The organism is Synechococcus sp. BIOS-E4-1, from assembly GCF_014279995.1.
Classification (GTDB): domain Bacteria; phylum Cyanobacteriota; class Cyanobacteriia; order PCC-6307; family Cyanobiaceae; genus Synechococcus_C.
The window spans coordinates 2,733,632-2,841,333 of record NZ_CP047935.1 but is presented as its reverse complement, the minus strand read 5'-3'; the positions used below and the strand labels follow the sequence as shown (position 1 = coordinate 2,841,333).

At 55.2% G+C, this 107,702-nt stretch carries 123 protein-coding genes, 1 tRNA gene and 3 pseudogenes (2 of these 127 running past the window's edge); 68 read left to right on the top strand and 59 right to left on the bottom strand.

All coding sequences use genetic code 11. The features are described 5' to 3' along the window. The 8 genes from SynBIOSE41_RS15630 to SynBIOSE41_RS15595 all read right to left on the bottom strand — a co-directional run. A protein-coding gene (locus tag SynBIOSE41_RS15630; RefSeq protein ID WP_186541313.1) for a phosphatidylserine/phosphatidylglycerophosphate/cardiolipin synthase family protein crosses the window boundary here: on the bottom strand, positions 1–106 show its 5' portion. 1,256 nt of this gene lie to the left of the window's left edge; the window shows 106 of its 1,362 coding nt (coding positions 1–106); the start codon lies at positions 104–106; its stop codon lies beyond the left edge, outside the window. Positions 107–217: 111 nt separating this feature from the next. Then, positions 218–406: a hypothetical protein gene (locus SynBIOSE41_RS15625; protein WP_186541432.1), complete on the bottom strand. Its 189-nt coding sequence runs from the start codon at positions 404–406 to the stop codon at positions 218–220. Between the two features lie 4 nt (positions 407–410). Next, positions 411–1,484 carry a DUF4912 domain-containing protein gene (locus tag SynBIOSE41_RS15620; RefSeq protein WP_186538813.1) on the bottom strand — a complete coding sequence of 358 codons (1,074 nt, stop codon included), beginning with the start codon at positions 1,482–1,484 and terminating at the stop codon, positions 411–413. Positions 1,485–1,678: 194 nt separating this feature from the next. Next, positions 1,679–2,437 (bottom strand): phycobilisome rod-core linker polypeptide, encoded by a 759-nt coding sequence (locus tag SynBIOSE41_RS15615; RefSeq protein ID WP_186538812.1) that lies wholly within the window; start codon positions 2,435–2,437, stop codon positions 1,679–1,681. Positions 2,438–2,530: 93 nt separating this feature from the next. Beyond that, a complete protein-coding gene (locus SynBIOSE41_RS15610) occupies positions 2,531–3,121 on the bottom strand; it encodes a phycobiliprotein lyase (RefSeq protein WP_186538810.1) in 591 nt (196 codons plus the stop codon). Between the two features lie 78 nt (positions 3,122–3,199). Beyond that, on the bottom strand, positions 3,200–3,583 hold the full coding sequence (locus SynBIOSE41_RS15605) for a hypothetical protein (RefSeq protein WP_255475831.1): 384 nt from the start codon (positions 3,581–3,583) through the stop codon (positions 3,200–3,202). Then, positions 3,580–4,254 (bottom strand): iron-sulfur cluster biosynthesis transcriptional regulator SufR, encoded by a 675-nt coding sequence (gene sufR / locus SynBIOSE41_RS15600; RefSeq protein ID WP_186538808.1) that lies wholly within the window; start codon positions 4,252–4,254, stop codon positions 3,580–3,582. Before sufR ends, SynBIOSE41_RS15605 begins: the two co-directional genes overlap by 4 nt. Before the next feature lie 39 nt (positions 4,255–4,293). Then, positions 4,294–4,443, bottom strand: coding sequence for a hypothetical protein (locus SynBIOSE41_RS15595; protein ID WP_186538807.1), 150 nt, complete (start codon positions 4,441–4,443; stop codon positions 4,294–4,296). A gap of 283 nt (positions 4,444–4,726) precedes the next feature. Here SynBIOSE41_RS15595 and SynBIOSE41_RS15590 point away from each other — a divergent pair, with 283 nt between their 5' ends. The 8 genes from SynBIOSE41_RS15590 to SynBIOSE41_RS15555 all read left to right on the top strand — a co-directional run bounded on the left by SynBIOSE41_RS15590 (position 4,727) and on the right by SynBIOSE41_RS15555 (position 12,065). Beyond that, positions 4,727–5,095 (top strand): ferredoxin-thioredoxin reductase catalytic domain-containing protein, encoded by a 369-nt coding sequence (locus SynBIOSE41_RS15590; protein WP_066912468.1) that lies wholly within the window; start codon positions 4,727–4,729, stop codon positions 5,093–5,095. Then, on the top strand, positions 5,092–6,531 hold the full coding sequence (sufB, locus tag SynBIOSE41_RS15585) for a Fe-S cluster assembly protein SufB (protein ID WP_066912470.1): 1,440 nt from the start codon (positions 5,092–5,094) through the stop codon (positions 6,529–6,531). Before SynBIOSE41_RS15590 ends, sufB begins: the two co-directional genes overlap by 4 nt. Before the next feature lie 53 nt (positions 6,532–6,584). After that, positions 6,585–7,373 carry a Fe-S cluster assembly ATPase SufC gene (sufC, locus tag SynBIOSE41_RS15580; protein WP_066912472.1) on the top strand — a complete coding sequence of 263 codons (789 nt, stop codon included), beginning with the start codon at positions 6,585–6,587 and terminating at the stop codon, positions 7,371–7,373. Positions 7,374–7,375: 2 nt separating this feature from the next. Further along, a complete protein-coding gene (locus SynBIOSE41_RS15575; protein WP_186538806.1) occupies positions 7,376–8,572 on the top strand; it encodes a SufD family Fe-S cluster assembly protein in 1,197 nt (398 codons plus the stop codon). Beyond that, positions 8,569–9,837 carry a SufS family cysteine desulfurase gene (locus SynBIOSE41_RS15570; protein WP_186538805.1) on the top strand — a complete coding sequence of 423 codons (1,269 nt, stop codon included), beginning with the start codon at positions 8,569–8,571 and terminating at the stop codon, positions 9,835–9,837. Before SynBIOSE41_RS15575 ends, SynBIOSE41_RS15570 begins: the two co-directional genes overlap by 4 nt. 22 nt (positions 9,838–9,859) lie before the next feature. Continuing rightward, positions 9,860–10,201 carry a hypothetical protein gene (locus SynBIOSE41_RS18435; protein WP_186538804.1) on the top strand — a complete coding sequence of 114 codons (342 nt, stop codon included), beginning with the start codon at positions 9,860–9,862 and terminating at the stop codon, positions 10,199–10,201. Positions 10,202–10,285: 84 nt separating this feature from the next. Further along, the gene (gene mtnA / locus SynBIOSE41_RS15560; RefSeq protein ID WP_186541309.1) at positions 10,286–11,398 is read left to right on the top strand and encodes an S-methyl-5-thioribose-1-phosphate isomerase; all 1,113 of its coding nucleotides are present in this window, start codon (positions 10,286–10,288) and stop codon (positions 11,396–11,398) included. Then, positions 11,385–12,065, top strand: a complete 681-nt coding sequence (locus tag SynBIOSE41_RS15555) for a class II aldolase/adducin family protein (protein ID WP_255475830.1) — start codon at positions 11,385–11,387, stop codon at positions 12,063–12,065. Before mtnA ends, SynBIOSE41_RS15555 begins: the two co-directional genes overlap by 14 nt. Here SynBIOSE41_RS15555 and SynBIOSE41_RS15550 read toward each other — a convergent pair. Beyond that, positions 12,050–13,963: a prolyl oligopeptidase family serine peptidase gene (locus SynBIOSE41_RS15550; RefSeq protein WP_186538803.1), complete on the bottom strand. Its 1,914-nt coding sequence runs from the start codon at positions 13,961–13,963 to the stop codon at positions 12,050–12,052. The genes SynBIOSE41_RS15555 and SynBIOSE41_RS15550 overlap by 16 nt on opposite strands. 66 nt (positions 13,964–14,029) lie before the next feature. Here SynBIOSE41_RS15550 and def point away from each other — a divergent pair, with 66 nt between their 5' ends. The 5 genes from def (at position 14,030) to SynBIOSE41_RS15525 (ending at position 16,024) form a co-directional block, all read left to right on the top strand. After that, positions 14,030–14,635, top strand: coding sequence for a peptide deformylase (gene def, locus SynBIOSE41_RS15545; protein ID WP_186538802.1), 606 nt, complete (start codon positions 14,030–14,032; stop codon positions 14,633–14,635). Between the two features lie 4 nt (positions 14,636–14,639). Further along, positions 14,640–14,837, top strand: coding sequence for a hypothetical protein (locus SynBIOSE41_RS15540; RefSeq protein ID WP_066910887.1), 198 nt, complete (start codon positions 14,640–14,642; stop codon positions 14,835–14,837). A 57-nt stretch (positions 14,838–14,894) separates the two neighbouring features. Further along, positions 14,895–15,512, top strand: coding sequence for a DUF3747 domain-containing protein (locus SynBIOSE41_RS15535; protein ID WP_186538800.1), 618 nt, complete (start codon positions 14,895–14,897; stop codon positions 15,510–15,512). A gap of 44 nt (positions 15,513–15,556) precedes the next feature. Beyond that, positions 15,557–15,727, top strand: a complete 171-nt coding sequence (gene rpsU, locus SynBIOSE41_RS15530) for a 30S ribosomal protein S21 (RefSeq protein ID WP_006043142.1) — start codon at positions 15,557–15,559, stop codon at positions 15,725–15,727. Positions 15,728–15,880: 153 nt separating this feature from the next. Then, positions 15,881–16,024 (top strand): hypothetical protein, encoded by a 144-nt coding sequence (locus tag SynBIOSE41_RS15525; protein WP_186538798.1) that lies wholly within the window; start codon positions 15,881–15,883, stop codon positions 16,022–16,024. 31 nt (positions 16,025–16,055) lie between these two features. Here the strand turns inward: SynBIOSE41_RS15525 and SynBIOSE41_RS15520 are convergent, their stop codons facing one another. Continuing rightward, on the bottom strand, positions 16,056–17,507 hold the full coding sequence (locus SynBIOSE41_RS15520; RefSeq protein WP_370594142.1) for a YifB family Mg chelatase-like AAA ATPase: 1,452 nt from the start codon (positions 17,505–17,507) through the stop codon (positions 16,056–16,058). Positions 17,508–17,555: 48 nt separating this feature from the next. On the opposite strand from SynBIOSE41_RS15520, the gene SynBIOSE41_RS15515 reads away from it, so the two are divergent. From SynBIOSE41_RS15515 to SynBIOSE41_RS15495, 5 genes are all read left to right on the top strand, one after another. Beyond that, on the top strand, positions 17,556–17,732 hold the full coding sequence (locus tag SynBIOSE41_RS15515; protein ID WP_186538796.1) for an Arc family DNA-binding protein: 177 nt from the start codon (positions 17,556–17,558) through the stop codon (positions 17,730–17,732). Between the two features lie 56 nt (positions 17,733–17,788). Further along, positions 17,789–18,010 carry a hypothetical protein gene (locus tag SynBIOSE41_RS15510; protein ID WP_186538794.1) on the top strand — a complete coding sequence of 74 codons (222 nt, stop codon included), beginning with the start codon at positions 17,789–17,791 and terminating at the stop codon, positions 18,008–18,010. Further along, positions 18,007–18,588, top strand: a complete 582-nt coding sequence (locus tag SynBIOSE41_RS15505; protein WP_186538792.1) for a DUF6011 domain-containing protein — start codon at positions 18,007–18,009, stop codon at positions 18,586–18,588. Before SynBIOSE41_RS15510 ends, SynBIOSE41_RS15505 begins: the two co-directional genes overlap by 4 nt. A gap of 637 nt (positions 18,589–19,225) precedes the next feature. Further along, entirely contained in the window at positions 19,226–22,909 is a 3,684-nt protein-coding gene (locus SynBIOSE41_RS15500; RefSeq protein ID WP_186538790.1) for a hypothetical protein, read from the top strand. A gap of 488 nt (positions 22,910–23,397) precedes the next feature. Next, complete coding sequence (locus SynBIOSE41_RS15495) at positions 23,398–23,979, top strand: helix-turn-helix domain-containing protein (protein WP_186538789.1); 582 nt, start codon at positions 23,398–23,400, stop codon at positions 23,977–23,979. 1 nt (position 23,980) lies between these two features. On the opposite strand, the gene SynBIOSE41_RS15490 is transcribed toward SynBIOSE41_RS15495, so the two are convergent. Next, entirely contained in the window at positions 23,981–24,565 is a 585-nt protein-coding gene (locus tag SynBIOSE41_RS15490) for a tyrosine-type recombinase/integrase (protein WP_186538787.1), read from the bottom strand. Between the two features lie 195 nt (positions 24,566–24,760). After that, the gene (locus tag SynBIOSE41_RS15485) at positions 24,761–25,177 is read right to left on the bottom strand and encodes a hypothetical protein (protein ID WP_186538785.1); all 417 of its coding nucleotides are present in this window, start codon (positions 25,175–25,177) and stop codon (positions 24,761–24,763) included. Positions 25,178–25,599: 422 nt separating this feature from the next. On the opposite strand from SynBIOSE41_RS15485, the gene SynBIOSE41_RS15480 reads away from it, so the two are divergent. From SynBIOSE41_RS15480 to SynBIOSE41_RS15470, 3 genes are all read left to right on the top strand, one after another. Further along, a complete protein-coding gene (locus SynBIOSE41_RS15480; RefSeq protein WP_186538783.1) occupies positions 25,600–25,740 on the top strand; it encodes a toxin-antitoxin system HicB family antitoxin in 141 nt (46 codons plus the stop codon). Beyond that, positions 25,740–27,182, top strand: a complete 1,443-nt coding sequence (locus SynBIOSE41_RS15475; RefSeq protein ID WP_186538781.1) for a hypothetical protein — start codon at positions 25,740–25,742, stop codon at positions 27,180–27,182. The genes SynBIOSE41_RS15480 and SynBIOSE41_RS15475 overlap by 1 nt, the downstream gene beginning before the upstream one ends. A gap of 368 nt (positions 27,183–27,550) precedes the next feature. Continuing rightward, on the top strand, positions 27,551–28,066 hold the full coding sequence (locus SynBIOSE41_RS15470; RefSeq protein WP_186538779.1) for a hypothetical protein: 516 nt from the start codon (positions 27,551–27,553) through the stop codon (positions 28,064–28,066). A gap of 52 nt (positions 28,067–28,118) precedes the next feature. On the opposite strand, the gene SynBIOSE41_RS15465 is transcribed toward SynBIOSE41_RS15470, so the two are convergent. The 4 genes from SynBIOSE41_RS15465 to SynBIOSE41_RS15450 form a co-directional block, all read right to left on the bottom strand. Beyond that, positions 28,119–28,400 carry an ECF transporter S component gene (locus SynBIOSE41_RS15465; RefSeq protein ID WP_255475829.1) on the bottom strand — a complete coding sequence of 94 codons (282 nt, stop codon included), beginning with the start codon at positions 28,398–28,400 and terminating at the stop codon, positions 28,119–28,121. Positions 28,401–28,420: 20 nt separating this feature from the next. Next, a complete protein-coding gene (locus tag SynBIOSE41_RS15460; RefSeq protein WP_186538778.1) occupies positions 28,421–29,137 on the bottom strand; it encodes a hypothetical protein in 717 nt (238 codons plus the stop codon). A 188-nt stretch (positions 29,138–29,325) separates the two neighbouring features. Continuing rightward, positions 29,326–29,856 carry a hypothetical protein gene (locus tag SynBIOSE41_RS15455; RefSeq protein ID WP_186538776.1) on the bottom strand — a complete coding sequence of 177 codons (531 nt, stop codon included), beginning with the start codon at positions 29,854–29,856 and terminating at the stop codon, positions 29,326–29,328. Further along, positions 29,853–30,254: a hypothetical protein gene (locus SynBIOSE41_RS15450; RefSeq protein ID WP_186538774.1), complete on the bottom strand. Its 402-nt coding sequence runs from the start codon at positions 30,252–30,254 to the stop codon at positions 29,853–29,855. The genes SynBIOSE41_RS15455 and SynBIOSE41_RS15450 overlap by 4 nt, the downstream gene beginning before the upstream one ends. Positions 30,255–30,426: 172 nt before the next feature. Here SynBIOSE41_RS15450 and SynBIOSE41_RS15445 point away from each other — a divergent pair, with 172 nt between their 5' ends. Next, complete coding sequence (locus tag SynBIOSE41_RS15445) at positions 30,427–30,720, top strand: hypothetical protein (RefSeq protein WP_186538772.1); 294 nt, start codon at positions 30,427–30,429, stop codon at positions 30,718–30,720. An 83-nt stretch (positions 30,721–30,803) separates the two neighbouring features. Here SynBIOSE41_RS15445 and SynBIOSE41_RS15440 read toward each other — a convergent pair whose 3' ends face one another. Continuing rightward, on the bottom strand, positions 30,804–31,415 hold the full coding sequence (locus SynBIOSE41_RS15440; protein ID WP_255475828.1) for a hypothetical protein: 612 nt from the start codon (positions 31,413–31,415) through the stop codon (positions 30,804–30,806). 119 nt (positions 31,416–31,534) lie between these two features. On the opposite strand from SynBIOSE41_RS15440, the gene SynBIOSE41_RS15435 reads away from it, so the two are divergent. The 6 genes from SynBIOSE41_RS15435 (at position 31,535) to SynBIOSE41_RS15410 (ending at position 33,691) form a co-directional block, all read left to right on the top strand. After that, positions 31,535–31,675, top strand: a complete 141-nt coding sequence (locus SynBIOSE41_RS15435; protein WP_186538771.1) for a hypothetical protein — start codon at positions 31,535–31,537, stop codon at positions 31,673–31,675. A gap of 80 nt (positions 31,676–31,755) precedes the next feature. Next, positions 31,756–31,986 (top strand): hypothetical protein, encoded by a 231-nt coding sequence (locus tag SynBIOSE41_RS15430; RefSeq protein ID WP_186538769.1) that lies wholly within the window; start codon positions 31,756–31,758, stop codon positions 31,984–31,986. A gap of 46 nt (positions 31,987–32,032) precedes the next feature. After that, positions 32,033–32,260: a Nif11-like leader peptide family natural product precursor gene (locus SynBIOSE41_RS15425; protein WP_186538767.1), complete on the top strand. Its 228-nt coding sequence runs from the start codon at positions 32,033–32,035 to the stop codon at positions 32,258–32,260. A gap of 219 nt (positions 32,261–32,479) precedes the next feature. Further along, positions 32,480–32,746: a Nif11-like leader peptide family natural product precursor gene (locus SynBIOSE41_RS15420; protein WP_186538765.1), complete on the top strand. Its 267-nt coding sequence runs from the start codon at positions 32,480–32,482 to the stop codon at positions 32,744–32,746. Between the two features lie 219 nt (positions 32,747–32,965). Beyond that, positions 32,966–33,211, top strand: coding sequence for a Nif11-like leader peptide family natural product precursor (locus tag SynBIOSE41_RS15415; RefSeq protein WP_186538763.1), 246 nt, complete (start codon positions 32,966–32,968; stop codon positions 33,209–33,211). 219 nt (positions 33,212–33,430) lie between these two features. Further along, positions 33,431–33,691 carry a Nif11-like leader peptide family natural product precursor gene (locus SynBIOSE41_RS15410; protein ID WP_186538762.1) on the top strand — a complete coding sequence of 87 codons (261 nt, stop codon included), beginning with the start codon at positions 33,431–33,433 and terminating at the stop codon, positions 33,689–33,691. Positions 33,692–33,895: 204 nt separating this feature from the next. On the opposite strand, the gene SynBIOSE41_RS15405 is transcribed toward SynBIOSE41_RS15410, so the two are convergent. Together SynBIOSE41_RS15405 and SynBIOSE41_RS15400 are read right to left on the bottom strand one after the other, a co-directional pair. After that, positions 33,896–35,446: a recombinase family protein gene (locus tag SynBIOSE41_RS15405; RefSeq protein ID WP_222930554.1), complete on the bottom strand. Its 1,551-nt coding sequence runs from the start codon at positions 35,444–35,446 to the stop codon at positions 33,896–33,898. A gap of 24 nt (positions 35,447–35,470) precedes the next feature. After that, positions 35,471–35,626, bottom strand: a complete 156-nt coding sequence (locus SynBIOSE41_RS15400; protein WP_186538758.1) for a hypothetical protein — start codon at positions 35,624–35,626, stop codon at positions 35,471–35,473. Positions 35,627–35,653: 27 nt separating this feature from the next. On the opposite strand from SynBIOSE41_RS15400, the gene SynBIOSE41_RS15395 reads away from it, so the two are divergent. From SynBIOSE41_RS15395 to SynBIOSE41_RS15385, 3 genes are read left to right on the top strand one after another with little or no spacing between them, the layout of a single operon-like run. Further along, positions 35,654–35,995, top strand: coding sequence for a histidine triad nucleotide-binding protein (locus SynBIOSE41_RS15395; protein WP_186538756.1), 342 nt, complete (start codon positions 35,654–35,656; stop codon positions 35,993–35,995). Between the two features lie 24 nt (positions 35,996–36,019). Further along, entirely contained in the window at positions 36,020–38,026 is a 2,007-nt protein-coding gene (locus SynBIOSE41_RS15390) for an ABC transporter ATP-binding protein/permease (RefSeq protein WP_186538754.1), read from the top strand. 6 nt (positions 38,027–38,032) lie between these two features. Then, positions 38,033–38,242 (top strand): chlorophyll a/b-binding protein, encoded by a 210-nt coding sequence (locus SynBIOSE41_RS15385; protein WP_186538753.1) that lies wholly within the window; start codon positions 38,033–38,035, stop codon positions 38,240–38,242. Positions 38,243–38,256: 14 nt separating this feature from the next. On the opposite strand, the gene SynBIOSE41_RS15380 is transcribed toward SynBIOSE41_RS15385, so the two are convergent. From SynBIOSE41_RS15380 to psbX, 4 genes are all read right to left on the bottom strand, one after another. Continuing rightward, on the bottom strand, positions 38,257–38,694 hold the full coding sequence (locus tag SynBIOSE41_RS15380; protein WP_370594244.1) for a TolB family protein: 438 nt from the start codon (positions 38,692–38,694) through the stop codon (positions 38,257–38,259). Positions 38,695–38,741: 47 nt separating this feature from the next. Continuing rightward, the gene (locus tag SynBIOSE41_RS15375; RefSeq protein WP_186538749.1) at positions 38,742–39,230 is read right to left on the bottom strand and encodes a Tol biopolymer transporter periplasmic protein; all 489 of its coding nucleotides are present in this window, start codon (positions 39,228–39,230) and stop codon (positions 38,742–38,744) included. A 35-nt stretch (positions 39,231–39,265) separates the two neighbouring features. After that, positions 39,266–40,213 (bottom strand): Ycf66 family protein, encoded by a 948-nt coding sequence (locus tag SynBIOSE41_RS15370; RefSeq protein WP_186538747.1) that lies wholly within the window; start codon positions 40,211–40,213, stop codon positions 39,266–39,268. Positions 40,214–40,293: 80 nt separating this feature from the next. Next, entirely contained in the window at positions 40,294–40,416 is a 123-nt protein-coding gene (gene psbX, locus SynBIOSE41_RS15365) for a photosystem II reaction center X protein (protein ID WP_066910860.1), read from the bottom strand. 89 nt (positions 40,417–40,505) lie between these two features. On the opposite strand from psbX, the gene SynBIOSE41_RS15360 reads away from it, so the two are divergent. Next, positions 40,506–40,835 carry a YggT family protein gene (locus tag SynBIOSE41_RS15360; protein ID WP_074159371.1) on the top strand — a complete coding sequence of 110 codons (330 nt, stop codon included), beginning with the start codon at positions 40,506–40,508 and terminating at the stop codon, positions 40,833–40,835. A gap of 22 nt (positions 40,836–40,857) precedes the next feature. On the opposite strand, the gene accC is transcribed toward SynBIOSE41_RS15360, so the two are convergent. Next, on the bottom strand, positions 40,858–42,204 hold the full coding sequence (gene accC / locus SynBIOSE41_RS15355) for an acetyl-CoA carboxylase biotin carboxylase subunit (RefSeq protein ID WP_066910857.1): 1,347 nt from the start codon (positions 42,202–42,204) through the stop codon (positions 40,858–40,860). Positions 42,205–42,352: 148 nt separating this feature from the next. Between accC and SynBIOSE41_RS15350 the strand changes: the two genes are divergently transcribed. The 3 genes from SynBIOSE41_RS15350 (at position 42,353) to msrB (ending at position 44,202) form a co-directional block, all read left to right on the top strand. Continuing rightward, a tRNA-Leu gene (locus SynBIOSE41_RS15350) sits at positions 42,353–42,434 on the top strand. 28 nt (positions 42,435–42,462) lie between these two features. Next, entirely contained in the window at positions 42,463–43,749 is a 1,287-nt protein-coding gene (locus tag SynBIOSE41_RS15345; protein ID WP_186538746.1) for a glycosyl transferase, read from the top strand. A 27-nt stretch (positions 43,750–43,776) separates the two neighbouring features. Continuing rightward, positions 43,777–44,202, top strand: coding sequence for a peptide-methionine (R)-S-oxide reductase MsrB (gene msrB, locus SynBIOSE41_RS15340; RefSeq protein WP_186538744.1), 426 nt, complete (start codon positions 43,777–43,779; stop codon positions 44,200–44,202). 42 nt (positions 44,203–44,244) lie between these two features. Here msrB and SynBIOSE41_RS15335 read toward each other — a convergent pair whose 3' ends face one another. The 3 genes from SynBIOSE41_RS15335 to SynBIOSE41_RS15325 form a co-directional block, all read right to left on the bottom strand. Then, complete coding sequence (locus SynBIOSE41_RS15335; protein WP_186538742.1) at positions 44,245–45,420, bottom strand: PRC-barrel domain-containing protein; 1,176 nt, start codon at positions 45,418–45,420, stop codon at positions 44,245–44,247. A 60-nt stretch (positions 45,421–45,480) separates the two neighbouring features. Further along, positions 45,481–49,032: a chromosome segregation protein SMC gene (gene smc, locus SynBIOSE41_RS15330; RefSeq protein ID WP_370594141.1), complete on the bottom strand. Its 3,552-nt coding sequence runs from the start codon at positions 49,030–49,032 to the stop codon at positions 45,481–45,483. 104 nt (positions 49,033–49,136) lie between these two features. Next, complete coding sequence (locus SynBIOSE41_RS15325; protein WP_255475825.1) at positions 49,137–49,547, bottom strand: hypothetical protein; 411 nt, start codon at positions 49,545–49,547, stop codon at positions 49,137–49,139. Positions 49,548–49,611: 64 nt separating this feature from the next. Between SynBIOSE41_RS15325 and SynBIOSE41_RS15320 the strand changes: the two genes are divergently transcribed. Together SynBIOSE41_RS15320 and SynBIOSE41_RS15315 are read left to right on the top strand one after the other, a co-directional pair. Beyond that, positions 49,612–50,052: a hypothetical protein gene (locus SynBIOSE41_RS15320; protein ID WP_186538739.1), complete on the top strand. Its 441-nt coding sequence runs from the start codon at positions 49,612–49,614 to the stop codon at positions 50,050–50,052. After that, positions 50,049–50,447: a phage holin family protein gene (locus SynBIOSE41_RS15315; protein WP_186538737.1), complete on the top strand. Its 399-nt coding sequence runs from the start codon at positions 50,049–50,051 to the stop codon at positions 50,445–50,447. The genes SynBIOSE41_RS15320 and SynBIOSE41_RS15315 overlap by 4 nt, the downstream gene beginning before the upstream one ends. Positions 50,448–50,458: 11 nt before the next feature. Here SynBIOSE41_RS15315 and SynBIOSE41_RS15310 read toward each other — a convergent pair whose 3' ends face one another. Beyond that, a complete protein-coding gene (locus tag SynBIOSE41_RS15310; protein WP_255475824.1) occupies positions 50,459–51,652 on the bottom strand; it encodes a class I SAM-dependent RNA methyltransferase in 1,194 nt (397 codons plus the stop codon). A gap of 420 nt (positions 51,653–52,072) precedes the next feature. Here SynBIOSE41_RS15310 and SynBIOSE41_RS15300 point away from each other — a divergent pair, with 420 nt between their 5' ends. Further along, entirely contained in the window at positions 52,073–52,297 is a 225-nt protein-coding gene (locus SynBIOSE41_RS15300; protein WP_255475823.1) for a hypothetical protein, read from the top strand. Positions 52,298–52,628: 331 nt separating this feature from the next. Here the strand turns inward: SynBIOSE41_RS15300 and SynBIOSE41_RS15295 are convergent, their stop codons facing one another. Next, on the bottom strand, positions 52,629–52,970 hold the full coding sequence (locus SynBIOSE41_RS15295) for a hypothetical protein (protein ID WP_186538734.1): 342 nt from the start codon (positions 52,968–52,970) through the stop codon (positions 52,629–52,631). A 91-nt stretch (positions 52,971–53,061) separates the two neighbouring features. On the opposite strand from SynBIOSE41_RS15295, the gene SynBIOSE41_RS15290 reads away from it, so the two are divergent. From SynBIOSE41_RS15290 to SynBIOSE41_RS15280, 3 genes and pseudogenes are all read left to right on the top strand, one after another. Next, a complete protein-coding gene (locus SynBIOSE41_RS15290) occupies positions 53,062–53,262 on the top strand; it encodes a hypothetical protein (RefSeq protein WP_156486757.1) in 201 nt (66 codons plus the stop codon). An 858-nt stretch (positions 53,263–54,120) separates the two neighbouring features. Beyond that, positions 54,121–54,402: pseudogene (locus SynBIOSE41_RS15285) on the top strand (DUF3764 family protein). Between the two features lie 263 nt (positions 54,403–54,665). Next, positions 54,666–55,304, top strand: coding sequence for a histidine phosphatase family protein (locus tag SynBIOSE41_RS15280; RefSeq protein ID WP_186538732.1), 639 nt, complete (start codon positions 54,666–54,668; stop codon positions 55,302–55,304). Positions 55,305–55,433: 129 nt separating this feature from the next. Here the strand turns inward: SynBIOSE41_RS15280 and SynBIOSE41_RS15275 are convergent, their stop codons facing one another. Continuing rightward, positions 55,434–55,655, bottom strand: a complete 222-nt coding sequence (locus tag SynBIOSE41_RS15275) for a hypothetical protein (protein WP_186538730.1) — start codon at positions 55,653–55,655, stop codon at positions 55,434–55,436. A gap of 306 nt (positions 55,656–55,961) precedes the next feature. Between SynBIOSE41_RS15275 and SynBIOSE41_RS15270 the strand changes: the two genes are divergently transcribed. Further along, on the top strand, positions 55,962–56,933 hold the full coding sequence (locus tag SynBIOSE41_RS15270; protein ID WP_186541301.1) for a hypothetical protein: 972 nt from the start codon (positions 55,962–55,964) through the stop codon (positions 56,931–56,933). Between the two features lie 463 nt (positions 56,934–57,396). On the opposite strand, the gene SynBIOSE41_RS15265 is transcribed toward SynBIOSE41_RS15270, so the two are convergent. Then, positions 57,397–58,101, bottom strand: coding sequence for a response regulator transcription factor (locus tag SynBIOSE41_RS15265; RefSeq protein WP_186538728.1), 705 nt, complete (start codon positions 58,099–58,101; stop codon positions 57,397–57,399). 378 nt (positions 58,102–58,479) lie between these two features. Between SynBIOSE41_RS15265 and SynBIOSE41_RS15260 the strand changes: the two genes are divergently transcribed. From SynBIOSE41_RS15260 to SynBIOSE41_RS15215, 10 genes are all read left to right on the top strand, one after another. Then, positions 58,480–58,926 (top strand): MAPEG family protein, encoded by a 447-nt coding sequence (locus SynBIOSE41_RS15260; protein WP_186538727.1) that lies wholly within the window; start codon positions 58,480–58,482, stop codon positions 58,924–58,926. Positions 58,927–59,810: 884 nt separating this feature from the next. Then, positions 59,811–60,113, top strand: coding sequence for a hypothetical protein (locus tag SynBIOSE41_RS15255; RefSeq protein WP_186538725.1), 303 nt, complete (start codon positions 59,811–59,813; stop codon positions 60,111–60,113). 245 nt (positions 60,114–60,358) lie between these two features. Next, positions 60,359–60,553, top strand: a complete 195-nt coding sequence (locus SynBIOSE41_RS15250) for a hypothetical protein (RefSeq protein WP_186538723.1) — start codon at positions 60,359–60,361, stop codon at positions 60,551–60,553. A gap of 183 nt (positions 60,554–60,736) precedes the next feature. Next, positions 60,737–60,970: a hypothetical protein gene (locus SynBIOSE41_RS15245; protein ID WP_186538722.1), complete on the top strand. Its 234-nt coding sequence runs from the start codon at positions 60,737–60,739 to the stop codon at positions 60,968–60,970. Positions 60,971–61,216: 246 nt separating this feature from the next. After that, complete coding sequence (locus tag SynBIOSE41_RS15240) at positions 61,217–61,480, top strand: Nif11-like leader peptide family natural product precursor (RefSeq protein WP_186538720.1); 264 nt, start codon at positions 61,217–61,219, stop codon at positions 61,478–61,480. A 310-nt stretch (positions 61,481–61,790) separates the two neighbouring features. After that, entirely contained in the window at positions 61,791–62,267 is a 477-nt protein-coding gene (locus SynBIOSE41_RS15235) for a hypothetical protein (RefSeq protein WP_186538718.1), read from the top strand. A gap of 586 nt (positions 62,268–62,853) precedes the next feature. Continuing rightward, positions 62,854–63,126, top strand: a complete 273-nt coding sequence (locus tag SynBIOSE41_RS15230) for a DUF3303 domain-containing protein (RefSeq protein WP_186541300.1) — start codon at positions 62,854–62,856, stop codon at positions 63,124–63,126. Positions 63,127–64,813: 1,687 nt separating this feature from the next. Further along, entirely contained in the window at positions 64,814–65,848 is a 1,035-nt protein-coding gene (locus tag SynBIOSE41_RS15225) for a chlorophyll a/b binding light-harvesting protein (RefSeq protein WP_186541299.1), read from the top strand. A 665-nt stretch (positions 65,849–66,513) separates the two neighbouring features. After that, entirely contained in the window at positions 66,514–67,314 is an 801-nt protein-coding gene (locus tag SynBIOSE41_RS15220; RefSeq protein WP_255476063.1) for an alpha/beta fold hydrolase, read from the top strand. Between the two features lie 2 nt (positions 67,315–67,316). Continuing rightward, positions 67,317–68,276 (top strand): NAD(P)/FAD-dependent oxidoreductase, encoded by a 960-nt coding sequence (locus tag SynBIOSE41_RS15215; protein ID WP_186538716.1) that lies wholly within the window; start codon positions 67,317–67,319, stop codon positions 68,274–68,276. 84 nt (positions 68,277–68,360) lie between these two features. Here the strand turns inward: SynBIOSE41_RS15215 and fldA are convergent, their stop codons facing one another. From fldA to SynBIOSE41_RS15200, 3 genes are all read right to left on the bottom strand, one after another. Continuing rightward, the gene (gene fldA / locus SynBIOSE41_RS15210; RefSeq protein ID WP_066910806.1) at positions 68,361–68,867 is read right to left on the bottom strand and encodes a flavodoxin FldA; all 507 of its coding nucleotides are present in this window, start codon (positions 68,865–68,867) and stop codon (positions 68,361–68,363) included. A gap of 762 nt (positions 68,868–69,629) precedes the next feature. After that, on the bottom strand, positions 69,630–71,300 hold the full coding sequence (locus SynBIOSE41_RS15205; RefSeq protein WP_186538714.1) for a SulP family inorganic anion transporter: 1,671 nt from the start codon (positions 71,298–71,300) through the stop codon (positions 69,630–69,632). 4 nt (positions 71,301–71,304) lie between these two features. After that, the gene (locus SynBIOSE41_RS15200; RefSeq protein WP_186538713.1) at positions 71,305–71,673 is read right to left on the bottom strand and encodes a hypothetical protein; all 369 of its coding nucleotides are present in this window, start codon (positions 71,671–71,673) and stop codon (positions 71,305–71,307) included. 117 nt (positions 71,674–71,790) lie between these two features. On the opposite strand from SynBIOSE41_RS15200, the gene SynBIOSE41_RS15195 reads away from it, so the two are divergent. From SynBIOSE41_RS15195 to SynBIOSE41_RS15185, 3 genes are read left to right on the top strand one after another with little or no spacing between them, the layout of a single operon-like run. Beyond that, on the top strand, positions 71,791–72,798 hold the full coding sequence (locus tag SynBIOSE41_RS15195) for a DnaJ C-terminal domain-containing protein (protein WP_066910795.1): 1,008 nt from the start codon (positions 71,791–71,793) through the stop codon (positions 72,796–72,798). Positions 72,799–72,850: 52 nt separating this feature from the next. Next, entirely contained in the window at positions 72,851–73,849 is a 999-nt protein-coding gene (hemB, locus tag SynBIOSE41_RS15190; RefSeq protein ID WP_186538711.1) for a porphobilinogen synthase, read from the top strand. Positions 73,850–73,876: 27 nt separating this feature from the next. Then, positions 73,877–75,517: a TolC family protein gene (locus SynBIOSE41_RS15185; RefSeq protein ID WP_186538709.1), complete on the top strand. Its 1,641-nt coding sequence runs from the start codon at positions 73,877–73,879 to the stop codon at positions 75,515–75,517. On the opposite strand, the gene SynBIOSE41_RS15180 is transcribed toward SynBIOSE41_RS15185, so the two are convergent. Both SynBIOSE41_RS15180 and SynBIOSE41_RS15175 read right to left on the bottom strand, forming a co-directional pair. Continuing rightward, the gene (locus SynBIOSE41_RS15180; RefSeq protein ID WP_255475822.1) at positions 75,514–76,533 is read right to left on the bottom strand and encodes an HlyD family secretion protein; all 1,020 of its coding nucleotides are present in this window, start codon (positions 76,531–76,533) and stop codon (positions 75,514–75,516) included. The genes SynBIOSE41_RS15185 and SynBIOSE41_RS15180 overlap by 4 nt on opposite strands. Positions 76,534–76,589: 56 nt before the next feature. After that, entirely contained in the window at positions 76,590–78,155 is a 1,566-nt protein-coding gene (locus SynBIOSE41_RS15175; RefSeq protein ID WP_186538707.1) for an MFS transporter, read from the bottom strand. 164 nt (positions 78,156–78,319) lie between these two features. Between SynBIOSE41_RS15175 and SynBIOSE41_RS15170 the strand changes: the two genes are divergently transcribed. Both SynBIOSE41_RS15170 and SynBIOSE41_RS15165 read left to right on the top strand, forming a co-directional pair. Further along, entirely contained in the window at positions 78,320–78,718 is a 399-nt protein-coding gene (locus SynBIOSE41_RS15170; RefSeq protein ID WP_186538706.1) for a VOC family protein, read from the top strand. After that, entirely contained in the window at positions 78,718–81,093 is a 2,376-nt protein-coding gene (locus tag SynBIOSE41_RS15165; RefSeq protein WP_186538704.1) for an endonuclease MutS2, read from the top strand. The genes SynBIOSE41_RS15170 and SynBIOSE41_RS15165 overlap by 1 nt, the downstream gene beginning before the upstream one ends. Before the next feature lie 13 nt (positions 81,094–81,106). Here SynBIOSE41_RS15165 and SynBIOSE41_RS15160 read toward each other — a convergent pair whose 3' ends face one another. Further along, positions 81,107–82,339 (bottom strand): ABC transporter ATP-binding protein, encoded by a 1,233-nt coding sequence (locus tag SynBIOSE41_RS15160; protein WP_186538702.1) that lies wholly within the window; start codon positions 82,337–82,339, stop codon positions 81,107–81,109. Between the two features lie 60 nt (positions 82,340–82,399). Here SynBIOSE41_RS15160 and obgE point away from each other — a divergent pair, with 60 nt between their 5' ends. Further along, positions 82,400–83,389, top strand: coding sequence for a GTPase ObgE (gene obgE, locus SynBIOSE41_RS15155; RefSeq protein WP_186541296.1), 990 nt, complete (start codon positions 82,400–82,402; stop codon positions 83,387–83,389). 103 nt (positions 83,390–83,492) lie between these two features. Then, complete coding sequence (locus tag SynBIOSE41_RS15150) at positions 83,493–83,675, top strand: hypothetical protein (RefSeq protein ID WP_066910771.1); 183 nt, start codon at positions 83,493–83,495, stop codon at positions 83,673–83,675. A 104-nt stretch (positions 83,676–83,779) separates the two neighbouring features. Here the strand turns inward: SynBIOSE41_RS15150 and SynBIOSE41_RS15145 are convergent, their stop codons facing one another. Next, a complete protein-coding gene (locus SynBIOSE41_RS15145) occupies positions 83,780–83,998 on the bottom strand; it encodes a CP12 domain-containing protein (protein ID WP_066910768.1) in 219 nt (72 codons plus the stop codon). 157 nt (positions 83,999–84,155) lie between these two features. Here SynBIOSE41_RS15145 and SynBIOSE41_RS15140 point away from each other — a divergent pair, with 157 nt between their 5' ends. Then, a complete protein-coding gene (locus SynBIOSE41_RS15140) occupies positions 84,156–84,653 on the top strand; it encodes a hypothetical protein (protein WP_186538701.1) in 498 nt (165 codons plus the stop codon). On the opposite strand, the gene SynBIOSE41_RS18430 is transcribed toward SynBIOSE41_RS15140, so the two are convergent. From SynBIOSE41_RS18430 to SynBIOSE41_RS15125, 4 genes and pseudogenes are all read right to left on the bottom strand, one after another. After that, a complete protein-coding gene (locus SynBIOSE41_RS18430) occupies positions 84,634–84,780 on the bottom strand; it encodes a hypothetical protein (RefSeq protein ID WP_370594243.1) in 147 nt (48 codons plus the stop codon). The genes SynBIOSE41_RS15140 and SynBIOSE41_RS18430 overlap by 20 nt on opposite strands. Positions 84,781–85,092: 312 nt before the next feature. Next, positions 85,093–86,484: pseudogene (locus SynBIOSE41_RS15135) on the bottom strand (ABC-F family ATP-binding cassette domain-containing protein); the annotation flags it as partial. Between the two features lie 62 nt (positions 86,485–86,546). Then, positions 86,547–87,185: a DUF2301 domain-containing membrane protein gene (locus SynBIOSE41_RS15130; RefSeq protein WP_186538697.1), complete on the bottom strand. Its 639-nt coding sequence runs from the start codon at positions 87,183–87,185 to the stop codon at positions 86,547–86,549. Next, a complete protein-coding gene (locus tag SynBIOSE41_RS15125) occupies positions 87,182–88,171 on the bottom strand; it encodes a glutathione S-transferase C-terminal domain-containing protein (protein WP_186538696.1) in 990 nt (329 codons plus the stop codon). Before SynBIOSE41_RS15125 ends, SynBIOSE41_RS15130 begins: the two co-directional genes overlap by 4 nt. A gap of 55 nt (positions 88,172–88,226) precedes the next feature. On the opposite strand from SynBIOSE41_RS15125, the gene SynBIOSE41_RS15120 reads away from it, so the two are divergent. Beyond that, positions 88,227–89,174 (top strand): aspartoacylase, encoded by a 948-nt coding sequence (locus SynBIOSE41_RS15120; protein ID WP_186538694.1) that lies wholly within the window; start codon positions 88,227–88,229, stop codon positions 89,172–89,174. Here the strand turns inward: SynBIOSE41_RS15120 and SynBIOSE41_RS15115 are convergent. From SynBIOSE41_RS15115 to SynBIOSE41_RS15100, 4 genes are all read right to left on the bottom strand, one after another. Further along, positions 89,153–89,521: a hypothetical protein gene (locus tag SynBIOSE41_RS15115; RefSeq protein ID WP_186538692.1), complete on the bottom strand. Its 369-nt coding sequence runs from the start codon at positions 89,519–89,521 to the stop codon at positions 89,153–89,155. The two genes, SynBIOSE41_RS15120 and SynBIOSE41_RS15115, sit on opposite strands and share 22 nt — an antisense overlap. Before the next feature lie 81 nt (positions 89,522–89,602). After that, complete coding sequence (locus SynBIOSE41_RS15110; RefSeq protein ID WP_186541295.1) at positions 89,603–89,953, bottom strand: hypothetical protein; 351 nt, start codon at positions 89,951–89,953, stop codon at positions 89,603–89,605. Between the two features lie 120 nt (positions 89,954–90,073). Further along, positions 90,074–90,427 carry a hypothetical protein gene (locus SynBIOSE41_RS15105; RefSeq protein ID WP_186538690.1) on the bottom strand — a complete coding sequence of 118 codons (354 nt, stop codon included), beginning with the start codon at positions 90,425–90,427 and terminating at the stop codon, positions 90,074–90,076. A 36-nt stretch (positions 90,428–90,463) separates the two neighbouring features. Then, positions 90,464–90,622 (bottom strand): hypothetical protein, encoded by a 159-nt coding sequence (locus SynBIOSE41_RS15100; protein ID WP_156486753.1) that lies wholly within the window; start codon positions 90,620–90,622, stop codon positions 90,464–90,466. 193 nt (positions 90,623–90,815) lie between these two features. Between SynBIOSE41_RS15100 and psbA the strand changes: the two genes are divergently transcribed. Continuing rightward, positions 90,816–91,895 (top strand): photosystem II q(b) protein, encoded by a 1,080-nt coding sequence (psbA, locus tag SynBIOSE41_RS15095; protein WP_066904623.1) that lies wholly within the window; start codon positions 90,816–90,818, stop codon positions 91,893–91,895. Positions 91,896–92,013: 118 nt separating this feature from the next. Here psbA and SynBIOSE41_RS15090 read toward each other — a convergent pair whose 3' ends face one another. Together SynBIOSE41_RS15090 and SynBIOSE41_RS15085 are read right to left on the bottom strand one after the other, a co-directional pair. Beyond that, the gene (locus SynBIOSE41_RS15090; protein ID WP_186538688.1) at positions 92,014–93,069 is read right to left on the bottom strand and encodes a metallophosphoesterase; all 1,056 of its coding nucleotides are present in this window, start codon (positions 93,067–93,069) and stop codon (positions 92,014–92,016) included. Positions 93,070–93,190: 121 nt separating this feature from the next. After that, entirely contained in the window at positions 93,191–94,423 is a 1,233-nt protein-coding gene (locus tag SynBIOSE41_RS15085; RefSeq protein ID WP_370594139.1) for a DUF389 domain-containing protein, read from the bottom strand. Positions 94,424–96,538: 2,115 nt separating this feature from the next. Between SynBIOSE41_RS15085 and SynBIOSE41_RS18205 the strand changes: the two genes are divergently transcribed. Next, positions 96,539–96,694, top strand: coding sequence for a hypothetical protein (locus tag SynBIOSE41_RS18205; protein ID WP_255475821.1), 156 nt, complete (start codon positions 96,539–96,541; stop codon positions 96,692–96,694). Then, positions 96,652–96,873 carry a hypothetical protein gene (locus tag SynBIOSE41_RS18200; protein ID WP_255475820.1) on the top strand — a complete coding sequence of 74 codons (222 nt, stop codon included), beginning with the start codon at positions 96,652–96,654 and terminating at the stop codon, positions 96,871–96,873. Before SynBIOSE41_RS18205 ends, SynBIOSE41_RS18200 begins: the two co-directional genes overlap by 43 nt. A gap of 407 nt (positions 96,874–97,280) precedes the next feature. Here SynBIOSE41_RS18200 and SynBIOSE41_RS15070 read toward each other — a convergent pair whose 3' ends face one another. The 7 genes and pseudogenes from SynBIOSE41_RS15070 to SynBIOSE41_RS15040 form a co-directional block, all read right to left on the bottom strand. Then, complete coding sequence (locus tag SynBIOSE41_RS15070) at positions 97,281–97,871, bottom strand: hypothetical protein (RefSeq protein WP_255475819.1); 591 nt, start codon at positions 97,869–97,871, stop codon at positions 97,281–97,283. A gap of 194 nt (positions 97,872–98,065) precedes the next feature. After that, positions 98,066–98,542 (bottom strand): hypothetical protein, encoded by a 477-nt coding sequence (locus SynBIOSE41_RS15065; RefSeq protein ID WP_186538687.1) that lies wholly within the window; start codon positions 98,540–98,542, stop codon positions 98,066–98,068. Between the two features lie 241 nt (positions 98,543–98,783). Continuing rightward, complete coding sequence (locus SynBIOSE41_RS15060) at positions 98,784–99,773, bottom strand: hypothetical protein (RefSeq protein ID WP_255475818.1); 990 nt, start codon at positions 99,771–99,773, stop codon at positions 98,784–98,786. Between the two features lie 104 nt (positions 99,774–99,877). Continuing rightward, a pseudogene (locus tag SynBIOSE41_RS15055) lies at positions 99,878–100,153 on the bottom strand (dephospho-CoA kinase); the annotation flags it as partial. A gap of 1,403 nt (positions 100,154–101,556) precedes the next feature. Beyond that, positions 101,557–101,886: a hypothetical protein gene (locus tag SynBIOSE41_RS15050; RefSeq protein WP_186538683.1), complete on the bottom strand. Its 330-nt coding sequence runs from the start codon at positions 101,884–101,886 to the stop codon at positions 101,557–101,559. 234 nt (positions 101,887–102,120) lie between these two features. Further along, positions 102,121–102,279 carry a hypothetical protein gene (locus SynBIOSE41_RS15045; RefSeq protein WP_186538676.1) on the bottom strand — a complete coding sequence of 53 codons (159 nt, stop codon included), beginning with the start codon at positions 102,277–102,279 and terminating at the stop codon, positions 102,121–102,123. Positions 102,280–102,486: 207 nt separating this feature from the next. Then, entirely contained in the window at positions 102,487–102,630 is a 144-nt protein-coding gene (locus tag SynBIOSE41_RS15040; protein ID WP_186538682.1) for a hypothetical protein, read from the bottom strand. Between the two features lie 285 nt (positions 102,631–102,915). Here SynBIOSE41_RS15040 and SynBIOSE41_RS15035 point away from each other — a divergent pair, with 285 nt between their 5' ends. Then, complete coding sequence (locus SynBIOSE41_RS15035; RefSeq protein WP_186538680.1) at positions 102,916–103,182, top strand: hypothetical protein; 267 nt, start codon at positions 102,916–102,918, stop codon at positions 103,180–103,182. 780 nt (positions 103,183–103,962) lie between these two features. Here SynBIOSE41_RS15035 and SynBIOSE41_RS15025 read toward each other — a convergent pair. Continuing rightward, positions 103,963–104,121 carry a hypothetical protein gene (locus SynBIOSE41_RS15025; RefSeq protein WP_186538676.1) on the bottom strand — a complete coding sequence of 53 codons (159 nt, stop codon included), beginning with the start codon at positions 104,119–104,121 and terminating at the stop codon, positions 103,963–103,965. Positions 104,122–104,391: 270 nt separating this feature from the next. Further along, a complete protein-coding gene (locus SynBIOSE41_RS15020; RefSeq protein WP_186538675.1) occupies positions 104,392–104,658 on the bottom strand; it encodes a hypothetical protein in 267 nt (88 codons plus the stop codon). Between the two features lie 64 nt (positions 104,659–104,722). Here SynBIOSE41_RS15020 and SynBIOSE41_RS15015 point away from each other — a divergent pair, with 64 nt between their 5' ends. Further along, positions 104,723–104,986: a DUF1651 domain-containing protein gene (locus SynBIOSE41_RS15015; protein ID WP_186538673.1), complete on the top strand. Its 264-nt coding sequence runs from the start codon at positions 104,723–104,725 to the stop codon at positions 104,984–104,986. A 17-nt stretch (positions 104,987–105,003) separates the two neighbouring features. Here the strand turns inward: SynBIOSE41_RS15015 and SynBIOSE41_RS15010 are convergent, their stop codons facing one another. After that, positions 105,004–105,174 carry a metallothionein gene (locus SynBIOSE41_RS15010; protein WP_186538671.1) on the bottom strand — a complete coding sequence of 57 codons (171 nt, stop codon included), beginning with the start codon at positions 105,172–105,174 and terminating at the stop codon, positions 105,004–105,006. A gap of 110 nt (positions 105,175–105,284) precedes the next feature. Then, the gene (locus tag SynBIOSE41_RS15005) at positions 105,285–105,587 is read right to left on the bottom strand and encodes a hypothetical protein (protein WP_186538669.1); all 303 of its coding nucleotides are present in this window, start codon (positions 105,585–105,587) and stop codon (positions 105,285–105,287) included. Between the two features lie 688 nt (positions 105,588–106,275). Here SynBIOSE41_RS15005 and SynBIOSE41_RS15000 point away from each other — a divergent pair. Both SynBIOSE41_RS15000 and SynBIOSE41_RS14995 read left to right on the top strand, forming a co-directional pair. Then, complete coding sequence (locus SynBIOSE41_RS15000) at positions 106,276–106,596, top strand: hypothetical protein (RefSeq protein WP_186538667.1); 321 nt, start codon at positions 106,276–106,278, stop codon at positions 106,594–106,596. 270 nt (positions 106,597–106,866) lie between these two features. After that, positions 106,867–107,702, top strand: partial view of an inverse autotransporter beta domain-containing protein gene (locus tag SynBIOSE41_RS14995; protein WP_255475817.1) — the 5' portion only. The gene runs 172 nt beyond the window's last position; 836 of the gene's 1,008 nt are visible here — the first part of the coding sequence; it begins with the start codon at positions 106,867–106,869; its stop codon lies off the right edge, out of view.

Below are 107,702 nucleotides of genomic sequence, written 5' to 3'. Positions count from 1 at the left end.
GGCCGGAGTCCCGATGATTGAAGTGCAGTTGGAAGTTCTGCGGTAAGGGCAGCTCAGCATCGGCTGCACCCACGATTTGCCCTGCCTGGCTGCAGCTCAGCAGCATTGGCGTCAGTAGAGGCAGGACGGCAAGTTTTTGAATCTTTTCTCGCAGCCTGTCCAGCACCCACTGCTTTTCGGTTGCTGCAAGTGTTCCACCGCCTTGCCGGGCAATCGGTCAGTGAGGCATTTCAGAGGTTTTCAGCATTCCCACAAACCAGAGACTGCTGAGAACGAGTGCCAGGCCAACACCCGCGCCGATCCCGACTTTTGCCATCGTGAGAGGCACAAGCACCGGGAATGCCACTGCCCCTGCAACAGGCGTGATGGCCACAATCCAGCGCAGGGCTTTTCGGTTGACTCCCACAGGATCAGAACCACTCAGCTTTGGCTTCGCTGGCAGGGTTGCTGTTGTCTTCTGGGGTAACGCGCTCGAAGTTGAGAGTGATGTTGCGTTTCTGCTCACCATCCGCCGCGGTCGCTTCAACGGCATACATCTGCTCACCGTCACGGAAGGGAACCTGAATGCGGAAGGTTCCATCGCTGGAGAGAGGTACTTCTTCGCCGCCGATGGTGAGACGTGCGGAAGGATCAGTGGCTCCGTAAACAATCAACTCTGCATCAGCCACCAGCCAGAAGGTGCGTTGGCGAGGGGCCACTCCTCCGAGACCGGACTCGTTGAGGCCGCTGGCCCACAAGCCAACACCGGAATCGCTGAGACCACGCTGATCTCCTGAAAATGAGTCCTGTTCATGCAGAACCTCAGATCCGACTCTGCGGCTGCGGAAGTGGGTAGTAGCGCTCTGGTACAGGCGCTCATGCAAGCCGCTGTCGCTGGGCTCGAAGCTGGGTGTGCTGACCGGAGCTGGTGAAGGAGTAGCGGTTTCGAGGCTGAAGGGCACGAACTGATCGAGAATCTGGTCGCTGGGGTGCAGGGCAGGAACCCTGGCGACAGACGAGAACGCCAGGGAGATCCACTGGCTGCCGGAGCGGCAGCCAAGTTCAACGCGATAGTCGCGATCGCAGAGAGGCACTGGCAGGTACCACTCGGTGCTGTGACTGTCGACAGGAACTTCTTGGAGAGTGTGCGGATGGGCTGAGCCGTCCTGGAGACCCGTCACATCAGCCAAACGAAGATTCAGATGCGCAGCGCCTTCGCCTTGAGCGCGGCGACGATCGTTGTCTGAGATTTCCCAGAACACATAGGCCCACTGGGGGTCTCTTGGCAGGAACACCACACGGGTCTCGGACTGTGGGCGCGACGGTGGATTGAGTTCCGCTTCGATGGCCTTGAGATCGCCGCCACGACGCTCCTGCTTTTCGGCAATCGCGGAAACCAGGTCTTCCTTGCTCTTGCGGCTGTAGAGAGTAACGCCGAGATCACTGGCCATCTGACGCAGCTGACGCAGGGTCATGCGGGCGAGGGATGTGATGGCTTGCGTCACGGTCGGGCTACCGGGTTTCTTTGGGATCAGTTTGCTGGAAAGGACCGGTTTTCAGGGAGCTTGATCGCCCGTGGTCAGCATCTTCTGACTGCATGAGCTGCCCAGACCGTATCCATTTCAGTTCTGATGCAGCACACAAAAAAGCGGAGCCCCACTGGGGACTCCGCTCAAACATCTCGGACTTGGGAAGCGATTCAGCGGCCGATGCTGCGGTAAGGAACTTTCGAGAGATAGTCCATGTCGAGATTGCCCTCGGGAGAGGCTGAGCCTGCGGCAGCGATACCTCTGACCCACGGCAGATAATCTTCGCTGAAACCACCTCGGGAACGGCTGGCACGTGCCGGCAGGCTCTTGGCTTTGCCGGTGTAGATGATCTTGGGGAAACCGAGAATCCCCCGGTAGTACTCGTCGTAACGGGGGGTGGTGATGTTGAAAGGGGTCTCACCGAGCTCCCTGCCTGGAAGCACGCGATTGCGTTGAAAAGGAACACAGTCGTAGCCGAAGGCTTCGAGATATTCCTCGCTGTCAAGCAGGGCATCCACGATGCCTTCGACACCCTTGGTCGCGATCACGATCGACCAGGAGATTTCTTCAGAACGTCCGTGGGTCTTGCGTCCCAGAATTTTCTGGACGAGGTGACGAACCACCTTGTAGTTCGAATTGAAGCCGTAGAACGTCCTTTTAAAAGTGTCTGAGAGACACAACCCTCGGATGAAGTCACGGACAGTGATCTGGCCATCACGCAGTTGTGACTCGAGGAAGGTGTCGCGGTCACTCTTGAACGCGTGAAAGAAGATCTGGCGGTAAGCCGATTCGATCACCGTGTTGATGTTGTCAGCGTCCATTGAGATATCCATCTGAAGGGAACGCTGGGTCTCTTCAGAAGCAACGCTGAGAGCTGCGACGCGATTGTTCTGTGTCGTCGGTGCGTACTGAAGAAGAGGAATCGCCACTCGAGTCGGAACACACTGGCTGGATCGTATAAGTGGGAGTCAACACACTTCCAAACTGGCTCCGGCCTACTCACAGTCCGTAACAGAGGACACTCACCAGCCGAAGGGTGATACAAGCGCTGTCATCCCTTGGGAGCCAGTGGATGAGCTGTCGTTTTTGAGTCTGGTCTCCACGCAGAAGGACGCGTTGTTGGACAGTCCTTCAACGGTGCTGGAACGAATGCGCACATCCGGGCCGGCAAAACTGAAGCGTTCCCAGACGGTCATCATTTCGTAGCTCGTGCAGAGGATCAGACCATCCCTGTCGTCCATGGCGAATGTCGAGGTTGCAGGCGCTTTTTCTGCGTAGCCCTGATCCCGGAGCATCGTGCCGGAGCGGGCGGTCTCACTTTCTCCGATCAAAGCGAAGCAGGTTTCACCGTCATGGGCATCGCCATCGCGGTCCCAGGCCATCGAGGCGCTCCAGCGCACGTAGCTGCCGCCAATGATCAGGCCAGGATCCTTGTCGTGCTGCCTGGCCATGGCCAGCAACCGTTCATCGTTGAGTTCGAGGTCCTCCACCACGATCAGCGATCCCCCCGCTTCGCTGCGGCGATGTAGGAGGTGATGCACGCTCCGCTGCGACCGCCAGCTTCCGCAGCTCAGTCGGAAGAATGTCGGCGCGTCGGGGATGTCCAGGGTCATCGGCTATGGACGGTCTGTTTTGGATGATCGCAGCAGAGCGATCGGTTCGCGATCTTCAACCTGTGTGCAGCGATCTGTTCATTCCGTGTTCGACAAACGATCACGGCTGTTGGCTTCGGCGTATTGGATCAAATCGTTGAGCTTCAGCTCGAGTGGGCTCAGCTTTAGCTGCCTGGCGAGCTCCTCAAGCTGGCTTGCAATCACGGTGAACTGCATCATCAGCTGTTCCCGGAATTCCGCGTCATTGGCCAGCTGAGGCTGGTGATCACACCAGTCCTGCCAGTGATCCCGAGTTGGTAAAGGTCCTTGCTGAAGCGGCATGGCGATTTGCTGAAATGTCGCCAGGCAGTGGGCTTGCAGCCGCAGAAGGTGGCGGTCGACGGCGGGCAGAAGCGTGGCGTCGATGCGTTCGATCTGCTGCCTGTCCAACGGGCCTGAAGCCGGCGATGGATCCACGCTCACGGGCTGAATCCTGGTTTGGATTCGTTGGACGTTGTACTGGTCGGACTGATCTGAAAACCGCAGGAATGTCCTGATTCCAGCCGCCAGTGCACCCTTTCCACCTGACAGTCAGGGAATGTCATTCGGATCAGCTGAAGTTCCTGGTCGCAGACAGCTGGGAATTCCTCCGCGATCCTCTGCACAGAGCAATGAAATTCATTGATGTACCAGCCGAGACCATTCTCAGCCGGAACCATTTCGCTGACGTATCCCTCGTGGCTGCGTAGACGCACCAACCTGCGGATGCGTTGTTCGAGCGGTCCATCGCCGAGCTGGTGCCTGTAGTGGTGTGCTTTCTCATGGGCCTGTCGGTCAAGCAGCGTTGCCAGGGTCTCCGGTGGCAGGCTTTTGGCCATCGACTCGAGCAGATTCAGCGCAAAGGTGTCACTGCCATCAGGGAAGTGTTGATGACCTTGCTGAGTGAGTCTCCATTGGTTGGAGGGCCGGCCAGGCCCAGCTGTGATCGGACTCGCTTCCACCAGTCCTTCGTCTTCCAATGTGCGCAGATGACGGCGCATCGCCTGAACTGAGATTCCCAGTTCGCTCGCTAGATCAGCAGCACTGATCTCACCCTGCCGCAGGAGCAGGGTGAGCGTCGCTTCACGAGTGGGAGCCTGAGCTGACGCGCCCATGAGATCAGGTTGATGATTTCACCATGCCACGGGAATGCATCAACTGCCTTGAGCAATGCCCAGTGAGATGTCGAGGACGAACTCGGAACCAGACCTCGTCAGTGCATTGTCCAGCTGAGATGGTTCCTTCTCGTCATTCAGCAGTGAATCCGGTTGGCGAGCTCCTGTGGGGGGCACCACGGCGTGCATGAATTGATGCCAACTCAGGCTCTGGCTGGAAAGTTGCGTGTATCAACTGCCCTTGCAACCAGCCCTGACTGACGAGGTGATTTCAGTTCAATCCGGACGGTCCTGGCGCCTGTCGGGCCAGTGTTGTCGGATGGCGCCGCAACGGCAGGCTTTCCCCGCTAGAACCGACGTCCGTCACAATGGTCACATGGTCGGGTGATGGATCCGTGCTTTAGACTCCAAATACGAAACCATTTTGTTTCGTATCTCCCTGGCTTCGACACTCTTGCCAACGTTCGCCGCCATGACTGATGCCCTTGCAGGCAATCGAGAGCCGACCTCGGAGAGCCTGGAAGCCATCCGCAAATTTGCCGAGATCTACGCAAAGCGCACCGATACCTACTTCTGCAGTGATCGGGGTGTCACAGCTGTTGTTCTCAAGGGGCTCGCCCGTCACAAAGATGAGCTGGGCGGTGCACTCTGCCCGTGCCGTCACTACGAGGACAAGAAAGCTGAGGCCTCCCAAGCCTTCTGGAACTGCCCATGTGTGCCCATGCGCGAGCGCAAAGAATGCCATTGCATGCTGTTCCTGACTGAAGACAGCCCTTTCCGTGGGGAGCACCAGAGCATCACCACGGAAACCATTCACGCTTTGGCAGGTCGGGCCATATGACATCTGCCTCCACGCAGGATCTCGTCAGCCAGCCGTACAAATACGGCTTCGTCACGGACATTGAGACCGAAAAGATTTCCAAGGGCCTCAGTGAGGAGATCGTTCGACTGATTTCCAGCAAAAAAGAAGAGCCTGAGTTCCTTCTCAAATTTCGACTCAAGGCTTACAGGCACTGGCTCACTCTCGAGGAGCCCGACTGGGCTGAACTGGGCTATGACCCGATCGACTATCAGGACATCGTTTATTACGCAGCTCCTAAGCAGCAGGTCAAAAAAAGCTCGCTCGATGAAGTGGATCCCAAACTTCTCGAAACTTTTGACAAGCTGGGAATTCCATTAAGTGAACAGAAACGCCTGAGCAACGTTGCTGTTGATGCTGTATTCGACAGCGTTTCGATCGCCACCACCTACAAGGAAAAACTCGCCGAGCACGGTGTCGTGTTCTGCTCCTTCAGTGAGGCTGTCAAAGAACATCCTGAACTGATTGAGCGCTACCTCGGTTCTGTCATTCCCAGCAATGACAATTACTTCGCTGCTCTTAACTCGGCGGTTTTCAGTGACGGTTCCTTTGTGTTCATTCCCAAGGGAGTCGAGTGCCCGATGGAACTCTCCACCTATTTCCGGATTAACTCCGGGGACACAGGGCAGTTTGAACGCACCCTGATCGTGGCGGAAGAAGGCGCTTCCGTCAGTTACCTCGAGGGCTGCACTGCCCCAATGTTCGACACCAACCAGCTGCATGCCGCCGTGGTTGAACTGGTGACGCTTGATGACGCCTCCATCAAGTACTCCACTGTTCAGAACTGGTATGCCGGTGATGAGAATGGCGTTGGCGGCATTTACAACTTCGTCACCAAGCGTGGACATTGTCGCGGCGCCCGCAGTCGCATCAGCTGGACCCAGGTGGAGACCGGCTCAGCGCTCACCTGGAAATACCCCAGTTGTCTGCTGCAGGGAGCTGATTCTGTCGGTGAGTTTTATTCCGTGGCTCTCACCAACAACAAACAGCAGGCCGACACAGGCACAAAGATGGTTCACATCGGTGCCCGAACTCGCTCCACGATCGTGAGCAAGGGGATCAGTGCAGGGAATTCCAGCAACAGTTACCGCGGACTGGTGCAGATCGGACCATCGGCCAAAGGAGCTCGCAATTACAGCCAGTGCGATTCCATGCTGATCGGTGATCAGGCCGCCGCCAATACCTATCCCTATATCCGCTCCCAGCAGCCGGAATCAGCGATCGAGCATGAGGCCAGCACCTGCCGGATTTCAGAAGACCAGCTCTTCTATCTGCAGAGTCGCGGTATCGGTTTCGAGGAAGCGGTTTCGATGATGGTGAGTGGTTTTTGCCGTGATGTGTTCAACCAGTTGCCGATGGAGTTCGCCGCAGAGGCAGACAAGCTTCTTGCTCTCAAGCTTGAGGGGTCCGTTGGCTGAACCCACCTCCCAGGCTCAATGTCTGACCATCACTTAACCCTTCCTTCTCGACTGTGATACGCCCCGACGCAGAGCTTCTCCTCGACATCAATGATCTGCATGCATCCGTTGAGGATCAGCCCATCCTCAAAGGTGTGAATCTCCAGATCAGAGCCGGTGAAATTCACGCGATCATGGGCCGCAACGGCAGCGGCAAAAGCACACTCTCCAAGGTCCTGGCCGGCCATCCCGCCTATCAGGTCACCGGCGGCAGTGTCCGTTACCGCGGTGAAGACCTGTTTGAACTTGAGGCAGAAGAGCGGGCACGCCTTGGTGTGTTTCTCAGCTTCCAGTATCCGGTTGAGATCCCCGGCGTCAGCAATCTGGAATTTCTGCGCGTGTCCACCAATGCGCGGCGCGAGAAACGGGGCCAGGAAGAACTCGACACCTTTGACTTTGAAGACCACGTGCGCGAGAAGCTCAAGGTGGTGCAGATGGATCCGGCCTTCCTGGAGCGCAGCGTCAATCAGGGCTTCTCCGGTGGCGAGAAGAAGCGCAATGAAATCCTGCAGATGGCATTGCTGGAACCGGTGGTGGCGATCCTTGATGAAACCGATTCCGGCCTCGATATCGACGCCCTGCGCATTGTGGCCGGCGGTGTGAATCAGCTCTCCGGTCCGCAGAACGCCACGATCCTGATCACCCATTACCAGCGATTGCTCGATGAAATCACTCCCGATTACGTGCATGTGATGGCCGCCGGCCGCATCCTGCGCACCGGCGGTCGTGATCTGGCTGTTGAGCTGGAGAAAACCGGCTACGACTGGGTTGATAAGCAGCTCGCCGCAGAGGGAGTGGCCTGATCATGCTGAGCAGTGTGCTGGCACCGGTGCAGCAGCGAGGACGTGAAGCCCTCCAGCGTCTGGGATTGCCCACCCGTAAACAGGAAGCCTGGCGGCTCACCGACCTCAAACGCCTTGAGGCCGTGGCCACGCTTCCTGAGGTCAGCGAGATCCTGGACCTCAGGATGCCTGCTGCCGTTGATGGGGTGACGCGGCTCGTGTTGGGAGGCCAGACGGATCCACTGAACGGGGTCACTCTTCCGGAAGGGGTGACCTCACTCACCGATGCCGAGCTCACTCATCACCTTGGCCGTAGCCTGGACCAATGCGGCTGTGCGGAAGCCTGGCCTGTTCAGTTCAATCACGCTCACAGCCGGCACGTCCTCGCTCTGCGGGTTTGTGGCAAGGTCCCTCCTCTGGAACTTGTGCTCGCCACTGGTGTTGGTCTCACCGCCACAAGGGTGTTGTTGCTGCTGGAGTCGGATGCCGACGTGGAGCTGTTGCAGGTTTTTCCCGCCGAGTCTTCTTCATCTGATGAACAGCGAGCTCATAGCCACGTGTTGGAGGCGTATCTCGGGCAAGGCGCCAGGTTGCGTCACGGCGTTCTCGCCAGTGGTTCGGCAGACGCATCATTGATGGTGCATCTGGCCATTGAGCAGGAGCCCGGCAGTCACTACGGGCTGACGAGTGTTTGCCGAGGCTGGCGTTTCGGGCGTCTCGAGCCGCGCGTGTTGCAACGGGAGGGGCAGGCCACAACAGGCATTCATGGCCTGTCGATGACAACGGCTGACGAGCAATTCGCGACCCACAGCAGCATGCGTTTTGGCGGGCCAGAGGGTGAGCTTGATCAGCTGCAGAAAGCTGTTGCTGCTGATCGTTCTCACAACATTTTCAATGGTGCGATTCAGGTGCCCAGGCCGGCGCAGCGCACGGATGCAGCTCAGCTCAGCCGCAGCCTGTTGCTTTCGCGCCGCGCGCGCGTGGACGCCAAGCCTGAACTGGAAATCATTGCCGACGATGTGAAGTGCGCACACGGCGCCACTGTCAGCCAACTGCAGCAGGAGGAACTTTTTTACCTTCGTAGTCGCGGAGTTGACGGCGACGATGCAGTTGCATTGCTACTGAGGGGTTTCTGCTGCGAAGTGGTGAATCGTCTACCAGCAGCGGCCAAGGCCTGGATGGCCTCCGGAGCGATCGCTGACCCCTCTCGACCCCTATGACCACCCTCTCTCGTGATACCGGCGTCTCTCTAGCGGAACGGACCCGTTCAGATTTCCCGATCCTGGATCAGCGATCGTCGCAGGGCGGTCCTCTGCTCTATCTCGACCATGCCGCCACCAGCCAGAAACCTCAGGTGGTGCTTGACGCCTTGCAGGCTTATTACGCCTGTGACAATGCCAACGTTCATCGAGGCGCACATCAGCTCAGCGCCAGGGCGACCGAGGCCTTTGAGGCGGCCCGCTCCATCACCGCCTCTTACGTGGGTGCGGCTGGTCCGCAGGAGATCGTGTTCACCCGCAACGCCACCGAGGGCATCAATCTGGTGGCCCGCAGCTGGGGCAACGCCAATCTGCGTGAAGGTGATGAGATCCTGCTCACGTTGATGGAGCACCACAGCAACTTGGTGCCCTGGCAACTGCTGTCGCAGAGAACAGGTTGTGTGCTGCGTCATGTGGGAATCACCGAAAAAGGTGAGCTCGATCTGGATGACTTCCATTCCAAGCTGAGTGATCGCACAAAGCTGGTCAGCCTTGTGCACATCAGCAACACGCTGGGTTGCCGCAATCCTCTTGATCTGGTCATCCCAGCTGCTCATGCTGCCGGTGCCCTGGTGTTGGTGGATGCCTGTCAGAGCCTTGCTCATCACCCCATGTCGGTCAAGACTCTGGATGCTGATTTTCTTGTGGGTTCATCGCACAAGCTCTGCGGTCCCACAGGCATGGGATTCCTGTGGGCCAGGGAAGCCCTGCTGGACTCGATGCCGCCCTTCCTCGGCGGTGGAGAAATGATTCAGGACGTCTATCTGGATCACAGCACCTGGGCCAACCTTCCGTACAAGTTCGAGGCCGGAACGCCCGCCATCGGTGAGGCCGTTGGGATGGGTGCGGCACTCACCTATCTCGAACAGATCGGCCTTGAGAACATTGCCGCCTGGGAGGCGGAACTCACGCTGCATCTGTTCAAGCGCCTGCAGGCGATTGACGGTCTGCGCATTCTCGGACCCACACCTCAGCAACAGCCTGGTCGTGGTGCCCTCGCCACCTTCCTCGTGGATGGGGTCCATGCCAACGACATCGCGGCCATGATCGATCTTGCCGGGATCTGCATTCGTAGTGGACATCACTGTTGCCAACCACTGCACCGCCACTATCAAGTCACCGGTTCCGCCCGCGCCAGCCTCAGCTTCATCACAACGCTGGCGGAGATTGATCGTTTCGCCGATGAGCTTCAGAGTGTGATCGCTTTTTTCCGGGAGAACAGTTAGCCCTTTCATCGCCACCTGATCTTTGCTCTCTGCCGACAGCCAGCGGCCTGTCGCTGAGACAGCCATCTCGCCGGGGAGGGGCAATCGCTCTCGGGAGTCATCAGTGCCTGCGCGTTTGACGGCCGAGGTGCAGGCCGAGCAGCAGGGAGGCCAGGGTGAGCAACAGGGCCACAGCGTTGAATCGGGGCAGTCCTCCGCCGAGGAGTGGTTCGAACAGCAGCTGCTTGAAGGAGAACGCCTCCAGGCACGACTCACGACTGCTTCCGAAGGGATCCGCCATGCGCAACAGCAGCAGTCCTGTTGCTGTGACACCGGTGCCCTGGCCGAAGTCGGCGATTCCTCGTTATTGCTGCTTGCCAATTGATCGAACGATGCCATCTCGGTCACGGCTTTGCTCGCGATGTCGATCGGACAGGCAGATTGGCCCAGGTCTATCCAAGCAATCGGGATGAACATTGATGGCCAGGCCTGGCGCACCATCGGACTGGAGCCGGACGGTCTCTCGGTCTGGGTAATTGATCAGACCCAGTTGCCCCATCGCTTTGAGACCCGCACCCTCAGCAGCTGTGGGCAGGCGGCTGCAGCCATCCGCACCATGGTGGTCCGCGGCGCTCCGCTGATCGGGGTGACCGGCGCCTATGGCCTGATGTTGGCTTTGCAGAATGACTCCAGTGATGCAGCTCTGGCAGCGGCGTTTGAGGAGCTCAATGCCACGCGCCCCACTGCGGTGAATCTGCGCTGGGCCCTGGAGCGTGTGCGTGATCGAGTGCAGCCGCTGCCTCCGGCGGAACGGGCAGCTGCCGCTCGTGAGGAGGCCGGTTTGATCGCTGATGAAGATGTGGCCATGTGCTCCGCCATCGGCGACCACGGGCTGGAGATCTTCAAGAAGCTGGCGGCAGCCAGGCCAGAAGCCCGTCAGAGCAGGCCCTTTCAGGTGTTGACTCACTGCAATGCCGGCTGGCTGGCCACGGTTGACTGGGGGACCGCATTGGCGCCGATCTACAAGGCCCGACGCGCTGGTATTGATCTGCATGTGTGGGTGGATGAGACCCGACCCCGTAACCAGGGTGCATCGCTCACGGCCTACGAGCTCGGCAGAGAAGGCGTTCCCCACACCGTGATCGTGGACAACGCTGGAGGTCACCTGATGCAGAACGGTGAGGTGGATGCGGTGATTGTGGGAACGGATCGCACCACACGCCGTGGAGATGTCTGCAACAAGATCGGTACTTATCTGAAGGCCCTGGCGGCCCATGACAATGCTGTGCCGTTCTATGTGGCACTCCCCGCATCAACCATCGACTGGAGCCTGGATGACGGGGTGGCGGAGATCCCGATTGAAGCTCGCTCTCCCCAGGAGGTCACGGCGATTCAGGGCCGCCTGCTCGATGGACCAGCTGCAGGGATGCTTGCTCAGGTGCAGCTCACACCCAAGGGCAGTGATGGCTTCAACCCTGCCTTTGATGTGACCCCAGCCCGACTGGTCACTGCGCTGATCACTGATCGAGGTGTTGCTGATGCCAGTGAGGAGGGGCTGAAGAGTCTGTATGGCTGTGGCTGATCGCTTGGTTGATCAGGAGCTGAGCCATCAGCTGGTGACCGTGGCACGCCGCATGAATGGCACAGGCCTCAATCAGGGCACGTCGGGCAACCTTTCGGTACGGATTGAGGAAGGACTTCTGGTGACTCCCAGTTCACTTCCCTATGAACAGATGGAGGTTGATGATCTGGTGGCTCTGGATCTGAGTGGACACCCCCTGAAGGAGAAGCAGCGGCGACCGTCGTCGGAATGGCGCCTGCACGCGGATGTGCTCAGCTGCCGCCCCGAAGCGATGGCTGTGCTGCATTGTCACCCCGTTCATGCCACAGCACTGGCCTGCCATGACCGCGGCATCCCAGCCTTTCACTACATGGTTGCGGTGGCCGGCGGTGATGAGATTCAGTGTGCTCCCTACGCCACCTTCGGGACCAAGGAACTTTCCGACAACGTGGTGAATGCCTTAGCCCAACGCAGTGCCTGTCTGCTGGCCAGGCACGGAATGGTCACGCTGGGGAACGATCTGGAGTCCGCATTGCGGGTGGCGGTTGAGGTGGAGACCCTGGCGCGCATGTATCTGCAGGCTCTGCAGCTGGGGGAGCCTCCTGTTCTCTCCGATGAGCAGATGCAAGCGGTGCATGCCCAGTTCAGAGGTCTTCATTACGGACAGGTGGATCAGAGTTCGAGGTGACGACGGAAGAAAGCTTCCGTTGCTTCCAGCACCTGCACCTTCACATTGCTGTCACGGAAGCCATGACCTTCCTCCGCAAAGGTCTGTACCTCGACAGGAATGCCGTTCTTGCTCAGTGCAGCGGCCATGCGTTCCGTTTGCTCCGGCACCACCACCTTGTCCTGCAGACCCTGGAAAAAGATCACCGGGCAGCGAATGGATTGCGCATGCTGGAGCGGTGATCGCTGCTCATAGCGTGCTCGCTCCTCAGGCCAGGCCCCCACAAGCGAGTCGAGATAGCGGGCCTCAAAGCGGTGCGTCTCCGAAGCCAGAGATGTGAGGTCGCTGACGGCGTAGCGGCATGCTCCTGCCATGAACACGTCGGTGTAGCAGAGGCAGGCCAGGGTGGTGAATCCACCGGCGCTGCCCCCTTCGATGGCGATCTTGTGCGGATGGGCCAAGCCGGTCTCCACAAGAGCCATTGCAGCCGCGGCGCAGTCTTGGACGTCCACGACCCCCCAGCCGCTGTTCAGCCTGTCCCGATAGGCCCGCCCGAATCCGGTGGACCCTCCGTAATTGACATCCACCACCCCCCACCCTCGGGTGGTCCAGAACTGGATGCCAAGGCTGAGTCCGCGGCCAGCCATGGCGGTTGGTCCGCTGTGGCTTTTCACGAGCAAGGGTGTATCGCTGCTGCTTCCACCCAGGGGCGGGTAGTACCAGGCGTGAGTGCGCAGTTCGCCGGCGCCTTCAAACCACAACGGTTCGGCGCTGCTGATGGCTTCGATTGGTAGGGCAGCCTCGCCGGCTGGAGTGTGCTGCCAATCACCGGTGCTCAATTCCAGCTCCAGCAGGCCCTGGCCGCTATGGGAGTTGCTGGCGATCACCACGGCCCGTCCTGCATCGGCATGGAGATCGGCCAGATCATCGAAGGGCTGATCGATGCTGCGGATTGTGCCGTCGCCTCTCAGCTGCTTCAGCTCCCAGCGACCTTCGGAGCAAACCGCTGCCAGCAGCTGCTCGCCATCCCAGGCACTGGTGCTCATGCCAAACACCCACTGGGGCATGGCGGTTTCCGCCTGCATGGGCCATGGACGCTCCCAGTTGTGCTTTCCGCTGGCGGGATCGCCGAGACGCATGAGGTTCCACCAACCACTGCTGTCTTCGGCAACGACCAGGTTGCCGTCGGGTTGCCACAGGGGCTGAAACACGGAGATGGCCTGCTTGGCATCCGGTCGGCTCCCGGCCAGCGTTTGCACCTGCAGCAGCTCCCCCTCCGAAGTGAGAGAAGCGCAACGCAGCTCGCTGGCATCCCAGGGCATGGCGGGCTGTCGCCATTCCACCCAGGCCAGCTGCGTCCCTTCGGCGCTGAGTGCTGGATAGCCGACGAAATCATCAGCTGCGTGAAGGACCAGTGGTTGTTGTTCGCCCTGATTCAGCGCAACGCTCACCAGATGGTCACGGCCGTTGCACTCCATCACTCCCAGCCAGCGCTGTCGGTCCTGATCAATCAGGCCTCCTCCCAGGGCCCACGCGCCTGGCGTGCTGATGCGGATCGGCGGCGTCTCCGCTGTGAGGGCTGCACAATCCTCATCACGCAATCCACACCAGGTCTGCTGCCAGAGGCAGCGGTCACTGTCATCGATCCAGGTCATCAGCAGCTTGTCTGCCATCAGGGCCACGGCCATGGCCCCACCGCCGTATTCGTGAATGCGGCAGCGCAGGTTGGCGGGGGCTGCCGTTAGTTCCTTCGCTGGTTGATCGCTCTGAAGCCAGGGGCGGATCATGGCGGTGGTTCGTCCTTTCTCCTGAGGTCGCTGCTCCAGCCAGAGCACCCAGTTGCCCAGAACCCGCGGTGTTTTCAGCACCGGTTGGCGTCCGAGGGCGGTCCTCGCGGACAGGGGCTGGGAGCTGCTCATCGCTGCAATCCGATGCAATTGGAAGGACTGCCTAAGATCAGCACAGATTTGATTCAGGTTGAGACCTTGGCCAGGAGCTTCGCCCAGTTGGCACGATCCGCCGAGAAGACCGGTTCTTCAGTGGCTGTGCCGAAGAAGCCTCTGGATTCCCCTCCGCTTCACATCCACAAACTCGGTGACGACGTTCTCAGGGTTCAAGGCCGCCGTGTCGGCAAGGTTGATGAGTTGGTGAGGGATCTGGCCAGGGACATGCTGCGCAGCATGTACACGGCCCGTGGCATCGGTCTGGCAGCTCCCCAGGTGGGGGTGGACAAGCAGTTGCTGGTGATTGATCTCGATCCGGAAACACCGAGCACGCCTCCCCTTGTGTTGATCAATCCTGAGATCGTTACTGCCAGCGCAGGGTTGGACACCTACGAAGAAGGCTGTCTGAGCATTCCAGGGGTTTACCTGGATGTGGTGAGGCCTACAGCCGTGCAGGTGAGTTTCCGGGATGAGATGGGTCGACCGCGCACGATGAAGGCCGATGGTCTGATGGCTCGCTGTATTCAGCACGAGATGGATCATCTCAATGGTGTGCTGTTCGTCGATCGGGTCACGGACAAAGGCGGACTGCTCAAAGAGCTCAAAGATCACGGTTTCCAGTCCACCGACGTGCGCCCCATCCCCTGATCCCATGCCGATGAAACCCCTCGCAGGGCTGTTCCTTGCCCTTGCCTGTGTGCTCGGGATCGCGGCGACAGGAAGTGTGTTCGAGCTTGCTTACGGAGATCCAGATCTCGGCGTCACACTCACCCGCTGGATCCTCGGGTTGACGCTTCCCGCCACCGTCGGGTCACTTCTGGTTGCGATTCGGCTCAACAAACCGGCCTGATCAGGGCAGCCGAAGCGCCTCGGCACTTTTACGATCCAGACACATTCTTCTGCTTCGATGGCCCGTTTCCGGATCGCCGCTGCCGCTCTCTCGGTTTTCGGTGCCACTGTCGCCACAGGACTGATGTCCTCGGTGCGCGCCCAGGGCTCCTTGTTCACCACCACTGAGGTGGATGAGACCAAGTTTGTTCTGGTTGCGGCTCCGATCGGCTCTGGCGAACGATCCCAGCTGAATATCTATGAGCAACGCACGAGTGCTCGTCCCTGCTATGCGGTCAGCGGCAGTGCTCCAGCTGTGGTTGATCCCTTGTTGGCAACCTTTGATTTCACGGGCATCTGTAATCGCTACATCGACGGCAATGGTTATTCGCTCCGGATCGGTGGCGACGACCTGGGTACGCGCTATCGCCTGTCGGTGATCAAGTCAGCGAACGATGTTCAGTTGATGGCGGTTCCAACGCGTAATCCATCGGAGCCCACCCTGCTGGTGGCTCGTGCAGGGGGCTTTGGCAACAATTTTGTCCAGCTGAAGCTCGAGCCCGGCTGGCGGCTGATGCGGCGTCAATATGGAAAGCGCACCCTCGGGCATCTCTATGTGTACCGCGATGGTGTGCAGTCCGATTCAGGGAGCGCGTCTGAGACGGCTGTCCCAAACGAAACTGAACAGACCCCCTGAGGTCAGTTGCTAGGTTAGTGCGCTGGAAATCTCTTGCTTGTTGAATGACTCAGGTCACGGTCGGCGAAAACGAAGGCATCGAATCGGCGTTGCGTCGTTTCAAGCGTCAGGTCTCCAAAGCGGGAATCTTCGCTGACCTCAAGCGTCTGCGTCATCACGAAACACCGATCGAGAAATACAAGCGCAAGGCACAGCAGCGTCGCCGCCGTCGCTGAATCAGCACCAACCGATGAGTTGTTCAATGGCTCATCGGTTGGATGTGGGTGAGGTTTGAGTTCTTGAGCAACAGCTGAAAAACCCGTATTTCGGCCTGTTGGCTTCCTCCGCAGTCCTGTCGAGACTGAAGTCAGAGATGAGGAATCACCACGATGGGTCGCTCGATCAACGCATTCCGCTCCTGGATGGCGGAAACACTCACCCATGCCATGGGAAATCCCAGAGAAGAGAAGATGACCGTTCCTCCGGCCATCGGACCACAGCCCTACAGCGATGATCCAAGGTCAGGTCGATGAAGGGCTGACCCTGATGTTGCATGGGCCCCGGTCAGCTCCATGGCTCGGCAATGTCAAAAGCTCTGAAGCAAAGAGCAGAGGCCAGATTCTCAATGGTCACCTGCTCATTGGCATGGAGGTCGGCCACAGTCCTGGTTACTCGCAGCAGACGGAGTCCGCTGCGCATGCTCAACCGTCGTGCGCGGATCACGTCCTCCCAGTGGCTGATGGTTTCTGCCCTAAACCGTCCGTGACGCTGCAGCCCTTCGGCGCTGAGTTCCCGATTGGTCACACCCTGGGGGTTGCGCTGACGCATCCGCTCCCTGGCGTGGTGGATTGAATCAGCGCTGAACGTCGGATCCTGTTGATGAGAGTTCTCAGCCATGCTTTGGCGCAAACTGTCGGGCTGCGCTGGTTCGAGTTTCAACTGAAGATCCAGCCGGTCGAGCAGCGGTCCTGACAGCCGCCCCCAGTAACGCCGACGTTTCAGCTCACTGCAGATGCAGCGGCGATCTCCTGACCACCCGCATGGACAGGGATTGGCAGCAGCGACCAGGGTCACTCTGCTGGGGAAACGACAGCTCAGCCTCGCTCGACTCAGCCAGATCACGCCCTCCTCGAGGGGTTGGCGCAGCTGGTCGAGCACCGATCTGGGGAATTCGGTCAGTTCATCCAGGAACAGCACTCCACCGTGGGCAAGGCTGAGTTCTCCTGGTCGCGGAATGGCACCTCCTCCAAGCAATGCGGCAGCTGTTGCGCTGTGGTGTGGGCTTCGAAAGGGGCGTTGCTGGATCAGTTGGCCTTTCCCACGGATGAGTCCTGCAATCGAATGCAGGCGTGTGATTTCCAGGGCTTCCTGCCTGTCCAGGGGAGGGAGCAGTGACGGCAACTGATGGGCCAGAACGGTTTTGCCACATCCAGGTGGACCTACCAGCAGCAGGTGGTGACCGCCAGCAGCAGCGATGGCAAGTCCCTGATGGGCGAGATCTTGTCGAGGAAGGCGCAGAAGTTTGTGGGTTGATTCAGGTTCTGGAGCGGTTTGCTGAATGGCGTTTTCTCCTGACTGTCTGCAGCGTTGAGGCGCTTCATTTCGGCCACTGCGAAGACGTTCCACGAGCTCTCGAAGCGTTGTGGCGCTGCGGATCACCAGGCCCTTCACCAGCGAGGCCTCTGCTGCATCATCTGCCGCCACGGCAAGGGCGCGGGCCTGTTGTTCAGCCGCCTGGCAGGCAATGGCCAGGATTCCGCGGCAGGGCCTGATGCTGCCATCCAGTCCCAGCTCCCCGGCACACCAGAGTCCGTTGAGAACAGGTGCATCGAGCTGTCCACTCGCCACAAGCAAGGCCAGTGCGATGGGGAGGTCGAAGGCGGGACCTTCCTTGCGCAGGTCCGCAGGTGCCAGGTTCACCACCACCCGCACGAGAGGGCCGCGAAATCCACTGTTGCGCAGCGCTGCCCTGACTCGCTCTCGCGACTCCTGGATGGCAGTATCCGGCAAGCCCACCAGCTGGAGTGTGGTGAGTTGGCACCTAGTTAACCCGACACCCTCTCAATGAGCAAAGAACTGGTGCAGACGAGCTTCCGACTACCCCCTGAGTTGCTCAGTCAGCTGAAGGCCGCGGCGGAAGCGCAGAACAGAACCCTCAGCGGCGAGATCGTCACCGCCTGCCAGAGGCACCTGGCCGACCCATCCCGAGTGCGGGAAGTCGTCATCTCTTCTGGTCAGTAAAAAGCCCGCCCCCGGAGGGGCAGGCAGGCCAATAAACCTCACCCCCATTTTGACGAATGACCGCCAAGCGACTCGAGGCGCTCTTCGATGAGCAGCCGTTTTCTCTGGAGCTCCGCCTGCTGGGGCTCAGAGGCCTTCCCCCGGACCGCAAGGCTCTGTTTGATGCCGTTTCCAGGCGAGAGGGTTTCAAGCCCCATCGCTGGAACCTCGATGAGCGGCGCAGTTATCAACACCTGTTTGATGCGATCCCCAATGCTCTTCGCGCGGAGGTGCGATGAGCGACCCCACGTTGATCTGTCGGGAGCACCCCTCCGGCAAGGGCCTCTGCCCCGATGGGCCACTGACTCCGAAGCCGGGGCCTAAGGGCTCCGGGACCAGCGCTTGGTTGGTTTGGAGTGCCGATCTGGTGTGGCTCCCGCCGCTACTGCAGCAACTGCCGCGGAACCATGGCCTGCAGATGCCAGCTCCAGGGGACAACCTGCTCAGGGAGTTGCGGCCCGTCTGGCGGCTGACGGACAGCGGCTGGTTCCAGCACGGCCGCCCAGCCAAGCAAAACACCAGCAGGCCAGGTCGGATGAGGTGGTTCCCGGAATCATTCTTCGCCGATCAGCTGGGCCTCTGGTGGCAGAACCCCAATGCAGGTTCAGAGCCTCCCCAGCATCCGCGGTTCTCAGCTGCACAGGCCCTGACCATCGCGCAATGGTTGACCAGGCTCGAGGCGGAGGGCGTTGAGATGCTCGGCGCTTATGGAGCCGCGGAGGGCAGATGTGCAATCTGTCGCCGGCCGCTCACTGATGAAGTGAGCAAAAAGCGTGGCATCGGACCTGAATGCCTCGTTTATCTGGGTGTGAAGTAGCAGGGCAAATCTCCACTCTGCTGGCATAAATCAGGGCCTCTGGCTTGAGGCCCTGTTTGTATGCACTACATCTAAAATTGATTAAATTGTCGTTGACCAGACCTGCAAATTCTTGAAAACAACTTGCACTACTGATCTGCCGATCACGCCTGAATCAAGTGATCGCAAAGATATCGCTTTTCCGCATGTCGCCACACTGACAATGCGGCTTTCAAAAGGCATTCGGGCTGGGATTGTCACACGTGCTCTCACAGAAAAGAGATCTGAGAGTGCAGTGGTGAGGCGCTGGCTGAGGCTTGGCGCTGCGATGGAGGGCGTTGATATCAGCACTTGGTGAGATCACAGGGGGATCCGCTTCAGGTGACCAAACCTGCAGATCCTCACCCTCGCCGAGGCCCTAGCCCAAACCCGGCGGATTGCAGAGGCCCAACCTCCACACGTTTGAATATAAATGGATTCAGCCAGCCGGCTCAGATTCTCACAACAGGCATGCCCGATCTGTCACCAGGCCAACGGCAAGTGCGCTCAGACTGACGATGGAACTGGGGTCATTTGTTGGACGTTAAGAGACGCCAGCGAAAAAGATTCTCAGGATGATTGGGTCTGCACCAAGTCATCTCAGGACACTGAATTTGCCTTGGGTTCAGTTTGGTTCCCCAAGGCCCTGGCCTACCAAACCAACCCCTTCGATCGGCTGGTGGCGCTCTATGACCGGCCACCGCGCAAGGCCTCTGACGTTGTTCATGTTGAGCCCGCCGCGCAGGAGCCTGTTCGGGAGCTGATCACTGTTGAGGATCGGCACCGTCGCCATGTTGCGCTGCTGGATCGTTTTGCCCAGGAGGGCCGCTTTCGCGTCTCGGTCAAACACGCCCAGGCAATGGCCGAGCGTCTCAACCATGAGGGCGACACCGAACCAATCAGGCAACAGATGGAGGCCGCTGGGTTCTTCAGTGTTCCAAAGAGAAACCAGCGTGTGGAGCTCGATGAGCCGATCCCTGGCGCCTATTGCGCCGATTCGGGTTGGTTGCTCAGGCCGGCGCCGGGCCTGTATGCCCCGCTTCGTGACACCGGTGGGAATCTGCTGGGGTGGGAACTCCGGAAGGACTCTTACCGTGGCGGCCGTTATCAGGTGCTGAGCACGGGCGAGGCTTGCCCGCAGTTGCTTCCCGAGACCGGGGAGCAGCCGATCAACTGGTGTCCACCCCGAGCCGAGGCCCCTGCCAGTGGCTGGCAGACCATCGTTCTGGTGGAGGGCAAAGGCATCAAACCTTGGGTGACGGCGAGGTTTGGCATCCCGGTGCTGGGTTGTGGCGGCAGCCTGTCGGGCTTTGGGGCCCAGGCCCAGCTGCTGGCTGCTTGTGAGCTGCTCGCGCCTGGTGGGCGGATCGTTCTGTTCGCCGATGCCGGCTGGCTGGTGAATCCCAATGTGGCCATGGCCATGGCGAAGACCGTCGCTGTGCTCGTCCATGCCGGTCACCAGCCTGTTGTGGCTTCCGCCCGACCATGGGAGCCAGAGGGCTCAGGCATCGGCAAGAAAAAGAAGCAGGTTCGTCAGGGTCCTGACCTGGTGTTTTATGCCGGCTCTGATCCTGATGAGCTGGATCCGTGGTCGTTCAGCGATTGTTTGGTCAAGGCCCAACCCATCGAGTGGTGGGCCCATCAGGTGAAGACTCCTGAGGAGGTGCGCGAGCGGATCACCAAGGGACTGGCCTTCAGCGCTGAGGCCGATCGCCAGGAAGATCACATCCGCCGGCACGGCAATGCCAACAGGCGAAGGAGGTTCAACACCCGGCCTGAGCTCATGGAATCAGAGCTCGACTCTGTTGAGTTCGACCCCGGTGAGCAGCTGGAGGGCACCGTGGCGGCGATCGAGCGGAACAAGAAGGCCGAGGCCCAACGCCGGCGCCAATGGTGTCTGAGCCACAAGCCTGATCTTGATAAGGCCTGTGCTGCTCTCGAGCAGTTCCCGGTCCTGCCGTTCGACTCGGATGCGCTGACCAGTGATCCCACCATGCTCCTGGCATGCAGGAAGGCTTGGCTTTCAGCATTCCTGCTGGCTGAACACCTTGGGCACTACGAGTGGCTGCCGGGATGGGTTGAGTGCGCTGAGGATGTGCTTCGCATCGGCCAACTAAACGACGAAGACGAAGATCAGTACAGGGAATTTCAGATATCTGAGAAAGAGCGGATCGCCGCTGAGTTCCCTTATGAGCCTCTCCCCCAGCTGGTCATCAACACGAGCGGCACCGGCAGTGGAAAGACACATACCATTGCCCAGCCAGAGGCCTCACGCTCGATCTGGAGCACGGCCGGTGATTCCAGAACTGGCGGAATCGTCTTTGTGAGCAGCAACTATCGGTGCCCGCCGGTCGAGGAGCTGAAGAGCTGGCATCAGATCCCAGCGAGGCATGGCGGCCTGGAGAGCGTGCAGACCCCGGACGGTTCAGTGCGTCTGATCAGGGCCTCAGAGGACACACCTCCGGAGACGCTGGCTGAGCAGGCCAACTGCAGTTATGCCCACCGCTTCGCCCAGGTGCTGAGCCGTGGTCATGAGCTGGATGGGATTCAGAAGTGGTGCAACGACGAGTGCCCGTTCCGCCCTCAACGGACGGAGGACGGGGCGAATGTTGGCGGTGATGGCAGCTGCCAGTGGAAACACGAGATGGAGCGGGTTGTCGAGGAGACCTGTCGCCCGAAGTCCACCAGAAAGGATTGGGTTCAGAGGCTGACCACGAGCACACAGGGTTTGGTTGGTTTGTCGAGCTATGGCGCCGGCCATCTTCAGAACAGCACGGTTGTGATCGACGAGTCAGACCAGCTGCCCGATGCGGTGTGGCAAACCATCACCATCACCCGTGAAGATCTCTGCAGGATTGGTGATGTGACCCGCGAGTGGTTCTGGGATCCCAGGGACCAGGAACTTGCTCATGGTCTGGTCTGCAGCCTCGTTCGCCTGCTCGATCCGCCCGTCCAAAAGAAGGGTGAGGCCTGGCGCCGCGACCATGGCGAGGATCCCAACCAATGCAGAAGTCATCCCCTGGTGGTGAAGGCCCTTGAGGCGATCGCAGCGGCTTACGGCACCGAGGACGGAGGTGTGCAGTTGCCACCACGATGGCTTTTCGCTCCGGACACAAAACGCCCAATGGTGTGGGCCCTGGGAGCTCAAACCGCAGAGCAACAGGCGAAGCGCATCAATCAGGTGGCCATGCCGCTGCTCCCTGACTTACTGCGAGCGGTGATGCCTCGGCTCATGGGAAGTGATGGCCACACCCTGAAGGTCAGCAAAAACACGATCGATGGAAAGGATCAGAGAGTGCTTGAGCTCTCACGCCGGCGACCGGAGTTCAGAAATGCCATCCGGATGGCGGCCACCACCGTGATCCTCGATGCAACCGAAAGGCCTGAGGACCTGCTCGGCATGCTCAGGCTCCCCGCCACAGGAGATGACCCGCGGGCCGTTGCCCAGGTGATCAAGCAGAGGCCTGGGCCTCAGAGCCAAAACACCGGGGCCTCTGGCGCTGAGGTCCTGATGTCCCAAGTGCCCTGCTTGGGCTCGATGGGCCGGAGCCGCCGAACGGAGCTCACCAGGAAAAGAAATGAGTTTGTGGATTCATGGAGGGAGCGTCAGCTCGCCAGGGGCCTCGCCCCGGAACAGATCGGCGTGATTGATCACAAGCCTTTCTGCCGGAGTGATCGCTCCGATGAGCAACCCTGGCTCACAGTGGCCGCTCGAGGAGGTAACTACTTCTCAAAGGCTCGGGCCCTGCTCCTGGTCGGGATGCCGATCAGCAACCTGAACAGCCTTGCTGCTGAGAATGAATTGAGGGGTGGGCCTGGCGCTGGGGACTCGGCCTCGAGAGGTTTTCAAACCCACCTCAACCACCGGGTAGGTATTGAGTTCGTTCAGGCCCGCGGCCGTCTTCGGGAAGGGTTGAGGGAAGGTGAATCGCTAGAGCTCTGGATGCTCGGTGATGCCGATCTCTCTGCACTCTGCGATCAGAACAAATGGACTCGGCCTCGGCCGGTGAGAGCCACCGAGGTGATGGGTGGTGGAGTGAAGACCGCAGAGGACCAGGCCTTGGAGTCTGTGCTCCGAACCATTGTGAAATTGATCCAATCCTCAGAGGCCCTGCCCTCGAGGCAGGAGGAGTTGTGCAAGTTGGCTGGGGTGTCTTATTCGGCTTTCCGGAGAGCTGCTCGGAAGCAAGGGATCACGATCGGGGAGTTGGAGCGCTTGGCTGAACGCACAGTGAGGAGAATGACACCTAATCAATCCGATCTAAGTGTTACTGACACCCCTGTGAATGCACTTGTGGCTTAGTCCTCTGGCTGAGGCCCTGGCCTCGGGTTGGGGTGCAATTGTCTTTTTCGCTGAGATCGGTTGGTGTGACTGAGTTGGGGTTGCTGAAGTACTACAATTGTCCATGGTTGTATAAGAACCCTTCTATACAATGCTGGACAATTGTACTACAAATGAAGGTGTAAGTCAGTCATAGCAAGGGGTTTGGAGGAAAAAGACAATTGCAGGGTAAGGGGGCGTGTGTTTTTCGGTTCGCTTGTGGTGTGCCGCCGTGGCCCTCGCTTCGCTCGGTCCACTTAGCTTGAAAAGTATCTAGTTCGCACCTATGCCTCCACAGCCACGTGACTATCCATCACCCGAAGCTTGGATGAAAGCTCTCTGCAAGTACTACGGCCGCGGCGATTCTTACCCAGTCCCTCGCCGCTCTGCTCCTCCCCTAGGTCTCAGGCGATTCGCTTTCGTTCGTTAACTCAAACTGCAAGCACAATTGCAGGCGTTATTGTGTGTTTATGGCCGACTCAATTTCGCTTCAAAAACGTGAATATGGGAAGCAATCAGCGTTAGTTGAGAGAAGGAAAGAGGTTTTCAAGCTCAAAGCGCATGGATACAGCCTGAGGGATATCGCTCGTCGGCTTGACATCACTCAATCCGCCGCAAGCCGTGATTTTCAGTGGGCATGCTCCGCCTGGGGCGATCTGCCGGAGAACACAGCTGAGGTTGTGAAAGGCGAATGTCTCGAGATTCTGCGGGGTCTCGCCGGCATGCTCCTGAAAGACATTGAGCGTCAGGCGGAGGCTGGCGTGGTGGTCACAACGTTGGGCGCTGATGGCCAACTGCTCCAGCAGCAAGTGAGGAATGGCATTGATCCTCGAGCTGTATCAGAGAGCGGCCGTTGCGTGGAAAGGATGGCGAAGCTTATGGGCCTGATGGATGGGGGCATTGACGCCGCGGGCGCTGCCACTACTGCCATCCAGGTCACATTGCCGGCGCCTTCAGCCGAGGCATTCATGTCACCGGCTCCAGAGCCAGTGGATGTGGCTTCAGAGCCCGTTGAGAGCCCCTCAGGGGGCCCTGAACCAGCAGCAGCCTGAATCACCCTCCGATCGCCTCGAGAGCGCTCATCTCGTCGTTGGGGCTCACATCCACATACCGCCGGAGCTGCCCGAGGCTCGCATGTCCTGTGAAACGGCTCACCGTCATGAGCGAAGCCCCGGATTGAACCATCGTTGTGGCCAGCGATCGCCTGAAACTATGCAGGCTCATGCCGCTCGGAAGGCCTGCGGTCTGGCATGCCTGCCGGAGGGCCAAGTCACAGGCCTGGCGAGTTAATGGCTCGCCCAGGCCAAACCGTCCGGGGAACACGAGATCCCGTGGCCGCGGCTCCCGGCCATGCCGTTTGATCCAGTGACCGCGATAGCGCTCAACCTCTGCGGCCAAACGGTCGCCGATCCGCGGTTCGCGGGTGGTCCTGGTCTTGGTGGTGCTTTTGATGAAGACAATCCGGTCTGAGTGGATCGCACCCCAGCTCAGCCTGAGCGTCTCCGTGACGCGTGAGCCGGTGAACCTCATCACCTGCCAGGCGAACCGCCACTCAGGGGTGGGAGCGGCCATGAGCAGGGTGTTCATCTGTTCCGGCGTGATGGTCGTGGCCTGGCCGGCGCCATTGGTTTTGGGCATGACTGACTTGCTGTTTGGTTTGAAATGGCAAGTGCCCTGGTGTGACTGGCAGTTGAGGCCGGCTGGGGCCTCGTTCAAAACGTCAAGTCAGCAAAAAGGGCACAAGGATGCCGCTGATGGCCGATGGCCTTTCAGCGGATGAGACTGAAAAATTCTTGCTTCAGTGGTGGACTGGTTTTTGGGATGAGACTGGTCTCATTGCTCGCGCGTGTGAGCAGCCTTCACGGCCATCACGGTGTCAACGGCCGCGTCCGGCTCAGGCCCAGCAACCGTCGTGATGGAGCCGTTCGCTTTCAACGCCTCGCGCAGTTCGCGGCTGAGTTTCACGATCGACTGCCAATCGCCTGCTTCAGAGGCCTCGGCCAATGCTCCGGCCAACGCTTGCTGAGTCATGCCGACCATCTCTGAAGCAGTCGGCCGAGCGCTGATGCCCTCACTACCGCGCTGCTCATTGGCTGCCTTCACAATCCGGAAGGCCTGGGCCCGTGAATATCCGTGTTGACGCTGAAGCGTCATGGCCACGATCGATCCGGGCGAGCCCATATCGAGCAACCGCGCGGCCGCCTCGAGAGCGGCATCACGCTGCTTGGCCGTTTTGGCGCCTCCTGCCATCACGCGGCCTCCACATCAGCGAATCCGCGGAATCGCACGTGGTATCTCTCCACAATTGCAGGCGGAAAAAGTGTCATTTTGTTTTAAGATTAAAGTTGACTTGTCTTCAGTCAGTTGCTGATATCGACTGACTGAATTTGTGAAAAAGAGTGTAAGAATTTTTCACTCCTTTATTTTAACTCACAAGCTCACGAAAAAGGGGGCAGTGTGACAATTTATCAAGCGGAATTGGTACCCGAAACTTGCAGATAGTGATTTCCAATTTTTAATATTTAAGAGCTAATCCTCTAAGTGTTAAATACCTTCGATTAAAGGTGTTCCGGGAGGGGCAGGGGTTGAATTGATATCAGCTCTCAGAGGCCTACCCCGTCTGAATTTTTAGCTTTTAAGGGCTTCCTAAACTGCATTAAAAGCATCACCCCATGGCCGAAATGCAGGAGATAAAGCTCACGTCAATCCGTCTGCCTGAACCACTCCATCGAAAGGCCAAGGCAGAGGCCGCGAGCCAGGGAATCAGCCTCTCAAAGCTGATCGCCAGAGGCCTAGCGCTGGTGGTGAAGTGATGGAGCTCCAGACCCCTAATCCATTTCAGGAATTGTTGCTCAAAGCACCGCTTGATGAGCATCTGTTCGCCGGCACCGGCAAGGGCCCCGGCAAGTCCGCGGGCGTGAAATTCCTTGTGGCTCGCGACGCCAGTTTGCTCAAGGAAGACTATGCCTGTCTGATCATCCGAAGTTCATATCAGGCCTTGCTTGAGATTCAGGCAGACCTGCTCAAATACTTGTCGGCGGTGTTCCCCGGAACCAAATACTCGACTGCTGATTCAGTCTTTCGCCTGGGTGGAAGGGACGCACCATTCGGCACCGTCGAGTTGGCCTATTCGGCGAGCTCACCGATGGAGCAGGTCCGAGCGATGACCCGCCTCCAAGGCCGATCGAAGAGCACGATCATCGTGGATGAGGCCGGTGCCACGCCAACCATCCTGGAGTTCACGGATGAGCTTGCGGGCGTTTTGCGGGGCTCGCCAACAGTCCCGCGGCGAATGATTGTGCTCGCCAACCCCGGCGGCCCAGCCCATGCCGCACTGAAGGCCAGGTTTGTGGATCCGCTCCCGTTCGAGCTGACCCACATGAAGCCGCAGCGCTTCTTTTCGGATCACTACCAGCGGTTCGTGATCAGCCTGACCGCAAACGCGACGGTGAACCCTCATCTCGACTTTGAGGCCTACCGCCGCGAAGTCCAGCTGATGGCGCACGACGATCCCGACGTGCTCGCAGCTCTGCTCGAAGGCAAGTGGGGTGATCTGGCCGGGGGCTCGGCCTTTGGCCCTGTGTGGAGTCCCCGCCGATGCCGCCATGAGCTCCCCTCGGGATATCAACTCTCCGAACACATGCCCCGGCCGTTCGTGGTCGGCGACTGGGGAATGAGCGCACCCAGCGCCTGGTATCTGTGCGTCCCTCGGCCGCCAGGCCTAGACACTCCACTGGGCAGCATCCATCTCGCGGATGAGCTCTATACCTGCAGCCGAGATCGCAGTGGCAGACAGTGGTCTCAGGGATCCATGCTCACCAATCAGGAGCAGGCTGAGGCCCTCCGCGAGTGGCTTGAGCGCTGGGGCCTCAGGCCTCGGCAAATCAAGATCCTGTGTGATGACGCGGTGTTCGCCAGGAACGGCTCCCCGAACGGCAGCGTTGCAGGTGACTTCAAGATGGCCGGGGTGCCGCTGCAGCCTGTCGGCAAGAACACGGCAACCATGGAGTCGGGCCTCGGAGCTCTGAAGAGCCGGCTCTCGAGCACCCGCAAGAACTTCACCGCTCCATGGCTCACGTGGTCCACCCGGTGCGCGGCCTGGGAAGCGACGGTGCCGAGCCTTTCCCGAGATCCGAACAATGTCGAGCGGATCGCCTCTGGTCAGGTCGATCACGCCTGTGATGCCGGCCGTTATGCCGTGGTCTGGAGCAACGCCAAGTGGATCACAGGCCAGACCGACGTGAGGGTGTGGTGAATGCGATTACCAGCATGTCCTCATGCCCATCGACCACTGGCATCCCCATGGAGTTCCGTCTGCACCTTGGCCAGTGCAAGTCGTGAAATTTGTTCCAACTCCAGTACAGCTCTGCCACCAATTACTGCCCGTGCTGTGGTCGTAACCAACCATTTCGACAGAGCTTCCCATTCGACAAATCTGATACATAGAGGAACCGGAATATTTCATCTCACAACCTGCAATTGCAGGATGAGCGTCCATCACAAAGGCAATGCAGCTTGTGGCGGCAAAACATGTTGCTGCAAGGGCTTTCATCAGCTTTTCGACTCTTTGCCAACTTTTCCTGATGTGGTGCCGTCAACACATCACCCAGTCGGGGGAATTTGATGTTTTTCGATCCACTTAACGGCCGCCACTACGGGAGCCGGGAGGAGTTTGAGGAGGGCAAGGCCGCTACCCGTGCCGTGATCGCCAACCTTGCGGAGTCATCACGCCAGCAGGCCGAGCAAGACCGGCTCCGCGAAGAGTCCCACCAGGAGGCCTGGGGAGAGATTGAACCCAATCGCTGTGTGTTGATCAGCGCTGTTGCGAGCCGGAAGATCGACCCCTCCACCAGGACCGATATCGGAGAGGTTTGTCTCGATGGGTTGGTGCAGGAGATCTCAGGGGCCCAGGCCTGGATTCGGATCCACTACCTGACAAAGGATCCCCATCAGCCACAGCTGGAGATGACCACCAGCGTCCATCGTGATGAGCTCGAGCTGTTGGGCCATCCCTTCACCTGGTGGCGCCAGTGGAACCTGAAGCACTCCGCTGTTGAGCGAAGCCATCGCTACGGCCGAAACGATGAATGGAACCGGCCGAGTTATTCCCATTTCTGGGAGATCGCTCCTGGGAGTTAATCCTGAGAGCTTTGGGTTAACGAGCTCGACTAGATGAGTCGCGGATAGAACGTCAACTTGCCTTATTTGATGGACCTCTGTAGTTAGAAGGCTCTGCGGCATCCATTTCCCGGTAACCCTTGCTCAGCCACTTTTGGCGAACAATTCCGGGCGCGGCGATGGCCCAGACGATCCAAACAATCCAGCCCAGGAAAACGGCCCACAAAGCAAGGCCGAGGAGGAAGTTGGCCAAACCGTGGCCGATCTCTCCAATACACAGGAAGAAGATCGGGCCAAACAGGAGTGCGCCGAGCCAGACCATTGTTGTGTCGACATGAACAATGTGGCCGTTCACTGGGTTCTAAAAACGCGGCATCAGCTGGTCCGCTCCTTAATGGTGATCTCACCGGATCCGTCTGATTGGAAGGTGCACCGGGCGTTGAATTTCAACTCGGTGCCGAAGCTGTTTTTCGCGGAGAACAGCAGATTCACCGAGGCAGCACCGGTCTGATCAAACTTCCCGTAGTTGTATCCGGCAAAGCGGTTGATGCCGACAGTGCTGGGATGGGTGACGCTGTTAGCGATCATCTCCTCGCAGCGATCTACGGCCAGGTCTTCGCTGATCACCTTGTCGGCTTCAGAGACAGCGACGACATTCGCTTGATTGAGCTCACTTTCGCTGAAGCGGAAGCGGGTGCCGTTTTCGCAATCAACCCAAAAATGCATGTCGTTAAGACCACCACGCATCGAGGAGATTTCAGCGGCGATGACCGAATCACAGGAGCGGTCTCGGCTGGCAACATCAGCTGCCTTCTCCCTATATGCCTGCAGCTCGCCCAATCGTGGGCCGTACTTGGCGACGGTTTTTTCGTAGCCGCCTGCTGCTGTGTAGGGCTTTGTGGCGTATTCAGAGATTGGTGCTTGATATGGCGCTTCCTTTTTCACAGCTGGTGTTTTGGTTGTGGCTGCCTTGAGACCAGATTTCTTCTGGATCGGGTCTTTTACGGAGTTGGAATCGCACGCAACGAGAGCAGAAGCTCCTCCAATCACTACAAGTGATCCGACCAGCAGAAGCGGTTGCTTGAAATTCAAATGTGGGCCTCCAGACGACTAAGAACACATCTGTTGAGAATGCGCCAGGGGTAGGCATCAAGACATCACCTAATCGGGGGATTTCTCGAATCTCTGGGATCTTGCATGTCGCTGTTGTGATTGGGGTGGCCGGCCAAGTGCCCCCACAAGGCCGACCGTGGTGGACCACAGAGAGGGTCACTGACGCCTCAGGGCGCGCGCCCACCACTTGTCTGTTTGAGCTCCGCGATCTTGTGGTGCAGCATCTCGAGCTCAACCTGTGCTTCCTTCAGTCGCTTGGCATAGGAGCCAAACGCTTCATTCATCAGCCGCTGGTTTGTCTTTGTGAGCCGAATGATCTCGGCCTTCTCTGAAGCCACGCTGGCCTGGGCCTCGCGGATCTCGCTGAGGATCTTCTGGTTTTCACATGCAGCGTTCCTGGCCTCATCGCGGCTCTTGCTGAGAGCGGTGTGAATAGCGATCGCATCAGCAGCGCCAATCGATGCCGGTACCGGGGGTGCGGCCTCTGGCTCCGGTTGCGGCTCGGCCTCAGGTTCTGGCTCCTCAATCACCACAGCGGCAGAGGCCTCGGCCTCGAGCTCTGCTGTGGCCTGCTCCATCTCGCTTTTGATCCACTGGTCTTCGATCCAGCTGGCTGCCTTCTCGATGGGCATCCCCTCGGGGAGATCCCACGTTGAACCGTGCAGCTCGAGTACATCGCCGCGATAAGTGACGCTCAACGGAACCTCCGGCGCATGGTCTCGGCCTGTGCCAACTGCACACCCTTTAATTGAGATTCATGCCGAGCTCTTTCATGGGCTGCTTTCCGCTGAGCTTGCTGAACCAAGAGTTCATCTTCGCTAGGCCCTGATTGTCTGAAATTAGCTTCAAGTTGTGCATGCAGGGCAGGGTCAAGCTTGGCCAGCTCCAAGCACAGACTCATGTTCATTGGGCGACCGTTACCGCCGAAAGGCTTCTGATCAAAGATCTCTTGAACGCGAGCTCTTCGCTGTGCTTCAGCTCTCTCTTGCTCTGTAGGAGCTTTGTCAGGGAAAGAGCCGGAGAGTGCATCCGCTTTGAGCTGTGCCGATGCCGAGTTGTTTAGGAGTAAAACAAGTTCAGGATCCTGCATTTTCATCCGGATCGCATCTTCTGGGTTTGTTTTGCTAAATGTGGACCAGTCCTCTGGCATCGGAAGTTCAGGATTGTGCTGAGCCCATCTCTTTAAGCAAGAGATGTTTGAGGAAAGTCCGTGGGTCATCTTCGCCTTTTGCGGTATTTATATTTTAAGTCAGAAATGGTGGGTGCCCATGTCAGACACTGCATCTGAAAATGAACAGAATCAGCCTTCAATCCCGATCGACACTCTCTGGGATGTTGTTGTCGGAATTGATCATGTTGAGTGTGATGCCGACCTGAACTGGACCACTCGCCTCTCAGAGGAGAACCACCACCTCAGAGCAGCGATGAACCTCACCTCACTCGAGCGGCTGAGGACTGCGCTTGAGAAGACTCCATCAACAGCCTCACCAGGTGATCCGGTCGTGCTCAGGGCCGGTGACGCTGTTCTGCTCGCCCGCTCCTTGCTCCGGCGCTTGGCCTGAGGTCTAGGCCTTATGCCTCGCCCCTCCATCCACGATGTAAATGCGGCGTCATTCCAGCTTCTCTCTGATTGTTGTTTGTGTATTCAATTAGAGAAATTTTGTTTCCTTTCAGCGCGATTCAGAAGTATCCAAAGTGTAATCAGACTGATCGATCCGGCTGGACCTATAAATACATGCCATATCTGATTACCACTGGAGCTAAGCATGCCTCCAAAAACCGTTGTAAGCACAACCCCGCAAATCGGATAGATCCAAAGAATTGGATCATGAAAACGTCTCCACCATTGAGCCAAAAATATGATTGTTATGATTGATTGAAGCGAAATTGTGACACCTTTTCCGAGAAGCGGATATGCCACAATTCCTGCGATCACAAGCACATAGAGCAACACTCGGAGTATTTTGTTTGCAGTGACAGATGCAGTCAAGCTCGCCAGGCCTCCTGCAAGGCCTGCATAAAAAAGTCCGTTCCAACCACTTAAACGATTGATGTAGATCCAGTTTGTTTCTGTGTGATCCAACATTTCCGCAAAAGCAGCAATGCTGAAACAAGTAAAGCCAAATAAAAGCAACGAGATGCCGCCATTTGGTAAAACAGTACGCATTGTTGATTTTCTTGAGCTTATACGACTTGCAATCCAAGCTGGAATAAGAACTGCCTGTATGTGTGCCAGTAGTAAAACAACAAAAAACAATGACTTGTCCGGTGGAGTTTTTTAGGAATGATCAGTTGACATTAGTCGCCCATCAGTTGGTGGGCTGAATTCGGGATATAAACCTTGTCAGAATGGACTTAACCCCTCTCACTAAACCAATGTCCGAACCCAAAACCGCCCGCAATCCCTGGGACAGCATTCCCTCTCCACAGCCATCGCGCCCTGGAGATGGCACCAGGGCTTCAGATCTGATCATCCCCTCGGTGAATGAGCGAGCCGACAAGGCTCGCGGCAAGTGATCAGGCGCCCTGCCGAGCGCAGGGCTTGACCACCACTCCCCTCCTGTCTTAGTACGGCTGTACTACAGCAGAGAGGAGTGATGGAGGAGTGGGATTTTGTCGATGAGCGGGAGCTTCAGAACTGGAAAGGAGCCCGGATCTGTCTGACCTGTCAGCACTTCGCCTATGGCGTGGATGCTCACTGCCGAACGATGGTGGCCTGCAATCTCAGGCAGCAGCAGATCCAGCAAGGTGACCATCTGCTCAAGCGTTGCCGCCACTGGTCACCCACCTGGCAGGACCAGGCCGGATGGTGCCCTGAGTACGGGTGACGCTGCTGCTGGCCATGGCAAAGTCTTCTGTACTGGCCAGTCACCCATGTCAGAAGAGCAACTAAAGGCATTTCTCTCCAAAGTCAAAGGCGATTCCAGCCTTCAGGAGAAACTAAAAGCAGCTAAGTCACCTGAAGATGTTGTTTCTATTGCCAAGGAGCACGGTCACAATTTTGGCACTGAACATATCAGCCAGCTCAGTGCAGAGGAGTTGGAAGGCGTGGATGGGGTGGGAACTTGGAACAAGGAATGCATCACAGTCAATATACCCTAATAACAATAAAATCAAAATTTTAACAGCCAACTAAAATTAACAGCCTACAGAACCTACTCATTGCAAAGCCCCTGCAACCGCAGGGGCTTTTTATTGCTTCAATCACTCCTAAATGCTCATGAATAAGCCTTCAATACCTGGCACAATTGAGCGCAGTAAGTATTAACCAAAGACACTGCAGAAGAACATTGCTATAACCGTTAAAGACTCTTGAAACCCATGTCAGAAGAACAACTTAAGGCGTTCATTCAGAAGGTCAAAGCAGACACCAGCCTTCAGGAGAAGCTGAAAGCAGCTGCTAATGCCGATGCTGTTACTGCAATTGCAAAAGAAGCTGGGTTCGCAATTACCGCAGAAGATATTCAATCAAAATTGTCAGACGCGGAACTGGAAAGGGCTTCTGGGGGAGGTGCTTACGATCCTGTGAGCACCAGTAGTTACGATAGGTGCTGTAACTCTCCAGAATGTTGTTTTGATACACACTGACAATCTGTGGTGCACAATGCTGTGATTGAACACAACTGCCTCACTTTCCAAAGCTTACACACTCAAAGCCCCTGCATTGATGGGGAATTTTTATTACTTCAACAGCCTGAATAACCCCATAAACCAGCCTTCACTGCCTGCCACGATTGGGCGCAATAAGTATTAGCCAAAGACACTTCAAGGCATTATTGCTACAACCGATAAAGACTCCCAATACCCATGGCAGAAGAGCAACTCAAAGCCTTCCTGGAAAAGGTCCAAGTCGACACCAGCCTTCAGGAAAAGCTCAAAGCAGCGGCTGACAATGATGCTGTTGCTGCGATTGCGAAAGACGCTGGGTTTAGCATCTCTGCTGATGACTTGAAGAACGCTCAATCAGAAATTTCTGCAGAGGAGCTGGAAGGCGTGGCTGGTGGAGGGGTCGAATGGAGAATGCTGCTGGGGAAGTCGTACGGGTATTGCTGACGGTGTTGTTGATGAAGCCTGGCTGCCTTTGATTGGTTGTGGATGGATTCTGAGCCTACTCATCAAAGCCCCTGCAACGGCAGGGGCTTTTTATTTCTTCAATCACCCCAAATAGCCCACAAATTAGCCTTCAATAACTGGCACGATTGAGCGCAGTAATTATTAGCCAAAGACGCTGCAGTAGACCGTTGCTATAACCGTTAAAGACTCCTGATACCTATGTCAGAAGAACAATTCAAAGCTTTCCTCGAAAAAATCAAAGGAGACTCAAGCCTTCAAGAAAAACTCAAAGCCGCAGCTGATGTTGATGCTGTTCTTGCGATTGCGAAAGAGGCTGGTTTTATGATTTCTGCTGAAGACTTGAAGAACGCTCAAGTCACAGAGCTTTCAGATGAGGAATTGGAGGGCGCAGCTGCTGGTGAAGGTGGTTGGTGCCAACTGATTCCGGTGCCAACTGCCTGTGTAGACACCTGGAACTGAGGGTATAACCATTTTTACACACCCGCGAAAGCCCCTGCATTGACAGGGGTTTTTTATTGCTTCAATGGTCTGACTGACCCCATAAATCAGCCTTCAATACCTGGCACGATTGAGCGCAGTTGAGCAGAGATAGTCAGGGCTTAATTAGCAATCAAGTCTGCAATCAACTAGCAACTCCGGCCAATACTCGTTCAGCGGCAGCAATCAACTCCGACTCCCTGGCATTGGTGCCGTTTGAGTTTTATTCGATGGCTTCCGGCCTAGGCCCATGCCCTCACAGTTGAATGTCGCCGACATGCCTGGCCGCCGGATGGATTCCGCCACGGTCATGGTCACGAGCTCACCGGCCCTGGCCTCGGCGGTGATGAAGCGCTTCAGGATCCGCCGGGTGTTCTCCGGATCCTGCTCAGAGGCCAGGCCTATCTCCGGCAGCTGAAAGGTCTTGACCTGCTCCAGGAAGGCTGCGGCCTCGGCCCCGCCGGCAGCGGCCGACTCGATCATCACGGCCAGTGCCGCTTTCTTTTTATCGAGGACTGGCTGAAGGTCTGGGTCATCCATCGCCTCGAGCTTCATGATTGTTTCGCGCAGGGCCTCGGCCTCGGGGCTGAGCTTCCCGTCTTGAAGAGCCTTCATCTCGTCAACGTGTCTGACCAGCTGTTCGGCGTGTTGCTGCAGGAATGCCAACAGAGCGAAGCGGATCTCCTGCTCGCGGAGCGTTTTGTACTGGGAGGGGCATCCGGTCGTGACGCACCGCATGCACCAATAACTCGCACCTTTGCCCGGCCGATGGTGGTGGATGTTCCGCCCGCAGTCGGCGCAGGTGATCAGTCCGGTGAGAGGTCTTGTGTTCCCCTCCGCCAGGGGCCTAGTGCTCGGTCGTGATCTTGCATGGAACACCGCCAGGATCCGGGCGTGCTGCACCCTTGTCAGCAGTGACGTCTGAAAGGGTTGGCCCTCTTCATCCGCCCAGTGGATCTCGGCATAGTCACCAGGCGGTCTTGAGATATTCCGCTTACGGCCAGTCAATGGATCAACCTCTCTGATCTGCTGGCCATAGGCCCTGGCTCCGGTGAGCGTTGGGTTACAGAGCCACCTCCGCAAGGAGTAGTTGCTCCCCCAGCGGATCCCGTGTTCCTTGTGAAACCACGTCATCAAGGTGTTGGTGCGTGGATCTTCGAGGAATTTGGCAACCGCCTGCTGGGCGATCGGGAACAGGTCGGGATCTGGCTCCAGGCGATCGCGGTTCTCGGTGAAGCGATAACCCCAAAGCGGTACTGATCCGAAGGGCTTCCGTTGTGTTCTGCGAAAGGCCTGGCCATGACGTGTGCGCTCGCCTAGCCGATCGCTTTCAGCCTCTGCCCAACTAATTAAGTTCCTCGCCATAAACCTGCCGCTAGATGTGCTCAGGTCGATGGAATCGTCAAGGGCGATGAGGTTCGGTGTCCTGGCTTCGCTGAAATATCGAAGCAGCTGAGCTCCATGGGCGCTGCTTCTGCTGAGGCGATCCAGTCGGGTGACGATCACCGTGCCGATGGTCCCCTGGCTGCAGGTGGCCAGCAGCCTTGCCAGCTCCGGCCGGTCGTCCCGTGACCCGCTGGCGATATCGATGAACCGCTCGGGATCTGGATCGTTGTGGCTGGCGGCTGAGGCCTCGAGCCGGGCCAGTTGCTGCTCGAGCGCTTGAGATTGTTCTTCGCTGCCGGTGCTCACACGGGCATACAAAGCAACCCGCACTAATCCGCCCTTCCCACTCATTGGATTGTAAGTAGTATTTAGGTGTCAGCTCACCGCGCTCTGCAGGCCTGGCAAGCCTGGAAATAGATCCACCTCAACGGTCACGGGAATGGCGTCGAATCCGAGCAGGGATGCACTGAGGCAGCGTGCCAGCATTGGAGTGATGAGCGGTGCATGGATCTGATGCCCTGCCTGTCCCATTCACTGCCCCCCCCCAGCCCTAGTGCCATGGCCGAGGACACAATCTTTTCCCGCATCCTGCGGGGTGAGATTCCTTGCGACGAGGTCTACAGCGATGAGCATTGCCTCGCCTTTCGCGACATCGCTCCCCAGGCACCAGTTCATGTGCTGGTGATCCCGCGTGAACCGATCCCGAGCCTTCATGACGTCGGCGAGGAGCATGCCGCTCTGCTGGGACATCTGCTGCTGATCGCAGCCAGAGTGGCTAAGCAAGAGGGACTGAAGGACTGGCGAACGGTGATTAACAGTGGTGCTGCTGCAGGCCAGACAGTGTTTCACCTGCATGTGCATGTGATCGGAGGTCGTGCTCTGGATTGGCCCCCCGGTTGATGCAGATTCAGTGAGAATGACCTCATGACAACCACCCCTCGGCGTCCTGCCCAGGGACTGGGCGCGCAGCTGGGCAAGTTGCAGCGTCTGGCCCAGCCCTATTTCCTCCCTGTGGAGGAAACCCGCACCTGGCAGTTCCTGTTGTTGGTTCTCTCACTGCTGCTTGTAGTGATCGGGGTCACGCTGGCGCTGCTCACAGCTGTTGTGGCCCTGAGCAACCAGCTGATTCCGACACTGCAGGAACGCTTTCTTCCCGGTGTCGAAGAGATTGTCCATTCCATCTGGTCGGGCTGGATCGGCCCTGTGGTGTCGGCGTGCGCTCTGGCCGGTGCGGCCTTCTTCATCGCCTTCCGCAGCAAGCTGCGTCAGGGGCGCTGGCTTCCGTGGCTGCTGCTCGGAGTGATTGCTCTGCTGATCCTGGTGATCAACGGCATCAACGTGGGCATCAGTTACATCGCCCGCAACATCGAGAACGCACTGGTTGCCTACGACGAGTCCAGTTTCTGGAACATCGTTGCCATCTATGCGTTCTGTCTGGTGCTGGCGCTGCCGATCCGAGCGGTACAGAGCTATCTGATCCCCAAGGTGGGTCTGATGTGGAGGCGCTGGCTCAGCTCACGTCTGCTGGGTCGCTATCTCTCCAATCGGGCCTATTACGTTCTCAATCCCAATGATGAGAACGCTTCCGATATCGACAATCCGGACCAGCGGATTGCTGACGATACCCGCAGTTTCACGATCACCAGCTTGAGTGTGGTGGTGGAGGTGATCACGGCTCTGCTCACCTTCTTCAGTTTCATTCTTGTGTTGTGGGGCATCAATGGCCGTCTTGCCCAGTTGCTGATCGTGTACTCCGTGGTTGGAACCACCCTGATCGTCTACGCCAGCCGCAAGCTTGTGGCCTTGAATTATCAGCAGCTCAAGCTGGAAGCCGACTTCCGTTACGGCCTAGTCCATATTCGGGACAACGCCGAGTCGATTGCCTTCTACGGCGGCGAAAAGCAAGAGGGAAAGGAGGCGAATCGTCGACTGGACGGCGCTATCACGAACTACAACCGACTGATCATCTGGGAGGCGCTGATCAGTGTGATCCAGCGTTCCTACGACTATTTCTCTCGTTTTCTTCCCTGGCTGGTGATCGCACCCATCTACTTCGCCAAGGAGGTTGATTTCGGTGTTTTTGGACAGGCCAGCATCGCCTTCTCCCAGGTGCTTTTTTCGGTCAGTTACATCGTCAATAACATTGATCGTCTTGCAGCCTTTTCAGCCAGCATCTCCCGTCTGGAGGGCTTCCAGGGCAGAGTTGATGAGATCACCCACAGCAGTGAAGATGATCAACTCAGCAGCCTGCCCAACGTCCAGCAGGTCGAGGCAAATCGGCTGCTGATCAGTCATGTTGATCTGGTGCCACCTCAGAGCGACCGCGTTCTGATCAAGGACCTCAGCATCAGCCTGGAGGCTGGCCAACGGCTCCTGGTGGTAGGTCCTTCCGGCTGCGGCAAGACCTCATTCCTGCGGCTGGCGAGCGGACTCTGGCCGGTCAGTGGTGACGGTCACCTGGAGCGTCCTCCCGCTGGCGACATGCTCTTCATCCCGCAGAAGCCTTACATGCTGCTGGGTTCGCTCCGTGAGCAGCTGGCCTATCCGCTCCAGCCTGATCGCTTTGATGATGATCAGTTCCGTTCCGTTCTCCAGGAAGTGCGGCTGCCTGATCTGGTCAACCGCTATCCCGATTTGGATGTGAAGCAGGACTGGCCGCGACTGTTGTCCCTTGGCGAGCAGCAGCGTCTTGCCTTTGCCCGCTTGCTGCTCAATGCTCCCCACATGCTGGTTCTTGATGAGGCAACCAGCGCTCTCGACGTCTCCACCGAGCGTCACCTGTATGAACTGCTCTGTCGACGCGAAATCTCATTCATCAGCGTCGGTCACAGACCCACCCTGCGTGAATTCCACGACACGGTTCTCGAACTTGACGGCAAGGGAGGATGGCGTTTGCTCCCCGCGGCAGGCTATGAATTCGGCCGCGTCTGATCCCCGATGACTTCCGAGACCGACCCAGCGAAGCAGCCTGAGGCTCTTGCCGACCAGACACCCTCCGCGACAACGCGTGATGTCCCTGCGTTCGGTTGGAGCGGCTATGCGGAGCGTGTCAATGGTCGTTTCGCCATGATCGGCTTTCTTGCGGTGCTGCTTGTGGAAGCGCTCAGCCGCGACACCTTCCTGCACTGGGCTGGTCTGATTCCTTGAGCGGGACCAGCTGCTCAAGGCAGACGGATCAGATCCACGTCCCATCGCCCCTGACGGCTCACCTGCACCGCCAGCAGGCGCCCTGATCCATCCAGGCTGACCTCCCTGGGGACTCCGGCAGGTTCCAGGGGTAAGCGTTGAAGCATTCCCACACCACGGCGGTAGAGCATCAGCTCCGTGCGTCCATCACGGCTGCGGACCAGGGCAATGCGATTGCCATCTGCGCTGACGCTGACACTGATCGGCTGCGCATCCGCCTGATTGATGCCAGGCAGCGGCACAGGCTGACCATTGCGCAAATTCACAAGCTCCACCCGTTCCCGCCCGTTGCGACTGGCGATCGATGCCAACCAGCGGTTGCCCATGGAAGGCCATCGCCTGCTTTCAGCGCTGCGCTGCAGTGCGCTGTTGATGCCCTGCTCAGGACGCAGGCCTGATGGACCACAGCTCATCAGGCAGAGTCCAAACAGCAGTGCCGTGATTCGTGGCCAGTGAACTGTCATGGCTGAGGCTCTGCTGGAGTTGACCTGCGCAGTCCGCCGGGGCGATCCGGTTCCAGCAGGCCGCTGAGATCAAGCAGTTCCACCTGCCAACGACCTCGATCGGCGGTCTGGACTGCCAGCTGACGGCCATCCGGTGCGAGGCTCACTCGGATGGGAGAACGACCTGAGGGAAGGCGAAGCGGATGGGCTCGACCGCTGAGTCGGTCTTCGATCAGAACAAGCCTTCGGTTGCCACGCTGAACAATCACGGCCAGATAGCGACCGTTCCAGCTCAGAGAGGGGGAGCTGTGGGGCTGTTGTCGGTTCAGATGGCGCAGTGGCAGACGACCGCCGCCACGCAGGTCCTTCAACTGCACGGTGGGTCTGCCGCGCTGGTCAACAATCACGGCCAGCTTGCTGCCGTCTCCACTGATAGCGGGCTCCTGCTGCTGCTCAGCCAGAAGGGATCCCGGAGCTCGCTGAGTTATGCCGCTACATCCGACCATCAACAGGCCAACCAGCAGCAGCGCAGGGAAGCGGATCAGTCGTCGAAGCGGGAGCTGTTATCCCGTGGACGCGAACTGCGGGGAGGGGTGCGTCCTGAATCCTGTGGACGCGAGTTGGGCGGGGACTCCTGGCCAGGTTGACGTCGGCTCGGGCTGTAGGCCGCATCTTCAGCAGCCTGGCGGAACGGTGTTCCCTGAGGAATTCCAGGCGGATTTGCCGCTGCGGACCGGTTGATAAAAGGTGAGCGGGACACTCCTCCCTGTGGTTCTTCGCTTGGACGCGAGGAGGTGGTTGAAGGGGACCCAGTGCGTGCAGAAGCAGCGCTGGGTCTGCTGCCGCGTCGCTGATCCTCACGTTGATTGCGGCGATCACCGAAGCTGGGACCAGAGGCTGGGCGATCGTCGTCCCGATTGCCGAAGCGGGCCATGCGGCGGTCCTGCTCACTGTCCTGACTCCAGCTGGAGGGTTCTTCAGGGCGGCCGCGTCGTCGACTGGCGGCTTGTTCAGGAATGGCTGCTCTGGAATTTCGGCGAGGGCGATAGAAGTCGTCGTCCTGACCTTCACTGCGGTCGAATTCCTGTCCTGCAAAGCGGCGTCTCAGCGGCTGAGGTTCGTCGAAGCTGTCGTAGGAGTCGTCATATCCGCCACGCATCCCTGGAGCTTGTCCCCTGGCAGGCGGCTCGTCATCGAAGTAGGCCGAGCGGCGAGCCTGCTCTGCTGAAATTCCTCGCAGGCGGACGCTTTCGTAGGCGAAAAACACCGTTGTGCCGGCCAACAGAAATTGTCCGAACTGCAGAATCGGATCGAGTCTCCAGCCCTGGAAGAAGAGGATTCCGCCGCACAGCAGGCCGATGGCCGCAAAGAAAACGTCGTAATCGCGGGCGAGCGCAGGCTTGAAACTGCGCATGAAATAGAGCATCGCGCCGCCAACGGCCAGCACGATGCCAACGATGCTGGCCCAATTAAGACTGGCGTTAACCACGATCAGGACCTCGAAGTGCGTTCACCGGTTTTTTATGTCCGGGAACAGTTGATTCAAGTTTACGAAGTGCGCCAGGTCCTTCAGAGCTTTCGGTCCACCTGGTCGGTCTGGCTGAAGAGGAACAGAGCAATGGAAGCTGGTACAACCACGATCACGGCACCCGCGACCAGGCTGAGAAGGAAATTGGTGAGGGAGGGAGTCATAGCGATCGGGCCGGAACCAAACCCTGGATGCAAGGCAACAGCGATCTTAGGGATCGTTGGCGACTTTCTACGATGCTGATCCCGTTGCTTTGAGCTTTGTGACGCCGACCCTGCTTCAGGTTCTGCCGACAGTGCATCTGATCCTGGGTCTGCTGCTGGCTGCATGGAGCCTGATGTTTCTGATGCGGATCGTGCTCACTTGGTACCCGAAGGTTGACTCCAAATCAGGGGTCTGGGCTGTGGTGATCTGGCTGACGGAGCCTGTTCTGGCTCTCACTCGCCGTGTTGTGGCACCGATCGGCGGTGTGGATGTCACACCGGTCATCTGGCTTGGCCTGGTCAGCCTCGTGCGTGAGCTGTTGGTCGGCCAGCAGGGTGTGCTCTCACAGATCCTGATGCGTTCCCAAGCCATCGCTTGAATGGCGAGCGTCCGCGCTCGGTTCAGGGGAGCATTTCCTGCTCGACGAATTTTGTATGGACGTCGCCGTTGATGAATTCCGGCCGCTCGATCATCTCCAGATGGAAGTCGACCGTTGTGGGGATTCCAGTGACGGCGCACTCGTTGAGGGCACGCTTCATGCGTGACAACGCATGGGTGCGATCGGTTCCCCAAACAATCAGCTTGCCGATCAGCGAGTCGTAAAAGGGTGGGATGTCATAACCGGTGTACACGTGACTGTCGACGCGCACTCCAGGACCTCCTGGGGGTAGCCAGCCGGTGATCCGTCCCGGTGCGGGACGGAAGTTGTGGCGGGCATCCTCTGCATTGATGCGGCATTCGATCGCATGACCACGCAACTGGATGTCTTTCTGAACAACGCTGATCGGCTCGCCTCCGGCGATGCGCAGTTGCTCAGTGATCAGGTCAACGCCTGTGACCATTTCGGTGACAGGGTGTTCCACCTGAATGCGGGTGTTCATCTCCATGAAATAAAACCCGCCGCTGCGGTCCAGCAGGAACTCGACCGTGCCGGCACCCTCGTAATCGATACTGCGCGCTGCCGCCACTGCCGCTTCGCCCATGCGTCGACGCAGCTCAGGGTCAAGCGCCGGGCTTGGAGCCTCTTCCAGAAGTTTCTGGTGGCGGCGTTGAATCGAGCAGTCGCGTTCGCCGAGGTGAACGACGTTGCCATGGCGATCGGCCAACACCTGCACTTCAACGTGACGCGGGCGGTCGATGAATTTCTCCATATAGAGGCCAGGATTGCCGAATGCCGCTTCGGCCTCTCCCTGTGCCGCCTTGAAGAGAGTATCGAGCTGATCATGGCTCTGGACGAGGCGCATGCCTCGTCCACCCCCACCGGCTGTGGCCTTGATCATGACTGGGTAGCCCATGCTGGCTGCAAGTTCTGCCGCTTCCTTGGTTCCTGAAAGCAGCCCTTCGCTGCCGGGAACGGTGGGAACCCCCACCGATTGCATGGTGGTCTTGGCGGTGGACTTATCACCCATCGAGCGGATCGCGTGCGGCGATGGTCCGACAAAGGTGAGGCCGTGGTCGCGGCACATTTCCGCGAACTTGTCGTTTTCGGCTAGAAATCCGTATCCGGGATGGATGGCGTCAACACCTCTGGAAGTGGCTGCCGCAAGAATGTTGGGAACGTTCAGATAGCTGCGGTTGCTGGGTCCTTCGCCGACGCAAACCGCTTCATCTGCAAGTTGTACGTGCAGGGCGTTGCGATCAACGGTGCTGTAAACCGCCACCGTGGCGATGCCCATCTCCCGGCAGCTTCTCAGGATTCTGAGAGCAATTTCGCCGCGGTTGGCGATCAGCACCTTGCCGATGGGCATCCCGCAGATTCCAGGCCAGGGCGGATCGTATCAGTGTCCGTGCATGGGAGTTGATCCGTTTCCTGCAGGGTCTGCGGGCAGGGCATTAACGGGCACCCCAGCCGGTATGATCGGTCCCCGATGAAGCCCGAGGGGCTGAATCGACCACGCGGATGTGGTGGAATTGGTAGACACGCACGTTTGAGGGGCGTGTGGCTTCGGCCTTGCGAGTTCAAGTCTCGCCATCCGCATTTTTTCCCAAAAGCCGATCCGTTTCGCTTGACGCTCCGATCCACGGATCCAACGCTCTCGGTGGTGTTCGTTTCCAACGGACCCGGCGAGCTGAGTACCTGGGTTCGTCCGCTGGCGGAACAGCTCCACCGGCAATTGCTGCTCAGACCCAGAGCCATGCATTCGCCTCTCAGCCTGAGGCTGGTGCTGGTCCCATGCCCTAATGCCACAGGCATGGAGGCCGAGGCTGCCGGTCGCTGGCAGCAGTTCGATCGCATCATTCCTGCGGCTCAGTTCTGGGGTGTGTTGCTTCATCCGGATCGGTTCTGCCACTGGCCAAACCGAGGAGTGGTGGTCTTTCTCGGTGGCGATCAGTTCTGGAGTGTGTTGCTCTCAGCAAGGCTTGGCTATCGGCACATCACCTATGCCGAATGGGTGGCCCGCTGGCCGCGTTGGAATGACCGCATTGCAGCCATGGCACCAGAGGTTCAGCAGCAGTTGCCGAAGCGCTTTCGTTCGCGTTGCCGTGTTGTTGGCGATCTGATGGCCGACCTGTCCAGCCATGCCAGAGCAAGCGATCCTCTGCCTGAAGGGGAATGGGTGGCGCTGCTGCCGGGATCCAAGCCAGCCAAACTCAGCGTGGGTGTTCCTTTTCTGTTTGAAACCGCCGATCGCTTGAGGGCTCAACGCCCGGGCTGTCGATTCCTTTTGCCCGTTGCGCCCACCACCAGTGCTGAGGACCTTCTCCGTTACCTGGGCCCTGCCAATCGCATCGCGGAGGGTTATGCGGCCGGTGTCAGCGAGGTGCTCCCTCCCGGGGATGGCTGGCCCTGGAGGCGATTGCTGACTGAGGCCGGCACACTGATCCATCTTCAGGAGGACCCGCCTGCCCATGGAGTGCTGAGTCAATGTTCCCTGGCACTCACCACAGTGGGTGCCAACACGGCTGAACTGGGAGCTCTGGGAGTGCCCATGATCGTGCTGGTGCCCACCCAGCATCTGGGTGTGATGCAGGCCTGGGACGGCTGGATGGGACTGTTGGCCCGCTTGCCTGGACTGCGGCGACTGATCGGTCTTCTGCTCAGCGCCTGGAGGATGAGAAACCATGGTCTGCTGGCATGGCCGAATATTTCCGCAGGTCGGATGCTGGTTCCTGAGCGGGTAGGCGCCATCACACCCGAGCAGATCGCAGCCGAAGCATCGGGCTGGTTGCAGCAGCCCGAGCGGCTGCAGGGTCAGCGTGAGGATCTCAGGGCGCTGCGCGGACAGCCGGGAGCGGTGGCGGCTCTGGCTGAAGAGGTGAGGTGCCTGCTGCCAAAGGCTCTTTCCGACTAGCTTTTGATACGCATCCCCGATCAGTGCATGACCATTTCATCAACCTCCGGCGGCGATCGCGTTGAACGCTCCCCTGAGGAGTGGAAGCGGCAACTGACTCCTGAGCAGTTCCAGGTGGCTCGCCGAGGAGGCACTGAACGAGCCTTCACTGGTGCTTACTGGAACCACAAGGGCGACGGCACCTACCACTGCATTTGCTGCGATACCCCATTGTTCAGCTCCAGCACCAAATTTGAATCGGGTACCGGTTGGCCCAGTTTCTGGCAGGGAGTCAGTTCCGGGGCCATCGTCACCAAGGAAGATTTCAGCCATGGAATGGTGCGCAGAGAAATCCTCTGTGCACGCTGCGATTCACATCTGGGACACGTCTTCAGCGATGGACCAGCCCCCACCGGACAGCGCTATTGCGTCAACAGCGCGTCATTGCAGTTCAAGGATGGTGCTCATTCCTGATTGGATTGTTCCTGATCGGACTCTTGCGCTGCCCTGATTGATTCACCAGGGATCTTCAACGGGCTCGCCGGGAGCCCCTTGCGGTCGGTCGTTGTTCCACGTGTCGAGTGGCTTTGGCTCCAGGTCCAGGGGCTGGCGCTCGAATGGCTCAACATCCATCGGTTCCACATCCAGTGGAGCCCCGGGGCGCTCTACAGGCCGCCTTGAAGCCGGGCGGGGACGATCGTCGTAGCGAGGACGTTCCTCATAGCTGGATGAGTCGCGTTCGCCGATGGGGTTTGCATAGCGGGAGGGCTCGGGCTCCCGGTAAGCCCGTTCGTCCTGGTCTTGAGTCCGGTAACGACGATCGTCAAGCTCCGGCTCGCGTCTGGAATAGCGCTCTGGATCCCTGTAGGGCTCGGGTTCATCGATGGGCAGTTCATCGAGGTAGCGGCGTCGGCGCACGTCCTGTTCCCGTGGCTGTTCCAGCTCCACATATTCGAGTTCCGGTTGTTCGGCCTCAAACCGTTCGCTCTGAGAGGCCTCCAGCTGGCGTGGTGCCGTCTCAGCTGGCTGACCAGAGCTGAGCTGGTTTTCGACGGGCACCACGTTCAGGCGGTATCGCTCCCTCTCCTGCTCTTCCCAGCTGGCTCCTCCCACTCCAAGCTTTTCCAGGAATCCACTGTTGAGTTGTTTGAGTTTGTCTTCAGCGCCCTCGTAAACGATGATCCGGTCAGCACCGCTGCTGACAATCTCGTCGACGGGAATCTCCCAGGTGCTCAGCACCCCTTCCCCCAGCAGTGGCACACCCAACGCCCCCATCACCAGAGTGGTCAGTTCACCGGTTTCAATGTCGAACGAGAAGCCCAAGACTCGGCCGAGTTGCTGGCCTGATTCCGTGATGACCTGGCAATTGATGATTCGGCTGTAACGATCAGCGGCAAAGCCTTCGCTCAGGGAGTCGGCTGAGTCGACAAGGATCACGTCCCCCACCTGGCGGATGCGGTCGAGGGGCATCCAGCGCGGCAGGCCTGGCAGGAACCTGGTGAGCGGGTTGTCGCGTAATCCCAGGGCCACCACTTCACGGCGGTCAATGTCCACGACCACTTCACCCACAACGCCCAGGCGTCGTCCGCTATCGCGGGTGATGACCTGCGTACCCATCAGTTCCGACCTCAACCAGAGGCGGTCACTGGGCACGTTCGCCAGGGGGTCATTCGGAGTTGACGACAAGCTCAACCGCGGGCCTCAGCCGGAGGGATTCGTGACATTTTGGCGCAAGGACCCTGCGCTGGCTGTTCAGGCTGCATCAGGAAGGCCCACCACCTGAGTGTGGGCACCGCGCGCCTGGGTGACGCCAATGGTCCGTGTGGAGGCTCCGATCATGGGGCGGCGGTGGCTCACCACCAGGAATTGAGCCTGTTCGGCCTGGCGGGCAATCAGGGCCGCCAGGCGTTCCACATTGACGCCGTCCAGGAAGCTGTCGACCTCATCGAGGGCATAGAACGGTGATGGACGGAAGCGCTGCAGAGCGAACAGAAAGCTGAGAGCGGTGAGCGACTTCTCTCCACCGGACATCGCCGCCAGACGTCTGACGGCCTTGCCCTTGGGATGGGCCACGAGTGTGAGGCCACCCTCGAGAGGGTCATCCGGATTGTCGAGCTGAAGCTTGCCATCGCCATCAGAAAGGCTGGCGAAGATTTCGCGGAAATGGCTGTCGACTGCTTCAAAGGCTTCCATGAAGGCTTCCTGGCGCAGCGTGGCCACGGTTTCAATCCTCAGCAGCAGTTCTTCCCGCTCCTGGCTGAGCACATCCAGCCGTTCCCCGAGGTCGCCGAGGCGTTGTTCGAGTTCTTCCAGCTCCTCCAGGGCAAGCATGTTGACCGGTTCCAGGGCTTCCATACGCAACTGCAATTGCTGCAGGCGTTCCTGAAGGCTTTCCAGGCCACTTTCGCGCAGCTCGTCGGCAATCTCCGGCAGTGGATCAGGCAGCGTCGTCCGCAGCTCCTCCAATCGGAGTCCGCCGTTGCGCAGTTGCTCTTCGAGTGAGGTTCGCTCCTCGCGAAGGCGCTCCAGTTCCCAACGGGCCTGCTGCAGTGCCTGCCTCTGCTCAGCGACGGCAGCCTCGGCTTCATCTCTGGCGCGTCGTTCTTCCCCGAAGCGCGTTTGCAGTTCCTGTTGCTGAGTTTCCAGTGCATTCCTGCGGGTCTTCAACGCCTGTTGCTGTTCACGCCAGCGGCCATGTGCTTCTGAGAGGGCCTGAACCGCCTGCTGAAGCGACGTTTCCTCTCGCTCAATGGCCTGCTGCTGATCTCCGAGTCTCTGTTGGGACAGCTGTCGGTCGCGTTCCTGCTGCAGCAGTGCATCGCGTTGCTGCCGTGCGGCCTCAAGGCCAGAATCCACCCGCTCCAGGTTCTGCTGCAGCGCTTGCCAGCCCTCGGCATCACCATTGGCTTCGAGGCTGGATTCCTGGGAATTGAGCTGATTGAGTTCCGTTTGCAGCGGGCTCAGGCTCGTCTCCAGCTGATCAAGCCTGAGACGGTGTTTCTGCTGGGCCTGCTGCAGCTCGCTGAGTTTGCGCTGACGCTGCTGCACGCGTTCGAGCAGTGGACCATGGGAGCGCTTGGCGGCCTGGCGTTCTGCTTCCAGAGCTGCCTGGCGCTGCTCCAGTTGGCGCAGTACTGGCCGCTGCTGATCCACGGCATCCACCAGCCTCTGTTCTTCCCGTCGACAGGCGGCCAGGCTCTCTCCCAGTTCCAGCAGTCGCTGACGCAGTGGGGCCGCTTCATCGCCATCACTGCTGGCACCAAAGCTCAGCCCGCCTCCTCGCTGCGAGAAGCTACCGCCTGTCATGGCTCCACTTTTTTCAAGCAGCTCACCCTCGAGGGTGACGGCCCGCGAGCGACCGAGGAATTGTCTGGCACTGCCCAGATCGCTGAACACCTGCGTGTCACCGAAGACATAGGCGAACACGTCTGCATAGATCGCTTCGTAGCGGATCAGGTCGACAGCGCGTCCGACCAGGCCGCCCCCCTCGCCCGCCTGGGGTCGGCGCCCACGAGCTATTGCAGCCACAGCCCCCCCGCCAGGAGCTCGGATCTTGTTGAGCGGCAGGAAGGTGAGTCGACCGGCGCGGCGACTTTTCAGAAGATCAATCGCACGAGCCGCGATGCGGTCATCGTCAACCACCACCTGAGCCATTCTTGCGCCGGCAGCCACTTCCAGAGCCAGGCGATGGCGTTCATCAACCTCACCAAGCTGCGCAACATGGCCATGGATCCCTTCCAGGCCCGATTCGAGCAGCAGCCTCAGTGCACCTGTGCCCCTGCTTTCCTGAAGAGCTTCCCGGCGGCTGTCGTGGCGGGCAATGTCGCGCTCGAGCCGCGTCTGTTCCTGTTCGAGCCTGGAACGGGTTCGCTGCTGAATGGCAACCGACTCCAGCAGTTGCTGAAGTTGCTCTCTGCCACAGCGGATCGACTCCAGCAGCGTCTGCCACTCGCTCTCGAGTTGCTCCAGCAGGGACTGGACCCGCTGATCTTCCGCTCCGTCCTGGTCCCGTTCCTGCTCCAGATCCAGCTGTCGTTCTTCGTCCTGCCGGAGTCGTTCCAGCAGCTGTTGACGTTCCTCCTGAAGCGGTATGACGCGAGCTTGAAGGTTCTGACGTTGGCCGGAGCGCTGCTTCTGCTCTTCGAGCCAGGTGCCTGAGCGTCCTGCCACTTCTCCCAGCCGCCGCCGGGAGAGCTCCACTGCGGCTTCGGCATCTCTGCAGTCCTGCTCGGCTTTCTCCAGCAATCCGTTGTTGGTGTTCAGGCGCAAATCTTCCGTTTCAGCCAGAAGCTGGCCGCGACGGGCTTGCAGCTGATGGCGCAGTCCCTGAAGACGTTCAGCCTCCTGTTGATGCTGGCCTGCCTGCCGCTCCAGTTCGCGGCTCTGTGGATCCAGCCCGGCCAGTTCTGCCTGCACACTCAGCAGCTGGTCCTCACCGAGGGCCTTGACGCTCTCCTGAAGGGTCTGCAGCCGCTTCGCCGCATCCTGAAGGCTGATGTCACGATGCTCGATCGACCGGGCATCACTCTCCTCCTTGGTGATCAGCTGTTCCTGGCGCTGCTGAAGGCGTCGACGTTCGGCTTGAGCCGCTTCGAAGGCCAACACCAGCTCCTGTCGCCGCCCGAGCTGCAGCTGCTCTTTGAGTTCCTGATAGGCCCTGGCTTTGGCACAGTCTTTTTCAAGTCGCTGCCGAGCCGTCAGCAGTTCCTGCTCAACGATGCGGCAGCGCTCCTGGCGCTCCTGAACCTCATCGAGTTTGCGCCGGGTCTGTTCAATGCGGGTGTCAAAAAGTGCCACACCGGCCAGCTCATCGATCAGGCCGCGACGATCGCGGTTGCTCATCGAAACGATGCGGGTCACGTCCCCCTGCATCACCACGTTGCTGCCCTCAGGGTCGATGCGAAGTCGGCGCAGCTGGGTTTGCAATTGCTGGAGATTGCATGGGACCCCGTCGGCGCTGTAGCTGCTGCTGTAGGAGCCTCCTGGCATCACCCGCAACTTGCGTGTGACGGTCCATTCCGTTTGATCAGAGCGGATCCATGGCCCCTCCTCAGGGGGCTCCAGTCCTTCCTCAGCGGCGTCAGGTTGCCATTCGGACAGGTCGAAACGAACACTCACCGTGGTTTCGGCTGACTTGCCGGCCTTGAGCACATTGCTGTTGACCAGATCGGGCAGGCGATCAGCACGCATGCCTTTGCTGTTGGCTAAGCCAAGACAGAACAACACTCCATCGAGAATGTTGCTCTTGCCGGATCCGTTCGGCCCGGTCACCACAGTGAAACCGGGTTCGAGGGGGATGCTCATCGCCCCCCCGAAGGACTTGAACTGTGTCAGCCCGACCTGATTGATGTGTACCAACAGGGGCCACGGCTGTCAGCCGTCTGAAATTAGCGGAGCCTTGAAAAAGCTCAAGTGCTGTTTGTAGTGCCCTGGTCAAAGGGAGTGCGCATGCGGCACTGATCTGCTGTGATTTCCAGAACAACCGGCTCGCTAAGGCCGATGACGGCCATCCCTTCCAGCTCCACCTGGATGGGCTGATTGGCATCGGCGGGCAGACCGCTTCGCATTTTGCCCGCCACGACTCGTCGCGCCCAACCCCTGTTGCCGGACACGGAGGCTGCCTTCCGGTCCAGCCACACCAGTCGGTGGGGAGGCAATGGCGTGGCCCTCACCGCGGGACCGTTCAAACGCGGAATCGCTTGCAGACGCCAGCTGCGGCAGCTGTCTCCGTCCTCAAGCAACAGGTCGAGGTGGCAGCCGCCCGGGTCATCCGGGGCCCCTAAATGCTCCAACAAGGCGTAGCGCAACTGATGCCCCACCAATGCCAATGGGTTTCATCTCAGAGTTACCACCCTTACCCTGCGGTTGGCCGTCAGGATCGCCATGGAATCAGCTCCTTCATCAGCCGATGCGCCTGCGGATTCACAGGATCTGGCCTACCGCTTTCGGGATCGCTTTGAGAGTCTCTTGCCAGAGATCCAAAAGCGCTGGCCTGAAGTCACCCATCAAGCCCTTGAAGCCACCCGTGGCAGTTTCGATGAGGTGGTTCATCTGATTTCTGCCCAGAGCGACCGGGCTGCGAGCCTCGTCACTGTCCAGCTTGAGGAGTTGCTGCATCAGGCCGGAGATCGCACCCGCAACCTCGCTGACAACCTTGATCCGCTGGAGGAGCAGCTTGAGCATCTGCTCGATGAGCTCAACCGCACTCTCAGGCCGAAGCTTGAGAAACCGGTGCGCGACAGACCCCTGATGTCACTGGCGGTTGCTGCTGGTGTAGGGATTCTGGTGGGTGCTCTACTGACCGGTGGACGGAGATCCTCATGAGTGAACTGCCCCGTTCCGAGCAATCGCGCTCCAGAGGACTTGGAGCTGCCGCCCGGGTCACGGCACTTGCGGGCTCGGTGATGGACCTGCATGTCCGTATTGCCTTGCAGGAGGTGGATCGCGAGAAACGGCGCCTGATCAGTGGTGGTGTGTTTCTGGCCATGGGTGGCACCTTGATGCTGATGGCTCTCGTGGCAGGAGAAGCCGCCTTGCTGGTGTGGATGATGGAGTCCTGGGGGTGGTCGTTGATTCAATCGCTGCTGGCGATGGTGATTCTCAATCTTGTGGTGGCCGGATTCAGCCTGCGGATTGGCGGTCAGCTCGCCAAAGGACCGTATCTGCCTCAGACACTCGATGGTCTGCTGCGCACCACGCGGGCTGTCCTGGGCAAATGAATCGCCTGCGTTCAGTTCCCCTGGGGGATGGGATCCGCTGAGCGCCTGTTCAACTCGTAATGCAGCCAACGGCAATCCAATCCACCGTTGCTCACAGGGATTCTTCGCTTTGCCTTGAGACGCAGAGCTGCGGTTAATTCTCGATTGCCACTGAGCAGCCACAGATCCCAGCCTCCATAGTCTTTTTTCAGGACTGCTCCCAGCTCTCGATAGAGCTCTTGAAGTTCAGAGCTGTCGCCCAGTCGCACGCCATAGGGCGGATTGCACACCACGACACCGTGGTCCTTCTCCGGAGCCGGAGCATCTCTGAAATCGGCTTGAACGATTTCGATCACCTCCTCCAGGCCTGCTGCGCTGATGTTGTCGCGTGCCTGCTGGGCAATCTTTGCGTTCTGCTCATAGCCCAGGATTCGTGGAGCTTTGTTCGTGGGCTGCTGCCGTTTCCGGGCTCTTCGCTGTTCTGCATCCCACAGATCCCCTTCGAAATCCGCCCATGACTCGAGCAGGAAGCGGCGATGCAGAGCGGGGAATCGCTGCAGTGCCATCGCTGCGGCCTCAATCAGCAGCGTTCCCGAGCCGCAGCAGGGATCGGTCAGTGGGGTGCTTCCGTTCCAGCCTGTCAGCCTGATCAGTCCTGCGGCCAGGTTCTCCTTGAGCGGAGCCACACCCACGGCGGCTCGGTATCCTCTGCGGTGCAGGCTGCCACCGCTGCCGTCCAGGCTCAGGATCGCCTCACCTCGATGCAGGTGAACATGCAGGCAGAGATCGGGTTCGTTCAGATCGATGGATGACCGTTGTCCCCAGAGATCACGTTGACGATCAATCAACGCATTTTTCACCTGAAGCGCGGTGTAGTGGCTGTGATTGAGTCCGGGGGCTGTGCCGGTCACATCCACGCGGAAGCTCATCGATGGATGAAGCCAGCGTTCCCAGTCGAGGGCCTGTTGAACGCCGTCGTACAGAGAATCGCGACCATCGCAGTGGAAGCGTGCCATCTCCCGCAGCAACCTGAAGGGCAGCCGGCACTGCAGGTGAAGCCTGTAGAAACAGGCCATGTCGGATGCGAACGATGCAGCACGTCGTCGTGGTGTGATCTGTTTGGCCCCGAGTGCCTGCAATTCCTTGCTGCCGATGTCCTCGAGCCCCTGGGGCAACACGGCGACGCCCTGGATCGGCAGCGACGCATGTCGGGACTCACTCCCCAAGATTCTCTGCTCCACTTCACCACTGCTGTCAGAATGACAACGTCCGGTCTCGACCGGACTAGGTGATCCACACCAGTGTTTCGGACAGCGGTTCGATTCCGCTCAGCTCCATTCCCTCTTTTCGGGGCTGCAATGGTTTCGACGGGGCATGAGGAGGGTGACTGAAGCCTGCTCGGTAAGAGCAAACCCGTAACTGCGAACAACATCGTTCGTTTCTCCCGTCAAGCAGCCCCTGTTGCTGCCTGACCCTTTAAGGGAGATGGGGTGAAGTCAGCCTTATCACCCAAATGACTCATGGGGCCTGGAAGGGCCCCACCACCAGTTCAGAACACAGTGCCTCAGCCCCGGGCGCGCCCCTTTGATCTTTGTTCGATTGTCATTTGATGGCGCTCAGGCACCGCCAACATGCAGAGTATGGGCATGAATCAGCCAAGTATTCAAAAACTGCGATCACTCCGACTCGATGCATTAGCCCGTGACGACAGGGCTGTGGCTGATCTCAACGCTCGAATCTCCAACTCTCCTGACTATCTGGTGGAGGAGTTGATGAACAACCATGGCTGGCCTGCCCATGAGGCTCTTTGCGCTGTCAAGCAACTTCAAGAGAAGGTCCTTCGCAACACGACTGAGCAGACTGCCGCCTGAGCAGTGATTGATCAGCACCCTGTGCTGGTAACGGGCTGATGAGCAGAGGACTCATGGATGAAGACAGCAGCAAAACCACAAAAACTGTCTGGTTCTGGGTGATCGGACTGAACGTCATCACTTGGGGCGGCTATCTCTTTCTCACAAGAGTCATGGGAATCACGTTTGATTCGGTTCACTAGGCCCTGATCTCACGAATCGCTTTCATCGCTCAGAGACCGAAGCGATGAGGAGGCGGCATGTCCTGTCGACCAGGTCGCCTTGAGATGGCCAAAGCCGAATTTTGGATGAATTGACCCGGGGTTGATCCAGGTCAATGTGCCAGTGGTGTTCAGAATTTCCGCGGGTAAGGGGGATTTCCAGCCAGCTCAACGTTGATCTCTTTGCAGATATTCATCCAGGCACCAAGTCCAAAGTTCACACCGTTTGGACCATCGATGAAGTCCTGGAACTCCTGAGCAGTGATGCCTTCACGCACTTCCCAGATGCAGAACGCTGGGCCTTCAGGACCAACAGGGCAGAAGCAGTGGTTATAGAAACCAGCCTTCAAGTTGTTGGCGACTGCATCATCCCAGCCTCCGCCCGGAGCCATTGCGTTTTGAGCAGTCTCCCACCATTGCTGGGATTTCCCAGCCCGAAACTCATGGTGAACGTGGAAGAACTTAGAAGCCATCAATCGAAGCTGAGTGCTCCTTGATCATCGCGTCTCACACGCTCTGTTCTCGTCTTTGAAGCTTCTCAATACATTTTTTACCTCTGGATAGTTGAGCTGGCAGTTCGCAATGAATCCAAAAGCATCGAGAGCAGCCCTTTCCTTTGCTTTTCAACCAACCAACGCCAGCTGGCTCGATAAGGAGGATTGCATGGTGCTGCACTTAACAGAAAGACTTCGGCGATTTTTGCCAAAATTTAATGATCCAGGTATTGCTGGCTTCATCATTCCCAATCCTTTCTTTTTATCATAAAATTTGTTTTGGTTGGTGAATAAAAATGAATGCACTCAGGCGTATCAAAAGCAAGATCAAGTCTGAAATGCTCTCAATTTTTGTGGTCTCACTTGAAATTTGCTATAGCGCCCATGTAGGCATCTGAATTGAGACCAGTGCACAAGTTGAATTGTGTTGTCGAATGGCGGGTCTCTCTTTCGCCACTGCGAAATCTCAGTTTTGACTGATTGCTCGAGAATCACTTGCCAGTGACGTCTGTCTCTCGGCCTTAGCTCTCTTGGGCCGGTGCTTTAGGTCCTGCAAGTTTGCAGCTGGGGCCAATTGGGCAAGCCAAAGCACGAAATGGTTTGTGATGTCCCTCACGAATGAACTCACCAATTGGTTCGGCGTGGGCAGTGTGGATTTCCATACGAATCGTGCCTCTTTCAGAGTTCTAGAAATGCCTCGGGAACAGTCAAGGTGCAATGACAATTTTTACTCATGCTGCAGTAAGGGGGCAGCTCAAAATTTCAACCACGGTTGGCTCAGATTTTGTCAAACGCTGTCCCACCGCGATAGGCATGCTGGGACTGGGCCCAGAGCTGCTTCCACTTGGTTGAGTTGCCGGTTGGCGTCGGCTTGATGTCCTGAGCTGTGAATGCCACTGAGGGCTCACATGGCCAAGCTTTTCGATCTGTCTGCAAGCCTCTCTCCATCGTTGTCTTTGCCACACGCCTACTCTTCAAGGGTTAGCTGTCGTCTAGAAAAACAGCAGAGTGTGTGGGCCAATGCACACCTGTTCGAGCTAGGTGCGACGAGTGCGCCCTTGAATCGACCTTCGCCATCATTGCTCTAAGTGAATATCCTTTGCGAAATACTTCTTTTCTCTTGTTGGCGATGATTGAAACCACTGTTCTTGATTTCAAGCTCAGCAAGACCTTCGAAGAGTACAGAGACCATATGGAAGCACCTGATTAGCAGGCGATGTTCTTAGAAATGGGTGTCAAGATCTTTTATCTTGGTGTTTCTAAAGAGGACCCGAAGAGGGCAACTGTGATGTTTCAAGGTCAGGAAAATGTTCTGTATGACATTTTCACGAACCCGCAGACCAAACCCATTGTTGAGGCCTCTGGCCATGTTTACGACGGAACGGTGATCACGCGTTGGCTTGCTAACTAGATGATTGCGAAACAGTTGTACTGCTCCTGTCTTTCAGGAGAGCTTTGAATGGTTTTTTGGCTATTCAGGGCTCAAGTCTGTTGGCTGATTCTGAGCATTGGTCGGCCAGCTTCCACACTCAAGTGATTCGTGCGCTGCTACCAATGGAGTCCAGACAGGATTGATCGGTGACATGTGCAAAAAGACCTAAATGGCTAGGCATACTGACGGCGGCAGCTTTCCTCTGCACTGTCATCATTCTGCATGGACCATCTGTACGGGCCGTGCCTCGTCGGATTATTCTTCTGCGTCATGGCGAAAAGGCAAATTCTCATGCGCTTTGTGGGATTGGGTTGAGACGGGCGATTGCGTTACGCCAACATTATCTTGGCCAGAACGCGACGGATCAGTCACTGCTTGAAGGTCAGGCACCTGCTGCAATTTTTGCGATCACTCTGCATACGCTTGAAACGGCAGGTCAGACTGCTGTCAGCTGGGCGCTGCCAATCAAGACTTATGCAGCAATGCCTGGTGAAAATGGCATGACAAAAATTTCAGAAAAAAACAGTGCTACTCGGGCAGCTGCAGCAGATGTACTCGGAAATCCCAGATGGCACGACCGTATTGTTTTGATGTTCTGGGAACACCACCACATCGCTAGCCCAAGATTAGAGCGGCTGTATTCAGCTCAGAAAGTCACTCTTCGTCAGCTGCTGAATCTTGACCAATTAGAGGGAGTTCCAGAGAAATGGAATGACAACTATGATTATTTTTGGATCATTGATTACGATCCGAATGATTCGGAAGCTCCCAGTCGTTTTCAAATGGTCAAGCAGGTTTACCCTTCACCATTTAATAAACTTCCTCATAACGAATGGGGGGAAGACTTACCGAAGGACTACCCCTCGACTTGTATGCGCTGATTGGATTCTTGATGACCCTTGGTATGTGCAAGATCTTACATTGGAAGTTCACAGCTATGCCAAATTAGCTTGAGCCTGTTTGTGCTAGTGCAATTAAGGCAGGCCACGAGCTGTTGAGCAGCGAATTGCTTATTGGCTTTTGTAGAGCCAGGGCGAGAAGCAGGCTGCTTGAAAGTTAACCCTCAGAACAAGCGGGTCCATGATTCCGAACGGGATGATTTTGCCGTTGAAAGTTTGAACCTCTTGCTGCGAAATGTAAAGGCGCTCCATGTTGTCGCCTGCTGTTGCTCCTGATGCGCAAGCACCGGAATTGATCCAAAGTTGCTTCATCGACCTGCCGAAGTGCTCCACGACTGCTTGGATGCTGCTTCGTTCCAAACTATGTCGATGGCAACAGCGATTTATGGCGTGGCCGGGGAAGCTCATAGACCTTTCTTGAGCTGGCACCAATCATCGATAGCGAACAACGACTGACTGAGGTCAAAAACTTCGCCGTAAGCTGTGTTGTTCAGCCATCAAAGCGCTGTTTCGCAGCCTCTGACGAATGTCCTCCTGATGGCTTTGTGTTTTTACTCCCTTCCTGGAGTGTCTGCGGGCGATGCGATGATCGAACGATGTCAGTAAGCAGTCCTGTTGGTGATTGATATCAATGTCTGGATGATCATCGGGTTTCTGCTTGCAGCCTTTTCGGTTGTTTCCAATGACTCTCTGCAAACACTCGGCACGTATATCGCTTCGAATCGGCAGCGAACGCCCAGGAGTGTTCAGATGGTTTTTGTTTGTGGTCTCACGATTGCCGTACTTTTTCTGGGTTGGTCGGTGAATCAAGGTGAACCTGCTTGGGGTCGTCTTGAGTCATTTCCAGTACCTGAACCCTTCACCTGGGCTTACATTATTCCTCCGATTGCAGTGTTGGCTCTGACGGCTTGGGGTGCACCCGTGAGTACTTCATTTCTGGTGCTTTCCTCTTTCGTCCCTGAAAACATTGGAAGACTTTTAGGGAGTTCAATTTCCGGATATGTCATGGCACTGTTTCTCGGTCTTGCTGCCTGGGGCTTGGGAGTATGGCTTTTAGAACGATGGATTTTTAGACGAAATCAGGATTCAAAAGAGATCAACAAAATTTGGTATGCAATCCAGTGGTTTTCGACTGGTTTTTTATGGAGTATGTGGTTGGTTCAGGACATGGCGAATATCTTTGTTTATCTACCACGTAACCTCAATCTCATTTCGATGTGTGTATGTACTCTAATTCTTTGTATGGGTCTTTGCATGCTCATCGTGATTGGAGGGGGGCCGATTCAGGGTGTATTGCGTTCAAAAACAAATACGTCGGATTTGCGATCAGCAAGTGTCATCGACTTCATGTTTGGAATTTGTTTACTGTATGAAGCGTTTGTTAGTAGTTTCCCTCTAAGTACAACCTGGGTGTTTCTTGGATTACTCGCAGGCCGGGAATTAGCCCTGCGCATTAGAGAGATTCAACAAACTACTGTTTTCACGAACAAGGCACATGGAAGCCTTGTGAAGGTGATTGGCGGCGATGTCGGAAAAGCCTCTGTAGGATTAATTGTTAGTCTTTTGATCGCACTGGGAATACAACCCTTGATCAATTGGAGTGTGATGTGAGTGTGACTCTTGCCAAAAATCATCTTTTGGCCAGAATTCCGTCGGCACAATCGTCAGCGTCGACTCATTGAGCTGTCTGGTTGATTTTGTAAATGCTCAGCACGAGGCAGGCAGTTGAAAAACTGACAAAAAGAACAAGCAGACTGGAACTGGTCATGGAGTTCGATTAAGTATAAATACTCTAAGGGTTCAATGCTTTTGCCGCGAGTCAGTCCGGTCCGGGTGTGCTGGATGTTTCAACATGACTGCTTTTCTCTTGACCAGAAGAGCAATTGTCCCAGAGTTGTTCAAAAAGCTTTTAAAAGCTCTGACCTAATTCTTCGCCCTACAGGATCGGGAAGATTCATTTCTACGCATAAACAGTATAACAACGCCAGAGAATTCAATGCAGAGCATTATGACCTTAGATGGTTTGTTGTGGTGATTTGTCTGTAGTTGTCACATGTCTATCACAAGTTGAAATCTAAAGATCGGCGTCGACCAAACCATGAGTGAGAGCAAACACAGCAGCTTGAGTTCTGTCTCTAACCCCTAGTTTTTGGATTGTTGTGCTGACGTGGCTTTTGATCGTTTCTGAAGAAAGGAATAATGATTCTGCAATTTCTGAATTTTTCATTCCCTGAATAATGCAGCGAAGAACCTCACGCTCCCGTTCAGATAGTGGATCAATGAGCTCAGGTGGTTGTTTGACCTTGGCCGTAGCTGCAGCACGAACTGATTTTGGGTAGTACACACCACCATCGTTAGTTGTAGTGAGTGCCTTAATGAAGTCTCCGTTTCCCGATCCTACCGATGAGACGAACATGACCCCGTCTGCTCCAGCATCCATGGCTTCATGAACAACGTCGGTTGTTTCTCGCCCTAGAAAAATAAGCGTTGTGATCTTTGGATTGTGTTGTTTAACCCTTTCCACAAGACGAATTCCATAGCCTTTTTCAAGATCTTCGCTTGTGATCAAGATGTCTGGATTAAATTTAAGCTGCAAATCTAAGCCTTCATCTTCAGTCGTTGCCCCTCCAATCAGTGATTGGAGAATTGGTGTGCAAAGACATAATGCAGCTAAGGTCAATCGGTTTTTGCTACAGACCAATACTCTTTTGTTGCTCAGCAGCGCTTGGCATTGATTTGCGGCTTGCTTGAGAGGAAGTTCGTTTGGGTTGATGAGCACGCGCTGGACATCATTTCAATTCACTTTAGTGAGTACGCAGCTTGAATGCAATTCTGCTTAGCTCGAATTGATTTGACTTGTTAGATCAATTCTGCCATGGGAATACGATTCCTTTGGTTTTTGTTCAAAAAAAGATCCAGATTTCTTGCTTTGCTTGTGCTTTTGGCACTTGCCTGCGTGATTTTTAGGCGTTCATCCTCTTCAGTTGGCAGCCCGCACTTGTTAGTAGAGGGCCTGCTTATCTCATCCCCCATTTGAGGGATATTTCTCTCCTGTAGCACATTCTGCTCTTTCATTGAGTGAATAGATTGATTTGTTCAATTGGAGATGATTCTTTAAAATCGTGGTGTTGATGAGATCAATCCATTCCTTAGACCAATGTTTTTTGAACAGTTGTCAACCCACGCCGATGTCACTCCATACATCTGGTCGCTTGTGCTGTCGTTTGTAATGGTCATTTTGAGTATTGCACCTCTCTATGCGGCCCGATTTCAATCTCAGTTCGAGATGAGTAATCTGTCATCTCTACGTTCAATGTTTGATCGTTATCCAGCCTGGGGGAAACGGGCCAGCTGGGCTCAGCAAAACAGTTTTGAATCATTCACGCTTCATGCTCCCGCGGCTCTTCTTGCCATTCTTACTGTTATGAATGGCATTACTCTTTCTTCTCTTGCTATTTTTGTTGCCATTGCTCATCCAATTCTTCGTGCTATTTACATTATTGCTTACATTGGAAATATTCCAGCTTTAAGATCGATATGCTGGGCTTTCGGTTTGCTTTGCAGTGGCATTCTTTATGGACTATGCTTCTCGGCGATGACTTAAATGTGAATTGATACTTATTTGTTTGCATTCGTATATTGGAATCGATTTGTCTTTTTGTCACTTCTTTGATTTGAATCGAATCTATCCTTCTACGAATTATATTGAATCATTCTTCGTTGACTAGCTGCACTCAGCTTCAAGATAGTTGGCGAATTTTCTGATTAAACTGACGCAGAATTTGCGGTCTACTCCATGCACTGTTTTCCAGCTTTCGTACATCACATCCAGATCTTCCCAGGCATTTTCATAGACCGTTTTCGGGTAGTCTCGTTGTTCTGAATCATTCATCGGTCAATCCTTCAATTTTGCAAGTGTTAGCATCAAATGCTGTCCTGCAATAATTGTAGACCTAATATTGTCTGTCAGGCGAGGATGATTTGATATTGTATATATCCTCTGTCTGTATGAGTTCTTAAGCACAGTCTTGGATTGAATCTGGTCTTTATCAATCCACAATGCCTCCAGGCGTCACTCAATATGTCCGACTCAATGCATGCTTGTATCCTCATCATAATCATCTCGTATTATTTAGGTAAAATTTTTTTGGTGAAACGGTAATATATATTTCTTATTCGTTTTTCGCTATGACTCCAATGCGCTCTTCTTTAGGATGCTTTCTTGCATTAGCCATGGTCTGTATTGAATGCCAGTAGAACAAGTCATATTGCTGTAAAAATCATTTAGAAGGTGTCGTAGGCAAGCCCTGTCGAGACGAATAGAAAACCTGCAATGAAAATACCTGCATAGATCAACATGATTCGCTTGTTCACAGGATAAGATCAAACCACATTCCTCCTTAGCAACGGATAATTTGATGCCTATGTATTCCGCGGCACAAGTGGCACTGAAGAACAGGTCTTATGATCAGATGTCTTCTGGATAAGATGCAAAATTTACTTTCTTTGATCAGCAGCTTCCTGCAAACTCTCGTCAATCTCCTGAAGGGAGATGATCGCTGGTTTTTGGTGATTGATGAGGAAATTATCGATCAGGAAAACCTGGCGAATCTGCACAAGCAACTTAAGCAGAGCCAAGATCAGGCTCTGCGGCGAGATGATTTTAATCGGCGTTATGAATCGCAGTGCTTTGTATCTTCCGATCGGCTGACAATATCAGAGATTTGGTTGACTTTAAATCCGATTTCTTTATTTAATTTCCTGAGATATGCTCTGAGTGATGTTGTCTAAGAAGGAGTATTATCCTGAAAACATTGGATTAAATGTCTTCTTGATTAGATTCGGGTAATTCAACTTTTTCGAGATATCTTTTCCTATTCAGATTCAATTCGTGCCTTGACCAGCTTTTATTGCATCTTGCTTGTCAGTGCAACCCATAAGCCTGCTGCTGAGACTGGCTTCGCTGGCAAAAATGTTTGTTTGTACAGGCCGATTTGTGCAAAATCATTCTTCGTATGAATTCATGAAGTTCTATAATGACTGCAATTGAGCTTTTGATCATTAGCGACCTTTCTCCTAAGCGCATCCCTGCGCGTACTCTCCGCCGCGGTTACATCAGTGAGTTCCTGAGTATGGCGAAAACCGTTCAGCCACTAGGCTTTGCGCCGCAAGAAATTAATCATTTTGATGGCTTTGACTATATGGATGTTGCATCACGGATCAAAAAGTAAAAACGAACTCCTTGATCTTTGGGATCCAATCAGTTTTTAGTATTTATAATTCCTCTTGATTATTTCTTGAGTCTTTTCTCAAACGAACTGTTGACTTGTCCATAATTGACACCCTAGCTGAAAATCTGAACGTTGCTATATTCGTGAACCTGCTTAGGGTTGATTAAATTCAATCTCAGTATCATGCACTTTGTTGCGGCTTCTGATGAAAATATTGACCTCGTCTGGGGGAAGATTGTTGAAGAGATGAGCAGTGATTTTTCCAAACTTATTTGTCCCAATGCTTCCAGTTTCATTACAACCAAAGACGGACTTGAGTGTATGGTGCGCAGTGCTAAGGGAGAATTGTTGGCAAATTGTTATTCAGAGGATGATCGAATGGGAGGTAGGAGATGGACAATCAACCTTGTGAAATAAATCAATACCCAGATTTCTTCAAGTTAGAGTAGTTAATATAAATCTTTCAGCTTCTACTCAGTATTGATTTACACAAAACAACCGACTTTCGTTTTCTGAGCGACTCTAGACACCTCTTAACAGGGTTTAAAACCAAATTGTTCAATAAAGCTCAACAGCTTCAGTGCTTATCTTCATTTAAGATATTTATTTTTTTCTAACCAAGGCATTAATTGCTTGTAGCTTGAGCTTGCTTCCTTCTTTTTTATGAATCATCACGATCCTGTCCCCTTTTATATGGGCAGATTGAAAAAGTGTCAGCAGTCAGAACAAGATCTCTGCGCTTTCCTTTCTCGCCTCAAGCAGGATGACGCTCTTCAACATCAAATCAGCAAGGCAAATAACGAAGATCATGTTGTTGCAATTGCCTTGAGCGAGGGGTTTGTCCTAGACAAAGAAAAGTTTTGGCTATACGAATCAAAATATTTCAAGAGACGTGTTGAGCGTCGTGGCTTTTATTCAAAACAATAATGATGAACTATCGTCAGTTCATTGCCTAAATCACTGACACTCAATAGAATCTGAATCGTCATAATATTGTTCCTCAGTTTTGCGCCACTGTTGCACTATAAACATTATTTAGTGGCAAGGCTTGTTGTTCATTTCTTGTTGACCACCTTTAAGTTCTTTATATGATTGCTTTCATTTAAGTATGCCTTGTTTTGTATGCTGAATTTCCTCGCTGTGTTATCCAAGTGCGTCAATCGATACATGTCCTTGCTAATTTGCAGTTGCCGATTCTCTTGGTATGCACCAATGTTGATTTGAAAGTGTATCCATCATGGGTTTCTTGAAAAGCCAGGTTTTTTCAATTTTTTTAATTTTTTTCTTGATTTTCACAGTCGCTGTTACTCCTGTTCATGCACTTGATTTTGAGCTAAGTCAACTAGATCTCATGAAATGCGATACTGCTGATCCTGCTTCTAAACAGCCGAAAGGTTATCGTTCTGGATGTTATATCTTGAAAGGACAGATTAAGAGCACCGCTAAAAGTTTGATTAAGGACGTTGATGTTTTTGCATTTATTTATGATGCTTCTGGTGAGGAAGTATTGCCAAACCGACCTAGGATCGGTTCTATCAATAACGTGCCCGTAGGCACTAGTCAATTCTCTGTACGTGTACCAATTCCATCCTTTGCAGTTCCTCCCTTCACGATTAAAAAAGCAAAAGCTAAGGTCGCAATACCGGTTCCAACAATTTCCAAAGATTCTTCTGATGAGGACATACTTCCATTGGAGCGTGGTATTGAAGGATAATAGAGATAATCATTGCGAATGGGAAATTGCACCCCTTTTAGCCAGCTAATTATTACTATTTGACTGTATTTTTATTTACATTGCCCTTTTGCCAGGTTTTTTGCAGCTCGTATGACGTTAACCAAGCTATCAATCAATTAATTGTTGATCTCCAGTCTTTGCTCCTATGGTCAACTCATCGTTATCAAGCCTTGACTTTGACGTCGAGTTTATTGATTCTGTCTGCTTCATGTGAATATGTTTTATCATTGATGTCTTCGTTGAGCCGTAGCTTTTTCTGGCTTTTGGCATCAGTTTGTTTATTTTTACATCATTGGGCTGATCCCGATCTACCCCTTCGGATTACACATAGTGAGATCGATTTATCGGTTGATGAGTATGAGATGCGAATGTACTTTGATCGGCTTATCGACTAAAATTTTGGCTAATCAACTTTAGCTGAGTCATTGAACGGCTTCTTTCAGAACCACATTGATTGATTTTTTGAATTACATCATTCTATAGATTGCTTGTACCTTTTCACGACTCTTGATCACTTCCTTTTTCTTTGATTTTGTGCGATCCTACTCGAGTCAACGATTTTCCTATGACTTTTTTGATGCATTGGTCTTTTAAGACCGGATATCACGAGATCGCAGCCAAGAAATTTTTGTCAACTGGAGCCCCTTTTCCAGCTTGCAAGTCCTGGAAGCGTTTTCATGGCCCAGGTTCTGTTGAGGGTTGGATCCTTGTCGAGGCCGACAGCGCTGATGCCTGTTATGAACATGCTGCTGAATGGGCAGAATGTCTTGATTGGGAAGTGACACCAGTTCTTACTGATGAACAGGCCGGTCCACTGATTGCTAAGGCATACAGTTGATCATTAATCATTAAGATCCATACAATGCCTCACTGAATGGGGTGGGGCATTATGTAGCAAGCAACCACTGGTTGATATGATCACCTTAAGAGACTTCTTCAACCCAGGTTCGGACGTTAACGTGCCAATCGTTTTTTTTGAGGCTTAAGATATTTGGCCAGTCTTGATCTGATTATGTTGTTCTCGATGCTGTTCGTTCAACAAACGCACCCATCGGTCGTTTCTCTAACCTTTTTGTGAATGATGCGCGAGCTAATCAATGGTGATTTTAGAAATGAAGCAATTTTTATAAATTTCAACTACTCTGTCCATCTGAATCACTCATTCATTTGGTTTTATTTTTGCTTTTTTCTCCAGTCACTATTTGAGAGCTCTTCAAATGGCGTCTATTAGCTTTTTTCTAAGCAGGCTCTGCTGATTTGTAGCATCTTGCGCCCTTGGCTTGATATGATGATTCTCCGCTTTGTTAAAAATGTTGTGATCCTCGCTGGTTTCTCGACCACAATTTAAAGGCGACTTGGATAATCGCTGCTCTTTCAGTCAACAGCTGACTTGAGTATGATGCAGGTGGGCACCGGCATCGGGATTAAGGAGTTGTCGGGCTGACAACTCCTCGATCCATTTCCAAACAGTCTTAGTTGTTGAACTTATAAAAAGAGTCATTTAAGCAAAGTATTTTTTTAAGTTATTTTATTGTTTTTTAAGGTCGTGGTAAATTTCTGGGATTGATTACAAAGCATTTAATATCTCGCATAATTGATTTTTGTGAGACAAACAAATGCTCAGAAATTGTTTTGTAAGTCCAACCTTGCTGCCTGAGGGCCATGGCTATTCTCACGCGCTTGCTTCTCCAACCCTCGCTTGGCCCTAATCGTCTTGATATCTGATTTGGTGAGCTCACTGATATTCGCGGATTATCGATTGTTTGATTATCGGCTTCCGAGTGACGGTTCCATGTCAATAATGATTGAATCCTCTGTAGATTATGAATTTTGCAATTGAGCTGGTGCTTTACATCTTCGGCCTATCTTTTGTTCTCTCTGTTCGATAAGAGTCCTGTAGAGCTGATTTTTACGGCATCGTATAATCCGGCTCGGGGTGATTGAGGTGACGCGAGCTTGCTTTCAGGTGGTCTGATTTAATCAAATCACATTCTTTTGTTGTTATCAATACCGTTGATTTGATTATAATATTATTAATTTATTTTCATCTTACTCTCTCGGGTTTGCGAGCGTGAGGTTGAAATTCATTCGATACAGGCAGCTAGTTTTATGTAATAATTCTCGATTTTGCATGCATTGGTTAGTCTTTTGTTCTTTTGATTTTACTTTTATGCGGACATTCCCACCTGCTTCAATTTTAGTCTGGTTTGTGTGATGATCTGATTTGATTCGAATATCTTAAATTTGTTCTGCATCTTAGGCTCAGACTGCTTTTGAGGGCTTTTGGCGCCTTCCTTTTTCGTTCCTTACAGCATGTATTGCATTCCGCCAAGCAACATTTACCTTTCACAAGGTTTTGCCCGACCTCAATGCCGTTTCGGCTAAAGGGTTGTCATACGCTACTAGCAAGGGTTACAAAAGAAATTTCCACATGTCTCATAAATTTTTAGGTTGAAAACTATTGTTAACGGATGATTAGAGCATATTGATTGGTTATTAGGTTGTGAATGCCTTTCATTTTCCCAATGCAATCGTATGGAAATTCATCAGTCACTTATGACTGGTGGGCGGGAAATTCTGGAGTAGCGAAGCGCTCCGGCTCTTTCATCGCTGCGCATGCTGCCCATGCCGGTCTCATCATGTTCTGGGCCGGAGCATTCACTCTCTTTGAACTCGCTCGATACGACGGCTCCCTACCAATGGGTGAACAGGGCCTGATCCTCATCCCTCACCTCGCCGGTTTAGGTATGGGCGTTGGTGATGGTGGGGTTATTGTTGACCAGCAGCCACTGATCGTTGTTGCTGCGACTCACCTTGTTTCATCAGCGGTGTTAGGCGCCGCCGGTATCTGGCATACGCTTCGTTGCCCCAAGGACCTTTCAGAGACCACAGGCCGTGCCAAAAAGTTTGATTTCACCTGGGACGACCCTAAAAAGCTGACCTTCATTCTTGGTCACCACCTGATTTTCCTTGGTCTTGGAGTCATCGCATTCGTTGAATGGGCTCGTGTTCACGGAATTTATGATGCTTCGCTTGGAGCTGTCCGCACTGTTGAACCAAACATCGATCTCGGAATGGTCTGGGGTTATCAAACCAACTTCCTGACCATTAGCAGTCTTGAAGATGTGATGGGTGGCCATGCTGTTCTGGCATTCATTCTCACGATTGGTGGCGTTTGGCATATCATCAGTTCCCCCTTTGGTCCTTTCAAGAAAGTCCTGATTTACAACGGTGAGTCGATCCTTTCCTACTCGCTTGCAGGCATCGCATTGATGGGTTTTGTAACTGCCATTTGGTGTGCACAAAACACGACGATCTATCCGGTGGAATTGTATGGAGCTCCTTTGAAGCTCAATTTTGCATTCTCCCCATATTTCACTGACACCTCCACACTGCCCGGAGATGCCCACACTGCTCGTGCATGGCTGGCAAATACTCATTTCTATCTTGCCTTCTTCTTCCTTCAGGGACATCTCTGGCATGCTCTGAGAGGCATGGGTTTCAACTTCAAGAGTGTTGTTAATGCTTTTGAATCCATGGACAAAGCTAAAATCAACTGATTTCTAATCAATCGTTCTGTTCTAAAGCTCCTCTAGTCAGGGGCTTTTTTTTGTCTATTTGTTTTGAGACTTGCATCTTCGAATTGTTTTGAGCCATCTATTTTTGACTTGGCCATGCGCTTTTGTTTGAGACCAATGACACTTGGATTTGCCATTCTTTCAGTCCGTTTTGTGACGACTTAGTCATTGTCACGATCTCTCTGCTCTTTCTGAGTAAGCCGTCCTGGGCTATGAATTGACCGAGCTAGTTATGCTCTGATGATCTGATGTGACCGCCCTTTTTTTTGGACGATCTAAGGCAATATAAGACTCGTGGCTGCATTTCATTTGATGCGACCGGGGCGACCCGCGTGCATTTATTTTTGTTTAAGGATTGCTTCTTGCTCTTTTGTTCAACGGTCAATCTGAATTGCTCTCCTCGTGTTCCAAGGTTGTTGATTTGTACCTTGAAACAACTTGTTCTGGCTCCATTTCGGGCAGTGCTTATGAGTCTCTAATCTGTCTTGAGGCATCTGCTGACAAGATCGATCAAAAGCTCATTCAGCATTTAAAACGCCGCATTTTGCAGGGCTCAATCGCTGTGATTAATTCCGCGGCATAGTTGTATCATCTGCTTTCTGTGAGTCCATTTTATACAACAGCTTGTTAGTTGTGCATTCTTGGCAGTGCTGCGCTCTTTCAAAATAATTGAAATGGTGCAACATATGCCTCAAGACAAGGTCCTTTGGATTGATCTGCAGCCGACCTTGCATTGCCTCAATAAACGTGTTGCTCAATTATTAAGTCGGTCGTTCGCTGTTCAGCGTTGGTCCTTCCAGCATGATCTGGATGAGTCATGTTCTGTAACCACTGTTCTGGACTTGCTTCGACAGACCTTTGTTGCGTCTTCTGAGCCAATGCACCTGGTTGGCCACGGCATCAGCGGCACGGTTGCCTGCCTTTTTGCAGAAAAGTACCCTAGCCTGGTAAAATCTCTTACATTGCTCTCTGTCGATACTCTTTCAGTCAATCACTGGTCCTCTCATTACCTGGACCTGCGGAGTCAATTGCCAACTTCGAGGCAAGCCATTTTGAGTCATCTGTCGTCCTTGCTCTTCTCCAGTAACAATGCGCGTGCTGGTGAGATACTTCCTTGCCTTCTTGCTAAGTGCTTAGATACTGATTTCATTCAAGGTTCTATTGTTAATCAACAAACTACCAAGAATTTACACGCTCCAGAAGTCCCAACTTTTGTCTTAAATGGCGAATTTGATTTTGTTGTTGACAGTAATGCGCACGACCGCTGGTCTGAAACGCTAAAATCTGGAGATCGTTATGTTTGTATGAAAAAAGGGCGTCATTTCTTTCAGTTTGACCAGGCTCAACAAGCTGCAGATTTAATTATTGCTTTCATTCAAATGGTTCCTGGTGAATGGATTAATCGTGAGCTTAATGCCAATGATTTTACTTCTCTCGCTTGGAGCTGATTATGTCAGATATCTTTGAAGCCGATGTCATTATCGTTGGTGGTGGTCCAGCCGGATGCGCATGTGCTCTTTACACCGCTCGTTCTTCGTTAAAGACTTATATTTTAGATAAAAATCCAGCAGTGGGAGCCCTTGCCATTACTCATAAGATCGCAAATTATCCTGGTGTGCCGGCAGATACGTCTGGCGCGGACCTGCTCAAAACGATGAGAGATCAAGCGGTTAGTTATGGGGCTAATTATCAGCAAGTGCAAGTTTATGGAATTGATTTATCTGGACCTGAAAAAACTGTTTATACACCAGAGGGCACCTTTAAAGGAAAAACTCTTGTTCTTGCCACTGGGGCAATGGGGCGTACATCAACACTTCCCGGAGAAGATCAGTACCTTGGGCGAGGAGTTAGTTATTGTGCTACCTGTGATGGTGCATTTTATAAGAATCAGCAAGTAGCAGTTTATGGCTCTAATCAAGAAGCTATTGATGAGGCTCTTGTTTTGACTAAATTTGCTTCAACTGTTCATTGGATTACCAATAGTAAGCCAAACGCAAACAGTACGGGTCTATCTCAGCTTCAAGCTTCTCCTAATGTTCAGCATTGGAAGCGTACACGCTTGACTTCTGTTGATGGTGATGATTCGGGCGTCACAGCTGTCAAGCTCCAAGAATCAGGCAGCCAAGAAGACACTCATTTGGATGTTAATGGTGTTTTTGTTTACTCGTCTGGTAGTTTGCCAATTACCGATTATTTACATGGACTGATTCCTTTGAATGAAGAAGGTGGTGTTGTGGTCAACGACGACATGATGACTAGCCTCGATGGAGTTTGGGCTATTGGTGATATTCGTAATACGCCCTTCAAGCAGGCCGTTGTTGCTTGTTCCGACGGCTGTATCGCAGCCATGTCTATTGATAAGTTTTTGAATCAACGTAAGGAAATCCGGGTCGATTGGGTTCATCGCTAAAGGAGTCCCAATCTTTCGGCTTTCATCGAAACATAAAAAAGCGCCCGAGGGCGCTTTTGGTTAGCTCTAAATTCTGAACGTAAATCAGGCTTCAGAATTGATTTGCTGCACCCAGGCAGACAGGCGCTGATCGGTCAATTCAGACTCGTTATCTTCGTCAATAGGCAGTCCACAGAACTTACCGTCGATCACGCTCTTTGATTCATCGAAGGTATAACCTTCAGGTGACACTTGGCCGATCATTTTCGCGCCAGATTTTTGGAATGCGCTGTACAGCTCTTCCATGGCGTCGCAAAAATAGTCTCCGTAACCGGAAGAGTCGCCCAGCCCAAGGATGGCAACGGGCTTGCCGCCAAAATCTTGACCGGGAATTTCAGTAATGAGATCGTCCCAGGCTGTGCCTGAACGTGCTTCATCAGCACCTGTATTCCATGTTGGAATGCAGCAGACGAGGGCTTCTGCAGAAGCCAATTCGTCTACACCGCTGATGCTGTCAACGTCTTTGGCATCAGTCCCCAGGAGTTCCTTCAGGCGATCGGCTATATCTTCCGTTTTGCCCGTTGATGTTGCAAAGAAAATCGTGAAAGCCATAGGAATTGGATAACTGAATCATCATCCTTGCTTCAGGGCGGGACTGTTCCCGCTTTTGACGCGCTGCTTGGTTGTATGCGACACATTGGGTTGTGATTTTGCTACAACCTTGTGACATTTTGTGTTGAGCCTGCTGTTTTTGCGCGATTACAGTCAAATCCGTAACGGCATCTGTTTTCTCGTTGCCAATTCGCGATATTCCGACAGTACCTGGTCGAAACCAACCTCTCTGACCCTCGTTAACCAGTGCTTGCGTTCCAGGGAATCAGATTCGATGTAGTCAATAAATGCTTCCAGAGTCTCCTTGCCTGCCAGAGCCATGCCCACCTGCTTTTCTCGATAAACTATATCCTTCGGTGCTCTTATTTTTGGCTTGACTTTTACGCGGCTATGTATCGATTGTCGGGGTACTGTTTTGAGGTTTAGAAGGTCAAGAACTTTTTTGCGCTGCGAGTTTAGGAAATTTTCATCGTTGCTTTTTGCTTTCGTTTCAGTCCCTTGGTATCGATAGCCGATTTTCGCTCGATTGTTGGACTTCGGGTCGATTTTGTTATCAGTGTGTTACTGAAACCTCGCTGATTGTTCATTTTGTTTTCTGTTGGCAGCGCTTGCGCTTCGACTGAATGGGTTTTTCTTATTGTTTATTCTACTTTGATTCTGACTTGAGGCTGAGGCGTTTTTTGGGTTTCAAGGCTCAGTGTGAGTTATTTTTGATTGCAATTTTATTTCCTCGATTTGTTTTTTGTTCACTGAATTCTGGCTTTAATCTTTTTCACAAGTGATTTGTTCGTTCTTCTTGTTGATTCGATTTGCGGCCTGTTCCAATGCTTGATCTCTGTTGTCGACGAGATGCTCGATTCCAAACTGGGCCAGTCGATGTTTCACTTTGCCGCTTGCACCTGCCACAAGAACTGTTCTCTGTTGTCGCTCGGCTTCTTTGACCATTCGCTCGATGGCCAGGCTTGCCGTGACTCCTAGATGTGGCACATCAGTGATATCAAGAAGTAAGACTTTATATTTCCTCACCAACATCATTCTTTCACTGATTCCCTTCGCTGCGCCAAAACTCAAGGGGCCCTGCATGCGGAACAGAATGAGATCGTCACCGCAACGTTTCAGCAAATCTTGCTCTCGCGTCGTGAGATGTCCTGTTCCTGTGTCCATGTTGCCGAGCTGATGTTGGGTTAGCGATTCAATGGTGAGCAGATTGGCCACGAACATTCCGATAAGCACCGCGCCAATCAGGTCCCAGAACACTGTCATCAACAGAACTCCCCACATCACCAGGGCGGTCTTGAATGAAAGTCTGTGGGCCCGCAGCAGGAAGCCCCAGTCGATGATGTCGAGTCCAACCTTGATCAGGATTCCCGCCAGCAGTGCTGTGGGGATCCCTTCGGCCAGAGGACCGGCGCCTAAGAGCAAAACAAGCAGGACCACGGAATGGGTCATGCCGGAGAGCGGAGTCTTTCCTCCTGACCGGACGTTGATCACAGTTCGCATCGTTGCGCCTGCGCCCGGGAGCCCGCTGAATAGTCCCGAGATGCTGTTGGCAATGCCTTGACCCACCAGTTCCCGGTCTGAGCGATGGCGGCTCTGACTGATGTTGTCAGCGACCAGTGATGTCAGCAAGGAATCAATGGCTCCGAGCACTGCGAGCACGATTCCCGCTTTCAGCAACAGCGGTAGGTGGTTGCTCCAGTCCGGAGAGTTGAAGCTGAGTCCACCCTCAGGGATTGACCCAATTCGTGGAATGTTTTCTGGAAACAGCCAAAGAGCTATAGGTGTAATCAGTAGAAGGCCCAACAAAGGTGAAGGAATCACCTTGGTAATCCGTCTTGGCGTAGCGAAAACCACCACAAGTGTTGCGATGCCCACTGCTACTGCTGCAGGGTTTGGCGTGAAATTGGAGCTCACCATCTGCAGTGATGGCACAACTCCTCCCTGGCTGCTGATCCCCAGGAGAGGGCCAATCTGGAGGCAAAAGATAATCACGCCGATCCCCGACATGAATCCGGAAACCACTGAGTAGGGCACCAGGGTGATGTAACGCCCCAAGCGAAGCACCCCCATCAGGATCTGCAGCAACCCTCCAAGAACCACAGCCGCCATCACCATGGAGAGCATGTCTCCCTGACTGAGTTCACGGCTTGTCCCCACAGCAGCAAGACTGCTGACGACGCCGGCGACTGTGACACTCATCGGGCCTGTTGGGCCGCTGACTTGGGCTGGTGTACCCCCAAACAGTGCGGCAAGAAATCCCGTGATGATTGCTCCGTAGAGACCGTAAATCGCACCTCCTGGCCCCAGTGCCGCATTACCGAATGCGAGGGCGAGCGGTAGGGCCACCACAGCAGCAGTGACACCACCTGTGAGATCTCCTCGCCAGTGTCGCCAATGAAACCCGTTGATCAGGGGATGCCTGCTCGCGGACATGGTTTCAGGGGTTCCGGGGCATTCCCGACCAGATCTGCAGATCCTCCAGGGATTGAACTCCTACCCGTCGCTCACCGTTCGGCAGGATCCAGGTGGGATAGGCCTGGATTTTCTCTTGCTTGCAGGCAGCTGCCTGGATCGGCAGTTCCTTAGGTTTGGCGCATTCCACATAGGGAAGACGTATCGCTGCGTCGCCGAACAGACGTCCCTGGTGCTGACAGGCTGGACAACGCCATGATCCGTAATACGTGACCTTGGTTCGGCTCAGGTGATCAGCAAGAGCTCCAGGGTCGGGGGCTGCTTTGGCAGAGCCACTTCCCACCAAAGCGATGGTGGCACTGCTGAGTGCGGCAAGCAGAAGAACTTTGAGCATTCGCGAAATGTACGTGTGTTCCGACGTACGGGCATCCGGCCTCCTCAATCGGTGCCGAACCCCGGACGGAACTGGGACACTGAGACCAACCGGAGCTCCTGGAGCTCAGCGATCACAATGGCCGGCAGTGGATACCGCGATTACTTCAAGGTGCTCGGGGTAGAGCGCAATGCTGATGCCGATGCGATCAAGAGGGCTTTTCGCAAGTTGGCGCGTCAATACCACCCTGACGTGAATCCTGGAGACGCCAATGCTGAGGCCAAATTCAAGGAGGTGAGCGAGGCCTATGAGGTGCTTTCCGATCCGGACAAGCGCCGTCGATATGAACAGTTTGGTCAGTACTGGAATCAGGCTGGGGCTGCTGGTTCTGGGGCTGGAGCCGGAGGGTTTGATGTTGATTTTGGCCGATACGGCAACTTCGACGATTTCATCAATGACCTGCTCGGTCGTTTCGGCAGCCCTGGTAATGCAGGCTTTGGAGGTGGCCCAGGCGGATTCGCCGGCGGTGGTTTTCCTGGTGGGGGCTTCCCGGGCGGAGGGTTCGCCGGCGGTGGTGGTTTCCCCCGAGGGGCCTCGAGGACTCCCTTGAATCTCGATGCTGAAGCCAGCGTGAAAGTGAGCTTTGCCGAGGCCTTCAGAGGTGCTGAGAGGACGTTGTCTGTCAATGATGAGCGAGTCCAAGTCAGAATCCCACCTGGGGTCAAAACAGGGTCCAGACTGAGGCTCAAAGGCAAGGGAAATCTTCAGCCGGGAACCGGACGCCGTGGTGACCTTTATCTCAATCTCGAGGTGCAGCCGCACCCGGTCTGGCGTCTCGATGGTGATCAGCTGCGAGCGGAGCTGCCCGTCTCCATCGATGAGCTTGCACTCGGAGGCAACGTGAAAGTCATGACACCTGACGGTGAGGCGGAGGTATCGATTCCCCCCGGCACGTCTCCAGGCAGGAGTCTTCGCCTCAAAGGGAAAGGCTGGCCTTTAAAAGCAGGTCGTGGTGATCTGCTGCTCAATCTCAGCGTGCAGTGGCCCAACCAATGGTCGGATGAGCAGCGCAATCTGCTGGAAAAGCTCAGGGAAGCCCGAACGGACGATCCCCGTAGCGACTGGCTACAGAGCGCTCGCCTCTGAAGAGCGTCCGGAGGTTGACGCTTACGATCTCCAGCACTGATCAAGGTTGCTCATGGACCTCACTTACCGCCCGCGTCGCCTGCGTCGCTCGCCGGCGTTGCGTGCCATGGTTCGTGAAACCAGTCTTTCTTCAGCAGACTTCATCTACCCATTGTTTGTGCATGAAGGTGCCGGAGTTGAGCCGATTGGCGCCATGCCGGGTGCCAGTCGATGGAGCCTCGATCAACTCACAGGAGAGGTGAAGCGCGCCTGGGATTTGGGCATCCGTTGCGTGGTGCTTTTTCCCAAGGTGGCTGAAGGACTCAAAACCGAGGATGGGGCCGAGTGCTTTAACGAAAGTGGTTTGATCCCTCGTGCCATCCGCCAGCTGAAGCAGGAGATCCCTGAGATGGCGATTATGACCGACGTCGCACTTGATCCTTATTCCTGCGATGGCCATGACGGCATCGTGAGTGAGCAGGGTGTTGTGCTCAACGATGAAACCATTGAGCAGCTCTGCAAGCAGGCTGTGATGCAGGCCCGTGCCGGTGCAGATCTCATCGGTCCAAGCGACATGATGGATGGCCGTGTCGGCGCCATCCGCGAAGCCCTTGATGACGAAGGCTTCGAGCACGTGGGTGTGATCAGCTACACGGCGAAATATTCCTCTGCGTATTACGGGCCCTTTCGTGAAGCACTTGATTCAGCGCCCCGTGCGACGGGCAGCAAGCCGATTCCTAAAAACAAGGACACCTATCAGATGGATCCCGCCAATGCCAGGGAGGCCATCACCGAGGCACAGCTCGATGAGCAGGAAGGAGCTGACATCATGATGGTGAAGCCAGGTCTTGCGTACCTCGACATTATTCACCGTCTGCGTACGGAGTCTCAGCTTCCCATCGCCGCCTACAACGTCAGTGGTGAATATTCGATGGTGAAAGCAGCGGCGGAGAAAGGATGGATTGATGAGCGTTCGGTGGTTCTTGAGACGCTGCTCAGCTTCAAAAGGGCTGGAGCGGATCTGATCCTCACTTATCACGCCTGCGATGCCGCTGAATGGCTGAAGCAGTGATGATGGCTCCAACCCAGTGAGATTTTGATGCCGCCGTCGAGCGTGCCATTAGGCATTACGGCCCTGTTCCTTGTCCTGACAGGGTCGATTGCAAGAGCTGCAGGTGATCCAGCAGCTCTCGCTCCTTTGATGAGGAGTTTTGAGGCTTACGCCCGGGATCTTGAGCGACTTGATCAGGTCTGGGGAAAGGGTTCTCCTGATCAAGGCCAAAGTGTGCTTCCGGCACTTCCTGCCCCTGCTGCAGCTGAGCTGCCGATCTTGCCGGTCGATGTGAAGATCGATCAGCGCGTTCGCGTGGATCTTCCCCAAGCCATCGATCTGGCTGTTCGTAATGATCCATCGCTTCAGAAAAGCATTGGTGGTGTGCGCGAGCAACAAGGGTTGTTGCGTTCAATTCAAGGACGTCTTTATCCGACGGTGAGTTTCAATCTTGGCGCTGGTTATAATCAAGAATTTCAAAAGAATTTTGCTCTTCAGGGTAACAGTTCTCTCCTTGATATTGGTACGGACTCTCCTTTATATGTTGCCTCTGGAGGCCAAAATCTTGTCCAAACAAATATCGCAACAGGCTTTGCAGGACTGAGGGTTGATTACGAGCTGCTCAGTTTTGTGCGCAATGCTGCATTGGCTGAGTTGGGAGCTGATCTCGAGAATGCGCGTGAACTTTATGGCAACCGATTGCGCGAGTTGCAGTTGAATGTCAGTGAAGCTTATTATCAACTGCAATTATCCAGCCAATTACGACTGATTCGGCAGGTTGTGGTCTCGAATGACGAGGTCATTCTTGATCAGGTTCTTGCGATGAAGGTAGCGGGTCTAGTTCCGCGTGTGGATGTGTTACGTGCGGAAGCAAGCTTGCAACAACAGCGCTTTTTGCTGGAACAGGCGGAGGCACAGTTGCTGAGTAGTCAAAGGCGTCTCAGCAATCTTGTGAATGTTCCTTTCAAGGTCACACTTGAAGCTCGTGAGCAGGTGAGCTTGCAGCAGCCCTGGCCTTTGGATTTGGACGAAACGATCGTAAGAGGTCTCAAGGACAACCCGCAATTGCAGGCCTTGCAGGCTGCTCGATCTGCTCTTTTACGCCAAGCCGATCGGCAAGCTGCGGAACTGTTGCCACGGATTGGGTTGTTTGCAGAAGCTGGCTATGTTGCAGGCCAATCACGGTCACCTGAGATTGATTTGGATGGCTGCTGTGCATCTGTGACGATCCCAATTTTGAATTCTCAGAGCAATGATTGGGCGGCAGGTTTGCGTTTGAATTGGCGTCTTTTTGATGGTGGAATCACTGCAGGTGCAGTTGAAGCGAGCAAAGCGGCCGCTGATCAGGTTCTACAGGCTGAAGCTGCAGAAAGGAATGCGATCCGCCAGAAACTTGAAAGTGCTTACTACGAGCATCGTGCAGCTTTGAGTCAGATCATTGCTGCCAATGCTTCTTACAAGGCTGCACGAGAAGCTTATCGCGATACGAGAGCTCGTTTTGAATTTGGCTTGGCTGACTTTACAGACCTTGCGGATACGATCAGTTCATTGACACGAGCAATGGAGCAAAAGGCTGAGGCGATGACATTTGCTAATTTGAGCTACGCTCAATTGCTCAGAGAGCTGGTTGATGTGCCTCGAAATCCGGAAGATGCTGTGGATTTGCCGATTACTTTGCCGCAAACTTAGGGTTGAACTGTGTTAACTCTGGCATGAGCAGTTGCGCCTGCGCGTAATGGATGTTGATCATTCTGTTTGAGTAAGATTCGTACTGGGAATCGTTGCGGTACCTTGACCCAGTTTCCAGTGGCATTTTCTGGGGGAAGCAATGACTCATAGGCTCCGCTGCCTCGACTGATATTGATCACATTTCCTTTGAAGGTCTTGTTGGGATACATGTCCAGAGAGATGTTGGCGTGCATCCCCATGCGAATACGGTGGATTTGGGATTCACGAAAATTGGCATCCACCCACCATTTGCTGTTGTCGATTAGCTTGAATAGAGCTTGCCCTGGCTTGACGTATTGACCTGTTCGGATGCTGAAATTATTGCTGACATATGCATCCATTGGTGCATAATAGCGTGTATAGCCTAGATTTACCTTTGCCTGCCCAATTTCGGCTCGGAGTGCGTCGATTATCGCTTGTTGTTGGAGAATGTCTTTCTCTAACTGTGAAATATCGATTGTTGCTGCTTTTGTTTTGGCGAGGGCTTCCAGTTTGGATGCCTGGAATTCTTGGGCTTTGGCGAGTGCAACAACCTGCTGTTGTTGTAAGTAAGCATAACGCTTTTCGTTGAGGTCAATAATCCATTGGCTGGCTTGCTGATCCTTGAGTCTTTGTTTTGATTGTAAGAGTGCTTCCTTTAATGATGATTTTTTGGCAATCGCGGCTTTTAGTCGATGTTCTTGCTGTTCTACTTTCAGCTCAAACGGTAGTGGGGTGATCTCATAGATGAGTTGCCCTTTTTTGACGAATTCATTGGGTGAAGCATGAACTTTCTTGATGTATCCTTCCACATACGGAGATATGGTGATCGTATATGCATGAACATAGGCATCATTGGTGCCTGGATAATAATGATTGCGCACAAAATAACCCGTCAGGCCAGCCCCCACTGCTACGACTGCTCCTCCGATCATGATCCTTGTCCGCCAGGGCCGACGAGGTTTCTCGGCTGTCTGCTTAGGGTCGCTGTCAGTCACCGCTTGAACTTTTCTGTTCCCACGATTTTAACTTGATTTCATCAAATGCCTTCATCTCATGTTTTCCGGGCCTCTGCCGGACGGTGGAATAGGGGTAATACGCAGAGTAAAAGTAAAACGAATCCAACCATGGTTGCGATGTTGATGTAGCTCACGACCTCGGCCTGCCGTGCGATTTCTTTGTTGATCAGTTCCAGGGAGCCCTGGGACCACATGACGCCTCTAATGCCCTGGCCATGTCCATGGAGTTGTTGGAGAAAAGGTTCCAGGGCGGTATTGCTTGGATGGATTTGCTCTCGGAATCGCGCCCAGCTGCCCTGGCTGGTGACTGTGAAAATTGCACTGGTGACCCCCCCTGACAGGGCTTTCGCAATGTTGGTTCCAAAAAAGAGTATGGAGCTGGCGCTAACCAGCAACTCAGCAGGCATCGTTGTTAATGCCATCTGAATTTCCATACAGCATATTAAGGCAAAGCAAGAGGCAATGATGACCAGTTGAATTCCAATATTGATGTTGTCCTGGTGCGAGCTGGTGTTCGCCATCCAAAGAGAATTGAGGGCAAACGCGAAAATTGCTGCTGAACAAATCTTTTTCTTCTGGGCTATTGTTTTAGCCAGCACAAGTGGGCTGATCCCTGGAGATGCAAAGGCTCCAGTGATTATGGCTGCAAAGCTAAAGGGTATGAATGTTAGGGCGTAGTTCTCAATCGTATTGTTCGTTGCAATGACTAAAAAGCGGGGGACCAGGGCGAAGACCATGAATAAAAAGAATGCCACTGAGCTCAGTGTTATGACACCAACGCAGTAATTGATGTCTTTAAAAATTCGCAGGTCGATGAGTTTTGGTTTGGTGGCCATGCGCCAGGCAAAAAGGCCAAGCAAAAGAATTGATGTCCATAGCATTGCTACATAAATTGGATCTGCAAACCACTCTTGTTGATTGCCAACGATCAGAGAGAGGCTAAGAAGACCGAAGCCTCCACTCATAAAGCCATAGCCCAACCAGTCGATTTCGTATTGTGAATCACCGCCAGTTTGTGGCATTAATTTGAAAATTATTGAGACTGCAATGAGTGCAAGGATTCCGATCAAGACGTACAGAAAACGCCAGCTCAGATGCCAAGTGATCAGTGCTGAAATCGGGATTCCGATGCATGCGCCTGAGACGCAAGCAAGCGCCACCATCCCCTTGCCCATGGTGGTGTATTCCTTTCCCAGTTCGGCGCCCAAATAGCCTCCGGCTATTGCCGGGATAAAGCCCCCGCCGATTCCCTGCAACATCCGCATCGCCATAAACAGTTGCGGATCTTGAGCTGTCGAGCTGACTAAGCAAGCGATACCAAACAGGCCAGGACCAAAGATGGCCAGGGTTTTTGCACCAAAGCGGGCTTTGAGGCTGCCGACCACAGGCATCACCAATGCTGCCGGAATGAGGAACGAAACCTCGAACCAGTCAGATTGGTATGGCGTACCCCCGACATCACCGCTTACGTAGGTATGGGCAGGGACTCCTACGGAATCGGTCGCGAAAAAAAGCAGCTCTAAGAGGACAAAGCAAAGTGCCAGAACACCTCGGTTCGTTTGCCAGAAGCTTCTCGATTGATTGGCTGGGGTCGCAGTCACCGTGCAGGAGTGTTGGCCTTGGCATTCTCCGTTGTTTCTTTGCTGAGCTCCACATTCATCTGGATCTGTGCTGCTTCATCGCCCTGCAAAGGCTCATCCTTGCTGAATCACTCACGTTTTGGCTGCAGATGCCCTACAGAATGTGAGGGCTTGATGAGGTGCTCATGTCTGCGGTTCAGCGCCTTGGTCATGTCGCCATCCGCGTGAACGACATGGAACGGGCTGTGAGTTTTTACACCGGGCTCGGCATGCGCATGGTTTGGGAAGCCGATGACTGGTGCTATCTCGAAGCAGGTGATTCCCGAGACGGCCTGGCGCTGCTGGGTCCTAAATACAAGGCTGCAGGTCCCCATTTCGCCTTTCACTTTCGCGATCGGGCAGAAGTTGATGTGGTGCATGACCGATTGAAGGCTTCGGGTGTCGCGGTCGGTGGGGTCCATGACCACCGCGACGGCACGGCATCGTTTTACCTGCGCGATCCCGAAGGAAACTGGCTGGAGATGCTCTATGAGCCTCCGGGAGGAATCCCCACGAATCAACCTGGAGTCACTCAGCCTGATTGATGTCCGCTCTTGAGGAAACACTGGAGCTGCTCGAGTGGCCGCGTCTCTGCCAGCATCTCTCCAGCTTCACCAGCACACACCAGGGGCGACGTCACTGCTGCCGAGGCTCACTGCCGGAATCTCTCTCTGAAAGCCTCACCCTTCAGGCGAGAACGCAGGAGATGGCGAGTCTGGACGGTCTCTTGGATGGGGGCCTGAGCTTCCAGGGGGTGGGTGATCTTGACGTGATTCTGTTGCGTTGCAGCAAGGGAGGTGTTGCCTCTGGTGAAGAGCTGCTCGCAGTGGCCGACACCCTGGGCGCAGCTCGTCGTCTGCGCCGGCAGATCGATGAACCTGAGCTGAGGCCGGTTTGCACGGCTCTGCTCTCTGATGTGGCCACCCTGCCGGAGCTGGAACAACGCCTCAAGTTCGCCATTGAGGAAGGCGGTCGTGTGGCCGATCGCGCCAGTACCGCGCTGGAGGGACTGCGTCGGCAATGGCAGGAGCTGCGTTCTCGCAGACGCGACAAGTTGCAGGATGTGATCCGGCGCTGGTCGGCACACCTTCAGGACACGGTGATCGCTGAGCGGAATGGACGACCTGTGCTGGCGGTGAAGGCGGGGGCCGGCGGCCAATGTCCGGGAATGGTTCATGACAGTTCCGCCTCGGGCAGCACAGTGTTTGTGGAGCCCAAGTCGGTGGTCGATCTGGGCAATCGATTGGCGGATCTCGACGGCAGGATCCGTGAGGAGGAGCAGCGCGTTCTCGCCGAACTCAGTACTGCTGTGGCGGAGCAGGTCGATGGTTTGCTCGCACTGATGGCGGTGCTGTTGCATCTGGATTTGGCGCTGGCCCGAGGTCGTTACGGGCAATGGCTCGGTGCTGTCCCCCCGCGGCTCGAGGCCGCCAGCGATGCTCCGTTCACGCTTCAGAATCTCCGCCATCCTCTGCTGGTGTGGCAGGAGCGCAAGGAACAGGGTCCAGCAGTGGTCCCTGTCAGCATTGAGGTCTCACCTTCTCTGAGGGTGGTTGCGATTACGGGTCCGAACACCGGAGGCAAGACCGTCACGCTCAAGAGTCTTGGACTCGCTGCACTGATGGCGCGTGCAGGCCTCTGGCTCCCCTGCAGTGGCAGTCCAATCCTGCCGTGGTGCGCCCAGGTACTTGCTGACATTGGTGATGAACAATCACTGCAGCAGAGCTTGTCCACCTTCAGTGGCCATGTGAGGCGCATCGGGCGCATCCTGGCGGCCATCGATTCGGGCCCAGCTCCTGCTCTGGTGCTGCTTGATGAAGTTGGAGCAGGGACTGATCCAAGCGAGGGCAGTGCTCTGGCCACGGCTCTGCTGCGGGCGCTGGCCGATCGGGCCCGGCTCACCGTGGCGACAACCCACTTCGGTGAGCTCAAGGCTCTCAAGTACAGCGATTCCCGTTTCGAAAATGCATCGGTCGCTTTCGACAGTGAAACTCTCTCGCCGACGTATCACCTGCTCTGGGGAATTCCGGGTCGCAGCAATGCTCTTGCCATCGCGACTCGGCTCGGCCTCGATGAAGGAGTGATCACCCAGGCGCGCAGTCTTCTTTCCCCGCGAGGAGACGGTGAGGCCAACAGCGTGATCCGTGGTCTCGAGGAACAGCGTCAGCGTCAGCAGGCGGCTGCCGAGGATGCGGCTGCCCTTTTGGCGCGCACTGAATTGCTGCATGAAGAGCTGCTGGCGCGGTGGGAGACACAGAAGCAACACTCCGCTGAACGGCAGGAACGGGGCAGGCAGCGCCTCGAGACCTCCATTCGCTCCGGACAGAAGGAAGTGCGTCAGCTGATCCGCCGTCTCCGTGATGATCAGGCCGATGGTGAAACGGCACGGAAGGCCGGTCAGCGCCTGCGCAAGCTGGAAGATCGTTATCGACTTGAGCAAGAGCGACGACAGCATCTGGGTTGGCGCCCTGAGGTGGGTGATCGCATCCGTGTGCTGGCACTCGGCAAAGCTGCCGAAGTGCTTGCTGTTTCCGACGATGGCTTGCAGCTAAAGGTGCGCTGTGGCGTGATGCGCAGCACCGTTGAGCTCTCGGCAGTGGAGAGTCTTGATGGACGCAAACCTGAGCCCCCGGCACCGGTGGTTCAGATCAAGGCGCGCCGAGGCAGCGGCTCTGCTGAGGTGCGGACCTCCCGCAACACGATCGATGTGCGTGGCATGCGCGTGCACGAGGCTGAGGCTGCTGTTGACGACGTTTTGCGTGGAGCCAATGGCCCTGTTTGGGTGATCCATGGCATCGGCTCCGGTCGCCTGAAACGTGGCTTGCGCGACTGGTTGGCTTCACTGGCTTATGTCGAGCGTGTGGTGGATGCGGAGCAGGGTGATGGCGGCGCCGGATGCAGTGTCATCTGGGTGCGCTGAAGCGGGTTTTCTTTCAGTTCAGATCGGGAAGCACTGGTGTCTCGTCTCGCTCTGATGGGGGTATCGGCACGGGAATCGCGTTCCCCTGGTCGTCAAATAGGCGCCATCCACGCGGATCAGCATCCAGATGAATGCGACTGCCTGGTATCGCTCTGAGGCCCGGATCGGCTCTGACCTGAACCAAATGCTCCCCATCGAGCAGCCTGCAGGTGATCAGCTGCTCATTGCCCAGCACTTCGCTGTGACTGATGTCTGCCTGAAGGTTTCGGTTGGTGGCAGGTGCCACCCGTAGATCTTCCGGACGGATGCCGCCATTGAGCCCTCTCCCCTCGAGGCCTTCGAGTGCAGCGGTGAGTGGGCCCTCCACGCTCATACGTCGTTCACCCAGGTGGAGTGTCTGGCTGCGCCCCACCTGGACTGGAAGAACATTCATGGGTGGGCTGCCGATGAACTGCGCCACAAACAGGTTTGATGGCCAGCGGTAGAGCTCCATTGGTGTGCCCAGCTGCTGCAATCGCCCCTGATTGAGTACGGCGATTCGGTGACCCATGGTCATGGCCTCCACCTGATCGTGGGTCACGTACAGGGTGGTGGTACCCAGCTTTCGCTGGAGGTCCACGATGCGAGTGCGGGTGCTGCCGCGCAGCTTTGCATCGAGATTGCTCAGCGGTTCATCCATGAGAAAGACATCCGGCTGACGCGCCATGGCCCGCCCAAGGGCCACGCGTTGTTTCTGACCTCCGGAAAGCTCTTTGGGGCGTCGATCCAGCAGCTGATCCAACTCCAGGGCGTGGGCCACCTCCATCACCCGATGTTCAACCTTGGATTCCCTTTCAGATCGAACCTGAAGCAGGCGAGGCAGCTCGCGCGTGTTTCGATGCAACTGGTCATGGAGCTGCTGCATGGCACTTCGCCGGTGGCTGCGACGCAGTCCGAACGCCAGGTTGTCGCGAACGCTGAGATGCGGGTAGAGCGCATAGCTCTGGAACACCATCGCCACATTGCGCTTGGCTGGTCTCAGCTTGGTTACGGCCTGCTTCCCCACCAGGATTTCACCAGCGCTGGGTGTCTCAAGGCCTGCCATCAACCTGAGCAATGTGCTCTTGCCGCAGCCGGAAGGACCGACCAGCACCAGAAACTCACCATCTTCAATCGATAGTGAGAGGTCACGAATCACCTCAACGGGGTTCTCACCACCACGACCTGGATAGTTCTTGCTGAGCGCCTCAAAGCGAACGCCGGCCAAGCTCAATCTCCCGTGCTCCGCGATCCTAGGGTTGGTGACTGGTCCCGATCGAAGCTTTTCGTGCAGTTCATCGACCAGGCGCGCATTACTGTCCGTGGCGGCCGTGGCGGTGATGGCATCGTGGCCTTCCGTCGTGAAAAGTATGTCCCAGCCGGTGGTCCCTCAGGAGGTGATGGGGGGCATGGATCCCACGTGATCCTGGAGGCTGACTCGAATCTCCAGACGTTGCTGGATTTCAAGTACAAGCGATTGTTTGCTGGAACTGACGGTCGCCGTGGCGGTCCCAATCGCTGTACCGGTGCGTCAGGCCAGCCTCTGGTCATTCACGTTCCCTGCGGCACGGAGGTGCGACATCTCACCACGGGAATCCTCATGGGCGATTTGACCGCGCCAGGGGAACAGCTCACGGTGGCGTTCGGAGGCCGCGGCGGCCTGGGAAACGCCCACTATCTGAGCAACCGCAACCGTGCGCCTGAAAAGTGCACCGAGGGACGTGACGGAGAGGAGTGGCCTCTCCAGCTCGAATTGAAGCTGCTGGCAGAGGTCGGAATCATCGGTCTGCCCAACGCAGGCAAAAGCACCCTCATCAGCGTCTTGTCCGCAGCCCGTCCCAAGATCGCCGACTATCCCTTCACCACGCTGGTGCCGAACCTCGGTGTGGTGCGCCGTCCGAGCGGGGATGGCACGGTCTTTGCCGATATCCCTGGCCTGATTGCCGGTGCTGCCCAGGGTGCCGGACTCGGGCACGATTTTCTTCGCCATATCGAGCGCACCCGTCTGCTGATTCACGTGGTGGATGGAGGCGCGGATGATCCTCTGGGTGATCTGCAAGTGGTGGAGAAAGAGCTCGAGGCTTATGGCCATGGCCTGGTCGATCGCCAGCGCTTGCTTGTCGTCAACAAGCTTGAGCTTCTGGATGAGTCGCGGCGTGAGGCATTGGTGGCCGATCTGGATCGAGTGAGTGGTCGGACTCCACTGTTGATTTCAGCGGTGATGGGCCAAGGACTCAAAGAGCTGTTGAATCAGGTCTGGATGGAGCTTGGCGTCTGAGCCTTGGGGTTCAGCCATTTATCGCGAACCATGTTGGCGATCGCATCAGGACTTGTGCGTTGCGCTTGGCATGGCGATAACAGGAGCAATGAGAGAACGTCCGATGACCTTCTTCACTTGTTTCGACTCCCAGGGCCAGTTGATCGCCCGCTGTCAAACGCCCGAGCAAATCGAGGCCCTGCGCCGCCGCGGACGTCCGATTGCCGGTGTGCATGCGATGAAGCCAGAAGAGGCTGTGGTCTGCAGCCTTACAGGCAGCCCTGCTGATTTCAACGAAGACCAGTGAGTGAGACAGCACGGCTCATCGTGCAGAGCACTTGATCGTGGTGTCGCAATAAAAAGCGGGGATGCTTCCCCGCTTTTTATTGCGCTCATGTTGTTGAAAATGTCTCAGTCGTCATAAACCCGGCATTCATCGGCTTCAGGGTTGTTTTCGCAATAGAGCTCAATGGGAGTTGGATCGTGGCTGTCGCCTGGATGCTCCTTCTTGTACTCCTGCAGGGACTCAAGCTCCTCGCTGAAGTGGCGAACCTTGGCATCGTTGCCTTCGGCTTTGGCAGCTTCGAGTTCGCTCTGATCCTTCTTGATGTGTTCGTCGATGGATTTCATGGAATCGTTGGCGTGTCCCAACCAATGTCGACGCACACACCATACGGCTGTTGCGCTGTGCTGCCAGTCGCCAGAGATGCGACCTCGTTTCCGTATCAACACTCATGACCTGGTCGAGTGACCTCGGCTACCAGCAAAGAAGACAGGGTTCGTGGTCATGGTGCGAATCAGGCAACGACAGGGGCGCCACTTCATGGATGAAGAGGGACGCATGTTCTGGATCAATGGTCCGGAGAATTTCTGCTACCTCTCAGAACAGCGACAGTGGCGCTGCGGTCTGAGTTTTCAGGAGGTTCTTGACTGGAAGCAATGTGCGCCTTCAGGGCTGGTGAGTCAGCGCTTTGGCTCACTACAGGCCGCCTGCGAGGCCTTCGAGCACAACCAGGTTTTCTGGTCTCATGATCTTTATCTGCGTCGGATGGGTGATCAGATGGCCCTGCATCGCTCAGCGGACGATTACAGACCCACTGTCATGAAGCTTGCCGAAGCTGCTGGTCGAGTCGTGAGACCAGCTCCCTGGAGTGGTCGCCCCTCCACCTCACTGAGCTGTCCTGTTCCCCTGGTGAATGCCAACACGGGTCTTGTTGGTGACACTGGCGAGGATCTGGCGCATCCACGTCGCCGCCGGCGTTCTCTCAGGGAACCAGTTCACTGAGTTCCAGCCAGCGTTCCTCACTGGTTTCGAGCGCTTCCAGCAGGCTGGCCAGATCCTGGCTGAGGTCTGTGAGGTCTCCCTGGCCGTTGGAGATGGCCTGCTCCAGGTCTGCTTTGCGTTGCTCCATCTGAGGCAGTTCACGTTCAATTGCTTCCAGTTCACGCGATTCCTTGAAACTGCGCCGACGTCGGCCCTGGTTCTGGTTGTGCGGGGACTGATCCTGGCTGGTTTGAACACTGTTGGAGCGGTTGCGATTGCTCTCTGCCGCAGCAGTCCTTTCCTTGTCCCGGCGATGGTCGAGAAAAGAGCTGTAGTTGCCTTCAAAGCGCTGGAGACGTCCTTCCTCGAAGCAGAACAGACGATCCACCGTTCGATCCAGGAAGTAGCGGTCGTGAGAAACCACAACCACGCAGCCTCGGAAGTCTTCGAGCAGGTCTTCCAGCACACTCAGCGTTTGAACATCGAGATCATTGGTGGGTTCATCCAGCAGCAAGACGTTGGGAGCCTGGATCAGCATCCGACACAGACTCAGCCGGCGTCGCTCTCCTCCTGACAACTTGCTGAGCGGGCTGTGCTGTTGAGCGGGCGGAAACAGAAAGCGCTCCAGCAGCTGGGAGGCACTCAGCTGTTCCCCTCCCAGGTCAATCCGAGATGCGGCCTCCTCGACGAATTCGATCACCTTGCGTTCCAGACCACGTCCTTCGCTGAGTGCATCGGTGTGCTGATCGAGATAACCGAGATGCACCGTTTCCCCAAGACGCAGGCTGCCAGCGGTGGCCTGCCGCCGGCCGGCGATCAGGTCAAGCAGGGTGGATTTGCCGCTGCCGTTGGGACCGATGATGCCAACCCGGTCTTCCGGACTGAAGCTGTAGCTGAAATCCTTCAGCAGCACGGGCCCGTCGGCCTGGCCATCCGCGGTGACCATGAGATCCTCCGCTTCAATGGCGAGCTTGCCGATCCGACGGCTAACACTGCTCATCTCCAGCTGGCTGCGATTGGTTTTCAAGGGCGCAGCCCGCATCGCCTCGATGCGCTGGATGCGTGCTTTCTGCTTGGTGCTCCTTGCCTTAGGGCCCTGGCGCAACCAAGCCAGTTCCCGTCGCATCACGCTTTTAAATCGGGCTGCTTCCGCGGCTTCTGAGACTTCCTGGTCCGCTTTTCGTTGCAGATAGGCGCTGTAATTCCCGTCAATGCTGGAGGCTTGTCCTCGCTCCACCTCCACAATTCGGCGAGTCACACGGTCGAGCACATAGCGGTCGTGGGTGACCAAAACCACAGCTCCCGGGTAGCGATCCAACCAGCTCTGCAGCCATTCCACAGCCGCTGCATCCAAGTGGTTCGTCGGCTCATCGAGCAGCAGCACATCAGGGCTGGCAACCAGCGCTGAAGCAAGCCCCACCCGTTTGCGATAACCCCCAGACAAATCCTCCACGGGGCGGTGAAGGTCGCTGATTCCCAAGCGCTGAAGCACTTCCTGGCACTGTTGCTCGAGCCCCCAGGCGCCCTCTTCATCCATGCGCTCACTGAGAGCCCCGAGTTCCCGCATCAGCGTTGTGTCGTCTGGAGACTGGGCGACCGCTTCAGACACCGCGCTGAAACGCAGCAGCAGCTCGCGCTTTTCCCCACAGCCGGCCAGCACCTGTTCGAGCACGGTGAGTCCTGGCTCCACCGTGCTGTCCTGACCGACCAGCTCAATTCGCAAACGGGAGGAGCAGCGCCGCTCTCCCCCCCCAAGCGGTTCCTTCCCTGACAGCACACGCAGCAGGGTTGATTTGCCCGCTCCATTCGGTCCGATCAGTCCAACCCTGTCACCTTCACGAATGTGCAGCGTGAGGTTCTCGAACAGGGTTCGGATTCCGAAATCCTTGGAGGCCTCAACCAGGCTGATCAGACTCACGGGCCTGCGACCTCGCGCTGCGCGTCCAAATAAGCAAACACGCTCTTGTCTCCCACATCGGCTGCTGCCTCCATGCCGAATTTCCGAACGGCAAGCACCACCAGCAGCAATCCCGCGAACAGCACCAGAAACCAGCAGGGGCCGTTACCAATCAGCCCCAGTAACCGTCCAAGGAGTGCAACGGGAAGCAGCAGGGTGAGGCCGATGGCCTCCGGTCGCCGGAAGCAGAAGAACTCCTTGAAGCCGATGCCGGTGAGAGCTGCAAACATCGGCCCAACGGCAAGAATCCACAGCGGCTGACTCGCCAGTGTGTCGAGAGTTGCATTGACTGATCCCTGAAGCATCAGCACCAGCCATCCAAGACAGCCGAACAGCCAGAACAGCTGCAGTGCCCGATGCAGCGGACGCAGGTAGATATGAATCCAATGGAGTGCCAGTCCAAGGCTGCCGCAAAGGGGCAGAAGCCACAGCCATGCCCACTCACCGCCAGCCAGCCACCACTGCAGCAGGCCTGCGCTCAGCGATGCTCCGCTGATCAGCAGGCAGATCCTGTAGCGCTGCACTTCCAGCCTGTCTGTCGAGGTGATGGTGAAAGATCCATACATTCCGTCGAACTGGGGATCGGCGGTAGTCATGGCAAGGGAATGGTGCTGTTCACCAGTGTGCTCAGCTTTGGGCCATCTGGAACGATTCCGCCTGGATTCAGGGGAAACAGAGCGCCGAAGTAGTCATGGCGCCAGGCAGCGGCATCGCAGGTGGCCTCCACTCCTGGTAACGCCAGGAACCGTTGCCGCCATTTCCACAGTTCCGGCAGCATCCACAGCGGGCTGGCGCTGCATCCGAACAGGGGGGAATAAACCGTTTCCCAGCGGATCAGGGTCGGGAAAAGGCGCACATCGGCAAGGGTGAGGGTGGCTCCGCAGAGCCACGGACCTTCCTGCCTGAGGCTTCGTTCCAGCTCTTGGAGAGCATCGGCCATGGCGGCACTTGACCTGTTGTAAGCCGATTGGTTCCGCGCAAAGCCGCAGCGGTAAACCCCGTCGTTCACAGCTGGCTGTAAAAGCTGCTGCCAGCTTTCAATCCGTTCCTGCAGGCTGGCAGGAGCCAGATCGGGTGCTTCAGCTCCGGCAGGCCACCGATTCAACGCCAATGTCAGTGGTGTGCTGTCGTTGCCGAGAAGATGTGGTTCGTGCTGTTCGTCGCGACCAGGGTCCACAAGCACCGGCACTGTCGCCCGCAAACTGGGTTCAGCCCCGCAGCAGCGATACAGCTCCAGCAGGCTGGAGCATTCCAGCCAGCTGGGATCCAGCCGCCATAGTCCTTCCTCGTGGTCAGCCTTTGCTGTCATTACCTCGAGCGTGCTCTCAAGACCACGCAGTTTCACCATCAGCCAGGTGCGGTGTGCCCATGGACAGCTGCGGCCGATCAGCAGCCGCGGTCGACGAGCGGGCTCACGCCCCTGCAGATCCTCAGTCTCGGGAACCGATGTTGACATCGGTGCGCTGTCCGGTCTCTTGTAGTTGCCTTGGCCATCCGCTGGCCCCAACCCTGTCATCAGGCGTTGCCACTGCCACTGCCAGCCCTTTCGCACACTGCGAACGATCAGCGGAGGAATCGACATCACGGTTCCGTTTCAAGGCATTGTCCTTCAGGCTGTGGATGAGTGCAGTGACCTGATGACAAGCCCCCGAGTGCTGGTGGTGGCAGGTACCCATGGCAATGAAGTCAATGCCCCCTGGCTTCTGGAGCAATGGAGTTCTCAAAATGAGCTGATCGATTCGTGTGGATGTTGCGTCCAAACGGTGATCGGAAATCCCGACGCTCGTGCTCAGGGTCGGCGTTATCTCGATCGCGATCTCAATCGTTCTTTCCGTCCCGATCTCCTGCAGCGGAGCGAGACCCACCCCGAATGCAGTGATCATGAAATGCTCAGGGCTCTGGAGCTGTTGCGCAAGTTCGGGCCTGAAGGACAAAGACCCTGTGATCTGGTGGTTGACCTGCACAGCACCACAGCGGCGATGGGCAACTGCCTGGTGGTGTATGGCCGCAGGCCAGCTGATCTGGCCCTGGCCGCGCTGGTCCAGTCATCGCTGGGGTTGCAGGTTTATCTGCATGAAGCCGATGCCGCTCAGCAGGGTTTCATGGTGGAGCGCTGGCCCTGTGGGCTTGTGATTGAGGTGGGGCCCGTGCCTCAGGGCGTTCGCCGGCATGACATTGTCCAGCAGACGCGGCTGGCGCTTCAGGCGGTGTTTCAGGCCATTGCTGATGTCGTTTCTGGCAAAGCCAGCTATCCACGCCAGCTTTTGCTTCACCGTCACCTCAAAAGCCTTGATCTGCCTCGACAGGCCTCCGGTGAGGTTGCAGCCTTGATACATCCGCAGCTTCAGGACCGCGATTGGATTCCCCTGCGCTGCGGTGATCCGCTGTTTGTTTCGGCTCAGGGAACAACCATCGCTTACGAGGGGCTGGACGGAGCCGTCCCTGTGTTTATCAACGAAGCGGCTTACGCGGAAAAGGCCATTGCACTCAGCCTCACGAGCCGTGAACAGTGGCCCCTGTCCCAAAGCTGGACAGAGGCCCTTGCCGTGATGCTGAACGGGAATCAGCGTGGAGAGCCGTTGTAGATGATGCTGAGGACACTGCGACCGTCGGGAGCGATCTGAATTTCGGTTTCCGTGGTGGCATCACTGCCGTCTTCAGGCCATCCAGGGTCGCCACCCAGGAATCTGAAGGTGTATCCGCTTGGTGAATCATCCACAAGACAGTCTCCGCCGCCCGAGCTGGTCTGGAACATGCAAGGTTGGGGGCGATAGACGCTGAGCCCACCGTTTTCGGTCACAGCTGTGTTGCGGGCCAGGTTCAGTGCACGCACCTGGGAGGCTGGAACGGGTGCCTGAGCCACCACTGGGGCGCCAGCAAAAGCGCCCGTTCCAGCGATCACAGCCAGGGCGGTTAAAGAGGAGAGGTTCATGACCTTTGGGAAGACTCTTCTATCGGAGACAGAGCACCAGCGTCTGTCAACTAATCCGTTGTGGTCTGTTGACCAGTGGGTTCATGGGATCGGACCGTTGTAAGGAACAGCCAGGATTCTCTCTCCATTGAGTGAGACGAGAACTCTTGTTTCAAGAGTGGGACTTGGGGGCGATTGCTTCTCCCAGCCTGGTGGACCGCCGCGGAAACGGAACAGAAAACCCTGGTCCGATTTGGAGATCAGGCATGAACTTGCCCCTGTTTCATACATGCAGGCTGCGGCCCGGTAAGAGCCAAGGCCGCCGTTCAAGGATTCCGCTTTCATCCTTGCCAGGTTTGCTGCCTTGGGCTGTGCGAGTGGCAGGGAGGGTGCTGCTTCGATTGCACCGATGCCTCCCAGGGTGAGGGCAAGCCCGACGGCCGCTTTCAGCATTCGGTTCATGGGTTTCTTTGATGGGCCAACAGCCTGATGCCCATGCTCAGTGAATGGTGTTTCTCGAAACTGCAAACGCATGTCTTGTTGTGACTGTTGATCCACTCCTGCTGAACAGGCTCATCCACAGGCCCAGGTGCCCTGTTCCAGCGTGCAGGGAAGACTGCTCACCTTGCCGTTTTCCCAGTAGATCCTCAGCCGGTCGTCGGCGGTGCCGCTGCGGAATGTGATGGATTTGACCGGTCCTGGCGGGACTCGCTCTCCACTGTCGTCACTGCCAGGCATTCCCTTGTTCACCCGTTGTTCAAGCTGGTCAAGGCGGCTTTTCAGCTCACTGATCTGTGCGTCGCGACTGATGTCTGTTGAAGGCTGAGTGTCGGACTTCTTCTGACAGGCACTAACGAGCACAGCTGTCATCACGGCGGTCAAAGCGATGGCCAGCGATCGAACGGCGGGGGCTGAAGACGGGTGCATGACCGCAGCGGTTGTTGATGGTTCCAGTGTGGGTGTTCAGCCAGTTTCGACCAGACGTTCACTCCAATAAACAACCGCACCCTGCGCCTCCAGTTCATGTCGCCTGTGGCGCGCATCCTTGGTGGGCACGGTTGCCTCCAGACGCTGTCCTGCGATCAACCAACGAATCAGGACCACGAGCGTCTCCTGGGACACAACCTGAGAATCTTAAGCGATCCTTTAGGGGTCTCTCTTCGGCCTGGGCCGCGCCTGAGCGAGGTCTCAATGGTTCTTCACGACAGCTTCATAAAGCAGCCGACATCTTGCGCAATGTTGCTTTACAATCACAACTGGCAGGGCTTCCTGCCCTTCCGTAACCGTCTCTTCGGAGACCTTCTTTTCCGTTCTCATGACCACCACCATTCAGCAGCGCTCCGGCGCTAATGGCTGGCAGCAGTTCTGCGAGTGGGTCACCTCCACCAACAACCGCCTCTATGTGGGCTGGTTCGGTGTGCTGATGATCCCCACCCTGCTGGCTGCCACCACCTGCTTCATCGTTGCGTTCATCGCAGCACCCCCCGTCGACATCGACGGCATCCGTGAGCCCGTCGCCGGCTCCCTGATCTACGGCAACAACATCATCTCCGGTGCTGTTGTGCCCTCCTCGAACGCCATCGGCCTTCACTTCTATCCCATCTGGGAAGCTGCTTCTCTCGACGAGTGGCTGTACAACGGCGGTCCTTACCAGCTGGTTGTCTTCCACTTCCTGATCGGCATCTTCTGCTACATGGGTCGCGAGTGGGAACTCTCCTACCGCCTTGGCATGCGCCCCTGGATCTGCGTTGCTTACAGCGCACCTGTGGCTGCTGCCTCCGCCGTGTTCCTGGTGTACCCCTTCGGTCAGGGTTCCTTCTCTGACGGCATGCCCCTGGGCATCTCCGGCACCTTCAACTTCATGTTGGTGTTCCAGGCCGAGCACAACATCCTGATGCACCCCTTCCACATGCTTGGTGTGGCTGGCGTCTTCGGTGGTTCACTGTTCTCCGCCATGCACGGTTCACTGGTGACCTCCTCCTTGGTTCGCGAAACCACTGAGAACGATTCACTGAACTACGGCTACAAGTTCGGCCAAGAGGAAGAGACCTACAACATCGTGGCTGCCCACGGTTACTTCGGTCGCCTGATCTTCCAATACGCATCGTTCAACAACAGCCGTAGCCTGCACTTCTTCCTGGCTGCCTGGCCCGTTGTCGGCATCTGGTTCACCGCCCTGGGCGTGTCAACCATGGCCTTCAACCTGAACGGTTTCAACTTCAACCAGTCCATCCTTGATGGTCAGGGCCGTGTCCTGAACACCTGGGCTGATGTGCTGAACCGCGCCAACCTCGGCATGGAAGTGATGCACGAGCGCAACGCTCACAACTTCCCCCTCGACCTGGCTGCTGCTGAGTCCACTCCTGTGGCTCTGCAAGCTCCCGCCATCGGCTGAGGCTGAAGTCTCCAAGAGATTCAGCTTTAGCTGAATCGGAAAGCCCCCTCTCACGAGGGGGCTTTTTGTTGGCTGACTGTCGGATCAGTGAGCTGTGAGATCAGTGACCGGCAATCAGTCACCCCCGCTGCCATTGCAGGCTTCTACGGCGAGCTTCTGCAAAACCAGCAACATTCACCTGGGCTGGAAGGCGATCGCTGGACATGGGCTGCATGGTGGTGAGATCAATGGTTGTTTCACTGATCAACTCAGAGGCTCGAGACCACTCAAGAAGCGTCAGAGATGGTGGTGCATTCACACCGCTGCCAATGATCCGGCGGGGGCCGCTTCCCATCGCTCCAAGACTCAACAGCCGAAGACCCATTGATTCAGATGGGTACCAGGCGTGATGATGACCTGAGATCACCAGATCAACACCGCCGCTTCGCAGCAGAACGGCCAGCTCCTGTGGATTGGCGATACATTCCCCAGCGCGAGCCCGTCCTTCGCTGAAGGCTGTTAGCGGGAGGTGGCCCATGACCAAGCACAGGTCATCAGGCTGGCGATAGGGTGAGGTCAGTGCTGACTCGATCCATTGGCGTTGTGAGGAATCCACGTTGGCGGAAGAGGCGTCGATGACGACGACAAACAGTCCGGGACGTCTCCAGACGTACTGAAAGGGAAATCGTTCGTTCTCAATGAACCTGGATTGCAGATTCACGCGATGCTTTCCCCAGAACAGATCAGCCTGCTGGCGCTCACGCCCGTAGATCCAGCGTCCTTGATGCTGTTGACTCGATCCGTCGTGATTGCCGATGGCCGGGAGTATGGGAATTCCTGCCTTTTGAAGCGGTGCTTGAACCGATTGTTCAAAACCAGCCCACATCGCCTTCAGCTGAGAGTTCGTCAACGACCTTTTCTGGCCAGCCACCATGTCTCCTGCGCAGAGCACCAGGTTGGGTTGTTGCTGCATCAGCAACTTCACTCCGCGCTGAACGGAGCTGCCGTAGGTCGTACTTCCGTAGGAGCCGTTCAGGTCGCTGATCAAGCCCAGTTTCAAGCTGTCAACGTTCTGAGCAGAGGCTTGGCCATGCGGGTGAGATCCGGTCTTTCGGAGCAGGTCATCAAGAACGCTGCCTGAAACCGCTGCGCCAGCGATCAGCCGTAGAAATGCGCGACGTCCGGTCTGCCTCATCAGCCGAGTTTATGGCCGGAATCCATGCATGGATGGCATCAGCTCCAGGATGATTTCCTGACCATTGAGTTCTGAATTCCATCCAAGAACCGAACAAGATCATCACGAATCAACAAAACTGTCATCGTTCATCCAAAGCATCGCCGGATTCCTGCGGCAGAGGTTTGTTCTGGGGCTCGCCAGTATCTGCCTTGTTGTTTTGAGAAGGTTGTTCAATCTCAGTCTCCTTGGATTCCTGCTCTGAAGGGATCACTTTTTTCGGACCAACCACGTCTACAGCTGTGCGCTGAACAACAAGCTGGTAATTGCTCTGAAGAAGTTTATTGATCTTCTCCTGTACCAAGGTCACCTGCTTGTAGCTGGGAAGGTCGGGATCTGTTACACGAACAATGACCCGAATAATTCCCTCTTCTTTGTTCTTGCCATGTTTGGTTGGTCTCCAGCCAATATCAACCTTTTCCACATCCACTAATTCCGGATCGCTGAAGGTCAGAGTTTTATTAACAAGAAATTTACGAACTGTTTGTTCCACCATGGATCGCCGGTTTTCGCGATTGGCTTGATTCAGTAATCCGATGAAGCTGCCTCCCAGTGGAATCAGCAACAGGCCTGTCAGTGTGAAGCTGGCCACGCTGAGTTGACTTCGGAGCAGCTTTTGGCGGAATTCGGAGTCTTGCCAGGCCATCAGTACCAAGCCGCCTGTGAGAATGCCCAGCAGGTTGGTGGCGAAAAGTAATCCAGCTCCGGAGGCCTGACTCCAGTTCTGGTGTGACAGCAACAGTCCCATCACGCAGACAGGAGGTACCAGGGCCACGGCGATTGCCGTTCCCGCCAGCGAACTCACGGCATCGCTCCGCAACTTGGCGTAGGTCGCCAAACCTCCTGCCACGAGTGCGATCCCCAGATCGAGCAGGTTGGGCTCTGTTCTGGTCAGAACCTCTGTACCGAACCGTGGCAAGCCAGCCACAGAACCCAGCAGAAAGGAGAGCAGCGTGGTGCTCAAGACGCCTGCCAGCAGGGTTCTCAGTGATCGTCCCAGCAGTCGTACTTCGCCCAGCAGGATGGCGAACGCTGCGGCTCGTAGAGGCATGATCCAAGGAGCCACCACCATGGCGCCGATCACGACTGCAGTGCTGTTGGCGAGCAGCCCCAGGGTGGAGATCAGGCTTGCTCCAACGCTGAGCACGATGAACACCTCATCCAAGGTGGCATCGCGCATGTGACTGCGATGCAGTTGCCTGATTTTGCGGCTGGACAAGCTGCCCTGTTCCATGAACTCGTCAATGGTGCGTGCAGTCTGATTGTTAGTGCTCAACTTGTTGAGGGTCTGGTGACGCAAAGACTGCCGATCCAAGAATTGACCAACTGTTCTGAGCCCTCCAACTGTTCATTGACTGCGCTCGATGCATCAAAACCTGAAGCAATGCATCAACGAATGGAATGACTTTGGTGCTGTTGATCGTTCTTTGAGTTTTTGGTCTGGAGCGTAGACAGGTGGCGCTCGTTCGCCAGCTCTAGACTTACGGCGGTGGGGACAGTGAGGTCACCCAGGACCATGGACATTCGTATGCGCCACGACCAATTTCCAAATCATTAAAGGTTTGATTGCTGTTGCAATGACGGAAATCAGCAGTCCTTCCATTAAGTTGTGGAGCCGACTTCCGCGCGATGCCTCCCTCTGACTTGTCTTCTTTGGAGTGGGAAGAGGATGGCGAAATGTCAGCTCAAGACACCTGGGATCTTGTGACTCGCCTGGCGAAAGTGGAGGAGCAGGAAAAAGCCTCGAGTTTGCTACACCTGTCTTCCAAGCACAGCCACTCCAAAAACAAGAAGTCTTAATTGCTGGGTTGATTAGAGCTTGCAATTGGCAAGCTGAGCTTCCATATGTTTGACCATATCACTTAATGCTTGTTTGTAGTTGTTGCCGTATTTGTATTGGTGTTGTTTAGAATCTCTGCTTCGATCTTCGGTTCGTCCCGTTCTGGAATAGAGCTTTTGTTGAATGCAAGGATTTTGAAGCAAGCTAATGAATGATTCGTTGAATCTTCATTGGCTGAATATAAATTTCAATTGAAAGTTGATTTTGCTGAGATCTTTTCTTTCAGACTGGCATGTGGATCAATGTGCGTTCACGTCTGAGGATTCCTTCCCTGAACAGTTGGGTTTTGCTTGAATCCCAAACGGAATCATGCCGATCTCCACAGGTCTCGATCAGTTTTGATGTTGTCTGTGTTGAGCTTGGCTGTTCTGCGAAGTTGTGGACAGAATTTATTTGGGGCGCTTTGTGAGATCTCCGAAATCGTCATCGTTGGGTTGCATGAATTGCCAGACGACTGGCACAGTGAACACCACCACAAGTCCAATGGTGGCCCAAATCGCAACGGTGTAATCGCCCATACGATCCCTTCTTTAAATGGTGACCATAACGGGAAAGCGTCTGAGAAGGACATCATCTGCAACCCATGCGACCCACCGATTCGGATGGGTTGCCTTGATGGCACTGAAATCCGCTGCCTCGTAGCAGTTGTCAGGCGATGCTGGCGCTTGTGCGGTCACGCTTCGCCGAGGCTTGCGGATTCATGCGCAGCAGGCAGGGTTACGGTCTTCCCGGCACAAGTTGTTCGGTATTCACCTCACCAGGACCGATTGGATCGATTAGGGTTGAAACACGTTGGCCCCAAGAGGGGCGCAGTCCGATCTCAAACAGGCAACGGGGTTTGAGGCGCTGTAGGAAGTTCTCATGAACACCCTCGCAATGATCAAAGAAAAAGAGCTCAAAGCTCGTCGTCTCCATGACGCTCAGCACTCATTTGCTGCCTCGTCTGATGGATGTGATGTCACGTCGGCACACCTGTCGCCCACCAAGCTTGTGGATTGCGCAATCTGAGCTGAGTGATTACTCCTGTTAACGATGGTCCCGCGAATGCGGGGCTTTTTTTTGAGAAACTTGCCGAACTTTCAGGGGCTGTGGACCCTCTGAGTGAGCCTCTTGATTGCCATCGCTTAGAACCCTCCGAAGCGAAGGCACACTTCCAGTGCTCCAAGTCCGAACAGGAAAGTGCCACCAAGAAACACCAATTCTTTTGGACTCTTGGCCATGGATCGGCGGGCAAAGCCCGGAAAAAACGTTGATCCAAATCTAAGGGAAACCTGAAGGCAGAGCATTTCGAAAGGTTGCCGTTTGAGCGTGCGCATGCCCCATGTTGCACAGCTTCATGAAATAGGCGTCATAAACCTGCTGATTCTTGGCGTCGCTTTACGCATCTAAATAGTTCTCAGAAGAAATAATCTCTGGTCACTTCGTCTTGGCTGGGGTCCCTGGCGGCAAGCTGACTGCTCAACGACTTTGAGGCTTTCAGGAAAGCTCTCTGATCGGTGCCTCTGCGCCAAGCCCCTTCTCTGCACAGAGCGGACGCATCCAGGTCGGATCTGCAGGAAGAGCAGACCGAAAAAAGCGAGAAGACAAGTCTTGTTTGCGTGGCAAAAAGGAGCCATGTATCAGTACGACACGCACGTTCTCACCGATGGGCGTCTGATGGCTGAGGACATAAGGCTGTTGTCGCTGCCGGCACCGATTCCCAGTTGGCCGCCGATTGGATCACCGGTGAAATCGCTGCCCATGTAAAAAGCAATCGGTTGAGTTATGCAGAACTCCCCTCCCTTCCCAATTGGCTGGCCGAGATGGTGATCCTGATTGAAAGCGGCATGATCAGTGATCCAGCTGCGTCATCGTCATTGTTAATGAGCTGTTTGCGGCTCATCACGGTGCGATGGAGGCTTTTCGTGGCAGCAGGACTGATCTGACATGGGCTCATTCGATGCTGGGCCGAAAGCTCAAAGGCTGATCTTGGATGGCAGTGCTATTTAGGGACTTGCTAGCAGTGTTAGTACAAACAATGAAAAAGGGATGTGACGTTGACCAACGCATTGCAAGGCTTAAGTGATTTGATGTGGGTGGAATACTGAGCTGTGCTTGTGCGGATTGGACATTTTGCACCCGTGCAAGCATGCCTCTGGCATTGAGTAATTATGCCAATCTGCTGATAATGAGATAGCGAGTTTATCGAAACAACTGTCGTCGGCGACTGTCCCCCATCGATTACTGTCTCGTCTTTGTGTTTTGAACTCAACGGCTGACGTTGACTCTTGATGAAAGCGGTTGGACGAGATTGTCTTGTTATTCGTTTGAGGCTCGAAGGGGGAAGGCTCGTTCAGTTGTTATTTGATTCCAAGACGGAGCGGCCGTCTGGTGCAATCACCACCACAGTCACCACGCTTGGCTCTGCATCGTTTTGTTCCCAGCCTGGAGGACCACCTGGAATCGTGAATTCAATGCCTTGTGAATCAGAGCGGGTGATGCAGGGGTTGCCCATGGCGCTGGCAAACATGCAAGTGCTAGGGCGGTATTGACTCAGTCCACCATTGAGTGAAACGGCTGTTCCGCGAGCCAAGTTGATTGCCCTTCGGGCAGCCAGTGGGTCAAGTGTTGTGTCCGATGGAGCCTGGAAAGGCTGCCCAGATTCGGATTCATCTTCCCCGTCGTAGGGGGCAACTATGGAACCTGTGCTCGGTGGCACCGTTTCGGGTTCTGATTCGCTCTCGTTGCTGAGGGGTGTCGTGGTTCCGTTGCTGGGAAGACAGCTCACGCTGAGGGTGGTGATGTCGATGTCGCTGATGGCGACCTGTTCGCCGGACTGGCGATCAAAGCATCGATAAGCGTTGGCATCGGCTTTTGGAGTGAAGATGAGTGTGCTGCTAGCGAGGAGAATTAGACCCGCAGCGCTTTGATGGACTATGCGCATGTCTGCATCATCAATGAGTTTGCGTTTGATTCGGAAAGAACTTATGGCGATGGAAGGGGTTGATCTCGCCGTGACACGAGGCTTTGTTGGTTTGTTATTTCAGCATCTTGGAGGCCCTGCTTGCCTTTTTGATGTGGAGAGTAGGGCAGAAGTTTTGCATCTACGTGGAAGGTGTGGCGGGAATGATTCGAGGATCAGCGGAAGAGATCGTTAAGCCCCTGAACTAAGAGATCGCCAATGTGCTTGCCGAGGGCTTCACCGATTTGTGAGGCTGTGGAAGCTTCAGGATTGGTTTCATCTTCATAAACGTCTTCATCTTCGTAGGCAATGTCTTCGTTCCCAACGTCTTCGTTTCCAATGTCTTCGTCTGCAATGTCGATGTCAGAGTCAGCATCCTGGTCGAAATCTTCACCTGTACCGGTGTGATCAACAATGATGTCATCGTCCTCTGAATCGATGCCGGAATCCTCGGTGAGGGTTGTGCCTGGAACTGGCAGGCAGCTGATGGCCATGCTGGTCATGTCGACGGCACTGCGGGCAACCAGTTTTTCAGTGCTGCGCTCAAAGCAGTCAAAAGCAATGGTCATGGCGTTGAGCTCTTGCGGCTGAACAGACAGAAGCGCAGCGGAGGAGAGGGTGAGAGAGGAGAGGATGGAGAGTGAGCGGTTCATGGTGGCGAGGGTGTGGGGAGAGAAGTGGAAGTGCTGTGTGTCCCACCGATAAACCCAAGATCTCTGAGAGTGGGAGATGGGTTGATGAGCTGTGTCATGGGTGGTTGTGATGTTGATCACAGGCAAGAAAAAACCCCGCAGCGGGCGGGGTTTTGGGGAGGTGTGAGCTGGCTGTCGTTAGCTAAATCTGGCCCCGTTGTGCCGCTGCCGTTACCGCGCCAGCTCACTGAAAGCTGGCTCCCTAGCAATCAGGAGTGTTGCTGATGGAACCTGGATTTTGTGTGGGAGACCATGAGGTGTTGAAACCAGGGTTGCCGCCGACTTTGACCAGACCGTTGCTTGTGATGCGCAGTTTGAGGGAGCCTGTGCTGCGATTGCAGTAGTTTTTCCAGCTGGCATTAATGATGTTGCCCTGGATGTTACCGGTGATCAGATTGAAGGGCTTGCCATTGAGGAAGCCTTTCATTTGGAATGAATTGCCGCTGCGTTGTACGGAATAGACGCCTTTGTTATTGCCTCTGAACCAGCCGTTGAGGTTGACCTGCGGTTGTGGGCTGGGGCTCGTTGGCCCGGACCCGATGCGCGTTAGCCGATATTGCAGTGCTTTGGGTACGTTGCCGCCCATGGTCGCTGCATTGGCGTAAAGCATGTTGTTGGAGCGCTGGATCACCCATTGCTGATTGGAGAGTGATTGAAGCTGCAGGATGTTGCCGACTCTGTTGGCGCGGAACAGACGGTTTCTGCTGGCAGTGTTGCAGCCACGCATCAGTTTCAGTGCGTTCTGAGAGTTCACACTCACCCAACGATTGGGATCTTGCGTACTTCGCAGGGCATAGGTACCTCCGTTGAGACCATCGCGATTGCCCAGGTCATAGATGTCGAATGTTTCCCAGCTGGTGCTGCCGCCCACTCTGTTGCTTTTGGCGCCGACATAGGCACCGGAACCAATGCCGGCCCGCACGTATTTATTGTTGAGTTCCGATTTCAAGGTGTAGCGGCCCAGCAGCATTCCGCTGTCGCATCGGGTGGCTGCCTGGGCGGAGAGAGCGGTGATTGTATTGATGCCGCTTAAACCAGCTGCTGCTGCGAAGCTCAGGGCGAGGGATTTGGTGGCGAAATGCATTGGTCGAAAGGTGAGGATTAGGAGTTCTCTTAGAGAGAGGCGGTGATAGATCACCGATGAGCCCAGGATCTCCGTGATCACATGCAGAGTTGTTGTCGCAGCTCTCATCCTTTTGTGATGTTGGTCACAGCCAACAGGTTTGGCAATTCACGTGAAAGGAGACTTTTCGAGCTGGTAAGTGGTTCAAGGCCAGTTGACGCTTAAAGACATCGTCACAACAACCGTTGGACGTATTCTTTGCACTGCTTCACATCGATACTGTTGTCGATGAGTTGATCGGTAGGTTTCCCTTTTCGCTCCATGGTTCCTTGGGCGTCCATGCGAACTGGTGCTTCCGCTTCATAAGGCCGATTCCGTGTCTGGACGCCTTCAAGCTGTTGCTCTGGCTGGCAATGAATAATCCAGATTTCTATACATAGGTCCGTAAAGTCAGCTTCGAAGACAAGCAGAATCATCAATTTCACAACTTCCGAGTTAGCATGCCTGGCGAGTGATTCGTTAAATCGTCAACGAACTAGTGGATGGATTAGGTGTCTCGAAGGAAAGATGCACGATTCGTGGCATGGTTTAAGCATGTGTATAGAGTGTTGAGGAACTGCTCTTAGAGCCCTCCTGTGACTCCATGAATCGTCGCAATGACTGGCACTAATGGATGCTTTCTCTGGCCTTGGCAGGTTTTTAAATTGCGTGCTGAGAATGCTTTGAGCGGTTGGCTCTAGTTAATCAGCTGTGATAATCAGATGAATCCAGCTCTTCTTTAAAAGCTGCTGATGGCAGCTAAGGTCAGCGATGTTGATAGCTGCAGGTCTTGGCTATAGCTCGGGATTGAGCGAATTGGAAGCGGTGTGGTGTCTGAGAACGAGTCGGTTCGGATGGTGACTTGATTGGTTGAATGAGAGAAATTGAGGAATTGTTTGTTGGATGGGAGTTGGTCATGGTGATCATTGATTCTTTTGGAGGCTGGCATAATCTTCTGTTGCTTTTTGAGATCTGTTGTGATCAACCTCACAGATCTGTTTGATTGGTCTCACATCCTGGGCGTTAGTAGGGCCATATGGTTGAAACATTGAGGGACTTGGTCAATCCTCAATCAATCTTTCTCTATTATCATGTTCAACATTAAACGCGCCAGTCAATGTGCACTTGCTGCTTCGCTGATGGTGCCAGTCTGGGGTGGATCTCTATCTTCAGTCCGCTCCCAAAGCTTGCCTCAACGTTTTCAGCCTCAACCCTCAATCGATAATTTAGGGCCAAGGATTCGTGATGACCTACGGGATCCGTTTGGTCAATGTGATATCCGGCTGTCCTGGAGGATTACAACTCCGACCAGTTCCTTTAGGTATCGTTCAGTGGGCGGGTCTTCCGGGTCGGTAAGAGCGCCCGGTACATATACATCCAGTCAGATCATTCGCGCTTACCCGGTCTATAAAAACGTAGGTAAAGGAAATTGTAAATCGTTTTCCAATAAAATTCAAATTCGGCGGACGGTTGATGCCGCTTATTCCGGAACATTCGATCGTAATGTCGTTATTTGCCGAGGGTCTGGTCCCCTTAATTCCCTGCGTCCCGGTGAGACATGCAATGAAGATGGAGTGAAGCTGGCATCTCCTGCGGCTTGTCCGGTTGGAGGGGGTGAATTTTTTGCTCAGGCGGCCCGCATGAATTGGGATCGAAATCAGCGTAATAATACATATAAGGTTGTATTTACAACACAACGCGGTAGAAGGCCCTGCCCTCAGGCATCCTGATTGCACTGTTATCTAATCCCCATGCTTATTCCGGGTTCGGTGCTAGTCGCTATCCATATCTAGGCAAACTTTTTCATGGCCCCGCTGCGAGTGGGGTTTTTTTATTGCCTTGCTGGCCCTGTCGGCAGCATCACAGCACCCATTCATTGCAGCGATGGAGAGTGCATTCCGCTGACTCTGTTTTTAATCAGGCGGCCCTCGAGGATTACCTTTAGAGGCTTTCCCTCATCAAGGATGATGGAATTCAAAGGGTCCTCTTTGACGAGCACCACGCCGCCCCGAAGGTTGGTGTTGAGGTCCACCAACGTCCCCCATTCAACAACCTCCCAGAGCGAAAGGTTGGATGTGTTCGGGTGAGTGAGTTGAAACCACTTTTGGAATTGCATTAGACCGCGAGGCATAGAAACCTCGACGAAATTGGCGCCTTCAAGCATCGGAATATTGAAATCCCAAGCAGCATCCCGATCGATCATCTCTCTAACCAGAGTTCGGGAATGTCAGTCCCTGACCTAGGGCGGCAATGCCGAAGCTGCTTTGATCTGCGATGGGACAAGGTTGTCTCGGGGATACTGGGAAAAGGGCTGGCCACTGTTGGACGTGTGGCCGTAGCGGGCTCAGTGGACCTGACGACCGCATCACGCAGGTCGAAACCTTCACCTACCAACGTCTGTAGTGCGGTGATCAGCTGAACTCTCTCAGGAACGGTGTCAGCGTCCCAGGCGATTGGCAGCGTCTCGGTGTTGGCGGGGGGTGTCTCCCTTGCCGGATCGAACGCTCAGGAAGACCTTGCACCTCATGTTTTGGACAGACGAGGCTTTAGGGCAGCTGCTGCGCATTCTTGTGATCGATTGGGCCGTGGCAGCCATGAAAGTGAGAGCAAAGGCAAAAATGCGCTCAAAGAAAAAACCCAGTTACAGCGGAAAACTCCAGCCGTAAGTGGGTTTGAGTCTTAAGCCGATGACCTGACTTGAACAGGCGACCCACGCTTTACGAAAGAGGCTCCGAGCCCAGTTGTTGCAAGGAGATTTTAGTCAGGAACTGGATTTCTGCTCTTACCCTTTTGCAGACCTGTTTCAGGTTTCTGCAGCAATTTGCAGTCCGGGCTGATTTGTTTGTTTGAAGATGTCCAGGTCATCCTCATCCAGACGGTCCAGCACCATTGCCAACATCAGCCGTTTGCTGGTCGATGACATGAGCGTAAGCAACAAACGCTGCATGACCGCCTCTCACTCGGGTTCGCTTGCGGCCATTGCATTCAGAAATGGTCCTTCGATGTGTTCCAGATCAGCCAACCCCTGCAGACATGTCAGTTCGAACCGCGGGCTGGTGGCTTCAGGCATGAACAACTAATTACAGGAGTTACTTTGCCCAGCATCAGCAAGGTGGTTTCGTCATCGTTGCGTTATGCAAGGCTAGGGATGCCTGCTGGTCAGTACTTAGCGGGCCGTCGCTTCTCGGGCAGCAGAGTGGTAGATAATCAATTGATCAGGCATTCTCCAGGCATGAAGGTCATCGCCCTATTCCTGCTGGCTCTTGCCGTCAGCCTCCCTGCTCATGCAGACCCGGATAAACAGGCTCGAAAGAAAGCTCTCAGGGCACTCTGCCCAATCGCACTGAAGGCAGGTGGCGGCTGGCGTGATGACAACCTCAATGCCGCTATTGCGACAATTGATTCCGGGCAAAACTGGCTAGATCCCGGGCAAATCTGGTCAAAAAACGCTTTGGCAACGGCCTACAAGCTTTGTAATTACGGCGGCTATATGCGTTGACCAAATGCTCAGCAGGCATTCTGAGTTTCACCTTGTACAGAGCTGATGAGCCGGACTTCACTGATCCCAATCAAAGACCGGCCGTTGATTGACCTCCTTGTCCCGAAGAGTCGTCTGCATTGACTTTTCCACGCGCAGATGGGTTAGCTCTGCGGGCCTCGGATGACATGCCAACCGCACAAGCGCAGTGGGTCGTCGTGGAGACAAGGCCATTACGCAGCAGGGGGCAGCCCGTCATCAGAAGGATGCTCAGGCCCAACGCGATTGAGGGATGGGAGACAATGCAGAAGTCTGGCGGCTGGAAGCGGTGTCAGCCCGGGTGGTGACTTTGGCCCTGATAGGGGACTTGTCCCGGATCAATTCAAACGAGGCTTGAGTCAGCCGAATACTCCAACGTGAAGCCAGCCTCCTGCCTGAGAGCAGTTGCTATTACAGCTGCGCTATCAGCGCTTCAACCAGCAATCGCTGAGAACCTGGCGATTCGCTGAAATTGGCGCCTTCAAGCATCGGAATATTGAAACCCCAAGCATCATCCCGATCGATCATCTCTCTAACCAGAGTTCGGGAATGTCAGTCCCTGACCTAGGGCGGCAATGCCGAAGCTGCTTTGATCTGCGATGGGACAAGGTTGTCTCGGGGATACTGGGAAAAGGGCTGGCCACTGTTGGACGTGTGGCCGTAGCGGGCTCAGTGGACCTGACGACCGCATCACGCAGGTCGAAACCTTCACCTACCAACGTCTGTAGTGCGGTGATCAGCTGAACTCTCTCAGGAACGGTGTCAGCGGCCCAGGCGATTGGCAGCGTCTCGGTGTTGGCGGGGGGTGTCTCCCTTGCCGGATCGAACGCTCAGGAAGACCTTGCACCTCATGTTTTGGACAGACGAGGCTTTAGGGCAGCTGCTGCGCATTCTTGTGATCGATTGGGCCGTGGCAGCCATGAAGGTGAGAGCAAAGGCAAAAATGCGCTCAAAGAAAAAACCCAGTTACAGCGGAAAACTCCAGCCGTAAGTGGGTTTGAGTCTTAAGCCGATGACCTGACTTGAACAGGCGACCCACGCTTTACGAAGGCGTCCCCGAGCCCAGTCATTGCAAGGGTTTTCTAGTCAGGGGCTGGATTTCTGCTCTCACCCGCAAGTGCCTGCAATCCGCTGCAAGCAGGGTTTGACGAAAAAGTGAGAGCACTGCTCTCACCCTTTTGCAGACCTGTTTCAGGCTTCTGCAGCACTTTGCAGTCCGGGGTGATTTGTCGGTTTGAAGCTGCCCAGGTCACCTGCATCCACCCGGTCCAGCACCATTGCCAACATCACCCGTTTGCTGGTCGATGCCATGTGAGCCAGCAACAAACGCAGCATGACCGCCGCTCCCTCGGGGTCGCTTGCGGTCAGTGCATTCAGAAATGGCCCTTCGATTCGTTCCAGATCAGCCAACCCCTGCAGACACGTCAGTTCGACTTTCGGGCTGGTGGTTTCTGGCATGAACAACTGATTGCAGGTTCCAGTTTGCCCAGCATTCGCAAGGCCGTTTCGCCATCGTGGCGTCATGCCGAACAAGGACCGCCCACAGGTTGAACGGCACCCACCAAAGAATGGTGTCGGCTGGTTGCTGAATGATCAGCAGGGGAAGGTCTGCAGCTTCACCAACGCCAATCCGACTTCTCATGCCCAGTGGGTCATCGTCGAGCCCAGGCCATTACGCGGCGGTGGTCAGCCAGTGATTCGCAGGATGCTGCGCCACAACGCCATCGAAGCCTTGGAAACCATGCAGAAGTCAGGTGGTTGGAAGCGGTGTCAGCCCAGGTGGTGACACCGTTCAATCGGGGTTCACAGAATCGGTGCGTTTGGGCAAAGCCCCCGATTGCAACCACAGCCATGCCCATCAGCGCATCCCTCAGAGCAGAAAGCTTTGCCGTTGCGCATCACAGCTTTTGTGACCTCGATTCGGCACTGACACTCGGGGTCAAAGCATTGGCATTTGACGAAAGTCGAATTCATGATTCACTCCTAGAGTGATGCCTTCGGTCTATGCCCGATGGGTGTTCCCTGGAAGTGAGCCAACCGCCCTTTGAAGTTCGGTTTTAGGAACTTCGACCGGGTGATCCCGTTCAATCCGGGTGGCAGGCATGACGACTTGTCCGGCAGGAGCTGTTGACGGACTCATCGTCACGTGACCGCAAGAACTCAGAGGATGCGATCACATTTTGATGTTGATCATTGCGGCAGCGTCGTTTGGTGTTGTCGCTGACCTGATCGTCACCTTGGTGTCGCTTGCGGACATCCACTCGACTTTTGATCCTGTTCACCCACGTGGCTGATATGACGATCTGCCCGGCGGAAATGGCGGTGTCACCGGGCTCGTCATCACGCGGCCTCCCCTCACAAAGCAGCCGCGCCGTGATGTTGGCCATTTCACCAGTGCTGTTGTGGTGTCGCTTGCGCTGATCTGATCGACATTTGAGCGCAGTAATTATTAGTTAAAGACAATTCACCGTCGCTGAGAGGGTGGTGAAGGCGCATCCCCCAAGCGAGCGATTCACTGTCCAGCTGGACCCGGACAGCGCGGGCAGCGAAAGCCGTTACGGATATCCGCTTTACATTCTGCAATGAGCCGCTTAACATTTGTTCATCAGCAGAAAGTTCATGTTCGGCACCACCGACCTCCTAGTTCTGATCGTCAGTTTTGGCGCTGCTTGCTTCACGCTCAGCCTTTACAAGGCAGCTGGGCTCAGTGATCGGCTGACTGTCCAGGTTGAGACGGAAAGTTCGGATTAAATCTCTGCGAGAGTCTTTCCACTCCAGAAGAGGTCAAAGACCATCGACAGTCTCGTAATTCTGTCCATCAGCACTGTTTTCTTGGCGCTGATGGCGATCAGCTCGCAGCTCTACAGCCGCGAGGCCGAAGGCTGAAAGTTCCCGCATGCAGGAAGCTCACCAGACCGAAACCCAAAGTGAGGGGATGCTCGCCTAAGTATTTATAACTACGACGTATCTGTTCGCCGTTCTGCACTGTTAGCTCGTCTGAGGACGGGAAAGTTGAAGACGCGTCGATCTGAGGAGGGTGGGGCCCTCCTCTTTTTTTATCTGTCCATTGCAGTTTTGTCATCGAAACCCCCCGATCAGGTGATGCGCCCACCCCTGGCCTCCGGGGATGGTGGACTCATCAGCTACGAATCGATGAACCCTCGGGAAGAGATCAACACAAAGGCATGGGGACTCTGGATTTCGCCTCGCGAAGAGGACATCCAAAACCAGAAACAACACATCAACACCCGCACTGAAAGCAGTTCGAGCAAGGGCCACAGCAACGTGACGCTGGGGAAGTTCACCGCCGAGGTGACCATGGGCGCGGATCTCTACGCGGAATGGGCCAAAGACGGGAAATTCAACATGCCCGCCGCTGAATACGTGATCAACTAAGAGCCAAGGACGCTGTTCCAACATCCAACCAGGCAGAGCTTCAACCACTCTTTGATAAAGAGTTGGAAGCTGCTGCTGGGGGAAGGTACCTCGGCAATCTGGATCGACCACTCGATCGCTGTCTCTCACCTCTGGGAAGATGTTTGTAAAAACTAAACGCAGGCCTCTCAACAAGTGAGACAAATTACGCCCCGCCAAGTGCGGGGTTTTTTATTGGCAGTCGAAGAGAACAATTGCGATGACAGGCGCAACCAAGCAAAGCCCGGCATCATGCGTGGACTGACGCCTGATCCAATACAGCATTCCTTTCGCCTGTCGTTATCGCTGAGCGGTGTTGCTGCAATGGCACTCGCCAATACTCCTCTTCAGCCAGTAGCTGCTCAAGAGGCAGGTAGCGCAGAGGATCTCGGTGATGTGATGGGCATCAGCCTCAAGGATGTGGTCAAGCCCACCTTTGGCTTCCAAGGCGCTCTACAAGGAGCAGGAACACCGAATCAAGCAGGTATTGGCGGGTTCTTTCCAATTGCTGTTGGCGAGAACAGTGTGTTCTTTGCTGATGTGCTGCTCAATGCCAACTTCGCTGACCGTGAGGGCGACAGCAACATAATCGATACCGATGTCGCTGGTGGAACAGTGTCCACCTCAACGCGTGTTGGTTACCGCTGGCTGAATGGCGACCGCAGCTGGATGTATGGCCTCAATGCTGGCTACGACAGCCGCACTATTGAATCAGGCAACGCCGATACCAGTATCCCCGTCTTTGATAAGCAAACGATCTTTTTCAATCAGATCGCCATTAACGCAGAAGCGGTGTCCAACAGCTGGACCTTTAATGGCTATGGGCTGATCCCCTTCGGGGATATTGAGCAAAAGCTAAATAGTCACTATGACGCTGGTGCACTGAACACCTACAGCCTAGATGTTGGCTATTTCATTAGTCCACAACTTCATGCCCCTGCTGGTTATTACTACCAACACCGTGATCAAGAAGAGGTTGATGGCTCTGGTGTGCGTGGACGCTTGGCTTATGAAATGACCAGTGGAGTCACAGCAGGGGTAAACATTTCCTACGACGAAGCATTCGACACAAGAGTTTCTGCTGATCT

What these genes read in the sequence shown, in the direction of transcription:
- SynBIOSE41_RS15125 (WP_186538696.1), bottom strand. Translation starts at nt 88,171, where the DNA reads ATGTCGATTCCTCCGCTGATCGTTCGCAGTGTGCGAAAGGGCTGGCAG.
- SynBIOSE41_RS15110 (WP_186541295.1), bottom strand. Translation starts at nt 89,953, where the DNA reads ATGCTGAAAGCGGCCGTCGGGCTTGCCCTCACCCTGGGAGGCATCGGT.
- SynBIOSE41_RS15300 (WP_255475823.1), top strand. Translation starts at nt 52,073, where the DNA reads ATGAATCAGCCAAGTATTCAAAAACTGCGATCACTCCGACTCGATGCA.
- SynBIOSE41_RS15025 (WP_186538676.1), bottom strand. Translation starts at nt 104,121, where the DNA reads ATGGCTGCCACGGCCCAATCGATCACAAGAATGCGCAGCAGCTGCCCT.
- SynBIOSE41_RS15315 (WP_186538737.1), top strand. Translation starts at nt 50,049, where the DNA reads ATGAGTGAACTGCCCCGTTCCGAGCAATCGCGCTCCAGAGGACTTGGA.
- smc (WP_370594141.1), bottom strand. Translation starts at nt 49,032, where the DNA reads ATGAGCATCCCCCTCGAACCCGGTTTCACTGTGGTGACCGGGCCGAAC.
- SynBIOSE41_RS15245 (WP_186538722.1), top strand. Translation starts at nt 60,737, where the DNA reads ATGCACTTTGTTGCGGCTTCTGATGAAAATATTGACCTCGTCTGGGGG.
- SynBIOSE41_RS15235 (WP_186538718.1), top strand. Translation starts at nt 61,791, where the DNA reads ATGGGTTTCTTGAAAAGCCAGGTTTTTTCAATTTTTTTAATTTTTTTC.
- SynBIOSE41_RS15250 (WP_186538723.1), top strand. Translation starts at nt 60,359, where the DNA reads ATGACTGCAATTGAGCTTTTGATCATTAGCGACCTTTCTCCTAAGCGC.
- SynBIOSE41_RS15320 (WP_186538739.1), top strand. Translation starts at nt 49,612, where the DNA reads ATGGAATCAGCTCCTTCATCAGCCGATGCGCCTGCGGATTCACAGGAT.
- SynBIOSE41_RS15120 (WP_186538694.1), top strand. Translation starts at nt 88,227, where the DNA reads ATGACAAGCCCCCGAGTGCTGGTGGTGGCAGGTACCCATGGCAATGAA.
- SynBIOSE41_RS15385 (WP_186538753.1), top strand. Translation starts at nt 38,033, where the DNA reads ATGACTTCCGAGACCGACCCAGCGAAGCAGCCTGAGGCTCTTGCCGAC.
- SynBIOSE41_RS15495 (WP_186538789.1), top strand. Translation starts at nt 23,398, where the DNA reads ATGGCCGACTCAATTTCGCTTCAAAAACGTGAATATGGGAAGCAATCA.
- SynBIOSE41_RS15170 (WP_186538706.1), top strand. Translation starts at nt 78,320, where the DNA reads ATGTCTGCGGTTCAGCGCCTTGGTCATGTCGCCATCCGCGTGAACGAC.
- SynBIOSE41_RS15430 (WP_186538769.1), top strand. Translation starts at nt 31,756, where the DNA reads ATGGAGGAGTGGGATTTTGTCGATGAGCGGGAGCTTCAGAACTGGAAA.
- SynBIOSE41_RS15570 (WP_186538805.1), top strand. Translation starts at nt 8,569, where the DNA reads ATGACCACCCTCTCTCGTGATACCGGCGTCTCTCTAGCGGAACGGACC.
- SynBIOSE41_RS15595 (WP_186538807.1), bottom strand. Translation starts at nt 4,443, where the DNA reads ATGCACGCCGTGGTGCCCCCCACAGGAGCTCGCCAACCGGATTCACTG.
- SynBIOSE41_RS15185 (WP_186538709.1), top strand. Translation starts at nt 73,877, where the DNA reads ATGCCGCCGTCGAGCGTGCCATTAGGCATTACGGCCCTGTTCCTTGTC.
- SynBIOSE41_RS15035 (WP_186538680.1), top strand. Translation starts at nt 102,916, where the DNA reads ATGAAGGTCATCGCCCTATTCCTGCTGGCTCTTGCCGTCAGCCTCCCT.
- SynBIOSE41_RS15415 (WP_186538763.1), top strand. Translation starts at nt 32,966, where the DNA reads ATGGCAGAAGAGCAACTCAAAGCCTTCCTGGAAAAGGTCCAAGTCGAC.
- SynBIOSE41_RS15225 (WP_186541299.1), top strand. Translation starts at nt 64,814, where the DNA reads ATGCAATCGTATGGAAATTCATCAGTCACTTATGACTGGTGGGCGGGA.
- SynBIOSE41_RS15105 (WP_186538690.1), bottom strand. Translation starts at nt 90,427, where the DNA reads ATGCACCCGTCTTCAGCCCCCGCCGTTCGATCGCTGGCCATCGCTTTG.
- SynBIOSE41_RS15050 (WP_186538683.1), bottom strand. Translation starts at nt 101,886, where the DNA reads ATGATCGATCGGGATGCTGCTTGGGATTTCAATATTCCGATGCTTGAA.
- fldA (WP_066910806.1), bottom strand. Translation starts at nt 68,867, where the DNA reads ATGGCTTTCACGATTTTCTTTGCAACATCAACGGGCAAAACGGAAGAT.
- hemB (WP_186538711.1), top strand. Translation starts at nt 72,851, where the DNA reads ATGGACCTCACTTACCGCCCGCGTCGCCTGCGTCGCTCGCCGGCGTTG.
- SynBIOSE41_RS15410 (WP_186538762.1), top strand. Translation starts at nt 33,431, where the DNA reads ATGTCAGAAGAACAATTCAAAGCTTTCCTCGAAAAAATCAAAGGAGAC.
- SynBIOSE41_RS15475 (WP_186538781.1), top strand. Translation starts at nt 25,740, where the DNA reads ATGGAGCTCCAGACCCCTAATCCATTTCAGGAATTGTTGCTCAAAGCA.
- SynBIOSE41_RS15040 (WP_186538682.1), bottom strand. Translation starts at nt 102,630, where the DNA reads ATGCAGCGTTTGTTGCTTACGCTCATGTCATCGACCAGCAAACGGCTG.
- SynBIOSE41_RS15390 (WP_186538754.1), top strand. Translation starts at nt 36,020, where the DNA reads ATGACAACCACCCCTCGGCGTCCTGCCCAGGGACTGGGCGCGCAGCTG.
- SynBIOSE41_RS15555 (WP_255475830.1), top strand. Translation starts at nt 11,385, where the DNA reads ATGGCTGTGGCTGATCGCTTGGTTGATCAGGAGCTGAGCCATCAGCTG.
- SynBIOSE41_RS15575 (WP_186538806.1), top strand. Translation starts at nt 7,376, where the DNA reads ATGCTGAGCAGTGTGCTGGCACCGGTGCAGCAGCGAGGACGTGAAGCC.
- SynBIOSE41_RS15395 (WP_186538756.1), top strand. Translation starts at nt 35,654, where the DNA reads ATGGCCGAGGACACAATCTTTTCCCGCATCCTGCGGGGTGAGATTCCT.
- SynBIOSE41_RS15425 (WP_186538767.1), top strand. Translation starts at nt 32,033, where the DNA reads ATGTCAGAAGAGCAACTAAAGGCATTTCTCTCCAAAGTCAAAGGCGAT.
- SynBIOSE41_RS15550 (WP_186538803.1), bottom strand. Translation starts at nt 13,963, where the DNA reads ATGAGCAGCTCCCAGCCCCTGTCCGCGAGGACCGCCCTCGGACGCCAA.
- SynBIOSE41_RS15240 (WP_186538720.1), top strand. Translation starts at nt 61,217, where the DNA reads ATGAATCATCACGATCCTGTCCCCTTTTATATGGGCAGATTGAAAAAG.
- SynBIOSE41_RS15470 (WP_186538779.1), top strand. Translation starts at nt 27,551, where the DNA reads ATGTTTTTCGATCCACTTAACGGCCGCCACTACGGGAGCCGGGAGGAG.
- SynBIOSE41_RS15140 (WP_186538701.1), top strand. Translation starts at nt 84,156, where the DNA reads ATGGTGCGAATCAGGCAACGACAGGGGCGCCACTTCATGGATGAAGAG.
- rpsU (WP_006043142.1), top strand. Translation starts at nt 15,557, where the DNA reads ATGACTCAGGTCACGGTCGGCGAAAACGAAGGCATCGAATCGGCGTTG.
- SynBIOSE41_RS15230 (WP_186541300.1), top strand. Translation starts at nt 62,854, where the DNA reads ATGACTTTTTTGATGCATTGGTCTTTTAAGACCGGATATCACGAGATC.
- SynBIOSE41_RS15490 (WP_186538787.1), bottom strand. Translation starts at nt 24,565, where the DNA reads ATGCCCAAAACCAATGGCGCCGGCCAGGCCACGACCATCACGCCGGAA.
- SynBIOSE41_RS15540 (WP_066910887.1), top strand. Translation starts at nt 14,640, where the DNA reads ATGCCGATGAAACCCCTCGCAGGGCTGTTCCTTGCCCTTGCCTGTGTG.
- SynBIOSE41_RS15270 (WP_186541301.1), top strand. Translation starts at nt 55,962, where the DNA reads ATGATCATCGGGTTTCTGCTTGCAGCCTTTTCGGTTGTTTCCAATGAC.
- SynBIOSE41_RS15200 (WP_186538713.1), bottom strand. Translation starts at nt 71,673, where the DNA reads ATGCTCAAAGTTCTTCTGCTTGCCGCACTCAGCAGTGCCACCATCGCT.
- SynBIOSE41_RS15130 (WP_186538697.1), bottom strand. Translation starts at nt 87,185, where the DNA reads ATGACTACCGCCGATCCCCAGTTCGACGGAATGTATGGATCTTTCACC.
- SynBIOSE41_RS15450 (WP_186538774.1), bottom strand. Translation starts at nt 30,254, where the DNA reads ATGAAAATGCAGGATCCTGAACTTGTTTTACTCCTAAACAACTCGGCA.
- SynBIOSE41_RS15510 (WP_186538794.1), top strand. Translation starts at nt 17,789, where the DNA reads ATGACCGCCAAGCGACTCGAGGCGCTCTTCGATGAGCAGCCGTTTTCT.
- SynBIOSE41_RS15065 (WP_186538687.1), bottom strand. Translation starts at nt 98,542, where the DNA reads ATGAACCGCTCACTCTCCATCCTCTCCTCTCTCACCCTCTCCTCCGCT.
- SynBIOSE41_RS15445 (WP_186538772.1), top strand. Translation starts at nt 30,427, where the DNA reads ATGTCAGACACTGCATCTGAAAATGAACAGAATCAGCCTTCAATCCCG.
- sufB (WP_066912470.1), top strand. Translation starts at nt 5,092, where the DNA reads ATGACATCTGCCTCCACGCAGGATCTCGTCAGCCAGCCGTACAAATAC.
- SynBIOSE41_RS15020 (WP_186538675.1), bottom strand. Translation starts at nt 104,658, where the DNA reads ATGCCAGAAACCACCAGCCCGAAAGTCGAACTGACGTGTCTGCAGGGG.
- SynBIOSE41_RS15515 (WP_186538796.1), top strand. Translation starts at nt 17,556, where the DNA reads ATGAGCAAAGAACTGGTGCAGACGAGCTTCCGACTACCCCCTGAGTTG.
- SynBIOSE41_RS15535 (WP_186538800.1), top strand. Translation starts at nt 14,895, where the DNA reads ATGGCCCGTTTCCGGATCGCCGCTGCCGCTCTCTCGGTTTTCGGTGCC.
- SynBIOSE41_RS15420 (WP_186538765.1), top strand. Translation starts at nt 32,480, where the DNA reads ATGTCAGAAGAACAACTTAAGGCGTTCATTCAGAAGGTCAAAGCAGAC.
- SynBIOSE41_RS15435 (WP_186538771.1), top strand. Translation starts at nt 31,535, where the DNA reads ATGTCCGAACCCAAAACCGCCCGCAATCCCTGGGACAGCATTCCCTCT.
- SynBIOSE41_RS15010 (WP_186538671.1), bottom strand. Translation starts at nt 105,174, where the DNA reads ATGAATTCGACTTTCGTCAAATGCCAATGCTTTGACCCCGAGTGTCAG.
- SynBIOSE41_RS15295 (WP_186538734.1), bottom strand. Translation starts at nt 52,970, where the DNA reads ATGGCTTCTAAGTTCTTCCACGTTCACCATGAGTTTCGGGCTGGGAAA.
- SynBIOSE41_RS15215 (WP_186538716.1), top strand. Translation starts at nt 67,317, where the DNA reads ATGTCAGATATCTTTGAAGCCGATGTCATTATCGTTGGTGGTGGTCCA.
- SynBIOSE41_RS15090 (WP_186538688.1), bottom strand. Translation starts at nt 93,069, where the DNA reads ATGAGGCAGACCGGACGTCGCGCATTTCTACGGCTGATCGCTGGCGCA.
- SynBIOSE41_RS15610 (WP_186538810.1), bottom strand. Translation starts at nt 3,121, where the DNA reads ATGACCCTGGACATCCCCGACGCGCCGACATTCTTCCGACTGAGCTGC.
- SynBIOSE41_RS15405 (WP_222930554.1), bottom strand. Translation starts at nt 35,446, where the DNA reads ATGAGTGGGAAGGGCGGATTAGTGCGGGTTGCTTTGTATGCCCGTGTG.
- SynBIOSE41_RS15070 (WP_255475819.1), bottom strand. Translation starts at nt 97,871, where the DNA reads ATGCGCATAGTCCATCAAAGCGCTGCGGGTCTAATTCTCCTCGCTAGC.
- SynBIOSE41_RS15205 (WP_186538714.1), bottom strand. Translation starts at nt 71,300, where the DNA reads ATGTCCGCGAGCAGGCATCCCCTGATCAACGGGTTTCATTGGCGACAC.
- SynBIOSE41_RS15485 (WP_186538785.1), bottom strand. Translation starts at nt 25,177, where the DNA reads ATGGCAGGAGGCGCCAAAACGGCCAAGCAGCGTGATGCCGCTCTCGAG.
- accC (WP_066910857.1), bottom strand. Translation starts at nt 42,204, where the DNA reads ATGCCCATCGGCAAGGTGCTGATCGCCAACCGCGGCGAAATTGCTCTC.
- SynBIOSE41_RS15375 (WP_186538749.1), bottom strand. Translation starts at nt 39,230, where the DNA reads ATGGTCGGATGTAGCGGCATAACTCAGCGAGCTCCGGGATCCCTTCTG.
- SynBIOSE41_RS15015 (WP_186538673.1), top strand. Translation starts at nt 104,723, where the DNA reads ATGCCGAACAAGGACCGCCCACAGGTTGAACGGCACCCACCAAAGAAT.
- psbA (WP_066904623.1), top strand. Translation starts at nt 90,816, where the DNA reads ATGACCACCACCATTCAGCAGCGCTCCGGCGCTAATGGCTGGCAGCAG.
- SynBIOSE41_RS15590 (WP_066912468.1), top strand. Translation starts at nt 4,727, where the DNA reads ATGACTGATGCCCTTGCAGGCAATCGAGAGCCGACCTCGGAGAGCCTG.
- SynBIOSE41_RS15480 (WP_186538783.1), top strand. Translation starts at nt 25,600, where the DNA reads ATGGCCGAAATGCAGGAGATAAAGCTCACGTCAATCCGTCTGCCTGAA.
- SynBIOSE41_RS15005 (WP_186538669.1), bottom strand. Translation starts at nt 105,587, where the DNA reads ATGGCCAACATCACGGCGCGGCTGCTTTGTGAGGGGAGGCCGCGTGAT.
- SynBIOSE41_RS15150 (WP_066910771.1), top strand. Translation starts at nt 83,493, where the DNA reads ATGACCTTCTTCACTTGTTTCGACTCCCAGGGCCAGTTGATCGCCCGC.
- SynBIOSE41_RS15505 (WP_186538792.1), top strand. Translation starts at nt 18,007, where the DNA reads ATGAGCGACCCCACGTTGATCTGTCGGGAGCACCCCTCCGGCAAGGGC.
- SynBIOSE41_RS15255 (WP_186538725.1), top strand. Translation starts at nt 59,811, where the DNA reads ATGCAAAATTTACTTTCTTTGATCAGCAGCTTCCTGCAAACTCTCGTC.
- mtnA (WP_186541309.1), top strand. Translation starts at nt 10,286, where the DNA reads ATGAACATTGATGGCCAGGCCTGGCGCACCATCGGACTGGAGCCGGAC.
- SynBIOSE41_RS15115 (WP_186538692.1), bottom strand. Translation starts at nt 89,521, where the DNA reads ATGAACCTCTCCTCTTTAACCGCCCTGGCTGTGATCGCTGGAACGGGC.
- msrB (WP_186538744.1), top strand. Translation starts at nt 43,777, where the DNA reads ATGACCATTTCATCAACCTCCGGCGGCGATCGCGTTGAACGCTCCCCT.
- SynBIOSE41_RS15260 (WP_186538727.1), top strand. Translation starts at nt 58,480, where the DNA reads ATGTTTTTTGAACAGTTGTCAACCCACGCCGATGTCACTCCATACATC.
- SynBIOSE41_RS15045 (WP_186538676.1), bottom strand. Translation starts at nt 102,279, where the DNA reads ATGGCTGCCACGGCCCAATCGATCACAAGAATGCGCAGCAGCTGCCCT.
- SynBIOSE41_RS15400 (WP_186538758.1), bottom strand. Translation starts at nt 35,626, where the DNA reads ATGGGACAGGCAGGGCATCAGATCCATGCACCGCTCATCACTCCAATG.
- SynBIOSE41_RS15165 (WP_186538704.1), top strand. Translation starts at nt 78,718, where the DNA reads ATGTCCGCTCTTGAGGAAACACTGGAGCTGCTCGAGTGGCCGCGTCTC.
- sufR (WP_186538808.1), bottom strand. Translation starts at nt 4,254, where the DNA reads ATGGGCGCGTCAGCTCAGGCTCCCACTCGTGAAGCGACGCTCACCCTG.
- SynBIOSE41_RS15525 (WP_186538798.1), top strand. Translation starts at nt 15,881, where the DNA reads ATGGGTCGCTCGATCAACGCATTCCGCTCCTGGATGGCGGAAACACTC.
- SynBIOSE41_RS15380 (WP_370594244.1), bottom strand. Translation starts at nt 38,694, where the DNA reads ATGAGCTGTGGTCCATCAGGCCTGCGTCCTGAGCAGGGCATCAACAGC.
- SynBIOSE41_RS15145 (WP_066910768.1), bottom strand. Translation starts at nt 83,998, where the DNA reads ATGAAATCCATCGACGAACACATCAAGAAGGATCAGAGCGAACTCGAA.
- SynBIOSE41_RS15060 (WP_255475818.1), bottom strand. Translation starts at nt 99,773, where the DNA reads ATGAGAGCTGCGACAACAACTCTGCATGTGATCACGGAGATCCTGGGC.
- psbX (WP_066910860.1), bottom strand. Translation starts at nt 40,416, where the DNA reads ATGACTCCCTCCCTCACCAATTTCCTTCTCAGCCTGGTCGCGGGTGCC.
- SynBIOSE41_RS18430 (WP_370594243.1), bottom strand. Translation starts at nt 84,780, where the DNA reads ATGGAGCAACGCAAAGCAGACCTGGAGCAGGCCATCTCCAACGGCCAG.
- SynBIOSE41_RS15195 (WP_066910795.1), top strand. Translation starts at nt 71,791, where the DNA reads ATGGCCGGCAGTGGATACCGCGATTACTTCAAGGTGCTCGGGGTAGAG.